This window comes from Sphingomonas molluscorum, assembly GCF_039522995.1.
Taxonomy (GTDB): Bacteria; Pseudomonadota; Alphaproteobacteria; order Sphingomonadales; family Sphingomonadaceae; genus Sphingomonas; species Sphingomonas molluscorum.
This window is the reverse complement of record NZ_BAAAEL010000001.1, coordinates 108209-218631: the sequence shown is the minus strand read 5'-3', so window position 1 is coordinate 218631 and position 110423 is coordinate 108209. Positions and strand designations below refer to the sequence as shown.

Annotated in this window: 107 protein-coding genes (2 of these 107 running past the window's edge); 65 read left to right on the top strand and 42 right to left on the bottom strand. The window is 69.7% G+C overall.

Annotation, left to right across the window (positions count from 1 at the left end):
- The 5 genes from ABDZ92_RS01140 to ABDZ92_RS01120 all read right to left on the bottom strand — a co-directional run.
- A protein-coding gene (locus ABDZ92_RS01140) for a hypothetical protein (RefSeq protein WP_125961959.1) crosses the window boundary here: on the bottom strand, positions 1 to 327 show its 5' portion. It extends 237 nt beyond the left edge of the window; 327 of the gene's 564 nt are visible here — the first part of the coding sequence; it begins with the start codon at positions 325 to 327; its stop codon lies off the left edge, out of view.
- Between the two features lie 8 nt (positions 328 to 335).
- Entirely contained in the window at positions 336 to 647 is a 312-nt protein-coding gene (locus ABDZ92_RS01135; protein WP_125961961.1) for an antitoxin Xre/MbcA/ParS toxin-binding domain-containing protein, read from the bottom strand.
- A gap of 3 nt (positions 648 to 650) precedes the next feature.
- Positions 651 to 824 (bottom strand): hypothetical protein, encoded by a 174-nt coding sequence (locus ABDZ92_RS01130; RefSeq protein WP_164521337.1) that lies wholly within the window; start codon positions 822 to 824, stop codon positions 651 to 653.
- A 120-nt stretch (positions 825 to 944) separates the two neighbouring features.
- Positions 945 to 1886, bottom strand: coding sequence for a copper resistance protein B (locus tag ABDZ92_RS01125; RefSeq protein ID WP_125961963.1), 942 nt, complete (start codon positions 1884 to 1886; stop codon positions 945 to 947).
- Positions 1883 to 3757 (bottom strand): copper resistance system multicopper oxidase, encoded by a 1875-nt coding sequence (locus ABDZ92_RS01120; RefSeq protein WP_125961964.1) that lies wholly within the window; start codon positions 3755 to 3757, stop codon positions 1883 to 1885. Before ABDZ92_RS01120 ends, ABDZ92_RS01125 begins: the two co-directional genes overlap by 4 nt.
- Before the next feature lie 242 nt (positions 3758 to 3999).
- Between ABDZ92_RS01120 and ABDZ92_RS01115 the strand changes: the two genes are divergently transcribed.
- Positions 4000 to 6255 (top strand): heavy metal translocating P-type ATPase, encoded by a 2256-nt coding sequence (locus ABDZ92_RS01115; RefSeq protein ID WP_241211973.1) that lies wholly within the window; start codon positions 4000 to 4002, stop codon positions 6253 to 6255.
- Positions 6252 to 6644 carry a Cu(I)-responsive transcriptional regulator gene (cueR, locus tag ABDZ92_RS01110; RefSeq protein ID WP_125961966.1) on the top strand — a complete coding sequence of 131 codons (393 nt, stop codon included), beginning with the start codon at positions 6252 to 6254 and terminating at the stop codon, positions 6642 to 6644. Before ABDZ92_RS01115 ends, cueR begins: the two co-directional genes overlap by 4 nt.
- Positions 6645 to 6698: 54 nt before the next feature.
- Here cueR and ABDZ92_RS01105 read toward each other — a convergent pair whose 3' ends face one another.
- Both ABDZ92_RS01105 and ABDZ92_RS01100 read right to left on the bottom strand, forming a co-directional pair.
- Positions 6699 to 7751 (bottom strand): ribonucleotide-diphosphate reductase subunit beta, encoded by a 1053-nt coding sequence (locus tag ABDZ92_RS01105; RefSeq protein WP_125961967.1) that lies wholly within the window; start codon positions 7749 to 7751, stop codon positions 6699 to 6701.
- A 44-nt stretch (positions 7752 to 7795) separates the two neighbouring features.
- A complete protein-coding gene (locus tag ABDZ92_RS01100) occupies positions 7796 to 7996 on the bottom strand; it encodes a hypothetical protein (RefSeq protein WP_125961968.1) in 201 nt (66 codons plus the stop codon).
- Between the two features lie 56 nt (positions 7997 to 8052).
- Between ABDZ92_RS01100 and ABDZ92_RS01095 the strand changes: the two genes are divergently transcribed.
- Positions 8053 to 8331, top strand: coding sequence for a DUF2171 domain-containing protein (locus tag ABDZ92_RS01095; RefSeq protein WP_125961969.1), 279 nt, complete (start codon positions 8053 to 8055; stop codon positions 8329 to 8331).
- Between the two features lie 172 nt (positions 8332 to 8503).
- On the opposite strand, the gene ABDZ92_RS01090 is transcribed toward ABDZ92_RS01095, so the two are convergent.
- Positions 8504 to 10405, bottom strand: coding sequence for a ribonucleoside-diphosphate reductase subunit alpha (locus tag ABDZ92_RS01090; RefSeq protein WP_125961970.1), 1902 nt, complete (start codon positions 10403 to 10405; stop codon positions 8504 to 8506).
- Between the two features lie 408 nt (positions 10406 to 10813).
- Between ABDZ92_RS01090 and ABDZ92_RS01085 the strand changes: the two genes are divergently transcribed.
- Entirely contained in the window at positions 10814 to 12403 is a 1590-nt protein-coding gene (locus ABDZ92_RS01085) for an amidase (RefSeq protein WP_125961971.1), read from the top strand.
- A gap of 128 nt (positions 12404 to 12531) precedes the next feature.
- Here the strand turns inward: ABDZ92_RS01085 and ABDZ92_RS01080 are convergent, their stop codons facing one another.
- The 3 genes from ABDZ92_RS01080 to ABDZ92_RS01070 form a co-directional block, all read right to left on the bottom strand.
- Positions 12532 to 12924 (bottom strand): DUF4345 domain-containing protein, encoded by a 393-nt coding sequence (locus ABDZ92_RS01080; protein WP_125961972.1) that lies wholly within the window; start codon positions 12922 to 12924, stop codon positions 12532 to 12534.
- The gene (locus tag ABDZ92_RS01075) at positions 12921 to 13382 is read right to left on the bottom strand and encodes a DUF2721 domain-containing protein (RefSeq protein WP_125961973.1); all 462 of its coding nucleotides are present in this window, start codon (positions 13380 to 13382) and stop codon (positions 12921 to 12923) included. Before ABDZ92_RS01075 ends, ABDZ92_RS01080 begins: the two co-directional genes overlap by 4 nt.
- Positions 13383 to 13464: 82 nt before the next feature.
- Positions 13465 to 14088, bottom strand: a complete 624-nt coding sequence (locus ABDZ92_RS01070) for a DNA-3-methyladenine glycosylase family protein (protein WP_125961974.1) — start codon at positions 14086 to 14088, stop codon at positions 13465 to 13467.
- Positions 14089 to 14166: 78 nt separating this feature from the next.
- Between ABDZ92_RS01070 and ABDZ92_RS01065 the strand changes: the two genes are divergently transcribed.
- Complete coding sequence (locus tag ABDZ92_RS01065; RefSeq protein ID WP_125961975.1) at positions 14167 to 14484, top strand: 2Fe-2S iron-sulfur cluster-binding protein; 318 nt, start codon at positions 14167 to 14169, stop codon at positions 14482 to 14484.
- Between the two features lie 156 nt (positions 14485 to 14640).
- On the opposite strand, the gene ABDZ92_RS01060 is transcribed toward ABDZ92_RS01065, so the two are convergent.
- Complete coding sequence (locus tag ABDZ92_RS01060) at positions 14641 to 15648, bottom strand: quinone-dependent dihydroorotate dehydrogenase (protein ID WP_125961976.1); 1008 nt, start codon at positions 15646 to 15648, stop codon at positions 14641 to 14643.
- Between the two features lie 181 nt (positions 15649 to 15829).
- Here ABDZ92_RS01060 and ABDZ92_RS01055 point away from each other — a divergent pair, with 181 nt between their 5' ends.
- From ABDZ92_RS01055 to ABDZ92_RS01025, 7 genes are all read left to right on the top strand, one after another.
- A complete protein-coding gene (locus ABDZ92_RS01055; RefSeq protein ID WP_125962022.1) occupies positions 15830 to 16312 on the top strand; it encodes an SUF system Fe-S cluster assembly regulator in 483 nt (160 codons plus the stop codon).
- Positions 16312 to 17775: a Fe-S cluster assembly protein SufB gene (sufB, locus tag ABDZ92_RS01050; protein WP_125961977.1), complete on the top strand. Its 1464-nt coding sequence runs from the start codon at positions 16312 to 16314 to the stop codon at positions 17773 to 17775. The genes ABDZ92_RS01055 and sufB overlap by 1 nt, the downstream gene beginning before the upstream one ends.
- 72 nt (positions 17776 to 17847) lie before the next feature.
- On the top strand, positions 17848 to 18591 hold the full coding sequence (gene sufC / locus ABDZ92_RS01045) for a Fe-S cluster assembly ATPase SufC (RefSeq protein WP_125961978.1): 744 nt from the start codon (positions 17848 to 17850) through the stop codon (positions 18589 to 18591).
- A complete protein-coding gene (locus ABDZ92_RS01040; RefSeq protein ID WP_125961979.1) occupies positions 18588 to 19667 on the top strand; it encodes a SufB/SufD family protein in 1080 nt (359 codons plus the stop codon). Before sufC ends, ABDZ92_RS01040 begins: the two co-directional genes overlap by 4 nt.
- The gene (locus tag ABDZ92_RS01035; RefSeq protein WP_125961980.1) at positions 19664 to 20878 is read left to right on the top strand and encodes a cysteine desulfurase; all 1215 of its coding nucleotides are present in this window, start codon (positions 19664 to 19666) and stop codon (positions 20876 to 20878) included. The genes ABDZ92_RS01040 and ABDZ92_RS01035 overlap by 4 nt, the downstream gene beginning before the upstream one ends.
- Positions 20878 to 21348 carry an SUF system Fe-S cluster assembly protein gene (locus ABDZ92_RS01030; RefSeq protein WP_125961981.1) on the top strand — a complete coding sequence of 157 codons (471 nt, stop codon included), beginning with the start codon at positions 20878 to 20880 and terminating at the stop codon, positions 21346 to 21348. The genes ABDZ92_RS01035 and ABDZ92_RS01030 overlap by 1 nt, the downstream gene beginning before the upstream one ends.
- A 14-nt stretch (positions 21349 to 21362) precedes the next feature.
- On the top strand, positions 21363 to 21716 hold the full coding sequence (locus ABDZ92_RS01025; RefSeq protein WP_125961982.1) for a HesB/IscA family protein: 354 nt from the start codon (positions 21363 to 21365) through the stop codon (positions 21714 to 21716).
- 168 nt (positions 21717 to 21884) lie between these two features.
- Here the strand turns inward: ABDZ92_RS01025 and ABDZ92_RS01020 are convergent, their stop codons facing one another.
- Positions 21885 to 22577 carry a hypothetical protein gene (locus tag ABDZ92_RS01020; protein WP_125961983.1) on the bottom strand — a complete coding sequence of 231 codons (693 nt, stop codon included), beginning with the start codon at positions 22575 to 22577 and terminating at the stop codon, positions 21885 to 21887.
- A 52-nt stretch (positions 22578 to 22629) separates the two neighbouring features.
- Positions 22630 to 23313: an arylesterase gene (locus ABDZ92_RS01015; RefSeq protein WP_241211975.1), complete on the bottom strand. Its 684-nt coding sequence runs from the start codon at positions 23311 to 23313 to the stop codon at positions 22630 to 22632.
- 65 nt (positions 23314 to 23378) lie between these two features.
- Here ABDZ92_RS01015 and ABDZ92_RS01010 point away from each other — a divergent pair, with 65 nt between their 5' ends.
- From ABDZ92_RS01010 to ABDZ92_RS00990, 5 genes are all read left to right on the top strand, one after another.
- On the top strand, positions 23379 to 24077 hold the full coding sequence (locus ABDZ92_RS01010; protein WP_272695207.1) for an ABC transporter ATP-binding protein: 699 nt from the start codon (positions 23379 to 23381) through the stop codon (positions 24075 to 24077).
- The gene (locus tag ABDZ92_RS01005; RefSeq protein ID WP_125961984.1) at positions 24074 to 26587 is read left to right on the top strand and encodes an ABC transporter permease; all 2514 of its coding nucleotides are present in this window, start codon (positions 24074 to 24076) and stop codon (positions 26585 to 26587) included. Before ABDZ92_RS01010 ends, ABDZ92_RS01005 begins: the two co-directional genes overlap by 4 nt.
- Positions 26588 to 26609: 22 nt before the next feature.
- A complete protein-coding gene (locus ABDZ92_RS01000) occupies positions 26610 to 27233 on the top strand; it encodes a TetR/AcrR family transcriptional regulator (protein ID WP_125961985.1) in 624 nt (207 codons plus the stop codon).
- 141 nt (positions 27234 to 27374) lie between these two features.
- The gene (locus ABDZ92_RS00995; RefSeq protein WP_125961986.1) at positions 27375 to 27785 is read left to right on the top strand and encodes a hypothetical protein; all 411 of its coding nucleotides are present in this window, start codon (positions 27375 to 27377) and stop codon (positions 27783 to 27785) included.
- Between the two features lie 237 nt (positions 27786 to 28022).
- Complete coding sequence (locus ABDZ92_RS00990) at positions 28023 to 28364, top strand: hypothetical protein (protein WP_125961987.1); 342 nt, start codon at positions 28023 to 28025, stop codon at positions 28362 to 28364.
- Positions 28365 to 28419: 55 nt separating this feature from the next.
- Here the strand turns inward: ABDZ92_RS00990 and ABDZ92_RS00985 are convergent, their stop codons facing one another.
- From ABDZ92_RS00985 to tgt, 4 genes are read right to left on the bottom strand one after another with little or no spacing between them, the layout of a single operon-like run.
- Positions 28420 to 29391, bottom strand: coding sequence for a cell wall hydrolase (locus ABDZ92_RS00985; protein WP_241211978.1), 972 nt, complete (start codon positions 29389 to 29391; stop codon positions 28420 to 28422).
- Between the two features lie 25 nt (positions 29392 to 29416).
- Positions 29417 to 32263: a M16 family metallopeptidase gene (locus tag ABDZ92_RS00980; RefSeq protein ID WP_125961988.1), complete on the bottom strand. Its 2847-nt coding sequence runs from the start codon at positions 32261 to 32263 to the stop codon at positions 29417 to 29419.
- Positions 32264 to 32286: 23 nt separating this feature from the next.
- The gene (locus tag ABDZ92_RS00975; RefSeq protein WP_125961989.1) at positions 32287 to 32487 is read right to left on the bottom strand and encodes a hypothetical protein; all 201 of its coding nucleotides are present in this window, start codon (positions 32485 to 32487) and stop codon (positions 32287 to 32289) included.
- A gap of 19 nt (positions 32488 to 32506) precedes the next feature.
- Positions 32507 to 33637 carry a tRNA guanosine(34) transglycosylase Tgt gene (gene tgt, locus ABDZ92_RS00970; protein ID WP_125961990.1) on the bottom strand — a complete coding sequence of 377 codons (1131 nt, stop codon included), beginning with the start codon at positions 33635 to 33637 and terminating at the stop codon, positions 32507 to 32509.
- Positions 33638 to 33748: 111 nt separating this feature from the next.
- On the opposite strand from tgt, the gene ABDZ92_RS00965 reads away from it, so the two are divergent.
- Complete coding sequence (locus ABDZ92_RS00965) at positions 33749 to 33913, top strand: hypothetical protein (protein WP_164521338.1); 165 nt, start codon at positions 33749 to 33751, stop codon at positions 33911 to 33913.
- A gap of 241 nt (positions 33914 to 34154) precedes the next feature.
- On the opposite strand, the gene pgeF is transcribed toward ABDZ92_RS00965, so the two are convergent.
- Genes pgeF through lgt form a run of 4 tightly spaced genes read right to left on the bottom strand, consistent with a single transcriptional unit; the run spans position 34155 to position 37343 of the window.
- Entirely contained in the window at positions 34155 to 34919 is a 765-nt protein-coding gene (gene pgeF / locus ABDZ92_RS00960; RefSeq protein WP_125961991.1) for a peptidoglycan editing factor PgeF, read from the bottom strand.
- Complete coding sequence (locus tag ABDZ92_RS00955; RefSeq protein WP_125961992.1) at positions 34916 to 35425, bottom strand: GNAT family N-acetyltransferase; 510 nt, start codon at positions 35423 to 35425, stop codon at positions 34916 to 34918. Before ABDZ92_RS00955 ends, pgeF begins: the two co-directional genes overlap by 4 nt.
- Positions 35422 to 36468 carry a class I SAM-dependent methyltransferase gene (locus ABDZ92_RS00950; RefSeq protein WP_272695206.1) on the bottom strand — a complete coding sequence of 349 codons (1047 nt, stop codon included), beginning with the start codon at positions 36466 to 36468 and terminating at the stop codon, positions 35422 to 35424. The genes ABDZ92_RS00955 and ABDZ92_RS00950 overlap by 4 nt, the downstream gene beginning before the upstream one ends.
- Complete coding sequence (gene lgt / locus ABDZ92_RS00945; protein WP_125961993.1) at positions 36465 to 37343, bottom strand: prolipoprotein diacylglyceryl transferase; 879 nt, start codon at positions 37341 to 37343, stop codon at positions 36465 to 36467. Before lgt ends, ABDZ92_RS00950 begins: the two co-directional genes overlap by 4 nt.
- Positions 37344 to 37456: 113 nt before the next feature.
- Here lgt and ABDZ92_RS00940 point away from each other — a divergent pair, with 113 nt between their 5' ends.
- From ABDZ92_RS00940 to phbB, 3 genes are read left to right on the top strand one after another with little or no spacing between them, the layout of a single operon-like run.
- On the top strand, positions 37457 to 39718 hold the full coding sequence (locus ABDZ92_RS00940; RefSeq protein WP_125961994.1) for a xanthine dehydrogenase family protein molybdopterin-binding subunit: 2262 nt from the start codon (positions 37457 to 37459) through the stop codon (positions 39716 to 39718).
- Positions 39715 to 40722 carry a ferrochelatase gene (gene hemH, locus ABDZ92_RS00935; RefSeq protein WP_125961995.1) on the top strand — a complete coding sequence of 336 codons (1008 nt, stop codon included), beginning with the start codon at positions 39715 to 39717 and terminating at the stop codon, positions 40720 to 40722. Before ABDZ92_RS00940 ends, hemH begins: the two co-directional genes overlap by 4 nt.
- Positions 40723 to 40782: 60 nt before the next feature.
- Positions 40783 to 41505 carry an acetoacetyl-CoA reductase gene (gene phbB, locus ABDZ92_RS00930; RefSeq protein WP_125961996.1) on the top strand — a complete coding sequence of 241 codons (723 nt, stop codon included), beginning with the start codon at positions 40783 to 40785 and terminating at the stop codon, positions 41503 to 41505.
- A 109-nt stretch (positions 41506 to 41614) separates the two neighbouring features.
- On the opposite strand, the gene ABDZ92_RS00925 is transcribed toward phbB, so the two are convergent.
- Positions 41615 to 42007, bottom strand: a complete 393-nt coding sequence (locus ABDZ92_RS00925; RefSeq protein ID WP_125961997.1) for a glycine zipper 2TM domain-containing protein — start codon at positions 42005 to 42007, stop codon at positions 41615 to 41617.
- A 164-nt stretch (positions 42008 to 42171) separates the two neighbouring features.
- Here ABDZ92_RS00925 and ABDZ92_RS00920 point away from each other — a divergent pair, with 164 nt between their 5' ends.
- Positions 42172 to 43170, top strand: a complete 999-nt coding sequence (locus tag ABDZ92_RS00920) for an esterase-like activity of phytase family protein (protein WP_125961998.1) — start codon at positions 42172 to 42174, stop codon at positions 43168 to 43170.
- A gap of 44 nt (positions 43171 to 43214) precedes the next feature.
- Here ABDZ92_RS00920 and rpmB read toward each other — a convergent pair whose 3' ends face one another.
- Positions 43215 to 43517: a 50S ribosomal protein L28 gene (gene rpmB, locus ABDZ92_RS00915; protein WP_125961999.1), complete on the bottom strand. Its 303-nt coding sequence runs from the start codon at positions 43515 to 43517 to the stop codon at positions 43215 to 43217.
- Between the two features lie 183 nt (positions 43518 to 43700).
- Between rpmB and ABDZ92_RS00910 the strand changes: the two genes are divergently transcribed.
- On the top strand, positions 43701 to 43919 hold the full coding sequence (locus tag ABDZ92_RS00910; protein ID WP_125962000.1) for a hypothetical protein: 219 nt from the start codon (positions 43701 to 43703) through the stop codon (positions 43917 to 43919).
- Positions 43920 to 44017: 98 nt separating this feature from the next.
- Positions 44018 to 44446 carry a nucleoside deaminase gene (locus tag ABDZ92_RS00905; protein WP_125962027.1) on the top strand — a complete coding sequence of 143 codons (429 nt, stop codon included), beginning with the start codon at positions 44018 to 44020 and terminating at the stop codon, positions 44444 to 44446.
- 202 nt (positions 44447 to 44648) lie between these two features.
- On the opposite strand, the gene ABDZ92_RS00900 is transcribed toward ABDZ92_RS00905, so the two are convergent.
- A complete protein-coding gene (locus ABDZ92_RS00900) occupies positions 44649 to 45326 on the bottom strand; it encodes a YiaD family glycine zipper/OmpA-like lipoprotein (RefSeq protein ID WP_125962028.1) in 678 nt (225 codons plus the stop codon).
- A 157-nt stretch (positions 45327 to 45483) separates the two neighbouring features.
- Between ABDZ92_RS00900 and ABDZ92_RS00895 the strand changes: the two genes are divergently transcribed.
- The gene (locus ABDZ92_RS00895) at positions 45484 to 46791 is read left to right on the top strand and encodes a hemolysin family protein (RefSeq protein ID WP_125962001.1); all 1308 of its coding nucleotides are present in this window, start codon (positions 45484 to 45486) and stop codon (positions 46789 to 46791) included.
- Between the two features lie 20 nt (positions 46792 to 46811).
- Here the strand turns inward: ABDZ92_RS00895 and ABDZ92_RS00890 are convergent, their stop codons facing one another.
- Complete coding sequence (locus ABDZ92_RS00890; protein ID WP_241211980.1) at positions 46812 to 47522, bottom strand: helix-hairpin-helix domain-containing protein; 711 nt, start codon at positions 47520 to 47522, stop codon at positions 46812 to 46814.
- 80 nt (positions 47523 to 47602) lie between these two features.
- Positions 47603 to 48865, bottom strand: coding sequence for a phosphoribosylamine--glycine ligase (gene purD, locus ABDZ92_RS00885; RefSeq protein WP_125962002.1), 1263 nt, complete (start codon positions 48863 to 48865; stop codon positions 47603 to 47605).
- On the opposite strand from purD, the gene xseA reads away from it, so the two are divergent.
- Genes xseA through mtnP form a run of 5 tightly spaced genes read left to right on the top strand, consistent with a single transcriptional unit; the run spans position 48864 to position 52853 of the window.
- Complete coding sequence (xseA, locus tag ABDZ92_RS00880; protein WP_125962003.1) at positions 48864 to 50243, top strand: exodeoxyribonuclease VII large subunit; 1380 nt, start codon at positions 48864 to 48866, stop codon at positions 50241 to 50243. The genes purD and xseA overlap by 2 nt on opposite strands.
- 19 nt (positions 50244 to 50262) lie before the next feature.
- Positions 50263 to 50463 carry a DUF2093 domain-containing protein gene (locus ABDZ92_RS00875; RefSeq protein ID WP_125962004.1) on the top strand — a complete coding sequence of 67 codons (201 nt, stop codon included), beginning with the start codon at positions 50263 to 50265 and terminating at the stop codon, positions 50461 to 50463.
- Positions 50464 to 50498: 35 nt separating this feature from the next.
- Positions 50499 to 51377: a M23 family metallopeptidase gene (locus ABDZ92_RS00870; protein ID WP_125962030.1), complete on the top strand. Its 879-nt coding sequence runs from the start codon at positions 50499 to 50501 to the stop codon at positions 51375 to 51377.
- Positions 51378 to 51433: 56 nt separating this feature from the next.
- A complete protein-coding gene (locus tag ABDZ92_RS00865; RefSeq protein WP_125962005.1) occupies positions 51434 to 51967 on the top strand; it encodes a superoxide dismutase family protein in 534 nt (177 codons plus the stop codon).
- Between the two features lie 16 nt (positions 51968 to 51983).
- Positions 51984 to 52853: an S-methyl-5'-thioadenosine phosphorylase gene (gene mtnP / locus ABDZ92_RS00860; protein ID WP_125962031.1), complete on the top strand. Its 870-nt coding sequence runs from the start codon at positions 51984 to 51986 to the stop codon at positions 52851 to 52853.
- Positions 52854 to 52899: 46 nt separating this feature from the next.
- Here the strand turns inward: mtnP and ABDZ92_RS00855 are convergent, their stop codons facing one another.
- Complete coding sequence (locus tag ABDZ92_RS00855) at positions 52900 to 53325, bottom strand: GNAT family N-acetyltransferase (RefSeq protein WP_125962006.1); 426 nt, start codon at positions 53323 to 53325, stop codon at positions 52900 to 52902.
- A gap of 500 nt (positions 53326 to 53825) precedes the next feature.
- Complete coding sequence (acnA, locus tag ABDZ92_RS00850; protein WP_125962007.1) at positions 53826 to 56498, bottom strand: aconitate hydratase AcnA; 2673 nt, start codon at positions 56496 to 56498, stop codon at positions 53826 to 53828.
- 236 nt (positions 56499 to 56734) lie between these two features.
- On the opposite strand from acnA, the gene ABDZ92_RS00845 reads away from it, so the two are divergent.
- The 3 genes from ABDZ92_RS00845 to ABDZ92_RS00835 are packed head-to-tail and all read left to right on the top strand — an operon-like array spanning position 56735 to position 59467.
- Entirely contained in the window at positions 56735 to 57514 is a 780-nt protein-coding gene (locus tag ABDZ92_RS00845) for a histidine phosphatase family protein (RefSeq protein WP_125962008.1), read from the top strand.
- Positions 57511 to 58395, top strand: coding sequence for an NAD(P)H-hydrate dehydratase (locus tag ABDZ92_RS00840; protein ID WP_125962009.1), 885 nt, complete (start codon positions 57511 to 57513; stop codon positions 58393 to 58395). The genes ABDZ92_RS00845 and ABDZ92_RS00840 overlap by 4 nt, the downstream gene beginning before the upstream one ends.
- Before the next feature lie 52 nt (positions 58396 to 58447).
- Entirely contained in the window at positions 58448 to 59467 is a 1020-nt protein-coding gene (locus ABDZ92_RS00835) for a glycosyltransferase family 2 protein (protein WP_125962010.1), read from the top strand.
- 6 nt (positions 59468 to 59473) lie between these two features.
- Here ABDZ92_RS00835 and ABDZ92_RS00830 read toward each other — a convergent pair whose 3' ends face one another.
- Both ABDZ92_RS00830 and ABDZ92_RS00825 read right to left on the bottom strand, forming a co-directional pair.
- Positions 59474 to 60205, bottom strand: coding sequence for a class I SAM-dependent methyltransferase (locus tag ABDZ92_RS00830; RefSeq protein WP_125962032.1), 732 nt, complete (start codon positions 60203 to 60205; stop codon positions 59474 to 59476).
- Position 60206: 1 nt separating this feature from the next.
- Entirely contained in the window at positions 60207 to 60590 is a 384-nt protein-coding gene (locus ABDZ92_RS00825) for a GtrA family protein (protein ID WP_125962033.1), read from the bottom strand.
- Positions 60591 to 60764: 174 nt separating this feature from the next.
- Between ABDZ92_RS00825 and ABDZ92_RS00820 the strand changes: the two genes are divergently transcribed.
- A complete protein-coding gene (locus ABDZ92_RS00820; RefSeq protein ID WP_125962034.1) occupies positions 60765 to 62555 on the top strand; it encodes an AcrB/AcrD/AcrF family protein in 1791 nt (596 codons plus the stop codon).
- Positions 62556 to 62561: 6 nt separating this feature from the next.
- Here ABDZ92_RS00820 and ABDZ92_RS00815 read toward each other — a convergent pair whose 3' ends face one another.
- The 3 genes from ABDZ92_RS00815 to ABDZ92_RS00805 all read right to left on the bottom strand — a co-directional run bounded on the left by ABDZ92_RS00815 (position 62562) and on the right by ABDZ92_RS00805 (position 66440).
- The gene (locus ABDZ92_RS00815; protein ID WP_204991328.1) at positions 62562 to 62945 is read right to left on the bottom strand and encodes an acyl-CoA thioesterase; all 384 of its coding nucleotides are present in this window, start codon (positions 62943 to 62945) and stop codon (positions 62562 to 62564) included.
- A 31-nt stretch (positions 62946 to 62976) separates the two neighbouring features.
- Positions 62977 to 65088: a RelA/SpoT family protein gene (locus ABDZ92_RS00810; RefSeq protein ID WP_125962012.1), complete on the bottom strand. Its 2112-nt coding sequence runs from the start codon at positions 65086 to 65088 to the stop codon at positions 62977 to 62979.
- Positions 65089 to 65231: 143 nt separating this feature from the next.
- The gene (locus ABDZ92_RS00805; RefSeq protein ID WP_125962013.1) at positions 65232 to 66440 is read right to left on the bottom strand and encodes an LL-diaminopimelate aminotransferase; all 1209 of its coding nucleotides are present in this window, start codon (positions 66438 to 66440) and stop codon (positions 65232 to 65234) included.
- A gap of 174 nt (positions 66441 to 66614) precedes the next feature.
- Here ABDZ92_RS00805 and ABDZ92_RS00800 point away from each other — a divergent pair, with 174 nt between their 5' ends.
- The 4 genes from ABDZ92_RS00800 to murA all read left to right on the top strand — a co-directional run bounded on the left by ABDZ92_RS00800 (position 66615) and on the right by murA (position 71261).
- Positions 66615 to 68399, top strand: a complete 1785-nt coding sequence (locus tag ABDZ92_RS00800; protein WP_125962014.1) for a PHA/PHB synthase family protein — start codon at positions 66615 to 66617, stop codon at positions 68397 to 68399.
- A gap of 120 nt (positions 68400 to 68519) precedes the next feature.
- Positions 68520 to 69293, top strand: a complete 774-nt coding sequence (locus ABDZ92_RS00795; protein ID WP_125962015.1) for a phasin family protein — start codon at positions 68520 to 68522, stop codon at positions 69291 to 69293.
- 166 nt (positions 69294 to 69459) lie between these two features.
- Complete coding sequence (gene clpS / locus ABDZ92_RS00790) at positions 69460 to 69840, top strand: ATP-dependent Clp protease adapter ClpS (RefSeq protein WP_425542267.1); 381 nt, start codon at positions 69460 to 69462, stop codon at positions 69838 to 69840.
- Positions 69841 to 69977: 137 nt separating this feature from the next.
- The gene (gene murA, locus ABDZ92_RS00785; RefSeq protein ID WP_125962016.1) at positions 69978 to 71261 is read left to right on the top strand and encodes a UDP-N-acetylglucosamine 1-carboxyvinyltransferase; all 1284 of its coding nucleotides are present in this window, start codon (positions 69978 to 69980) and stop codon (positions 71259 to 71261) included.
- Between the two features lie 55 nt (positions 71262 to 71316).
- On the opposite strand, the gene ABDZ92_RS00780 is transcribed toward murA, so the two are convergent.
- From ABDZ92_RS00780 to ABDZ92_RS00765, 4 genes are read right to left on the bottom strand one after another with little or no spacing between them, the layout of a single operon-like run.
- On the bottom strand, positions 71317 to 72267 hold the full coding sequence (locus tag ABDZ92_RS00780; RefSeq protein ID WP_125962017.1) for a cation diffusion facilitator family transporter: 951 nt from the start codon (positions 72265 to 72267) through the stop codon (positions 71317 to 71319).
- Between the two features lie 53 nt (positions 72268 to 72320).
- Positions 72321 to 72830: a pantetheine-phosphate adenylyltransferase gene (coaD, locus tag ABDZ92_RS00775; RefSeq protein WP_125962018.1), complete on the bottom strand. Its 510-nt coding sequence runs from the start codon at positions 72828 to 72830 to the stop codon at positions 72321 to 72323.
- Positions 72827 to 73732, bottom strand: a complete 906-nt coding sequence (locus ABDZ92_RS00770; protein ID WP_241211983.1) for a polyprenyl synthetase family protein — start codon at positions 73730 to 73732, stop codon at positions 72827 to 72829. Before ABDZ92_RS00770 ends, coaD begins: the two co-directional genes overlap by 4 nt.
- A gap of 1 nt (position 73733) precedes the next feature.
- On the bottom strand, positions 73734 to 73979 hold the full coding sequence (locus tag ABDZ92_RS00765; RefSeq protein WP_125962020.1) for an exodeoxyribonuclease VII small subunit: 246 nt from the start codon (positions 73977 to 73979) through the stop codon (positions 73734 to 73736).
- 100 nt (positions 73980 to 74079) lie between these two features.
- Between ABDZ92_RS00765 and ABDZ92_RS00760 the strand changes: the two genes are divergently transcribed.
- Positions 74080 to 75483, top strand: coding sequence for an NAD-dependent succinate-semialdehyde dehydrogenase (locus ABDZ92_RS00760; protein WP_125962021.1), 1404 nt, complete (start codon positions 74080 to 74082; stop codon positions 75481 to 75483).
- 170 nt (positions 75484 to 75653) lie between these two features.
- Here the strand turns inward: ABDZ92_RS00760 and ABDZ92_RS00755 are convergent, their stop codons facing one another.
- The 3 genes from ABDZ92_RS00755 to ABDZ92_RS00745 are packed head-to-tail and all read right to left on the bottom strand — an operon-like array spanning position 75654 to position 80034.
- Positions 75654 to 77030, bottom strand: coding sequence for an efflux transporter outer membrane subunit (locus tag ABDZ92_RS00755; protein WP_272695200.1), 1377 nt, complete (start codon positions 77028 to 77030; stop codon positions 75654 to 75656).
- A complete protein-coding gene (locus tag ABDZ92_RS00750; RefSeq protein ID WP_241211903.1) occupies positions 77027 to 78202 on the bottom strand; it encodes an HlyD family secretion protein in 1176 nt (391 codons plus the stop codon). Before ABDZ92_RS00750 ends, ABDZ92_RS00755 begins: the two co-directional genes overlap by 4 nt.
- On the bottom strand, positions 78199 to 80034 hold the full coding sequence (locus ABDZ92_RS00745) for an MFS transporter (RefSeq protein WP_206432226.1): 1836 nt from the start codon (positions 80032 to 80034) through the stop codon (positions 78199 to 78201). Before ABDZ92_RS00745 ends, ABDZ92_RS00750 begins: the two co-directional genes overlap by 4 nt.
- Here ABDZ92_RS00745 and ABDZ92_RS00740 point away from each other — a divergent pair.
- From ABDZ92_RS00740 to ABDZ92_RS00725, 4 genes are all read left to right on the top strand, one after another.
- A complete protein-coding gene (locus ABDZ92_RS00740; protein WP_241211902.1) occupies positions 80033 to 80470 on the top strand; it encodes a phasin family protein in 438 nt (145 codons plus the stop codon). The two genes, ABDZ92_RS00745 and ABDZ92_RS00740, sit on opposite strands and share 2 nt — an antisense overlap.
- 91 nt (positions 80471 to 80561) lie before the next feature.
- Entirely contained in the window at positions 80562 to 81341 is a 780-nt protein-coding gene (gene modA / locus ABDZ92_RS00735) for a molybdate ABC transporter substrate-binding protein (RefSeq protein ID WP_125961464.1), read from the top strand.
- Between the two features lie 9 nt (positions 81342 to 81350).
- Positions 81351 to 82037, top strand: coding sequence for a molybdate ABC transporter permease subunit (gene modB / locus ABDZ92_RS00730; RefSeq protein ID WP_125961474.1), 687 nt, complete (start codon positions 81351 to 81353; stop codon positions 82035 to 82037).
- A complete protein-coding gene (locus tag ABDZ92_RS00725; protein WP_125961463.1) occupies positions 82027 to 82647 on the top strand; it encodes an ATP-binding cassette domain-containing protein in 621 nt (206 codons plus the stop codon). Before modB ends, ABDZ92_RS00725 begins: the two co-directional genes overlap by 11 nt.
- Positions 82648 to 82672: 25 nt before the next feature.
- On the opposite strand, the gene ABDZ92_RS00720 is transcribed toward ABDZ92_RS00725, so the two are convergent.
- Positions 82673 to 84736, bottom strand: a complete 2064-nt coding sequence (locus ABDZ92_RS00720; protein ID WP_125961462.1) for a TonB-dependent receptor — start codon at positions 84734 to 84736, stop codon at positions 82673 to 82675.
- A 148-nt stretch (positions 84737 to 84884) separates the two neighbouring features.
- Here ABDZ92_RS00720 and ABDZ92_RS00715 point away from each other — a divergent pair, with 148 nt between their 5' ends.
- The 22 genes from ABDZ92_RS00715 to argS all read left to right on the top strand — a co-directional run.
- On the top strand, positions 84885 to 85877 hold the full coding sequence (locus tag ABDZ92_RS00715; protein ID WP_125961461.1) for a cysteine synthase A: 993 nt from the start codon (positions 84885 to 84887) through the stop codon (positions 85875 to 85877).
- Between the two features lie 47 nt (positions 85878 to 85924).
- Positions 85925 to 86242 carry a hypothetical protein gene (locus ABDZ92_RS00710; RefSeq protein ID WP_239434590.1) on the top strand — a complete coding sequence of 106 codons (318 nt, stop codon included), beginning with the start codon at positions 85925 to 85927 and terminating at the stop codon, positions 86240 to 86242.
- Positions 86243 to 86601: 359 nt separating this feature from the next.
- A complete protein-coding gene (locus ABDZ92_RS00705; protein ID WP_125961460.1) occupies positions 86602 to 87084 on the top strand; it encodes a division/cell wall cluster transcriptional repressor MraZ in 483 nt (160 codons plus the stop codon).
- Entirely contained in the window at positions 87081 to 88028 is a 948-nt protein-coding gene (gene rsmH / locus ABDZ92_RS00700; protein ID WP_125961459.1) for a 16S rRNA (cytosine(1402)-N(4))-methyltransferase RsmH, read from the top strand. Before ABDZ92_RS00705 ends, rsmH begins: the two co-directional genes overlap by 4 nt.
- The gene (locus ABDZ92_RS00695) at positions 88028 to 88765 is read left to right on the top strand and encodes a hypothetical protein (protein ID WP_206432225.1); all 738 of its coding nucleotides are present in this window, start codon (positions 88028 to 88030) and stop codon (positions 88763 to 88765) included. Before rsmH ends, ABDZ92_RS00695 begins: the two co-directional genes overlap by 1 nt.
- Before the next feature lie 20 nt (positions 88766 to 88785).
- Positions 88786 to 90471: a peptidoglycan D,D-transpeptidase FtsI family protein gene (locus ABDZ92_RS00690; protein ID WP_425542272.1), complete on the top strand. Its 1686-nt coding sequence runs from the start codon at positions 88786 to 88788 to the stop codon at positions 90469 to 90471.
- Positions 90468 to 91889: a UDP-N-acetylmuramoyl-L-alanyl-D-glutamate--2,6-diaminopimelate ligase gene (locus ABDZ92_RS00685; protein WP_125961456.1), complete on the top strand. Its 1422-nt coding sequence runs from the start codon at positions 90468 to 90470 to the stop codon at positions 91887 to 91889. Before ABDZ92_RS00690 ends, ABDZ92_RS00685 begins: the two co-directional genes overlap by 4 nt.
- Complete coding sequence (locus tag ABDZ92_RS00680; protein WP_125961455.1) at positions 91886 to 93256, top strand: UDP-N-acetylmuramoyl-tripeptide--D-alanyl-D-alanine ligase; 1371 nt, start codon at positions 91886 to 91888, stop codon at positions 93254 to 93256. The genes ABDZ92_RS00685 and ABDZ92_RS00680 overlap by 4 nt, the downstream gene beginning before the upstream one ends.
- Positions 93256 to 94326 carry a phospho-N-acetylmuramoyl-pentapeptide-transferase gene (mraY, locus tag ABDZ92_RS00675; RefSeq protein ID WP_125961454.1) on the top strand — a complete coding sequence of 357 codons (1071 nt, stop codon included), beginning with the start codon at positions 93256 to 93258 and terminating at the stop codon, positions 94324 to 94326. Before ABDZ92_RS00680 ends, mraY begins: the two co-directional genes overlap by 1 nt.
- Positions 94323 to 95612, top strand: a complete 1290-nt coding sequence (gene murD / locus ABDZ92_RS00670) for a UDP-N-acetylmuramoyl-L-alanine--D-glutamate ligase (RefSeq protein WP_125961453.1) — start codon at positions 94323 to 94325, stop codon at positions 95610 to 95612. Before mraY ends, murD begins: the two co-directional genes overlap by 4 nt.
- Complete coding sequence (locus ABDZ92_RS00665) at positions 95609 to 96838, top strand: FtsW/RodA/SpoVE family cell cycle protein (protein WP_125961452.1); 1230 nt, start codon at positions 95609 to 95611, stop codon at positions 96836 to 96838. The genes murD and ABDZ92_RS00665 overlap by 4 nt, the downstream gene beginning before the upstream one ends.
- On the top strand, positions 96838 to 97989 hold the full coding sequence (gene murG, locus ABDZ92_RS00660) for an undecaprenyldiphospho-muramoylpentapeptide beta-N-acetylglucosaminyltransferase (RefSeq protein ID WP_125961451.1): 1152 nt from the start codon (positions 96838 to 96840) through the stop codon (positions 97987 to 97989). The genes ABDZ92_RS00665 and murG overlap by 1 nt, the downstream gene beginning before the upstream one ends.
- The gene (gene murC / locus ABDZ92_RS00655) at positions 97986 to 99413 is read left to right on the top strand and encodes a UDP-N-acetylmuramate--L-alanine ligase (RefSeq protein WP_125961450.1); all 1428 of its coding nucleotides are present in this window, start codon (positions 97986 to 97988) and stop codon (positions 99411 to 99413) included. The genes murG and murC overlap by 4 nt, the downstream gene beginning before the upstream one ends.
- Positions 99410 to 99607 carry a hypothetical protein gene (locus ABDZ92_RS00650; RefSeq protein WP_125961449.1) on the top strand — a complete coding sequence of 66 codons (198 nt, stop codon included), beginning with the start codon at positions 99410 to 99412 and terminating at the stop codon, positions 99605 to 99607. The genes murC and ABDZ92_RS00650 overlap by 4 nt, the downstream gene beginning before the upstream one ends.
- The gene (murB, locus tag ABDZ92_RS00645; protein WP_241211900.1) at positions 99604 to 100518 is read left to right on the top strand and encodes a UDP-N-acetylmuramate dehydrogenase; all 915 of its coding nucleotides are present in this window, start codon (positions 99604 to 99606) and stop codon (positions 100516 to 100518) included. The genes ABDZ92_RS00650 and murB overlap by 4 nt, the downstream gene beginning before the upstream one ends.
- A gap of 43 nt (positions 100519 to 100561) precedes the next feature.
- Positions 100562 to 101503 carry a D-alanine--D-alanine ligase gene (locus ABDZ92_RS00640; RefSeq protein ID WP_125961448.1) on the top strand — a complete coding sequence of 314 codons (942 nt, stop codon included), beginning with the start codon at positions 100562 to 100564 and terminating at the stop codon, positions 101501 to 101503.
- Positions 101500 to 102480 (top strand): cell division protein FtsQ/DivIB, encoded by a 981-nt coding sequence (locus ABDZ92_RS00635; RefSeq protein WP_125961447.1) that lies wholly within the window; start codon positions 101500 to 101502, stop codon positions 102478 to 102480. The genes ABDZ92_RS00640 and ABDZ92_RS00635 overlap by 4 nt, the downstream gene beginning before the upstream one ends.
- Positions 102481 to 102490: 10 nt before the next feature.
- Positions 102491 to 103750, top strand: coding sequence for a cell division protein FtsA (ftsA, locus tag ABDZ92_RS00630; RefSeq protein ID WP_125961446.1), 1260 nt, complete (start codon positions 102491 to 102493; stop codon positions 103748 to 103750).
- 112 nt (positions 103751 to 103862) lie between these two features.
- On the top strand, positions 103863 to 105353 hold the full coding sequence (gene ftsZ, locus ABDZ92_RS00625; protein WP_125961445.1) for a cell division protein FtsZ: 1491 nt from the start codon (positions 103863 to 103865) through the stop codon (positions 105351 to 105353).
- A 138-nt stretch (positions 105354 to 105491) separates the two neighbouring features.
- Entirely contained in the window at positions 105492 to 107459 is a 1968-nt protein-coding gene (locus tag ABDZ92_RS00620; RefSeq protein WP_272695196.1) for a tetratricopeptide repeat protein, read from the top strand.
- Positions 107456 to 108625 (top strand): deoxyguanosinetriphosphate triphosphohydrolase, encoded by a 1170-nt coding sequence (locus ABDZ92_RS00615; RefSeq protein WP_125961443.1) that lies wholly within the window; start codon positions 107456 to 107458, stop codon positions 108623 to 108625. The genes ABDZ92_RS00620 and ABDZ92_RS00615 overlap by 4 nt, the downstream gene beginning before the upstream one ends.
- A 237-nt stretch (positions 108626 to 108862) precedes the next feature.
- On the top strand, positions 108863 to 110423 hold the 5' portion of the coding sequence (gene argS / locus ABDZ92_RS00610) for an arginine--tRNA ligase (protein WP_125961442.1). The gene runs 164 nt beyond the window's last position; the window shows 1561 of its 1725 coding nt (coding positions 1–1561); it begins with the start codon at positions 108863 to 108865; its stop codon lies beyond the right edge, outside the window.

Here is a 110423-nt window from a genome sequence, read left to right as displayed (position 1 = left end):
GGCCCGCCCCAGCGCGCGCAGCCGCGCATGCTCGCCGCCCGGCTGCGCCGCGCCGGTCAGGAGCGCGCGCAGCTTGTTCGCGGTGTTGCGCTCCGCAGGGGAGGTTCGCTGCCCGGCTGCGATTGCCACCTCATCCACCAGCACGTTCAGGAAACGGTCTAGCTCGCGAAGTCCGTTGCCGATCACCTTGGCGCGGTAGCGGCCGAGGATGGGGGCGTGCGCCTGCAGAGGCTCGGCATAGAGGCCCGCCGCAAGGAAGCGGGCGCCCCGTCTCAGCGTGGCTTCTGCCCGGGCAAGTGGTGCATGCGTCAGGGGAGTGCTCGACATTCGGCTGGTCAGCCGCCCGTAGCACGCCCGGCGATCGCCTGCTCGACCGCGGCGAGGCCCGTGTCGCTTCCGACCGCGAGATCGAGCGGGCGGCCGTCCAGCACCGGATCGTGAGTGTTGAGAAAGGCGATCGCCTCGTCACGGCCGCCGAGCATGCGGAACGCCATCATGGTCACCCGACCTTGGCGGTCGGCCTCTTCCGCCGACAACCGCGGCGCCTTGTAGCGGCTCACGAACTGGCGGCGTTTCGGCCGTTGGAGCGAGTCCGTCGGCGCCTCGGCCTTTGGCGTTGCGACATCCGTGCTGGAAATGTCCGTCATCGTTCACTGCGCCTCGATGATCGGCGAGGTCGCGCCGAGGTGAACCCGCAGCGCGTCGATGCGAACGGCATATTCGTTTGCCAGACGCCGATGGGCGAAGCGTGCCTCGCACCCTTCCGCCTCTTGCGCCCGCATCAGGGAAACTTGGTGGCGTGCCAACAGGTAATTGAGATCCATGGCAGTCTCCGGCTTGTAAGCGGGAGCGCATGCGTCTCTCAGTCGAGGGCGCCTACGAAGCGGATTGCCACCGATCGCTCCAATATGGGGCATCGCCCGCGAAATGGAAGGCGCGGGCGCCTAGAACCAGAAGCGCACCCCGGCCACGAAGGCGGTATCTTCCACGTCCTCGCCGCCCTGCCGCGCGAAGCGGGCGGTGTCGCCGAGCTTGCGGCTCCAGGATACGCCCACATAGGGCGCGAATTCGCGCCGAAGCTCGTAGCGCAGCCGCAGCCCGAGTTCCGCATCGCTGAGACCGGAGCCGGTGCGGGTCGCGGCCACGTCCTGTGCCGCGAAGTTGAGCTCCACGCGCGGTTGCAGGATCAGTCGTTGCGAGATCCGCTGATCGTACCAGCCCCCGAGTCGGCCCAGCAGGTCGCCCTTGGTCGACAGGAACAGCGCGGCTTCGGTGTGGAACTGGTAGGGGGCCAGTCCCTCAAGCCCCACCGTGGCATAGGTCCGATCAGGCCCGACGCCGAAGTCCTGCCGTACGCCCGCCTGCAGGTTGAAATAGGGGTCGATCGCACGCGAATAGAGCGCCTGCACTTCCGCATGCTCCATGTCGCGGCCGAAGCTGCCTTCGCCTTCGCTCTTGATCCACAGCCGATCGATGTCGCCGCCGAAGAAGGCTTCGCCGTCCCAGCGATAGCCATCCGTGCCGTTGCGCATCTGAACCTCGGCAAGGTTGAGGAGTACCTGGCCGTAACGCTGGCCACCGCCCTCCTGCATCATCGCATGGTGGCCGCGCGCCATGTCCTCGGGCGGAAAGAAGCGGTCGGCGTAGCGGTCGCTCGGGACGGGCGGAGGCGGCGCATCGCCGGCGGGCAGGTCGGTGCCGACCGGCCCCGCCGGATCGGCCGCGGGCACCGGCATCTGGTGGCCGGCGTGCGGGTCTGCGGCCGGCGTGTGGTGCTGGATGGGAGCCGGGGCGGCGGGCGCCATCTCGTGCCCGCCATGGTGCTGGGCAAGCGCCGGAGCGCTGGCGAGGGTCGCGAGCGCCGTCCACGAAAGCACACGGATCATGCCGCTTCTCCCGCCGGTCGCACGCTCACGACGCGCATCATGCCCGAGGCCATGTGGTATAGCATGTGGCAGTGGAACGCCCAGTCGCCGATCGCGTCTGCGGTGAAGTCGAAGGTGACGGTGCCGCCGGGCTGGACTAGCACCGTGTGCTTGCGCGGGGCATGGCCGCCATGGCCGGTCACGAGTTCGAAGAAGTGGCCGTGCAGGTGGATCGGGTGGCCCATCATCGTGTCGTTCACCAGCTTCACACGCACGCGTTCGCCCAGAGTGAAGGGCAGCGGCTCCATCGAGTCCAACATCCTCCGCCCGTCCATCGACCACATGTAGCGCTCCATGTTGCCGGTGAGGTGGACCTCGATCGAGCGGCCGGGCGCGCGCACGTCGGGGTTGGGCGCAAGCGCGACGAGGTCGCGGTAGACGAGCACGCGGTGGCCGGCGTCCGTCAGCCCCTGTCCGCGCTCGCCGGTGCGGTCGACCGGCATCGGCGCGATCGTCTGGACGCTCGGGTCGCGCGCGACCTGCGGCGCGTTGGCGAAGTCGCGCATCCTCATGGAGCCATGCTCCATCGTGTGCGGCGCCGGTGTGCCGTGGCCCATGACAGCATGATCCATGCCGGCGTGCCCCATGGCAGCGTGGTCCATCTGCGCCATGCCGCCGGGAGCCGTGCCCTGTGCCGGTGGTTCGGCGCCGGACGTGGCGAGCCGAGCGGAAGCATTCTGCTCGGCGGTCGGATCGACACCGCGCGCTGGGGTGTGCTGCATGTCGCCCATGCCCATGTCCTTCATGGTCGCGACGGGCCGGCTGCGAAGCGGCGGCACCGGCCCGACCATGCCGGCGTGTGGTGCCAGGGTCGCGCGCGCCAGGCCGGACCGGTCGACGCTCTCGCCCACCAGCGTGTAGGCGCGGTCCTCCGGCGGCGTGACGACCACGTCATAGGTCTCGGCGACGGCGATCTGGAGCTCGTCGACGGTGACCGGGCGCACATGCTGCCCGTCCGCCTGCACCACCGTCAGCGGCAGGCCCGGGATGCGGACGTTGAACGTCGTCATCGACGAGGCGTTGATGATGCGCAGCCGCACCCGCTCGCCCGGGCGGAACAGCGCCGTCCAGTTGTCCGCGGGGCCATGGCCGTTGACCAGATAGGTATAGGTGTCGCCGGTCACGTCGGCGATGTCGGTCGGGTCCATGCGCATCGCGCCCCACTGCAGCCGGTCCTTGAGCGGCTGGTCCTTGCCCGCGGCGAGGCCGGCGAGGGTCTGGCGCTGCCGGTTGTAATAGCCGGGCTCGACCTTCAGATGCCGGAAGATCGCGTCGGGCGACTCGCGGCTGTGGTCCGACAGGACGATCACATGCTCGCGATCGAAGGCGACCGGGTCCGCTCCTGCCGGGTCGATGACGATCGGGCCATAGAGCCCCATCTGCTCCTGGAAGCCCGAATGGCTGTGGTACCAATAGGTGCCCGACTGGACGACCGGGAACTCGTAGGTGAAGTGGGTGCGGGGCAGGATGCCGGGGAAGGAAACGCCCGGCACGCCGTCGAACTGCGCCGGCAACAGCAGCCCGTGCCAGTGGAGCGAGCTGTCCACGTCCAAGTCGTTGTGCACGTGCAGGCGAAGCTTCTGCCCTTCGCGCAGGCGCAGCAGCGGGGCCGGCACGGTGCCGTTGATGCCGATCGCCTGCGTCCGCCGCCCGTCGATCGTCATCGTCTGCCGCTGGATGCGCAGCGTGATGTCCTCGCCCGAAAGCTCCGGAAGCGCGGTCCCGGTCGACACCGAGTGTGCCCAGGCCGGCATCCAGGCCGACAGCGCCATGCCGCCGCCCGCCAGGGTGGCTCCGCGCAACAACCTGCGGCGATCGAGAACCAGACTCATGCGTTCACCCTCATGCGGCCACGACTCTGCGGCCCTGCGAGCCCTTGCTCGCGTGGGAGACCCTGGCGGCTGACACCATGTCAGGGTCAAGCGGAAAGCAGCCCTTGACCCTGACATGATGTCAGTCCCCATCTAGGGCGGTGATGGAGGATGCGATGCACAATCACCACTCGCCCATGACGGAACACGCGCAGGGAGGATGCTGTGGCGGAGGCGCCACGGCCAGGGACCCGGTGTGCGGAATGGCGGTGGATCCGGCCAAGACCGCCCATCATGCCGAACAGGACGGTGTCGCCTATCATTTCTGCTGCGCCGGTTGCCGCACCAAGTTCCTGGCCGATCCCGACCGCTATCTCGGGGATGCGCCCCGCGCGCAGGCGCCTGCCGCGCCCGATGCGATTTATACCTGTCCCATGCACCCGGAGATCCGGCAGCAGGGGCCCGGCACCTGCCCGATCTGCGGCATGGCGCTGGAGCCGGAGGCGCCGTCGCTCGACGATGGCCCCAACCCGGAACTGGTCGATTTCACCCGCCGCACCTGGGTGTCCGCGGCGCTCGCGGTGCCGCTGCTCGCGCTCTCGATGGGCGCGGAGATGCTGGGGCTGCGGCTGGTGCCGCCTGCATGGTCGTCCTGGGTGCAGCTCGTGCTGGCGGCGCCGATCGTCCTCTGGGCGGGGCTGCCCTTCTTCGAGCGCGGATGGGCGTCGCTGCGTTCGCGCCACTTCAACATGTTCACGCTGGTGTCGATCGGCGTGGGGGCGGCGTTTCTCTACAGCCTGGTGGCGACGGTCGCGCCGGGGCTGTTCCCGCCCACCTTCCGCGTCCACGGCATGGTGCCGGTCTATTATGAGGCGGCCGGCGTCGTCGTGACGCTGGTGCTGCTGGGCCAGGTGCTGGAACTGCGCGCCCGTGCCGCCACCGGCCGCGCCATCCGCGCGCTCCTGAATCTGGCCCCCAAGACCGCTCGCCGGATCGACACCGGCGGGCGCGAGTCCGAAGTGCCGCTGGACGCGATCCTTGCGGGCGACCGGCTGCGCGTGCGTCCGGGCGAGGCGGTGCCGGTGGATGGGATCGTGGTCGAGGGGCAGTCGTCCGTCGATGAATCGATGCTCACCGGCGAACCCGCGCCGGTCGCCAAGGAAGCGGGCGCGGCGCTCACCGGCGGTACCGTCAATGGCACCGGTGCTCTCGTGATGGAGGCACGTGCGGTCGGCGCCGACACGGTGCTCGCGCGCATCGTCGCGATGGTCGCCGCCGCGCAGCGCAGCCGTGCGCCGATCCAGGCGGTGGCGGATCGCGTCTCCGGCTGGTTCGTGCCACTGGTAGTGGCGATCGCGGCCGTGACGTTCCTGGTGTGGAATGTCGTAGGTCCGGAGCCGCGGTTCAGCCATGCGCTGCTGAACGCCATCGCGGTGCTGATCATCGCCTGCCCCTGCGCACTGGGGCTGGCCACGCCGATGTCGATCATGGTCGGCACCGGCCGCGGCGCCCAGGCGGGCGTGCTGGTCAAGGACGCGCAGGCGTTGCAGGCACTGGAGAAGGTCGACACGCTGGTTATCGACAAGACCGGCACCCTGACCGAGGGCAAGCCGCGGCTGACCGTCCTCGAGGCCGTCGGGATGGCCGAGGACGAACTGCTCGCCCTCGCGGCGGCGGTGGAGGCTCACTCCGAACACCCTCTGGCGCACGCCATTGTGACGGAAGCGGCACGGCGCGGACTGGCGGTGGCACCGGCCGAAGGGTTCCGATCGAAGACAGGCGCAGGCGTCATCGCCGACGTGGCGGGACGCTCCGTTGCGATCGGCAACGCAGCGATGATGCGCCAGGCAGGCGCGGACCCGCAGCCGCTCGCCGCCCGCGCGGAGGCATTGGCACGCGACGGCGCGGGCGTGATGCTGGTCGCTGTCGACGGTCGCATCGCCGGGCTGCTCGGTGTCGCCGATCCCATTCGGGAATCTGCCTCCGGGGCGATCGCTCAGCTGTGTGCCGAGGGGTTGCGGATCGTCATGCTCACCGGCGACGGTCGCGGCGCGGCGGAGGCCGTCGCGCGTACCATTGGCGGCATCGACGAAGTCCACGCCGGGCTCGCGCCCGAGGACAAGGCGCGCATCGTCGGCGAGCTCAAGGCGCGCGGCGCACGCGTGGCGATGGCGGGGGACGGCATCAACGATGCGCCCGCGATTGCCGCGGCCGATGTCGGCGTGGCGATGGGGACCGGCACCGATGTCGCGATCGAAAGCGCGGGGCTGACGCTGACCCGCGGGGACCTGGCCGCGATGGTGCGCGCACGGCGGCTGGCAAAGGCGACGATGCGCAACATCCGCCAGAATCTCGCCTTCTCCTTCCTGTTCAACGGCATCGGCGTGCCGGTCGCGGCCGGCGTGCTTTATCCCGTCGCCGGCATCCTGCTGTCGCCCATGCTCGCGGGTGCGGCGATGGCGCTGTCGTCGTTTGCAGTGGTAACCAACGCGCTGCGACTGAACGGAGTGCGGCTATGAACATCGGCCAGGCGGCGGACGCGAGCGGCATCTCGCAGCGGATGATCCGCCACTATGAAAAGATCGGCCTGATCCCGGCGCCGCTGCGGCGGGACAGCGGCTACCGCGACTATGATGCGGCGGATGTGGCGCGGTTGCGCTTCGTCGCCCATGCCCGCGACCTGGGCTTCCCGATCGAGGAGGTCCGCTCGCTCCTCGGGCTCTGGCAGGACCGCCACCGTTCCAGTGCGGACGTGAAGGCGTTGGCGATCGCACGCGCCGAGGAACTCGGCCGCAAGGCGCGTGCGCTGGAGGAGATGCGGGGCACGCTGCTCGACTTGGCGCAGCGCTGCCACGGCGACGACCGGCCGGACTGCCCGATCCTCGATCGGCTTGCCGATCCGGCCTGAAAACGAAAGGGGCGCCGCAGCGCGACGCCCCTTCGGTTCGGTGGCAGGTCGGCGTTACTCCGCGGCCATGCCGGCGTGCGAGAACATGTCGCTCTCGCTCGCTTCCTCGTTCGTGGCGCCCGGGCCCTTCGCCTTCTGGCGCTTGTCGAAGCTGTCCCAGACCTCGTTCCAGTTGCCGCGGGTCGCGCCCTTCGAATATTCGGTCGCGCGCTGTTCGAAGAAGTTGGCGTGCTCGACGCCGTTCAAGAGCGGCGTCAGCCACGGCAGCGGGTGCTCGTCGATCATGTAGATCGGCTTCATGCCCAGCTGCCCCATCCGCCAGTCGGCGATGTAGCGGATGTACTTCTTGATCTCCTTGGGCGTCATGCCGTTGACCGGGCCCATCTCGAACGCGAGGTCGATGAACGCGTCCTCCAGCCGGATCGTAGTCTGGCACTGGTCGGCGATGTCGTCCTTCACCGCCTTGGTCAGGCAGTCCCGCTCCTTGGTGAAGGCGTGGAACAGCTGGATGATGCCCTCGCAGTGCAGGCTCTCGTCGCGCACCGACCAGGACACGATCTGCCCCATGCCCTTCATCTTGTTGAAGCGCGGGAAGTTCATCAGCATCGCGAACGACGCGAACAGCTGAACGCCCTCGGTGAAGCCGCCGAACATCGCCAGGGTGCGGGCAATGTCCTCGTCGGTGTCGACGCCGAACTGCTGCAGATAGTCGTGCTTGTCCTTCATCTCGGCATAGTCGAGGAAGGCGCCATATTCGCTCTCGGGCATGCCGATCGTGTCGAGCAGGTGGCTGTAGGCCGCGATGTGGATGGTCTCCATGTTGCTGAACGCCGTCAGCATCATCTTGACCTCGGTCGGCTTGAACACGCGACCGTACTTCTCGTGGTAGCAGTCCTGCACCTCGACGTCGGCCTGGGTGAAGAAGCGGAAGATTTGCGTCAGCAGGTTGCGCTCGTGATCGGACAGCTTCTGCGCCCAGTCGCGGCAATCCTCGCCCAGCGGCACTTCCTCCGGCAGCCAGTGAACCTGCTGCTGGCGCTTCCAATATTCATAGGCCCAGGGATATTCGAAGGGCTTGTAGGTCTTGCGGGCGTCGAGAAGGGGCATGGGTCAGACTCCAGGAATTTGAATTGGGCGGGCGCGGCGACCGGTCATGGTGTCTGGTTCCAGGACCATTGCGCCGTCGCGAAGATGGCAAGGACGAGGGCGAGGGCCGCGAGCATGGTGCCGGCGATGCGATAGCCGTAGACCGCACCCTCGCTGGTGGCCCCGCGCAGCCGCAGGAGCAGCCAGGCGCCGGCCACACCTGCGACGAGTGCCACGCCGTACATGATGAACACCGCGACGGTCATGCGACCATCCGGGGAGACGTGCGTTGATCGGCCGTCACCAACCAAGGAGGACTCCCATGGCAGACCTGACGGCCATCAAGGAACATATGGAAGTGATCGGCGCGGACGGCGTCCATGTCGGCACCGTCGACAAGGTCGAGGGCGACCGTATCAAGCTGACCAAGAAGGACAGCGGTGCCGACATCGAGGGCGTCGAGGAAGGCCTCCATACCGACCATCACCACTTCATCTCCATCGGCCTGGTCGCCGAGGTCGAGGGCGACAAGGTCCGCCTGTCGGCGAACGCGGACGTCGCGGTCACCTTCGAAGAGGAAGAGGACGGCGAGCCGCTCTGATCCGGATGCCGCCGCAGCGGTCCGCGGTGCGCGGACCGGTGCGGCGATTCCGAACGTGGCGGAGGCTGCGTTCATTCCATCCTCATCGCCCCAGCCGGGGCGGATCGGCGTCCCGGAGCAACGGCTCCCGGGACGCCTTCCTATAGCATAGCCGACGGGCGGCTGCGCGGCCTTACTGGCAGGCCAGGCACTCGTCGTAGTCGGTGCTCTCGCCGATCTCGAACTTCGGCGCCTCGGGCGTGTTGTCCGCCTCGACGCCGCCGGTGCCGGCAAAGCCCGCGCGCTGGATCGACTTCGAGCGCAGATAGTAGAGCGACTTGATGCCCAGCTCCCACGCGCGGAAGTGGAGCATCAGCAGGTCCCACTTCTCGACATCGGCCGGGATGAACAGGTTCAGCGACTGCGCCTGGTCGATATAGGGCGTGCGGTCACCGGCCAGCTCGAGCAGCCAGCGCTGGTCGATCTCGAAGCTGGTCTTGAAGCACGCCTTTTCGTCCACCGACAGGAAGTCGAGGTGCTGGACCGAGCCGCCATGCTCCAGGATCGAGTTCCAGACCGCGTCCGAGTCCTTCGACTTCTCGCGCAGCAGCTTCTGGAGGTGCGGGTTCTTGACCGCGGTCGAGCCGGACAGCGTCTTGTGGGTGTACATGTTCGCCGGGATCGGCTCGATGCACGCCGAGGTGCCGCCGCAGATGATCGAGATCGACGCGGTGGGCGCGATCGCCATCTTGCAGCTGAACCGCTCCATCACGCCCATGTCGGCGGCGTCGGGGCAGGGGCCGCGCTCGACCGCCAGCTGCATCGACGCCTCGTTCACCTGGGCGTTGATGTGCTTGAAGATCTTGAGGTTCCACGACTTGGCCATGGCGCCCTCGAACGGCAGCCCGCGCGCCTGGAGGAAGCTGTGGAAGCCCATCACGCCCAGGCCCACCGAACGCTCGCGCTCGGCCGAATAGCGGGCACGCGCCATCTCGTCGGGAGCGTTCTTGATATAGTCGGTAAGCACGTTGTCGAGGAAGCGCATCACGTCCTCGATGAAGCGCTTGTCGCCGTTCCACTCGTCCCACTTCTCGAGGTTAAGCGAGGACAGGCAGCACACCGCAGTGCGATCGTTGCCGAGGTGGTCGGTGCCGGTCGGTAGCGTGATTTCCGAGCAGAGGTTCGAGGTCGAGACCTTGAGCCCCAGGTCACGATGATGCTTGGGCATCGTCGAGTTCACATGGTCGGAGAACACGATGTACGGCTCGCCGGTGGCGAGGCGGACCTCGACCAGCTTCTGGAACAGCGCGCGTGCGTCCACCTTGCCGCGAACCGAGCCGTCCTTGGGGCTCTTGAGCTCCCACTCCGCACCGGCCCGCACGGCTTCCATGAAGGCGTCGGGGATCAGCACGCCGTGGTGCAGGTTCAGCGCCTTGCGGTTGAAGTCGCCGGAGGTCTTGCGGATCTCCAGGAACTCCTCGATCTCCGGGTGGGAGATGTCGAGGTAGCAGGCGGCCGAGCCGCGGCGCAGCGAGCCTTGCGAGATCGCGAGGGTGAGCGAATCCATCACGCGCACGAACGGGATGATGCCGCTGGTCTTGCCGTTGAGGCCCACCGGCTCGCCGATGCCGCGGACGTTGCCCCAATAGGTGCCGATGCCGCCGCCGCGCGAGGCGAGCCAGACGTTCTCGTTCCAGGTCTCGACGATGCCTTCCAGGCTGTCGGGGACCGAGTTCAGGTAGCAGGAGATCGGCAGGCCGCGGCCGGTGCCGCCGTTGGACAGCACGGGTGTCGCCGGCATGAACCACAGGCGCGAGATATAGTCGTACACGCGCTGCGCATGCGCAGCATCGTCGGCGTAGGCCGAGGCCACACGCACGAACAGGTCCTGGAACGACTCACCGGGCAGCAGGTAGCGGTCGGTCAGCGTCTCCTTGCCGAACTCGGTCAGCAGCGCGTCGCGCGCATGGTCGACCTCGACCGGATAGGGGCGGGCAATCGAACGGCTGTTGCGCGCGGCCGCAGGGGCGGGTGCGTCCAGCGTGGTCGTGCTGTCGCCTGCGCGATTGTCCTGGCTGTCCCTGCTGAAATCCATGCTGCCCTCGTTCCAAATATCTTGTTCGCGGCCTTGGCAGGCCCGATGTAGCGTCGCCGAACACGGCCGCAACCAGCCCGCGTGAGCCACCTGCACCGTCAAAAAACGCGGCTTTTCCGCCGCATTCCGTTCAAACTGGAAGCCTTCGCTGGATACCAGCGATAGCGCCGCTTCCCAGGCGCCACCACAAGACTTGGTGTCGCGCAAACCTCGGCAGCTTGCAAGATCGCTCGTCGCAGTGAATCCGGCGTTCATCGTTCCCCGGCGCGCGCGACGCGTGGACATTCCTAGCGATCAAGCGAAAACCGCAGCCTGAAAAAATTTTCGCGTGCGCCCGGCAGCCCTGCCGCCCCGTTGCAAGCGGTCGCTGTCGGCCTCAAGCTGCGTCCACAAGCTAGGGAGTATCGGATGCGGCGGGTACAAGGGGGAATGCTGGGATTGGCGCTGCTGGCGCTTGCGACGACCGCGCGCGCGGAGCCGCCCCAGACGCCTCCCATCGAGGAACTCTCCCTCTCCGACGCCGCAGCCGCATTGGCCGCGGGCACCAGCAGCGAGGCGCTGACTCGCGCCTATCTCGCGCGCATCGAGGCGATCGACCGCAAGGGGCCGACGCTGCGCAGCGTCGTCGCCGTGAACCCCGAGGCGCTGGCGCAGGCGCGTGCCCTCGACGCCGAACGGCGCGCAGGACGAATCCGCGGTCCGCTTCACGGCGTGCCGGTGCTGATCAAGGACAATATCGAGACTCGGGAACTGCCGACCACCGCCGGCAGCCTGGCGCTCAAGGACAATCGCACCGGCCGCGATGCGCCGGTGGTGGCGCGGCTGCGCGCGGCAGGCGCCGTAATCCTGGGCAAGACCAACCTGTCCGAATGGGCGAACATCCGCTCTTCCGGGTCGATCAGCGGATGGAGCGCAATCGGCGGGCTGGTGCGCAACCCCTATGCGCTCGACCGTACCGCCTGCGGATCCTCCAGCGGCAGCGGCACGGCCGCCGCCGCCAGCCTCGCCGCGGCGGCGGTGGGGACGGAGACCGACGGCTCGGTCGTGTGCCCGGCGGCGATGAACGGGCTGGTGGGGCTCAAGCCGACGATCGGCCTGGTCAGCCGCACCCACATCGTGCCCATCAGCCACAGCCAGGACACCGCGGGACCGATGGCGCGCAGCGTGCGCGATGCGGCGCTGCTGTTCTCGGCAATGATCGGCAGCGATCCCGCCGACCCGACCACGCGCGACGCCGACCGGCACCGCACCGACTATGCCGCCGCGCTATCGGCCGATGCGCTGAAGGGTATGCGGGTGGGCGTGCTCCGGCCTGAAATGTCGGCGCCGCTCGCGAAGCAATATGATGCGGCCCTAGCCGTGCTGCGCGCGGCAGGCGCGACCCTGGTCGACGTGACGCCGCCCAAGCTCGACGGCCTGGGCGAAGCCGAGTTCCTGGTGCTGAAGGCGGAGCTGAAGGCCGACCTCAACGCCTATCTCGCGACCACGCCGCATGCCGTGAAGACCCGCACGCTCGCAGACGTCATCGCGTTCAATGCCGAGCACGCCGACACCGAAATGCGCTTCTTCGGCCAGGACACGTTCGAGGCGGCGCAGAAGATGCCCGGCCTCGAAGACCCGGCCTATCAGGAGGCGCGCGCCAAGTCGCTGCGGCTCGCGGGTGCCGAGGGCATCGACGCGATGCTCGGCCAGGCGAAGGTCCGGCTACTGGTGTCGCCGACCTATGGTCTGCCCTGGCTCTCCGATCCGGTGCATGGCGATCATTTCGTGCCGCCCTCGGCCAGCGAACTTCCCGCGGTGGCCGGCACGCCGCACCTGACGGTGCCGATGGGGCTGGTGCAAGGGCTGCCCGCCGGCCTCTCCTTCCTCGGACCCAAGTACAGCGAGGCGCTGCTGCTGGGCGCCGGCTATGCGTTCGAACAGCGCGGGCGGATGCGGGTGAAGCCCGGCTATGCGGCGAGCGTGCCGACGGTGGGCGGACTGGAAGCGGCGCGATAGACGGCCTGGCGGGCGCCTCTTTCGTGCTCCTGCGAAGGCAGGAGCCCAGGGTTCCGGGCGCGACCGTCGTTCTGCTGGGCCCTGGATCTCCGCCTGCGCGGGGATATGGAAGGAAGTGCGACGAAGACCTAACCGCGCCAGCGGCGTTGCAGGCTCGCCTGCCACAGCAGCACCAGCGGTACCGCTCCCAGCTCGACGCACAGCCCGACCAGATGCCCGGTGGACGGCGCACCCACCGACAGCAGCGACCACGCCCGTGCCAGCCCGCCGATCACCACCATCATCCCCAGCAGGCGAAAGCGTGCGCCCCGCTGCTCGATCGCGGGGATGCAGCTGGCAAAGCCCAGCGCCATCCCCAGGAACACGCCGGACAGGTAGCGGAAATGGCTGTCGAGGTCCGCGCGCACGGCGTCCTGCGCCAGCCACTCGGCCCCGCGCAGGATGCCGACGCTCGCCGTGGACAGTGGGATCAGGCACAACAGCGCCACGACCGCCTGCAGCAGCCGGCGCTCCCAAGTCACGGCAGCGGCAGTTCGAGCAGGTCGGAGCGGACGCGGATCGCGCGCACGGACATGTGGATCTCGATCAGGAAGCAGATCAGCCCGCCGGTCAGCAGCAGCATCGAGACGATGAAGGCGACCGCGATCACCTGCCCGATCTGAAAATTGCCCAGTTCGGCCACGAACAGCATCGCCACCACCAGACAGATCGCGATCGCGGCCATGACGACCAGATAGACCGCGTTGTTGATCATGCGGATGCGCCCGTCGATCAGCCGCAGCTCCGCCACATGCTGGACCCGCTCGGGATCGCCGCCGCGCAGCTGCAGCGCGGTCAGCTGCCGCGAGCGATCGACGATGCGGGCGAGCCGCCCGACCATCACGTTCAGGATCGCGCCGAGGCCGGCGAGCAGGAACACGGGCGCGATCGCGACCTGGATCGTTTCTGCGACGGTGGAGAGGACGGGAGAGAATGCCACGCGCCCGTTATTCGTGGGCCGCCAAGGTTGCGCAAGCGAAATGGTGGCGTCGGGGCGCTGCCGGTCGGGCCGCGCCGGGCGGTCAGATCACCTCCATCTTGCTGTTGTAATGGTGCCAGGCGAGGATCGCGGCGGCCCCGCGGTGTGGGCGCCAGCCTTCCGCCAACACCCGCACCAGCTTCTCGTTCGGGCGTTCGGCGTGGCCCAGGATGCGCCCGACCTCCACCTGCACCGCGAGGTCACCGGCCGGCCAGATGTCCGGCCGCCCCTCGGCGAACAACAGGTAGATTTCCGCCGACCAGCGCCCGATCCCCTTGATGCGGATAAGCGCCGTGATCGCTTCCTCGTCGTCCGCCGGCAGCGCGGCCAGGTCCAGTCGCCCGCTCGCCACTTCGTCGGCCAAGCTGCGGGCGTAGCCGATCTTCTGCCGGGAGAGCCCGGCGGCGCGCAGCGTCTCGTCGCTTGCGGCGGCAAGACGGGCAGGTTCCTCGACCTCCCCAAGCGCCTCCTCCAGCCGGCGCCACACGGCGGCGGCGGCATGGACGCTCACCTGCTGGCCGACGATCGTGCGCAGCAGCGTCGCATAGCCGGGCTCGCGAATGCGCGGTGGGGGATAGCCGACGCGCCCGACCGCGGCGGCGAACGCCGGCTCGATCGCGCCAAGCGCATCCAGTGCCTCGCGCAGCTGTTGTGCGCTCAAGCCCATGCCGGCATCCGAGCCCGTGCGCCTTGAATTTGGCGGCGGCGGTCGCCAATGGCCTGACAGCTGTTCTGGAGAAAATGCATGCCCACGCTTACCGTCACCACGCGCGAAGGAGAAGAACGCAGCGTGCCCGCAGAGGTCGGCCTGAGCGTGATGGAAGTGATCCGCGACGCCGGCTTCGACGAACTGCTGGCGCTGTGCGGCGGCTGCTGCAGCTGCGCGACCTGCCACGTCCATGTCGACGCGGAATTCCTGCCGCTGCTGCCGCAGATGAGCGAGGACGAAGACGAGCTGCTCGACAGCACGTCGGACCGTGACGAACGCTCGCGCCTGTCGTGCCAGATCCAGTTCACCCCGGCCCTCGACGGCCTGCGCGTGACGATCGCCGCCGAGGACTGAGGCTAGGGGCACGAACGTTGAACCCACCCGTTCGTCCTGAGTAGCCATTGAGCGTAGTCGAAATGGCGTATCGAAGGACCGCCACGGTGCTTCGATACGGGACTTCGACTTCGCTCAGCCCTTACTCAGCACGAACGGACATATTTTCCTGATGCTTCAGGCGCTGGGCTTCAATCCGGCGACGATGCGCCGGGCCAGCCCCGGCCCCTCGAACACCAGCGCCGAGTAGAGCTGCACCAGGCTGGCACCCGCATCCAGCCGACGCTGGGCTTCATCCGCCGAGCCGATGCCGCCGACCGACACCAGCGGCAGCTGCCCGCCGGTGATGTCGCGCGCCTCGGCAAGCTTGGCGCGGGCGAGCGCGGCGAGCGGCGCCCCCGAAAGCCCGCCCGTTTCGCCCGCATTCCCCGACCGCAGCCCCGCCGGCCGCGAGATCGTGGTGTTGGAGACGACCAGTGCGTCGATGCCGCCGTCGATCGCCGCGCGGGCGGCGACCTCCAGCCCGGCGCGATCGAGATCCGGCGCGACCTTCAGGAACAGCGGCACCCGCCGGATCGCCAGGTGACGCGCCGCGTCGCAGGCGGCGATCAGCTCGCCCAGCGCCGGCTGTGCCTGCAGGTTGCGCAGGCCCGGCGTGTTGGGCGAGCTGATGTTGATCGTCAGATAGTCGGCGAAGGGCGCGGCCTTGGTGATGCCGGCGACATAGTCGGCAATGGCGCTGTCGCCCGCCACCGACTCCTTGTTGGCGCCGACGTTGATGCCGAGCACGCCGCGGCGCTCGGGCATGCGGGCGATGCGGTCGAGCGCCGCGTCGAGCCCGCCGTTGTTGAAGCCCATGCGGTTGATGACCGCGCGGTCCTCCACCAGCCGGAACAGCCGCGGTTGCGGATTGCCGGGCTGCGGGCGCGGGGTGAGCGTGCCGACCTCGACCGATCCGAAGCCGAGCGCGAAGAAGCCGGCGACGGCCTCCGCATCCTTGTCGACGCCCGCCGCGAGCCCGACCGGGTTCGGGAAGCGCAGCCCTGCGATCGTGACCGGCATCTCGCGGGGCGTACCGGGCGCGAACGGCGAGCCGGCGGCACCCCAGGCAGCCAGCGTGCGGATCGTCAGGCGGTGCGCACGCTCGGCATCGAGCGAGAACAGCAGGGGATGATAGAAGCGCATCGTCCGGCTATGGCAGCGGCGGGAAGGGGGGTCAAAGCCTGCGAGTGTCCCGGCGCGGCCCTCCGATTACTGTGATCGGAACAATAACGCCAAAGAAGCCTTCGCGCCTGCAAAATCCGGTTGACCCTAAGGGTCGCTGCTCCCATTTGCAATTCAGACCGGAATGATCCGATTGGGAGCCATGCGACTTTCCAGCCTTGCCGACTATGCCGTCGTGATGATGAGCGCGACCGCGCGCCACTGCGGTGGCGTGGCGCGGCTCAACGCGACGCGGCTGGCCGAGGATACGGGCCTGCCGCTGCCGACCGTCCAGAAGCTGGTGAGCCGCCTGTCGGCCGCCGGGCTCGTCGAGACCGGGCGCGGGGCGGCCGGCGGCTTCCGGCTGGCACGGCCCGCGGCGGCGATTTCGCTTGCCGACATCGTCGAGGCGGTGGAAGGGCCTATCGCCCTCACCACCTGCGTGGATGCCGACCGCCACGACTGCGCGGTGGAGGGCAGCTGCCGGGTGCGTCCCCATTGGGGCGGCGTCAACGCGCTGGTCCGCGACGCGCTCGCCTCGGTCAGCCTGGCAACGATTTCTTCTTCTGCAGGCCCCGAGCCTGTTGAACCAACCCTTTCCCAACTGGACCCCGCGCTGCGGCCGGGTGCCGGAGTGCACGCATAATGGCTACCAAGAACGCAGAGGCGCTCGCCGCCGCGAACAAGAAGTACGAGTGGGGCTTCTCCTCGGACATCGAGCAGGACTTCGCGCCCAAGGGGCTGAGCGAGGATACGGTCCGCTACATCAGCGCCAAGAAGGGCGAGCCCGAATGGATGCTCGACTGGCGCCTGAAGGCGTTCCGCCTGTGGCAGACGATGGAGGCGCCGGACTGGTCGAAGCTCAACGTCCCGCCGATCGACTATCAGGACGCCTACTATTACGCCGAACCCAAGGCGAAGCCGAAGCTCGGCAGCCTGGACGAGGTCGATCCCGAGATCCTGCGCGTTTATGAAAAGCTCGGCATCCCCATCGAGGAGCAGAAGATGCTCGCCGGGGTCGAGGGCGCGCGCAAGGTCGCGGTCGACGCGGTGTTCGACAGCGTTTCGGTCGCCACCACTTTCCGCAAGGAGCTGGAAGCCGCCGGCGTCATCTTCCGCTCGATCTCGGAGGCGATCCGCGAATATCCCGATCTGGTCCGCAAGTGGCTCGGCAAGGTCGTGCCGCAGCGGGATAATTATTTCGCGACGCTGAACTCCGCGGTCTTTTCGGACGGGACTTTTGTCTACATCCCTGAGGGCGTACGCTGCCCGATGGAGCTGTCGACCTATTTCCGCATCAATGCGGAGAACACGGGCCAGTTCGAGCGGACGCTGATCGTCGCCGACAAGGGTGCATACGTCAGCTACCTCGAAGGCTGCACCGCGCCCATGCGCGACGAGAACCAGCTGCATGCGGCTGTCGTCGAGTTGGTGGCGCTGGACGATGCCGAGATCAAGTACAGCACGGTCCAGAACTGGTATCCGGGCGACGAGAACGGCGTCGGCGGCATCTATAACTTCGTCACCAAGCGCGCGCTGTGTCAGGGCAAGAATTCGAAGGTGTCGTGGACCCAGGTCGAGACCGGCTCCGCCATCACCTGGAAGTATCCCAGCTGCGTGCTGGCGGGCGAGAACAGCGTCGGCGAATTCTATTCTGTGGCCGTCACCAACAATCGCCAGCAGGCCGATACCGGCACCAAGATGATCCATCTGGGCAAGGGCAGCCGCTCGACGATCGTGTCGAAGGGCATCTCGGCCGGCCGCTCGGACAACACCTATCGCGGGCTCGTCCGCGTCGGCCCGACCGCCGAGAACGTCCGCAACTTCACCCAGTGCGACAGCCTGTTGCTCGGCGACCAGTGCGGCGCGCACACCGTGCCGTACATCGAGGTGCGGAACCCGTCGGCGCAGATCGAGCATGAGGCGACGACCTCGAAGATCAGCGAGGACCAGCTGTTCTACGCGATGCAGCGCGGGCTCGACCAGGAAGCGGCGGTGGCGCTGATCGTCAACGGCTTTGCCCGCGAGGTGCTGCAGCAGCTGCCCATGGAGTTCGCGGTCGAGGCGCAGAAGCTGCTGGGGATCTCGCTCGAAGGCTCGGTCGGCTGATCGACGCAAGGGCGCTTGGTACTACGGGGCGGCGCGCGCTGCCCGGACAATGGAAAGTTCTGGAAGTCATCCATGCTGAAGATTGAAAACCTGCACGCCGAGATCGACGGCAAGCCGATCCTGAAGGGCCTTTCGCTGACCGTGAATGCGGGCGAAGTGCACGCGATCATGGGGCCGAACGGCGCCGGCAAGTCGACGCTCGGCTACGTCCTCGGCGGCCGCCCGGGCTATGAGGTGACCGAGGGCTCGGTGACCTTTGGCGGCGAGGACCTGCTGGAGATGGAGGCGGACGCACGCGCGGCTGCCGGCCTGTTCCTGGGCTTCCAGTATCCGGTCGAGATCCCCGGCGTCTCCAACGTCCAGTTCCTGCGCGAGGCGCTGAACGCCCAGCGCAAGGCGCGCGACGAAAAGCCGCTGTCGGGCGGCGAGTTCCTGAAGCTCGCCCGCGCACAGGCCGATGCGCTCAGCATGGACGCGGAAATGCTCAAGCGCCCGGTCAATGTCGGCTTCTCCGGCGGCGAGAAGAAGCGCAATGAGATGGTGCAGATGGGCATCCTCAATCCCAAGCTCGCGATCCTGGACGAGACCGACTCCGGCCTCGACATCGACGCGCTGCGGATCGTCGGCGACGGCATCAACCGGATCATGCGCGCGCCCGACAAGGCGGTCATCCTGATCACCCACTATCAGCGGCTGCTCGATTACGTGAAGCCGGACGTCGTTCACGTGCTCGCCGACGGGCGGATCGTCCGCACCGGCGGTGCCGAACTCGCGCTCGAGCTGGAGCGCGAGGGCTACGCGCAGGTGGCGGCGTGAGCACCCTCGAACTTCCTTCGCCCAAGTCGGAGCGGTGGCGCTGGGCGGACCTGCCGGCACTGCAGCGCGCGGCCGAGAGCCCGCGTGGAGCCGCACCCGATCTCGACGCCGCGCTGTTGCCGATCGATGGCCCGCGGCTGGTGTTCGTCGATGGCGTCTATGACGCCGCGCGCAGCGCGCCCGGGCCGGTTGCTGTCGGTAGCCGTGCCTGGACGAGCGAGCACCCGCTCGCCCGCTTCGGGCAGCTTGAGGGCTGGGCGCTGGAACTCGGCCAGGAGGCGGTGAGCGATCCGATCCAGATCGTCCATCTGGGGTCGGGCGGCGACAATCATCTGCGTGGGTTCATCGCGCTCGCGCCCGATGCCGCGGCGTCGGTGGTCGAGACCTTCGTCGGCAGCGGCTGGGCCAATCGCCAGACCCGCATCGAACTCGCACGCGGTGCGCGGCTGATGCGCTCGGTCCGGCTGATCCAGTCGGACGGCTTCGTTTCGATCCGCGACGAGGTCGATGTCGGCCAGGCGGCAAGCTATGCCGCGACCTTCCTAGGTGCCGGCGGCATGGGCAGCCGCATCGACGGCGAACTCGTGGTGAGCGGCACCGATGCCTATGCCGAAATGGGTGGCGCGCTGCTGACCCGCGGCGAGCAGCGCCAGGAGTGTGCGGTGACCGTCCGCCATGCGGCCGAGCGCGGTACCAGCCACCAGACCTGGCGCGCGGTCGCGGCCGACCAGTCGGCCGCGAGCCTTGCTGCCCGCGTCGATGTGGCGCGCGGTGCGCAGAAGACCGACGGCGAACAGTCGCTCCGCGGCATCCTGCTCCAGCGCACGGCGACGGTGAACCTCAAGCCCGAGCTCGAGATCTTTGCCGACGACGTGAAGTGCGCGCATGGCGCGACCGTGGGCGAGCTCGACAATCGCGCGCTCTTCTACCTTCAGAGCCGCGGCGTGCCGCGCCCGCGCGCCAAGGCGCTGCTGACCCGCGCATTCGTGGCGGACTCGCTCGACCGCATCGGCCAGGAGACCGTGCGCGAGGCGTTCGTGGCCGACGCCGATCGCTGGCTGGAAGCGGCGCTGTGAGCGTGCTGGCCGACACCCGTCCGCTCGACGTGGTAGCCGATTTCCCGGCGATCCCGGCGGGCTATGCCTATCTCGACACCGCCGCGACCGCGCAGAAGCCGCGGCCGGTGCTCGACGCGATCGCGCGCGGCTATGGCGAGACCTATGCCACCGTCCACCGCGGGGTCTACCAGCGCTCGGCTGACATGACGCTGGCGTTCGAGGCGGCGCGGCGGCGGGTGGCAAGCTTCATCGGCGCGGGCTCGCCGGACGAGATCGTCTTCACCCGTGGTGCGACCGAGGGGATCAACCTGGTCGCGCAAAGCTGGGCCGGCACGCAGTTGAAGGCGGGCGACCGCATCCTGCTGTCGATGCTGGAGCACCACAGCAACATCGTGCCGTGGCAGATGGTCGCAGAGCGGGTGGGTGCTGCAATCGACGTCGTGCCGCTCACCGCCGACGGCCGCATCGACCTGGACGTGATGGCGCAGATGCTGCGGCCCGAGCACAAGCTCGTCGCGCTTGCCCATGTCTCCAACGTGCTGGGCTCGGTACTCGACGTGCAGCGCGCGGTGACGCTGGCGCATGGCGTCGGCGCCAAGATCCTGATCGACGGCTGCCAGGCGGTCGCGCGGCTGCCGGTGGACGTGACGAAGCTCGGCTGCGACTTCTACGTCTTCTCCGGCCACAAGCTCTACGGTCCGACCGGCATCGGCGTGCTGTGGGGCAGGGCGGAGCTGCTCGAAGCGATGCCGCCGTACCAGGGCGGCGGGTCGATGATCGACCGAGTGACCTTCGAGCGCACCACCTATGCGCCGCCGCCGGGACGGTTCGAGGCAGGGACGCCGCATATCGTCGGTGTGCTCGGGCTGCATGCCGCGATCGACTATGTCGCGGGCATCGGTCTGGACGCGATCCACGCGCACGAGACGGCGTTGGTCGCCGCCGCCCGCGAAGGGCTGGGGCGGATCAACTCGGTCACGCTGTTCGGGCCGGAAGATTCCGCCGGCATCGTCAGCTTTGCGTTTCAGGGGGTGCATCCGCACGACATCGGCACCATCTTGGACGAGGAACGCGTGGCGATCCGCGCCGGCCACCATTGCGCACAGCCGCTGATGGATCGGCTCGGGGTGCCGGCGACCGCGCGCGCAAGCTTCGGCGTCTATAATTCCCAGGCCGACGTGGACGCACTGGTGCGCGGACTGGAACGAGTGAGCAGGATCTTCGGCTAATGGACGAGACACGTAGGATCGCGGTGGAAGAAGTCGACACGGTGGACGCGCCGCGCAAGGCACGCGTGGACGAGGTGGTCGATGCGGCAGCGGAGCCGCGCCGTCGCGACTATCTGGAAGGTTTCCTGGCGCAGAAGCCGGAGCCGGTGTCGGCCGGCGAGCCGGGCGGCGAAATCTACGACGGCGTCATCGCGGCGCTGAAGGAGATCTATGACCCCGAGATCCCGGTCAATCTCTATGACCTGGGGCTGATCTATGGCGTCGACGTGACCGAGGGTGGCCATGTCGCCGTCACCATGACGCTGACGACGCCGCACTGCCCGGTCGCGGAATCGATGCCGGGCGAAGTCGAGTTGCGCGTCGGCGCGGTGCCGGGCGTCGCCACGGCCGAGGTGAACCTGGTGTGGGATCCGCCCTGGGACCCGCAGAAGATGTCCGACGAGGCCAAGCTCGAACTCGGCATGTTGTAAGGGAGGAACGAGACATGGCCACCACCCTTCGCCCCCGTCCCGCCGCGCTGACGCTGACCCCGTCGGCCGAGCAGCGCATCGCCGACCTGATGGCCAAGGCGCCCGAGGGCGCGATCGGCGTCAAGCTCTCGACCCCGCGCCGCGGCTGTTCGGGCCTCGCCTACTCCGTCGACTATGTCACCGAGGCCAAGCCGTTCGACGAGCGCATCGACACGCCAATCGGCACGCTGTTCGTGGACGGCGGCTCGATCCTCTACCTAGTCGGCTCGACCATGGACTGGGTGGAGGACGATTTCACCGCCGGCTTCGTGTTCAACAACCCCAACGCCAAGGGCGCCTGCGGCTGCGGGGAGAGCTTCACGGTTTGAGGCGGCGCTCCCTCGCCTGGAGAGGGGCGCTTAGCTTGCAGGACCGCCCGTGCTCCTGCGGAAGCAGGAGCCCAGGGTTTCAGGCGCGGTCGTTCGTAGCTCTGGGCTCCTGCCTGCGCAGGAGCACGGCTGCGCGTCGGAAACCAGTGGGGTGCGGTCGTGTGGATTTCATCCGCAAACGTCCGCCCCGGAACACGCCTTCAGGAAAAGCACGCGATCAACAATGATCTCATGCCCCGATAGGCCCATGTGGCCGTATTCTCCCGGATACATTGTTTTTCGGCCGACGAATTCGATGATCCATTTCCGCCCGCGTGGACGATGCTCGCCGTCCACATAAACACGGCTCATGTCGAGCCAGATCGTCGCCGCCCGGGCTCGTTCGAATTGCTGCCGCCATCCGGCGGATTTCGGATCGGCGCGTGGCCATTCGGGCGGGGTGGATCCTTCCGGTATGAAGGCTTGCCCCTCGAACGCATCGACCCAAACGCCTCGGTAGCGCCGGGGGGGCTCCATCTTGTAGCATTGGTCCGTCGGGATTGATCCGATCGTCCCCGCGTCGATGTGGTAGGCGCAGGGGTACTCCCGCAACGCATGGCCAGCGTAGCGATAGCATCCATGCCCCACATCCGCTTGCGTGCACGGCTTCGTGAGCAGGCGTGCGCGTTCCTGATCTTCCGCGCGGGCGAATACTCGAGGGTCCGGAGGGTCGAACTGCCCGGCGTCGGCCGCGCCGGAACTCAGCGTCACGCAGGCGAGGATCAGGATCAGCCGCCGTGTTCGCATGTGCCTCCCCTTGGTGATCGGAAACCGCGTTGCCGCTGCGTCGAGTGCTCCCGAGGTTTGAGGATGCTGCACCATTCGCCGAACGCCCGCAACGGGCGCGGCGCCCGACCCCGTTACATGTCCCGCCCTACTCCAGCCTTTGCAGCCGCTCCGTCACCACCGGCGCAATGCGCGTGACCATCTGCTGCACGCCCTTGGCGTTCGGATGCACCCGGTCGGCCTGCATCAGTGCGGGGTTGCCGATCACGCCGTTCAGCACGAACGGGTAGAGCACCGCGTCATACTCCTCGGCTAACTCCGGGAAGATGCGGTTGAATGCGCCTGCATAGTCCGCGCCCAGGTTCGGCGGCGCCATCATACCGGTGAGCACCACCGGGATCTTGCGGCGCTTCAGCTCGTCCAGCATCGCTTTCAGGTTATCGCGCGTGGTGGCCGGCGGGATCTGGCGCAGCACGTCGTTGCCGCCCAGGCCCAGCACCACCAGGTCCGGCGTGCGCTTCAGATTATCGAGCGAGAAGACGAGCCGCTGCCGCCCCGCCGCGGTCGTGTCGCCCGAGACGCCCGCGTTCACCACCGTCGCGTTGATGCCGGCGCCGCGTAGCGCCGTCTGCAAGCCGTCCGGGAAGCTCTGCCCGCGCGCCAGGCCGTAGCCCGCGTAGAGGCTGTCGCCGAACGCCAGCACCAGCCGCTCGGGACCCTGGGGCACGCTCGCCGCGGGTGCCGCGGCCGCCTGCGCCCCATTCACCGGCACGTTCGCCTGGTCGGCCGGGACCTCTCGCGCCCCTCGATCATCGCAGCCTGCGAGCAGCAAGGCTTGGAGAAGCAGCGTACCCGCTCCATAACGAAAGCTACCATCCTCCAATGCGATCCTCCGACATGCCCGAAACGAACCACGGCGATATGGTGATCGCCGCGCGTGATGTCACCTTGACCCTCGGCAACGGCGACGCCGCCACGCCGATCCTGCGCGGGATCACCCTTTCGGTGGCGCGTGGCACCAGTCTGGCGCTGCTGGGCGCATCGGGCTCGGGCAAGTCGTCGCTGATGGCGGTGCTTTCCGGATTGGAGCGGGCGACGGGCGGCAGCGTGCACGTGGCCGGCCTCGACTTCGGCGCGCTCGACGAGGATGCGCTGGCAAGGGCACGGCGCGGGCGCATCGGAATCGTGCTCCAGGCATTCCACCTGCTGCCCACCATGACCGCGCTGGAGAATGTCGCCGTGCCGATGGAACTGGCCGGCGACACGGATGCGTTCGCGCGCGCCGAGGCGGAACTGCAGGCGGTCGGGCTCGGCCATCGCCTCAGCCATTATCCCGCGCAGCTTTCGGGTGGCGAGCAGCAGCGTGTCGCCATCGCCCGCGCGCTCGCCGGCCGGCCGGAGATCGTGTTCGCCGACGAGCCGACCGGCAACCTCGATGCCGCTACCGGCGCTGCGATCATGGACCTGTTGTTCGAGCGACGCGCCGCCACCGGCGCCACACTGGTCGTCATCACCCATGATCCCGCGCTTGCCGAGCGCTGCGACCGCATCGTCTCCCTCGCCGACGGACGGATCGTGCGGGACGAGACTAAGTGAACGAGTGGCGGCTGGCCTGGCGGCTTGCACGGCGGGAACTGCACGGGCGGTTCCGCGGCTTGCGGCTGCTGCTGGTGTGCATGTTCCTGGGCGTTGGGGCACTGGCGGCGATCGGCAGCCTGTCGGCGGCGATCGACGGCGAGCTCAAGGCGCGCGGCGCGGCGATCCTGGGCGGCGACATCGAGTTCGCCACCTCGCAGCGTGCTGCGACCGACGCGGAGCGCGCAGCCTTTGCCCGGCTCGGCAGGGTTTCCGAGACCACCGGCATGCAGGCGATGGCCGTGCGAGATGGCGGTGCCGAGAGCCCCCAGACGGTTCCCGTGACGCTCAAGGCGGTGGATCGCAACTACCCGCTCTACGGCACCCTGCGCCTCGCCGATGGCAGCATCGCCCATCCCGCCGATCCGACGCGCGTCTGGATCGCCCCCGGCCTTGCGGAGCGGTTGCGCGTCGGCGTGGGGCAGCAGCTGCGCCTGGGAAGCGCCCGCTTCACCATCGCCGGCATCATCGCCGACGAGCCCGACCGGCTGGGGGAGGGGTTCACCCTCGGCCCCGTCGCGATCGTCTCGCTGGAGGGTGTCGCCCGCACCGGCCTGATCCAGCCGGGCAGCCTCTATGAGACCAAGTACCGGATCGCGCTGCCCGCCGATCGCGCGCCGGACGCGGCGGCGGAGGCGATCAAGGCAGCCTTTCCCGACGGCGGGTGGGAGGCCAAGACCCGCGACCGTGCGTCGCCGGGGGCCGCGCGCTTCCTGGACCGCATGGGCCAGTTCCTGGTGCTGGTGGGGCTTGCCGCGCTGGCCATCGCCGGGATCGGCGTCGGCAATGGCGTGGGCTCCTATCTGGCGACCCGCCGCGGCAGCATCGCCGCGTTGAAGGTGCTGGGCGCGGCCTCGGGAGGCATCGCGCGCGTGTACCTGCTTCAGGTCGCGGTGGTCGCGGGCGTCGGCATCCTGCTGGGGTTGGTGGCGGGCATCGCCGCCGTGCCGCTGATCCTGTGGGTCGCGGGCGACGTGCTGCCGGTGGCGCCGGAGCTCGCGATCCATCCGGCACCGCTGGCGCTCGCCGCCGGCTACGGCCTGCTGACCGCGCTCGCCTTCACCGCGCCGCCGCTGGTGCGGGCGGGCGCCGTTCCCGCCGCGGGCCTGCTGCGCGGCAGCCTCGATCTGCGGCGCGCGCCCTGGCGGCGCGTGCTGCCGTGGACGAGCGGGGCGGGGCTCCTGGTGGTCGCGATCGCGGTCGCCACTGCCGAGCAGCCGTGGTTCACCGCCAGCTTCCTCGCCACCATCGCCGGCACGCTGCTGCTGCTCGCGGGCTTCGGCTGGGGGGTGCGCTGGCTTGCCGCGCGCTTGCCGCGGCCCCGTGGCCCGCTGCTGCGGCTGGCGCTCACCGGGCTCCACCGGCCGGGCGCGCGTACGGTCACGCTGGTGGTGGCGCTGGGGCTCGGCCTCACGCTGTTCGTGCTGCTGGCCGCGATCCGCACCAGCATCGACGCGAACATCCGCGAGACGATCCCGCAAAAGGCGCCGGCGCTGTTCGCTCTCGACGTGCCCCGCGACCAGGTCGATCTCTTCCGCCGCACCGTCACCGGCGTTGCGCCCCGGGCAGAGCTGCGGATGGTCCCGCTGATGCGCGGCACGATCACCGCCTATGCCGAGACGCGCGTCGCCGACCTCGAGACCCTGCCGGAAGGTGCCTGGGCGCTGCGGGGCGAGCGCGGCCTAACCTATTCGGAGACGCTTCCGGAGGGCAACGAACTGTTGGAGGGCAAATGGTGGCCGGCCGGCTATGCCGGCCCGCCGCTGGTGTCGCTCGACGTCGATCTCGCGCGGGCCCTGGACCTCAAGATCGGCGACCCGATCCGCTATTCGGTGCTCGGCGTCGAGCGGGAGGCGCGCGTCGCCTCCTTCCGCCGCATCCACTGGGACAGCCTGGGCTTCAACTTCGTGATGGTGTTCAGCCCCAACGCCATCTCCGACGTGCCGCACAACCTGGCCGCCACGATCGACCTGGCGAAGGGGCAGGAGGGCGCGGTCACTCGCGCACTGCTGCCGCGCTTTCCCTCGGTCTCGGTGGTGGAGGTGCGCGGCGTCGTGGAGCAGGTGCGCACGATCGTCAGCCAGATGGCGACCGCCATCGCCGCGGCGGCCTCCGTCGCGATCCTTGCGGGCATTGCCGTGCTGATCGGCGCCATCGCAGCGGCGCGGGAGGCACGCACCTATGACGGCGTGATCCTGAAGACGCTGGGCGCCACGCGGGCGCAGGTGCTGGCGGTGCAGGCGCTCGAATATGCGTTGCTGAGTGCTGCCATCGCGGCCCTGGCGCTGGCGCTCGGGCTGGTGGGTGCCTGGTACGTGGTGGTGGAGGTGTTCGCGTTCGAATGGCTGCCGGACTATCCGACGGTGTTGGGAACGCTTGCGGTCGGGGCGGGGGTGACGCTGGTCATCGGCATCCTGGGCGCGCTTCCGATCCTGGGCATTCGCCCGGCACGCGCCTTGCGTCAGCTCTAGCGGTGGGCGCTAAGTTGCTTATATGACGGGAATTATGAAAGCCGCGCTTTGCTGTTCCGGACGGGGTCGTCCCCGCGAATTCGATGTCGAGGAAGCCTTGGCCGCCGCGCTGCGGGTGTTCTGGAGCAAGGGCTATGAGGGCGCTTCGCTGTCCGACCTGACGGAGGCGATGGGGATCACGCGCCCGAGCCTCTATGCCGCCTTCGGCAACAAGGAGTCGCTGTTCCGCAAGGCGCTCGACCTCTACGAGCGCGAAAAGCTCAGCTATATCAGCGTCGCGCTGGAAGCGCCGACCGCCCGCGAAGTCGCCGAGCGGCTGTTGCGCGGCGCGGTGGAAAGCCACGCGAGCACCTCCGGGCCGCGCGGCTGCCTGGGCGTGATCAGCTCGGTCGCCTGCGGGGCGGACGCGGAGTCGATCCGTGAGGAGGTCCTCAAGCGGCGCGCCTCTTCCCAGGCCGCGCTGGTCGCCCGTTTCGAGCGCGCCAAGGCAGAGGGGGACCTGCCCGCGCACGTCGATCCGCAGGGTCTTACCGCCTATCTGGTGGCCATCCTCCAGGGCATGACGGTGCAGGCGGGCGCGGGTGCCAGCAGCGAGGCGTTGAACGCGTTGGTCGATACCAGCCTGGCGATGTGGCCGAGCGCCTGAACGCTGGGTTTCGCTAAAAACTACCAACGGGTACAAATATCCCGTTGACGGCTCGAGTCGCCTTCTGTACCGGTCAGTAGGTATAGAGGGCATGACGACGGCACCGCCGTGGACCTGCCCATCCGAACCGAGGGAAGGCCGATGGCGTATCTGACATTCAGCGAGTTGGGCGGCGCTGCCGCTGCGAAGGCGGCGGCGGCTCCCATCGTGCCGCAGGCCGATCCGGTGCCCGTCCAGGCCGGGCTGTCGCCGCTCGAATGGTCGGTCGTGGCGATCGCCCGCAACGAACGCCTGGGAAGCCTTCGCCAGCCCGGTCCGATCCTGACGGCGCTGGGCTCGCTGTTCGGCGCCCGTCCGCGCCTCCCACTCGCCGATCCCAAGCTGGAGGCGCTGCGCCGCCTGTCGGTGCTTGCCTGGCATCGCGGCGACAACCTGCCCAAGTCCGAGATCGCCCGCTTCTTCTCCGCAGGGTTCAGCACGCATCAATTCGAGACGCTGCTGACCAGCATCGGCCGCGGCCGGCTGGCGAGCACGCGCACCCGCGCCGCCTGAGACGCGCACGACTTCCGTTCCCTCCCGACCAGTCCCCCTTGGGCGGTCCGTCTTCCGGCGGGCCGCCCGATTTTTATGCAGGCAGAACGCTCCAACCCGGGGTGGCCGAAGATGAACGATGCCGTCGCACTTGCGACAATCGGCGACACAAAAGCGCTATTGCTGACACGATCCAGCGACGGCGCGGCCCCAAATTGCTTCTCGACCGGACGAAGGTCGGATTTGAGGAGTGTAGCCATGAAGAAGATCGCACTGATGATCGCGGGCCTGGGGATCGCCGCGACCGCGCTGCCCACCGCCGCGAGCGCGGCGCCGTGGCAGAACATCAACCAGCGCCAGGCAACCGTCGAGCAGCGCATCGACCAGGGCGTGCGGAGCGGCCGCCTCGATCGCCGCGAGGCCACTCGCCTCCGCGCCGAGTACCGCCAGATCGCGCAGCTCGAGAATCGCTATCGCCGCAGCGGCGGCGGCCTCTCGGTGGGCGAGCGGCGTGACCTCGACCAGCGGCTCGACCGGCTGATGGCACGCACCAAGTATCAGAAGCACGATCGCCAGGGATATCACGGCCCCCGCCGCTGAGCCCGACGATCACGAACCAGGACGCCTCGCCGGCAACGGCGGGGCGTCGTTCGTTTCAGCGCAACGGCTTGCCCGAGTCCTTCCACCGGTCGAGCACCGTCGATTCCGGCAGCTTGTTTTCGGCCGCGGCCGGCGCCGGAGTGGGTGCGGGGCGCACTTCGGGCGCGTCGGTGCCCGGTTGCAGCGTCGGGGGCGGAGGTGCGCCCGCAGCGGTTTCCGGAAGCGGGAGCGGGTCGAGCGGCGAGGGCAGGTGCGGCCCGGGCGGGGGCTCGCGCCCCGCGTAACGGTCGCTGAACGCATCGGCGGTCCCCCACCAGCCCTTCCAGCGGTGGAAGAAATGCGCCCCGAACGCGCCCGTCATCACCAGCGAGCGGTTCCACGCCGGGGTGACCGCATAGGTGTGATAGTGGGTGGCGAGCCCCACCGGCGCGAACACCGCGCCGCTCAGCGCCTGTGCCGCGACGCGCCGCGCGCGTGCCCAGGCGGCGGGGACGCGCTGCCGGGCCATGGCACCGTCGCAGGCGAAGCTGAACTGGCAGCCGCGCCGCTCCGATCCCTGGTAGACCACGCCGCACACGGTTGCCGGGAAGGCGGGATGGCGCACGCGATTGAGCACCACCTGCGCCACCGCGCGCTGCCCGTCGTCGGGCTCGTTCGCCGCTTCGTAATAGACTGCGGCCGTGAGGCATTCGAGCGCGCGCGCCTGGTCGAGCACGCTGCCGCGCGCGCGAAAGGGCCGGGCGGGCACGATCGACCCGTCTCCCTCCAGAGCGGCGAGCGCGGGAATCGGCAGGTCCGGCAGCGGCGCGGTGCCGGTGGTGCCCGCCTGCGGTGCCGCGAGCGCGCCGGAGAAGGGCGGCGCCTCCGCCTGCGCCGTGCTGCGCGGGGGCAGGGCCATGCGGCGGGCGGCGGCGCGCTGCTGCTGGTCGAGCGCGATGCGCCCCGCATGCAGCGAGAAGGCCAGGGCAGCCGCGGCGACCGCCGTCACCGCGACCTGCCGCCTGCCAATCCGTCCCAGGCGCCGCACCGTCACTCCCTGGCCCTTGCCCCGATCAGCGCGTCAGCTTCGGCGTGTCGAGGTCGAGTGCGCTGGCCGGGATTACCTCCGCCTGCGGGTAGCGCTGGCGAAGCGTGTCCGCGAACTGCTTGGCATCACCGACCACGACGATGCTCGCGCCGGCCGGATCGAGCACCTGCGCCGCCACCTGCTGCACCGCCTGCGCATCGACGCCCTCGATCTCGGCGAGCGCGTTGTCGATCGCGTTCACCGGCTGGCCCGCCAGCACATAGGCGCCGAGCTTGCCCGCCAGCCCGCCACGCGTCTCGACGTCGCGGCTGAAGCCGCCCGAGAGCACCGCCTTGCGAGTCGCGAGCTCGGCGGCAGGCACCGGATCGCGGCCGATGCGGCGCAGCTCCGCGACGATCAGGTCCACCACCTCGGGCGCGGATTCGTTCTTGGTCTGCACGGTCGCGCTGAACGGACCCACGCCACGGTCGCCGGCAAGGGCGCTGCGTGCCCCGTAGGAAAGCCCGCGCTTGATGCGGATTTCCTGGTTGAGCCGCGACGAGAAGCCGCCGCCAAGAACCGTGCTCGCCAGCCGCGCTGCCGGGAAGCGCGGATCGCCGCGCGACAGCGCCGGCCGCGACACCACCACCGCCGCCTGCCCGCTGCCGGGCAGGTCGACGACGACGACGCGCGTCGTCGCTGGAAGCGCCGGCTCCGCCGGTGCCGCCGCGCTTGCGCCGCTTGCCTGCCAGTCGCCGAACAGCTGCTCGGCCATGGCCTGCGCCTTAGCGGGCGTGATGTCGCCGACCAGGATCAGCGTCGCGCGATCCGGCCGCCAGGCTTCGCCATGGGAGGCGACGATCTGCTCGCGGGTGACGCCACGATAGCTGGTTTCCGTTCCGACCTTGCCATAGCGGCTGTCGCCGAACACCGCGCGCGCCGCGACCTTGCCGGCGAGCGAACCGGGATCCGACTGCTCGATCTGGAGCGCATCGATCCACTGGGTGCGGACCCGCTCGATCTCCTTGGGATCATAGGCGGGATTACGGATCACATCGGCCAGGATGCCCATCGCCGGCGCCAGGCCGTTGGTGCCCACCAGCAGCGAGACGCTCGCGCCGTCGTCCTCCGCGTCGGTGTCGAGCGATGCGCCCAGCGCCTCCACCTCCGCCGCGATCTGCGTGGCGGAGCGGGTGCGGGTGCCTTCGGTCAGCAGCTCGGTCGCGAACCAGCTGGGCTCCGGCCGGCGCGTCGGCGCGGAGAGCTCGCGCGTGTCGACCACCATCGTTGCGGCGACCAGCGGCAGGCCGGGCTTGGGTACGGTCACGAGCCGCAGCCCGTTTGCGAGCCGCGTCTCCGTGCGTGCGGGAAGCGCGGCGGTGGCGGCAGGGCCGGGCTGGGGCAGCGGCTTGCGCTCCGCGTCGGAGGCGACCTGATGCACCGCCACGCCCGCGGGGATGGTCAGCGCACGCGTCTCGACGGTCGGGGCGATGCGGATCGAGTCGTCCGCGGGCGCGCCTTCGGCCTGCGGTAGATATTGCAGCACCGCCCCCTGGTTCTCCCCCAGATAACGGCGGGCGACGCGCTGGACCGCGGCGGCATCGACCTTGGCGATCGCGGCGAGCTGGCGGTCGGCGGCGCGGGGATCGCCGTTGACGATCACGCTGTTGGCGAGCGTGAAGGCACGCCCCTCAGCGGTTTCGCGCCGGGCGAGTGCGGCCGCCAGGATCTCGTTCTTGGCCTCCGCGAGTTCGGCGGCAGAGACCGGCGCATCGCGCAGCCGTGCCACTTCCCGCTTCAGCCCGGCTTCGACCGCGCCGATGTCCTTGCCCCCGGCGGCGATCGCATAGGCCGCGAGCACGCCGGTGTCCTTCTTGCTGTCGAGATAGGTCTCGGCCGACTGGGCGAGCTGGTCGCGATAGACCAGCGCCTGGTAGAGCCGCGAGTTGCGCCCGGTCGAAAGCACTGCGTTCAGCACCGCGAGTGCCGCCTGGTCGGGATCGTTGTCGGGCGGCACCTGGTAGCTCAGCACCACCGCCGGAAGGGGCGTGTTCTCGGCATGGACGACGTGCCGCGTGGCCGCGGTGCGCGGCGGCTCCTTCACCGCCACGCGCGGGATCGGCCGGTTCGGCTTGGCGACGGGCGCAAAATACTGGTCGACCCAGCGGTCGAGCTCGGCGGGGTCGAAGTTGCCCGCCACCACCAGCACCGCATTGTCCGGCCGGTAATAGGTCGCGTGGAAGGCGCGGATGTCGTCGATCGTGGCCGCGTCCAGATCCTCGATGCTGCCGATCCCCGGTCGCGCATAGGGGTGGCGGGTGTAGGAGATCATCGGCAGGTAGAAGCCGAACAGCTTGCCATAGGGCTGCGCGAACACGCGGCTGCGCAGCTCCTCCTTCACCACGCCCCGCTCGGAGGCGAAGCTGGTCGGCTCCACGACCAGCGTCGCCATGCGATCGGCCTCGGCGAACAGCAGCCGCTCAAGATGATTGGCCGGCACCACTTCGAAATAGTTGGTGTAGTCGTCGGCCGTCGAGGCGTTGTTGTAGCCGCCCACGTCCTCGGTCAGCCGGTCGAACGCCTCGGACGGCAGGTTGCGCGTCTGCTTGAACATCAGATGCTCGAACATGTGCGCAAAGCCCGATCGCCCGCGCGGATCGTCCTTCGAGCCGACGTCATACCAGACCTGCACCGCGACGTTGGCGGTGGAGGTGTCGCGGATCGCATAGACCCTGAGGCCGTTCGCCAGCGTCCGCTCGGTATAGGCGAGCGGTGCGACCGGGGCCGGTGCTGGTGGCTTCGCGGTCGATGCGGCGGGGGCGTGCTGCCGTGCGGCGGCGGTTGCGGGAACAAGTGCAGTGGCGAGCAGCAGCGCCGCGCGGAAAGGGTGCATCGATCAGCCTTGTGGTGCGCGGGTCAGCGCTTGGTACGGGAGCGGTTTGCGTAGAGCAGCGCGGCGGTGAGCGCCGCCGAGCCGATGCCGACGCCGATGCTGATCGGAACGGCGGGCCAGCGCTTGGGCCGCTCGATATCGGCGGTTTCGGCCGCGGCTTCGCGCACGCGCTTGGCGTCCTTGCAGGCGGCCTCGACTTCGTTGATCGGGTGCGTGTCGGTCATTGCTCTTCTCCGAGTACGATCATCCGCGACTGGAATAGCGCGTCCGGAAGTCGTTGGCGAACATGGATAAGCTGCCCGCCGCAATTGCCGCGCGCAGGTCCGCCATCAGCCGCTGGTAGAACCACAGATTATGCTCGGTCATCAGCATCGCCCCCAGGATCTCGCCCGCGCGGACCAGATGATGGATATAGGCGCGGCTCCACCCGGTGCAGCTGGGGCAGGGGCATTCGGGATCGAGCGGCCCCGTGTCCTCGGCAAAGCGCGCGTTGCGGATGTTGATTGGGCCGGTGCGGGTGAACGCCTGGCCGGTGCGGCCCGAGCGGGTCGGCAGCACGCAGTCGAACATGTCGACGCCGCGCTCGACCGCACCGACGATGTCGTCGGGCTTGCCAACGCCCATCAGGTAGCGGGGCCTGGCCGCGTCGAGCTGGCCGGGCGCATAGTCGAGTACGCCGAACATCGCCTCCTGGCCCTCGCCGACCGCGAGGCCGCCGATCGCATAACCGTCGAAGCCGATGTCTTTCAGCGCATCCGCCGACTCTCGGCGCAACTCCTGATCGAGCGCGCCCTGCTGGATGCCGAACAGCGCCGCACCCTCGGCATGGGCGCCGCCCGAATCGAAGCCGTCGCGGCTGCGCTTCGCCCAGCGCATCGAGCGCTCCATCGCGCGCGCCTGCACGTCGCGGGTGGCGGTGGTCGGCACCAGCTCGTCGAACGCCATGACGATGTCGGACCCGAGCAGCCGCTGGATCTCCATCGAGCGTTCGGGGCTCAGCAGATGGCGCGAGCCGTCGAGGTGGCTCTTGAACTCGACGCCGTCCTCGGAGCGCTTGGTGAGCTCGGACAGGCTCATCACCTGATAGCCGCCGCTGTCGGTCAGGATCGGCCGGTCCCAGCCCATGAAGCCGTGTAGCCCGCCCAGCCGGTGCACGCGCTCGGCGCCGGGGCGCAGCATCAGATGATAGGTGTTGCCGAGCAGGATGTCGGCGCCCGAGGCACGCACGTCCGCGGGTTTCACGGCCTTCACGGTGGCGGCGGTGCCGACCGGCATGAAGGCAGGGGTGCGGATGGTGCCGCGGCGCATCGCGATCTCGCCGGTGCGGGCGCGGCCGTCGGTCGCGTGGATGGTGAAGTCGAAACGAGGGGACATGCCCGCCTGATGCCGCCGCGCGCCGCCGCTGTCGAGCCGCGATCACGCTTCCCGTGCCGGGAGCGTCGGCCGCTCCGGTGCGTTTCGACGCGTGAGGAAGAGGAGCATGCCATGGCCGAACAACCCCTGTCGCCCGGCGACGACGCCGCACCCGGTACGCCCGGCACCGGCGAGAACCTCTGCCCACGCTGCAGCGGCAGCGGGCAGATCAACGGCGCCGAATGTCCGGAATGCGAGGGCTCCGGTAAGGTGATCGAGGGGATCGGCGGCGGGTGACTACCTTTCGGCAGTGCGAAAGGATGCCAGCCTTAGCTGGCATGACGAAGAAGGGGCGGGGCGGCTGCGTTCATCACCAACGCCGCTCCCCACCCGTTCGCTTCGAGTAGCCGTCGAGCTTGTCGAGACGGCGTATCGAGAGGTCGGCCGTTGTGGCTCTCTCGATACGGGCTCTCGACAGGCTCGATCCCTGCTCGAGACAAACGGGTAGCTGTATGTCGATCCGGTCTGGAGGGTAGCCTCACTCCAGCCCGATGATCGCGATCTGCCGGCCGTAATCGGGCTCGCCGCGGTGGGTCGCGCGGCGGTAGCTGAAGAACCGTTCCGGATCGGCATAGGTGTCGAGCCCCAGCGCCTCGATCCGGCGCACGCCGGCGCTTGCGAGCCGGTGGACGACATAGGCCTCCAGATCGAACTGGGCGTGGCCTTCTCGCGTGTCGGTGAAGAAGCGTTCGTTCTCCGGATCGGCTTCGGCGAAGCGGCGAACGAAATCGGCATCCACCTCATAGCTGACGCGCGCGATGCAGGGCCCGACCGCCGCGGCGATCCGCTCCCGCCTGGCGCCCAGCTGCTCCATTGCCGCCAGCGTGGAGTCGGTGACGCCGCCGATCGCACCCTTCCAACCCGCATGCGCAGCCCCGACGACACCCGCCTCCCGATCGGCGAGCAGCACCGGCGCGCAATCCGCAGTGAGAATGCCGAGGGCGAGGCCCGGCCGGTCCGTGACCAGCGCGTCGGCGTGCGGGCGCAGGGCCTGCTCGAACGACTGCGTCACCACGACCGCGTCGGCGGAATGGACCTGGAACAGCGTCACCAGCTGCGCACCCGGCAGCACGGCCTCGGTCGCGCGGCGACGGTTCTCCGCCACCACTTCGGTGGCGTCCTCGGAGCCGAGCCCCACGTTCAGCCCGGCATGGATGCCGCTCGACACCCCACCGCGGCGGCCGAGGAAGCCGTGCGGCACGCCTGCCAGCGTGGCGGCGCGGATCACTTCGGGATGGTTCACAGATCCAGGCTCCAGATTCGGTCGTCGTCGACCTTCTCGCCGACGACGAATTCATAGCGACCGACCTCGACGAAGCCGTAGCGCGCGTAGAAGCGCTGGGCGCGATGGTTGTCGACGTAGACGCTCAGCACCAGCCGGTCGGCGCCCTGGGCGCGGGCGGTGGCGAGCGCCCAGTCCATCAGCGCTGGCGCCACGCCTTCACCCTGCCAAGGGCCGAGCACGTACAGCTGGTGCAGCTCGACGGTCCGCGCACCCCAGTCGCCCGGGAAAACGACGGGGCCCAGCTTGGCGAAGCCGGCGATCGCGCCGCCTTCCGCCTCGGCCAGCCGCATCTTGTAGGCCGGATCCGACAGATGCGAAGGCAGGCCGTTCTCGCCGAAGGTGGCGTCGAGGAACGCAGCCAGATCAGAGGCGCGGTAGAGCGTGCCGAAGGTGTCGCAGTAGCAGCGCTTCGCCATCTCCGACAGCGCCGGCCCGTCCGCCGGCAGCGCGTCGCGCAGGATCATGCGAACCCCGCCGGCGCCGGCCAGTCGGGCGCGGTGACGGCGATCGCCTTGAACAGCTCGCCCATCTTGTCGGGCGCGACCAGCCGCTGGCGATCGTCGGCGATCTGCTGCGCGCGCTCCGGGCTGGCGAGCGCGAGCGTCGCCACCCGCGCGTCGATGCCGAGCGCGGTCAGCCAGAACCCCTGTTCGAGCGGGCCATATCCCTTGGCGTCCTCGACCCGTGCGGCCTCCAGCAATGTCCCGAAGTCGACATGGGCGGTGAGGTCCACCTCGCCAGGCGTGTCGAACGGATTGGCGAATTGATGCTCGCGCACCGCCTGCAGCGAGTCGCCGATCGCGGGCCCGGTGTAGCCATAGTCGATCACCAGCGCGGTGCCGCCCTGCGCCACCAGCCGCTTCGCCAGCTGGCGCATCACCGCGACGGCGGCGGGCGCCGTCTCCAGGATCGAGCCCGGGGGTGCTTCGCGCAGCGCCTCCGGCACGATCGGGTCGAAGCCGGTGGTGCCGGCGATCGGCAGGAACAGCGTGTCCTGGCAGGCGACCAGCCGCTCGCGCCAGCCCTCCGCGGTCTTGATGAGTTGCCGGATGGGAAGGGCGTCGAAGAACTCGTTCGCCACCACCAGCAGCGCGCCGTCGTCGGGAACCCCTACCAGGTCGACGTGCCATTCGGCGTCGGGCACGCGCTCCTTCTGCGCGGCGCGCAGCGTGGCGCTCGTCTCGATGAAGTGCACCTGCGGCTTGAGCCCTGCGCTCGCCATCGCCCGCAGCGCGTCGGCCGCGAGCGTTCCCCGGCCCGGCCCGAGCTCGACGTAGCGGGCAGGGGGGCGCCCGGCGCGGTGCCAGGCGTCGGCAAGCGCCAGCCCCACCAGTTCGCCGAACATCTGGCTGACTTCGGGCGCGGTCGTGAAGTCGCCGCGCGCGCCGAGCGGATCGCGGCTGTTGTAATAATGGGCGTTCGCCGCGCCCATGAACTGCGACAGCGGGATCGGCCCGCCCAGCGTGATCGCGCGGGCGAGCCGATCGGGAAGCGACCCCTCGCTCAAGCGACGCTCTCCGACCCCGCGATCGGCTCGATGCGCTGGCGACGCCCATTGGCGGTGGCGATCAGGTAGATGCCGCCCGCGATCATCGGCAGCGTCAGCCACTGGCCCATGTGCAGCCCGGTCTGCCGCGCGAACTCCATCAGCTGCTCGTCGGCCTCGCGGAAGAACTCGACGAAGAAGCGGCTGAGGCCGTAGCCCAGCAGGAACCAGCCGACGAGCTTGCCCGGCTGATAACGGGCGTTGGTGCGCCAGAACAGGAACCAGAGGAGGGCACCGAGGAGGATGCCCTCGAGCCCCGCCTCATAGAGCTGGCTCGGGTGGCGCGCCGGATCGAGGCCGCCGGCCACGGTGTTCGGAAACACGATGCCCCAGGGCACGTCGGTCGCCTTGCCCCACAATTCGCCGTTCACGAAATTGGCAAGCCGGCCGAAGAACAGTCCGAACGGTGCGCAGCACGCGACATAGTCATGGATGCGCAGCCAGTTCAGCTTGTGCTTGCGCGCCATCAGCAGGATGCCGATCGACGTGCCGACCACGCCGCCGTGGAACGACATGCCGCCGTCCCACAGCCGCAGGATCCGCCACGGATCGGACCACATGTCCTCGCCGTAGAACAGCACATAGCCGATGCGCCCGCCCAGGATGATGCCGAGCGTCGCATAGAAGACCATGTCGTCGGCATGGCGGCGCGCCATCGGGGCGCCCGGCTGCGCAAGCAGCTTCAGCAGGTACCACCAGCCGACCAGGATGCCGGCCAGATAGGCGAGCGAATACCATTTCAACGTGAAGAAGCCGAGGTCGAGCGCCACGGGATCGAGCCCCAGCTGGTCGAACCGGATGTGGCCGCCGGCGGCGGCAAGCGTCGAAAGGATCAAGTCGAAGGCTCCGGAAGTCTTTGCGCTGCTGGTACGCCGCTCGCCCCGAAAACCCAAGCGCGGAAGCGCAGGCCGGCTGGCGCCGGCTTTCGCCGGGCGATAGAGCGGCGGCCATGGCTTTGGATGCAGTGTCGCGCGCGGCCCCTTCGGCAACGGGATTGACCCGGCGCAGGCTGCTGGTCGGCGGCGCGGCGGGGGTGGGGCTGGTGGTCGGCTGGGCGCTTTGGCCACGCGACCACGCCGTCAACCTGACGGCGGCCGAGGGCGAGACGATCTTCGGCCCCTGGATCAAGATCGGCGCGGACGGGCAGGTGACCGTCGCGGTGCCGCAGGCCGAGTTGGGACAAGGCGTGTTCACCGCGCTGCCGCAGATCGTCGCCGACGAGCTGGGCGCGGACTGGCGCACCGTCGCGGTCGAGCCGGCACCGATCAACCCGCTCTATGCCAACCGGCTCGCGGCATCGGTGCTGTTCGAGGATGCGCTGGGCGACCTGCCCGAACGGGTGCGCAGCCGTCACGCCGAGGCGCAGACGCTGATGCTCACCGCCGCCTCCACCTCGGTCCGCGCGTTCGAGGGCGAATTGCGCAAGGCCGGGGCTGCGGCCCGGATCCTGCTGTGCAAGGCGGCGGCGCGCCGCTGGGACGTGGACTGGCACAGCTGCGCCACCCTAGACGGCTTCGTGATCGCGGGCGGGCAGCGTGAGCGGTTCGGCGCGCTTGCGGCGGATGCGGCCGACGAGCGGCTGCCGAGCGGCGACCTGCCGCTGCGCGCCGGCGAGGAGAAGCGGCTGACCGGGGAGTCGCTGCCCCGCCTCGACGCGCCCGCCAAGGTCGACGGCAGCGCCAATTTCGCGGGCGACATCCGCCTGCCCGGCATGGTGTTCGCGGCCATCCGCCAGGGGCCGATCGGCGACAGCCGGCTGGTAGGCGTGGACCGTGCGGCCGCCGATCGCGTGCGCGGCGTCTCCGCGGTGGTGGAGAACCCGAACTGGGTCGCCGCCGTCGGAGAGACCTGGTGGGCCGCCAATGCTGCGCTCGATGCGCTGGCCCCCCGCTTCGAGACGCGCAGCCCGCTGGTGGACAGCGAATCGATCGACGCAGCACTCGACGCCGCCCTCGATGGGGAGGGCACCCGCATGGCGCGCGCCGGCGATCTGGCCGCGACCTTCAAGGACGCACAGGTCGTCACCGCCGACTATCGCGTGGGGGCGGCGCTGCACGCCGCGATCGAGCCTACCACCGCTACCGCCGCCTGGCGGGACGGGCGGCTGACCCTGTGGATGCCGACCCAGGCGCCGGCGCTCGCACGCGCCGCGGCGGCGCGGACCCTGGGCATCGGCGAGGAGCGCGTCGTGCTGCACCCGACGATTGCCGGCGGCAGCTTCGGCGCGAACCTGGAGCATCAGGTCGCCGAGCAGGCAGCGCTGCTGGCTCGGCGCCTGGAAAAGCCGGTGCAGCTGACCTGGTCGCGCAGCGAGACCTGCCTGCATGATCGGTACCGCCCGCCGGCCGCCGCCCGCATGACGGCGCGGCTGGCAAAGGGTGGCGGGGTGGCGGGCTGGCTGTGCAAGATCGCGGCCCCCGCGGTCGGTCACGCGCTTTCCCAACGCCTGCTTGCCGACGACACCACCGCCCGCGCGGCCATGCTGCTGCCGCAGGGCGGCGACACGCTGGCGGTGGAGGGGGCGGTGCCCGCCTATGCGATCCCTGCGTTCGCGGTGGACCACCACCCGGCCGAGATCGGCGTGCCGGTCGGCTACTGGCGCTCGGGCGCGCACAGCTACACCGCCTTCTTCAACGAATGCTTCATCGACGAGCTTGCCCATGTCGCGGGCATCGAGGCGCATTCCTTCCGCATCGCCATGCTCGGCGGCAACCCGCGACTGGCGCGGTGCCTCTCCACCGTCGCGACGCTCGGCGGATGGCAGGGCGGGATCCCCGGCAGCGGCCAGGGGCTCGCCTGCCACCAGATGCGCGGCTCCTTCATCGCGGTGATGGCGGAGGCGCGGATGGGTGCGGACCAGCGGGTGAAGGTCGATCGCCTGGTCGCGGCGGTGGATTGCGGGCGGCAGATCAACCCGGACCTCGTGCTCCAGCAGATCGAGGGCGGGCTGATGTTCGGAATGGCCGCGGCGCTCGGCGCCACCACCGGCTTCACCGACAATCTGGCCGATGTGCGCGGCTTCGGTGCGATGGACCTGCCGCGGCTCGCCGACACGCCCGAGGTGTCGGTGGAACTGATCCGCAGCGATGCGGATCCGGGCGGGGTGAGCGAACTCGCGGTGCCGCCGGTCGCACCCGCCATCGCCAACGCGGTGATGGCCGCAACCGGCGTTCGCCTCCGCCGCCTTCCGCTGCTACCGGAGGAAGAATGACGCCGCCTGCGGATCATCCCGCCATTCCCCAGCCCCGGATCGGCGTCCTGCTGATCAATCTCGGCACGCCCGACGCGCCCGAGCCGCGGGCGGTGAAGCGCTACCTGGGCGAGTTCCTGTCCGACCGACGCGTGGTGGAACTGCCGGCGATCGCGTGGCAGCCGATCCTGCGCGGCATCATCCTCAACACCCGCCCAAAGAAGTCGGCGCACGCCTATAGCCAGGTGTGGACGGAGCAAGGCTCGCCGCTCGCCGCCGTCACCCGCGCGCAGGCGGAGGGACTGAAGGACGCCTTCGGCCCCGAGGTGCTGGTCGACTGGGGCATGCGCTACGGCAATCCGGCGATCGGCGAACGGCTGCGCGCGATGAAGGCCGCGGGATGCGAACGCATCCTGCTGGCACCCCTCTATCCGCAATATTGCGCAGCAACGACCGCGACCGCCAACGACAAGGCGTTTGCCGCGCTCGCGCAAATGCGCTGGCAGCCGGCGATCCGGACGCTGCCGCCCTATCACGATCATCCCGCCTATATCGACGCGCTGGCGCAGACGGTGCGGGAGGATCTGGCGAAGCTTTCCTTCACCCCCGACGCGATCGTCGCCAGCTTCCACGGCATGCCGCAGCGGACGCTGGAACTGGGCGATCCCTATCACTGCCACTGCCAGAAGACCGGCCGGCTCCTCTCGGAAGCGCTGGGGATCGAACTGGTGGTCGCGTTCCAGTCGCGCTTCGGCCGGGCCAAGTGGCTGGGGCCGGCGACCGACGACACGCTGGCGGCGCTCGCCCGGGCCGGCAAGCGGCGGGTGGCGATCGTTGCCCCGGGCTTTTCAGCCGATTGCGTGGAAACGTTGGAGGAACTGGCGATCCGCGGACGCGAGACGTTCGAAGAGGCGGGCGGCATCGATTTCGCCTATCTCCCGTGCCTCAACGCCGAGCCCGCGGGCTTGCGGATGCTGCGCAGCATCCTTGCAGCGGAGCTTGCAGGCTGGCTGCCCGCCGCCTAGCCTGACGGGGAAGCGGGCGGCCTCTTTTTGGCGCCCGCAACTCGGATGGAGAGCAAGGTCATGGCACGGGTAGCGATTGTAACCGGTGGCACGCGCGGCATCGGCGAGGCGATCAGCCTGGCGCTCAAGGAAGCGGGCATGACCGTCGCCGCCAACTATGCCGGCAACGAGGAAAAGGCGAAGGCGTTCACCGAGCGTACCGGCATCGCCGCGTTCCGCTGGGACGTGAGCGACTATGATGCCTGCCAGCAGGGCGTCGCCGAGGTCGAGGCGGCGCTGGGGCCGGTCGACGTCGTCATCAACAACGCCGGCATCACCCGCGACGGCACCATCCTGAAGATGACGGCCCAGATGTGGGACGAGGTGATCCGCACCAACCTGGGGGGCTGCTTCAACATGGCAAAGGCCGTGTTCCCCGGCATGCGCGAGCGCAAATGGGGCCGCATCGTCAACATCGGCTCGATCAACGGCCAGGCCGGCCAATATGGCCAGGTCAATTATGCGGCGGCGAAGTCGGGCATCCACGGCTTCACCAAGGCGCTGGCGCAGGAAGGCGCGCGCTTCGGCGTGACCGTGAACGCGATCGCACCCGGCTATATCGATACCGAGATGGTGGCAGCGGTGCCGGCGGACGTGCTGGAAAAGATCGTCGCCAAGATCCCGGTCGGGCGCCTCGGCCAGGCGCATGAGATCGCGCGCGCGGTCGCCTTCCTCTGCGCCGAGGACGGCGGCTTCATCACGGGCTCGACGCTGTCGATCAACGGCGGCCAGCACATGTACTGATCCGGGAGGGCGGGCTTCCTCCCCCCCCCCCTTACGGCCGAACGAAAAAGGGCCGGTCCATCGCTGGACCGGCCCCGGCTCCCGATACACTACAGGGGAGCGAAATCCGTTAGCGGCAGCGACGCGGGCTGTCCGAACGGTCGATCGCACGACCGGCAACCGCGCCGACTGCACCACCCAGCACCGTGCCGAGCAGGCGATCTCCGCGACCCGCAACCTGGTTGCCGAGCAGGCCGCCTGCGACCGCGCCGATCACCGTGCCGCCGTCGCCATTGTCGCAGCGACGATAGTTGCGGTTGTTGTAGTAGCGGCGGTCATTGCCGCGATAGCTGCGGCGGTCGTACCCGCGGTCATAGCGGCGGTCGTAGCCACGGTCGTAGCCGCGATCATAGTGGCGATCACCGTAATAGTGGCGGCTCTGCGCGACCGCCGGAGCGGTGGGAACCAGCGCGGTGAAGCCCATGGCGAGGGCGGCGCCTGCGAGAGAAAGCTTCTTGAACATCGGTCGTCTCCCAACTCGAACTTTTCCGTCAGCGGCGGGATTGCCCGTCGTCGATGAAGCCCTTTTGGCCGAGTCGCCTTGAGCCGAGCCTGAATGCGCTCGTTATCGGAGGTTCATGCGCGAAACGGCTGTCGCGATGCCGAATCGCCGCTTAAGGCCGGCGTATGCGTATCGCTTCCGTGGTGCTCCTGACGCTGGCGTTGGTGCCGAGTTGGACGGGTACCATCCCCCGCCAGATCCTGGGCAAGCACCCGAACGTGACTGCGCGGCAAGTGCCGCTGCGTGCGGGCGACCCGCAGGATAGGCGGGTGGGGGCGCTCACCTATCTGGGCGGCGTCCAACTCACCAGCCGCGACCGCGCCTTTGGCGGCTTCTCCGCCCTGCGCGTCGAGGGAGATCGGTTCACGCTCCTCAGCGATTTCGGGTCGGTCGTTCGCTTTCGAATGGGCGCCGACTGGCAGGTCACGGAGCCGGAGTTCCTGTCGCTCCCCGGCGGCCCCGGCACCGGCTGGGAAAAGCGCGACCGCGACAGCGAATCGCTTGCGGTGGATCCGGCGACGGGGCGCCTGTGGGTAGGCTTCGAGCGCGCGAACGCGATCTGGCGCTACTCGGCCGATTTCCGCGCCGCGGAGCGATACGTCCGCCCAAGGGCGATGGCCAAGTGGCCCAACGCCAGCGGACCGGAAGCGATGGTGCGCCTGCGATCCGGGGCGTTTCTGGTGTTCAGCGAAGGTGCGCGCAACCGGAAGCGGCGGGAGATCGGCTTCGACGCGATCCGATTCGCAGGCGACCCGACGGTGCACTCGGACCGCGGCTTTCACTTCCGTTACCTGCCGCCCAAGGACTATGCGCCCACGGACGTGGTGGAGCTCGCCGACGGACGGCTGCTTATGCTGCATCGTGCGGCATCGCTGCGGAAGGGGTTCACCGCCATCCTCTCCGTTATCGAACCGGAAGCGATTCGGCCGGGGGCAATGGTGCAGGGGCGGGAGATCGCCCGGCTGGCGGACGACGTGATCCACGACAATTACGAGGCGCTGGCAGTCACGCATGAAAAAAACGCGACCATCCTGTGGCTCGCGTCCGACGACAACCAGATGTGGATCGAGCAGTCGCTGCTCTTGAAGTTCCGGCTGGACCTTCCGCCCGCAGGCGGAAGGTAGCAGGATCAGGCCGCCCGTCCGCCCGAAGGGGACAGGCAGCTAGATCAGGCCGCCGCCTCGGTGGTGGTGGCGATCTTCTTGGCGATCTCGCGCTTCAGGCGACGAACGCGCAGCGACAGGTCGGTGTCGCGGGTCTTGAGCAGCCAGTTGTCCAGGCCGCCGACATGCTCGACCGAGCGCAGGCCGTGCGTCGACACGCGCAGCTTCACGCCGCGCTCCAGCGCGTCCGAAAGAAGCGTCACGTTCTGCAGGTTCGGCAGAAAGGTACGCTTGGTCTTGTTGTTGGCGTGGGAAACGTTGTTACCCACCTGCCGGCCCTTGCCGGTCAGCTCGCAAATGCGCGACATGCGTTGGTTCCTGGTTACGGCAATGGTCGGGGCAACTGCCCCGGGAAAGTCGGCGCTAGTAACGGCAGAGGCGCGCCGCGTCAACAGCGCCCCCGCGGACTGACGTTGCGCAGCGTGCAACCGCCCGCCGCCTGCGCGCGTTATTCCGGCAGCGAATCCTTTTGGCAACCGGGGAATCCTTTCATGCGCGCGATCCTCTTCATCCTCGGCCTCGTCGTCCTGCTGCTGATCGGCGCGATGATGCTTGGCCTGGTCAGCATCGACATGGTCCGTCCCGCCGCCGTCCAGGCGCCCAAGTTCGAAGCGGACGTGGGCCGTGTGGACGTCGGAACCGAGAACCGCACCGTGCAGGTGCCGACCCTCGACATCCAGCGCGCCGACAACACGCAGGCGGCGCAGTAACCGCCACCCAACGGCCGGGGTGTCTCGCACCTTGGCCGCTGGCGTAAGGCCTTCGGGCGGGCCATGACGCGGCCATGGCCTTTCCGCTTCCCGAACCCATGCGCCTGGCGCTCGACGCGGCGCGCGCTGCTGCCGAGACGGGCGAGGTGCCGGTGGGCGCCGCGCTGCTCCGGAACGGTCGCGTGCTGGCGGTTGCCGGCAACGCGCCCCGCACGCTCTGCGACCCGACCGCGCACGCCGAGATGCGGGTGATTCGCGCCGCCGCCGCGGCCCTCGGGCGGGATCGGCTGGAGGATTGCGATCTGTGGGTGACGCTGGAGCCCTGCGCGATGTGCGCCGGCGCGATCGCCCACGCCCGGATCGCGCGGGTCTATTACGCCGCATCCGATCCGAAGGGCGGCGCCGTAGAGCACGGTCCGCGCTTCTTCGCGCAACCGACCTGCCACCACCGGCCGGAAATCTACCCAGGCATCGGCGAGCGCGAAGGCGCGGCGCTGCTGCGCAATTTCTTTGCGGGTCGGCGGTAACCGCGAGACCAGCCAGGATCTGCACGCCCACCGCGACGTCGGGAGGGGCCGGCACAGCAAAACGCCCGCCGAAGCTCGACGGGCGTTTCGCAATCACCGTGCTTCTGCGAAAGCAGGAGCCCAGGGTTTCGGGCGCTTTCCTGTATTGCCCTGGGCTCCTGCCTCCGCAGGAGCAGTGGCTGGGGATAGAACCCGGGCCGCCTTAGCGGACCTCGTCCTGATTGATCGGCACGATCTTGATCTCGACGCGCCGATTCGCGGCGCGGCCGGCGTCGGTGTCGTTGCTGGCGATCGGCTGGGTCTCGCCAAAACCGCGGGTGCCGATTCGCGCGCTCTGCACGCCGTGGGTCGTGAGATAGCCGGCGACGGCCGAGGCGCGGCGCTCCGACAGCGTCTGGTTGTACGCGTCCGACCCGTTCGAATCGGTGTGGCCGTACACGTCGATGTAGGTCTGGTTGTACTGCGACAGCACGTCGGCGACCTGATCCAGCGTCGGCTGGAACTGCGGCTGCACGGTGGCGCTGTCATAGGCAAAGGTGATGCCGGACGGCATGTTCAGCAGCAGATCGTCGCCCTGGCGGACCACCTGCACGTCGGTGCCGGCGGTGCGCTGGCGCAGCTCGCGCTCCTGCCGGTCCATGTAGTTGCCGATCGCAGCCCCTGCGATGCCGCCCAGGCCCGCGCCGACGATCTTTTCGGTGCGGTCGTTATGTCCGCCGACCAGGTCGCCCAGCAGATAGCCGCCGAGCACACCGCCGACGCCGCCGATCGCTGCCTTCGAAATCGTGCGCTGGCCGGTTTCCGGGTCCGTCACGCACGCGCTGGTCAGCGTCATCGTGCCCAGCGCGCCTGCCAACATCAGCTTCGACACACTCCGCATCATGCTCCTCCGTCTGCAATTTCGTGATTTGATCTTGTTTCGGTGAACACCGACCTGGACAGGATTGTTCCGCACGCGATTTGAACGCGGGCTGACCGAAAGCCTGAGGATGCGGTTGTCGGGGCCGCACCATTGCGGCTAAGCGTTGGGCAGAACAATGACCCAGTTCACCCCATTTCCGTGGATCGACGTCGCGATCATTCTCGCGCTGGTCCTCCTGAACGGCGTCTTCGCCATGTCCGAACTCGCGATCGTGTCCGCACGGCCCGCCCGGCTGGAGGCGCTGGCCCGCGCCGGCGGCAGGGGAGCGGCCACCGCGATGCGGCTGGCGAGCGATCCGGGCAAGTTCCTGTCCACCGTGCAGATCGGCATCACCCTGATCGGCATCGTCGCGGGTGCCTATTCGGGCGCGAGCCTGGGTGGTCCGGTGGGCGAGCGGCTGAGCGCTTGGCTCGGCCTCGCGCCGGAGACCGGCGAGACGGCGGGCTTCGCGATCGTGATCGGGCTCACCACCTATGCCTCGCTGGTGATCGGCGAACTGGTGCCCAAGCAGTTCGCGCTTCGCTCGCCCGAGCCGATCGCCGCCATCGTTGCGTTGCCGATGCATTACCTGTCGAAGCTGACCGCGCCGCTGGTCTGGCTGCTCGACACGACGACCGGCCTCGTCTTTCGGCTGCTGCGCCTCGATCGCGAGACGGAGAACCGCGTCACCGCCGAGGAACTGCAACTGCTGGTGGCCGAGGCGACCAAGTCCGGCGTGATCGAGGAGCATGAGCGCTCGATCATCTCCGGCGTGGTGCGGCTGGCGGACCGGCCGGTGCGGGAGATCATGACGCCGCGAACCGACGTCGATTGGCTCGACCTGGACCTGGAGCCGGAGAAGCTGCGCGCGGCGCTGGCGGAGACGCCGCACACCCGCTTGCCCGTCGCCGAAGGCTCGATCGACAAGGTCGTGGGCGTGGTGCAGGCGCGCGATATCGTTGCGGCGACCATGCGCGGCGAGGCGCTGGACCTGCGCCGCCTGATGCATGTTGCGCCGGTGCTGCCCGATCAGGTCGATGCGATGGACGCGCTCACCGCGTTGCGCGGTGCCGATGTGCCGATGGGCCTGGTCCACGACGAATACGGCCATTTCGAAGGGCTGGTGACGCCTGCCGACCTGCTCAAGGCGATCGCCGGCGAGTTCGCATCCGACGCCGAGCCGGGCGACACGCCCAACGTCATCGCGCGGGAGGATGGCACCCTGCTGGTTTCCGGCCAGCTCTCGGCCGACGCGCTGGCCGAGCGGCTGGGGATCGAGCTGCCCGAGGATCGCGACTATGCGACGGTCGCGGGTCTCGCCCTTGCGATCCTCAAGCACCTGCCCGAGGAGGGCGAGCACTTCCTCGAGCAGGGCTGGCGCTTCGAAATCGTCGACATGGACGGGCGCAAGATCGACAAGCTGCTGGTGTCCGCCGCGGCCTGACCCGCGGCGGCTTCAAGAGTTCAGCCGAGCTTCCCGAACTTCGCTTCATAGCCGGCACGGTCGCCCGCCGCGAGCAGGTGCGCCTGCTCGACCCAGCGATCCCGCGCCATCCGGCCCTGGAAGGTGCCGAGCGACGCATCGATCCGGTCGGCCTCGGCCGGGCTGAGCGCTGCCAGGTCGGCGATGCTCGTGATCCCCATCTCGGCGAGCTGCGCGGCCACCTTAGGGCCCAGGCCCTTTAGCGTCGTGAGGTCGCTTGCCGCCGTCGCAGGGACGGGCGCGGCAGCCGGGACCGCGCTGACAGGCTGAGCGCTCGGCGTGGCTGCCAGCTCCGCAGGTGCGGGCGAACTCGGGGAAGCGATCGGCTCCGCGGGTGCCGGCGGAGTCGCGCGAGCGGCGGGCGCGGGGTGCTGCGGTTCCTGCACAGGCTGCGGCGCGGGGGCGGGGAGGTCGGTCGGCTCGACCGGCGCGCGCCGCTCGGCTGCGATGGCTGCGCCCGGTGCGTCCGGATCGGCGACCGCGGCGCCCGGCGCCTCACGCCGGCTTTGGCCGATCGCATCCAGCTCGCGCTCGGCGGCGCGGCGCTTGGCACGAAGCCGCATTCCCCACAGGATCGCGATGACGATGATCGCCGCAAAGACCGCGATCACCACCAGATGGGTGACGGTGATGGGCATCATCTGGTCCGCCGCCCCTACGACGGTCTGGCGGGATTGTTCGGCTTCTTCCATGCGTACGCCTCCGGCCGGCCAAACCGCGGCCGGAGGCAGAACATAGCGGCGCAGCCGCCATCCTCAAGGCGTTGAGGTGCTTAGCCTTCTTCGCGCGCGATTTCGCGCCAGCCGATGTCGCGCCGGCAGAAGCCGTCGGCAAAGGCGATGCGGTCGACGGCCCGATAGGCCGCGGCCTGTGCCTCGCGGACGCTGGGGCCGGTCGCGGTGACCGTCAGCACGCGGCCGCCCGAGGCGACCAGCGCCTCCCCCTCGCGGCGGGTGCCGGCCTGGAACACGCGCGCGCCATGCGCCTCGGCGGTGTCGATGCCGGTGATGGTGCCGCCGGCCGCCGGCGTGCCCGGATAGCCGCGCGCCGCCACGACGACGGTCAGCGCGGGGTCGTCGGAGAAGCGCACCTTGTGCCCTGCCAGCCGACCCTCGGCCGTCGCCAGCATGATCTCCAGCAGGTCGCTTTCCAGCCGCATCATCAGCACCTGGCATTCGGGATCGCCGAAGCGCGCGTTATACTCGATCAGCTTGGGGCCGAGCGGCGTCAGCATCAGCCCGGCATAGAGGACGCCGCTGTAGGGCATGCCTTCCTCGGCCAGCTTCTCGATCGTGGGGCGCACGATCGTGTCGATCGCCAGCTGCTCCAGCTCCGGCGTCAGCACCCGTGCGGGGCTATAGGCGCCCATGCCGCCGGTGTTCGGGCCCACGTCGCCGTCACCGACGCGCTTGTGGTCCTGCGCCGATCCGAAGGGCAGGTAGCTGGTGCCGTCGGTCAGGACGAACAGGCTCGCTTCCTCCCCGGTCAGGAACTCCTCGATCACCGCCTCGGCACCCGGCCCGTCGAACAGCGCGACCAGCGCCGCGTCTGCCTCCTCCGGCGAGCTGGCGATGGTCACGCCCTTGCCAGCAGCCAGGCCATCCGCCTTGATGACGACCGGCAGCCCGAAGGTGCCTAGCGCGTTGCGCGCCGCCTCCAGTGATGTCACCCGGACATAGCCCGCGGTCGGGATGTTCGCGCGCTGGCACAGGTCCTTGGTGAAACCCTTGGAGCCTTCCAGCTGTGCCGCCGCCGCAGATGGCCCGAACACGGCGATGCCGGCCTCGCGCAGCCGGTCCGAAAGGCCTTCGACCAGCGGCTGCTCGGGGCCGACCACCACGAAGCGCACCTCGTGTTCGCGGCAGAAGGCGAGCAGCGCCGGTTGGTCGGTCGCGGCGATCGCGACGCATTCGGCATGCTCGGCAATGCCGGGGTTGCCTGGCGCGGCATAGAGCCTATCGAGGAGCGGAGATTGTGCGAGCCGCCATGCGAGCGCATGTTCGCGCCCCCCCGAGCCCACCAGCAGGACGTTCATGCCCGATCCTTTTTCCGGCTTTTCATCGGGGCGGCTCGTAGCCGAGCCCATCCCCGGCGACAACGCCGCACCCGTCAGCGTCAGCGAACTTGCCGGCCGGCTGAAGCGCATGGTCGAGGGCGAGTTCGGCCATGTCCGCCTGCGCGGCGAGATTTCGGGCTACAAGCGTGCCGCCTCCGGCCACGTCTATCTGTGCCTGAAGGACGAGAGCGCGGTCATTGACGGCGTGATCTGGCGCGGGGCCGCCGCCGCGCTGCCGTTCCAGGCGCAGGACGGCATCGAGGTCGTCGCGACCGGCAAGCTCACCACCTATCCGGGCCGCTCCAAATACCAGATCGTGATCGATCGTATGGAGCTGGCGGGCGAGGGCGCGCTGATGGCGCTGCTCGAGAAGCTGAAGGCCAAGCTCGGCGCCGAGGGTTTGTTCGATGCCGCCCGCAAGAAGCCGCTGCCCTTCCTGCCGCGCGTGATCGGCGTCGTCACCTCGCCCACGGGTGCGGTGATCCGCGACATCCTCCACCGGCTGGAGGACCGCTGCCCCAGCCATGTCATCGTCTGGCCCGTCCAGGTGCAGGGGGAGGGTGCCGCCCAGCAGGTCGCAGCGGCGGTACGCGGTTTCGACGCGATCGAGCCCGGCGGCCCGGTGCCGCGTCCCGACCTGCTGATCGTCGCGCGCGGCGGCGGCTCGATCGAGGATTTGTGGGCGTTCAACGAGGAAGCCGTGGTCCGCGCCGTCGCCGACTGCTCGATCCCGGTGATCTCGGCGGTGGGGCATGAGACCGACACGAGTCTCTGCGACCACGCCGCCGACCTGCGCGCGCCGACCCCGACCGCGGCGGCCGAGCTTGCGGTGCCGGTGCTCGCCGACCTGCGCCACACCGTCCAGAGCCACGCGATGCGCACCGAGCGCTGCGTGCGCCGCTATCACCAGCGCGGGGAGGAGCGGCTGGCAGCACTCGTCCGCGTGCTGCCGCGGCGCGATGCGCTGCTGGGGCCGCAGCGCCAGCGGGTGGACGATCTCGCCCAGCGGCTGGGGCTGGGGCTGGAGCGGCGGCTGGGCCAGGCGCGGCGGACGCTGGATCGCCAGTCGGCGGTGCTGCGGCCCGCGATGCTGGACCGCCAGCTCGATCGCAGCCGCCAGCATCTCGCCTCGGTCGGCCGACTGCTGGAAAGCGTGAACCCCGACAACCTCCTCAAGCGCGGATATGTCCGCGTCGAGGCGCGCGGCACCGGCAAGACGATCGATTCCGCCGCCGCGGCGCGGGCGGCCGGGGGCCTGAAGCTCCACTTCCGCGACGGCGTGGTGGACGCACGGGTTGAGCGTCCGGTGGGCAAGCCCTATCCTTCGGACAAGCCCGAGCAGCCGAGCCTGCTCTGATGCCTCTATGGATTACCGGATGTTGATGTCGAACAGCTCGCGCCAGGCGCGCCTCCACTATCTCTCGGGCGGGTTCCGCGTCCTGTCGCCGGGCGACCATGTCGTCTGCGCCCGCACCGGCGAGAAGATCCCGCTCGAGGAGCTCCATTACTGGAGCGCCGAACGGCAAGAAGCCTATGCCACTGCGGAGGCCGCAACCGCGGCGATGCGCCCGGCGTGAGGCTGCGCGCAGGCGCGACACTCGCAGCGGGGCTGATGGCGGCGCTGCCCGGCTGCGCCGTGGTGCCGGAAAGCGCCGGCCGAGCCCAGCCGGTACAGGCGCCGCCGGCGGCCGTGGCGGTCGCGCCTGCGCCTGCGCCGCGGCCGGCGGCCCCTGCGTCGTTCCGCTACGAAGGCCAGCGCATCCAGGGCGGCATGCTGGTCGGCACCGCGCCGGCAGGGGTGACGTCGCTGACCTTCGAGGGCGAGCCGATCGCGCTCGCACCGGACCGCCGCTTCCTGATCGCCTTCGATCGCGACGCGGGCCCCACCGCCCGGTTGGTCGCGCGCTTCGCGGATGGCCGCGAGCAGGTGGAGACGCTCAGCGTCGCCCCGCGCGCCTGGCAGATCGAGCGGCTGCCGACGCTTCCCAAGGTCAGCCAGCCGAGTGCCGAGTTCCAGCGCCGCCGCCCGCCCGAGCTCGCCCAGATCGCCGCCGCCCGCAAGCAGGAGACCGGGGCGCAGGGCTGGTCGCAACGCTTCCAATGGCCGGCGACCGGCCGCATCTCCGGCCGGTTCGGGTCGCAGCGCATCTATGCGGGCGAGCCCGGCAGCTATCATTCGGGGGTCGACGTGGCCAAGCCCACCGGCGCCCCGGTGACGGCGCCGGCAGACGGCGTGGTGATCCTGGCGGCCGATTCGCCCTTTACCCTGGAGGGCAATCTGCTGATGCTCGACCATGGCATGGGGCTCAGCAGCGCATTTCTTCACCTCTCGCGGATCGACGTCCGGCTCGGGCAGCGCGTCCGCCAGGGCGAGGTGATCGGCGCGGTCGGCAGCACGGGCCGCGCGACCGGCCCGCATCTTCATTGGGGCATGGTCTGGAAGGGGCGTAGGCTCGACCCGATGCTGATCGCGGGGCCGATGCCCGGCTGACGCGGAACTGCCACCGCGATCGGCCATTGAACTGGCAACAAACAAGGGGAACGACGATGAAGACGCACCTGGCCCTGCTCGCCGCGACCGGCCTGATGGCTGCCTGCACGCAGACCGCTCCCGTCGACAGCAGCGCAGCGCCCGCTGCCCCGCGCGTCGCGACCGCGATGCTGCGCACCGCCGCCAATGCGCCGGCGGGTACCGCCACCGCGACGGAAGTTCCCGGCGGCGTCCGCATTGCCCTCAGCGTCACTGGGCTTCCCCAGGGGCCGCACGGCGCTCATGTGCATACCACCGGCCGTTGCGATGCGCCGGACTTCACGACGGCGGGCGGCCACTGGAACCCGACCGCCCGGCAGCACGGCACCAAGAACCCGGCCGGCCCGCACGCGGGCGACATGCCCAACCTGCTGGTCGGCACCGACGGCACCGGCACGATCGAATTCACTCTGCCGGGCGGCACCTTCGACGGCCTGCTCGATGCCGATGGCTCGGCGTTCATGGTGCATGCGAGTGCGGACGACCTGATGACCGATCCTTCGGGCAACAGCGGCGGCCGGATCGCCTGCGGTGTCTTCAACCCCGCCTGACGACGGGCTTGGCGGCGTGAGCGGCTGGACGCTCGGTATCATCGGTGGCTCCGGTCTCTACGCGGTCGCAGGGGTGGAAGAGGGACGGTGGGAGACGGTGGAAACGCCGTGGGGCTCGCCGTCCGACGCGTGCTACGTTGGGCGGATGGGGCATGTCCGCGTGGTGTTCCTGCCGCGCCACGGCCGCGGGCACCGCATCCCACCCTCCGACCTCAACGCCCGCGCCAACATCGATGCGCTCAAGCGCCTGGGCGTGACGGACGTGCTGGCGATCTCCTCGGTGGGGTCGCTGGTGGAGGATCGGCCGCCCGGCAGCTTCACCGTCGTCGACCAGTTCATCGACCGCACCCGCGGGCGGCCGTCGAGTTTCTTCAGCCCAGGGCTGGTGGCGCATGTCTCGATGGCGGACCCGGTGTGCCCGCGCCTGTCGGCGCTCGCCGCCGACGCTGCCCGCGCCGCAGGGGCTGCCGTGTCGCCGACCGGCACCTATCTGGCGATGGAAGGACCGCAGTTCTCGACCCGTGCGGAGAGCCGGCTCTATCGCAGCTGGGGCTGCGACGTGATCGGCATGACGGCGATGCCCGAGGCCAAGCTCGCGCGCGAGGCGGAGCTGCCCTACGCGCTGGTCGGGATGGTCACGGACTATGACTGCTGGCGCGAAGGGGAGGCGGTGGACACTGCCGAGATCCTCGCGCAGCTCGACGCCAATGCACGGAAGGCGCGGGCGCTCGTCCAGCATCTGGTCGCGGCCCTGCCGGAGGAGCGACCGGCGTCCCCGATCGACACCTGCCTCGACTTCGCCCTCATGACCGCACCTTCGATGCGGGATCCTGCGCTGGCGGCGCGGCTGGACGCGGTGGCAGGCAGGGCGCTGCGCCGCACCTGAATTCCCTCCGTACCCCGGTGCGAAGGGATCGGGGGCTCCTGGAAGCTTAACCGTCCAGCCGCTTGCTGAGGAAGAACCGCCGGCTGCCGCGCGGGTGGTCTTCCAGCGTCCCGAACACGCGGAACCCCAGCTTCTCGTAGAAGCCGCGGGCCTGGAAGGCGAAGGTGTCCAGCCACAGGCCGCAACAGCCGCGCGCCCGCGCGATCCGTTCCGCTTCGGCGATCAGTGCGCTCCCGGTCCCTTGGCCGCGCCACGCCTCCGGGATCGCCAGATACTCGACAAACAGCCAGTCATAGCCGCTGCGACCCCACAGGCCGCCCACGCTGTTGCCCTCTTCATCGTGCAAGAGGATCGCCAACGGTTCGGCCTTCGCCGGCCCTGCCACCCGCTCATTGTAGGCGCGCAGCGGCGCAAGCACCGCCTCACGATCTTCGGGGGTGGGCTGTTCGGGGATGTGGAGGCGGAACGTCATGGTGCGCTTGTAGCGCGTCCGGGCAGCAGTGTCCCCGGTTGGCGGCAGGCTGTCCGGCCGGCCATCGAACCAAAAAAGAGGATGCTCGTGGGGGAGAGCAGGCGCTGGTGGCAGCTCGATCCCCCACGCTGCACCCGCCGTCATGCCGGTTTACCGGCGGCTCCGCTCCCAGTGATTATTATCGTTCGGCGGCTGCAGTGCCATGCGCATAGCAGAACGGCGGACAAAAAAAAGGGCCGACCCGAGGGCCGGCCTTGAAAGGTTTAGGAGAGGATGCCTGAAAGGCACGTCCTTTGTGCGCCGCAGCACGGCTTTACGCAATTGCGAAGGTTTATTGGTGCAGTTGCAGTTCTTGCAACATCCGCGTGCGCGTAAATTCCGCACCTCTGCAGGGGAATTAGGCAGCCGCCCAGGGAGCTGCTCATTCTACGGGCAAATGGCAAAAAGAAGGGGCGCGGGAAGCTTCCTTCCCACGCCCCTCTTGCTCGTCTGGCAGCTGCTTAGGCGGCGAGCTTGCGCAGCACGTAGTGCAGGATGCCGCCGTTCAGGAAATACTCCAGCTCGTTGACGGTATCGATCCGGCAGCGGGCTTGGAACGTCTCGGTGGTGCCGTCGGCACGGACCAGCGTGACCTCCACGTCCTGGCGCGGTCGCAGGCCCGCGACGTTCTGGATGGTGAAGGTCTCGTCGCCCTTCAGCCCCAGCGACTGGCGGCTGACGCCTTCGGCGAACTGCAGCGGCAGCACGCCCATGCCGACCAGGTTCGAACGGTGGATGCGCTCGAAGCTCTCGGCGATCACCGCGCGCACGCCCAGGAGGTTGGTGCCCTTGGCCGCCCAGTCGCGCGAAGAGCCGGTGCCATATTCCTTGCCGGCCACGACCACCAGCGGGGTGCCATCCGCCTTGTGACGCATGGCTGCGTCGTAGATCGGCATCACCTCGCCCTCATACTGGGTCATGCCGCCTTCGACGCCCGGCACCATCTCGTTCTTGATGCGGATGTTGGCGAAGGTGCCGCGGACCATGACTTCGTCGTTGCCGCGGCGCGCGCCGTAGCTGTTGAAGTCCTTGCGCGCGACCTGGTGCTCCTGGAGGAAGCTGCCCGCCGGGCTGTCCGCCTTGATCGAGCCGGCCGGCGAGATGTGGTCGGTCGTGATCGAGTCGCCCAGGATCGCCAGCGGCTTCGCCTCGATGATGTCGGCGACCGGCGCCGGCGTCATCGACATGCCTTCGAAATAGGGCGGGTTGTGGATGTAGGTCGAGCTGGTCGGCCAGCTGTAGGTGTCCGAACCCTCGACCGAGATCGCGCTCCAATGCTCGTCGCCGGCATAGACGTTGCCGTAGCGCGAGCGGAACATCTCGTCGTCGATGTTGGCCGCCATCAGGTCGGCGACTTCCTGGTTGGTCGGCCAGATGTCCTTGAGGAACACGTCCTGGCCATCCGAGCCCTGGCCGATCGGGGTTTCGATCAGATCCTGGGTGACGGTGCCCTTCAGCGCATAGGCGACGACGAGCGGCGGCGAGGCGAGGAAGTTGGCGCGGACGTCGGCCGACACGCGGCCTTCGAAGTTGCGGTTGCCCGACAGGACCGAGGCGGCGACGATGTCGTTGCCGTTGATCGCCTGGCTGATCGGCGCCGCGAGCGGACCCGAGTTGCCGATGCAGGTGGTGCAACCATAGCCGACGAGGTTGAAGCCGATGGCGTCCAGGTCCTCGGTCAGGCCGGCCTTGTTGAGGTAGTCGGTAACCACCTGCGAACCCGGCGCCAGCGAGGTCTTGACCCAGGGCTTCGGCTTGAGGCCCAGCGCGCGCGCCTTGCGGGCGACCAGGCCGGCGGCGACCAGCACCGACGGGTTGGACGTGTTGGTGCAGCTGGTGATGGCCGCGATCACGACGTCACCGTCGCCGATGTCGTGGTCCTTGCCCTCGACCGCGACGCGCTCCGGCTGCTCCTTCTTGTAGAGCTTGGTAAGGTCGCCGTTGAACACCTCGTCCACCTTGTTCAGGCTGACGCGGTCCTGCGGACGCTTCGGGCCGGCGAGGCTGGGGACGACGCTGCCCATGTCGAGCTCAAGCGTGTCGGTGAAGATCGGGTCTTCGCGACCGGCTTCGTGCCAGAAGCCGTTGGCCTTGGCATAGGCCTCGGTCAGCGCGATCACTTCCTCCGGGCGCGCGGTCAGGCGCATATAGTCGATCGTCTTCTCGTCGATCGGGAAGAAGCCGCAGGTCGCACCATATTCCGGCGCCATGTTGGCGATGGTCGCGCGGTCGGCGAGCGTCATCGACGACAGGCCCGGGCCGTAGAACTCGACGAAGCGGCCGACGACGCCCTTGGCGCGCAGCATCTGGGTGACGGTCAGCACCAGATCGGTCGCGGTGATGCCTTCCTTGAGCGCGCCGGTCAGCTTGAAGCCGACGACTTCCGGGATCAGCATCGACACCGGCTGGCCGAGCATGGCGGCTTCCGCCTCGATGCCGCCCACGCCCCAGCCGAGCACGCCGAGACCATTCACCATCGTGGTGTGGCTGTCGGTGCCCACCAGCGTGTCGGGATAGGCGATGGCGCTGCCGTCGGTTGCCTGCGACGACCAGACCGACTGCGCGATATATTCCAGGTTCACCTGGTGGCAGATGCCGGTGCCCGGGGGAACGACCTGGAAGTTGTTGAGCGCCTTGGAGCCCCACTTCAGGAACTCATAGCGCTCCATGTTGCGCTGGTACTCGAGCTCGACGTTCTGCTCGAACGCCTTGGGCGTGCCGAACTCGTCGACCATGACCGAGTGGTCGATGACGAGGTGAACGGGAACCTGCGGGTTGATCTTGGCCGGGTCGCCGCCGAGCTTGGTGATCGCATCGCGCATCGCGGCGAGATCGACCACGCAGGGCACGCCGGTGAAGTCCTGCATCAGCACGCGCGCCGGGCGGTACTGGATCTCGCGGTCGGAGCGCGCATCCTTCTGCCAGTCGACGATCGCCTGCGCATCGGCCGGGGTGACGGTGGTGCCGTCCTCGAAGCGGAGCATGTTCTCCAGCAGCACCTTCATCGAGAAGGGCAGGCGGCTGATGTCGCCGAGCTTCGCCGAGGCCTTGGCGAGGCTGTAGTAGCTGTAGCTCTTGCTGCCGACCGTGAGCGTGTCACGGGTGCCGAGCGTGTCCTGGCCGATGGCGGTCATAGGTGGACTTGTCCTTCCAGTCTGCGCGGCGCGGACGGAGGGGCGGGAGGGGGTCCCGCTCGGGCGCGCCGCCATCAAAAGCGAATGCGAGATTCGGGGCGGGCTGTAGCAAGGGGGTGCGGCTGTGGGAAGTGCGGGTTCTTACCTGCGAAAGGGTCGCAAAAAGAGGGAGTTCTGGAACTCCCTCCGGGGTTCGCCGCTTCCTTCCTGCGAAGATGCCGCAGGAGCCACCGTCCATGCCGACCGCCCATTCCCCCGCCTGGCCCGAACGCCTCTGGATCGTGCGGCACGGGGAAAGCGCGGGCAATGTGGCGCGCGACGCGGCCCACGCGGCGGGCGCCCCGCGGATCGCCGTGGGCACCCGCGACGTGGACGTGCCGCTCTCGGCCCGCGGCGAGGAGCAGGCGCGCGCGCTCGGCCGCTGGTTTGCGCGGGGCGAGGCGCACGGCCGGCCGGAGGTGCTGCTCGCCTCCCCCTATGCCCGGGCGATGGAGACGGCGCGGCTGTTCCGCGAGCAGGGCGGCACCGCCATTCCCGAAGAGCCGATCTGCCCGGACGAGCGACTCCGCGAAAAGGAGTTCGGCATCCTCGACGGCCTGACCACCAGCGGCATCGTCACGCTCCAGCCCGAACAGGCGGAGTTCCGCCGGCTGCTCGGGAAATTCTACCATCGGCCGCCGGGTGGCGAGAGCTGGTGCGACGTCATCTTCCGTCTGCGCTCGCTGATGGACACGGTGGGGCTGCACTATGGCGGCCGCCGGGTGATGATCGTCGCGCATCAGGTCGTGGTGCTATGCCTGCGCTACGTCATCGAGCGGATGAGCGAGGCGGAGATCCTGGGCATCGACCGGGAGGGAGACGTGGCCAACTGCTCGGTCACCGAATATCGCTATGATCCGGAGAAGGGCCGCTACGGCGGCCTGGCGCTCGTCCGCTACAACGAGACGGCGCCGGTCGAGGAAAGCGCGGTCGCGGTCACCGCCGAGCCGGACCGCAGCGCCGGAGTGCGCGGATGAGCGAACCGACGGCAATCGACAGCGCCTGGCTCGCCGCGAACCCGCTGCCCGTCCATGGCGAGGGTACCGACAAGAACAGCCGGGGACGCGTGCTGGCGGTCGGCGGTTCGCGGCGCGTGCCGGGCGGGCTGCTCCTGACCGGTGAGGCGGCGCTCCGAGTCGGCGCCGGCAAGCTGATGCTCGCGACCATCGCTTCGGCAGCGCCGCTGCTGGGCGTTGTCATGCCCGAAGCCGGAGTGACCGCGCTCCAGGAGGACGCGGACGGCGAAATCGCGGGCGAGGCGGGCGCGCTGGCGCAAGAGTCGCGGCGCTGCGACACCATCGTGGTGGGGCCGGCCATCTCGGATCGCGCGGCGGCGATCCGGCTGGTCGAACAACTCGCGGACGATCCTCCGGAGGATGCCGCACTGGTGCTCGACGCGGCCGCCGTCGCCTGTGCCGGGCCGCTCGCCAAGCGGCTGGCCTCGGCCTTCGGGGGCAGGCTGGTTCTCACGCCGCACCTCGGCGAGATGGCGGCGCTGTGCGACTGCGAGCCCGAAGAGATCGCCAAGGATCGCGAGGGCGTGACCCTGCGAACGGCAGAGCGCTTCCAAGCCGTGGTCCTGCTCAAGGACAGCAGCACGCTGGTCGCGGCACCCGACGGGCGGACACTGTTGCGCTATGCGGGCGGCGGCGTCGGGCTGGCCACGGGCGGCTCGGGTGATGTGCTCGCGGGCGCCATCGGGGGGCTGATCGCGCGCGGCGCCGATCCGCTGGTTGCCGCCGGCTGGGGCGTGTGGCTGCATGGCGAGGCGGGAGCGGCGCTGGCGATGGCGAATGGGCCGGTCGGCTTCCTCGGCCGCGAACTCCTGCCCCAGCTCCCGCGGCTGCTGCCGCGCTGACCGTCGCACAGGCAATTCCGTTCGGCGCAGAGTTGGAGTATCGCGCCGGCCCATGAACCGGCCTGCGCTCTCGATCGTGATCCCCTGCTACAATGAAGAAGCGTGCCTCGACGCGCTCCACGCGCGCGTCTCCGCCGCTGCGCATGCCGCGGTGGGGGGCAGTCACGAGATCGTGCTGGTCAACGACGGCTCGCGCGACGGCAGCTGGCCGGTCATGCAGCGCATCGCCGCTGCGGACCCGTGCGTCGTCGCCATCAATCTCTCGCGCAACCACGGCCATCAGCTGGCGCTCACCGCCGGGCTGGACCTGTGCGCGGGCGAGCAGATCCTGATCCTCGACGCCGATCTTCAGGACCCGCCCGAACTGCTTTCCGACATGCGCGAGACGATGGTGCGCGAGGGCGCGGACGTGGTCTACGCCGTGCGCCGCAAGCGCGAGGGCGAGTCGCTGTTCAAGAAGCTGACCGCCGCGATCTTCTACCGCGTGCTCGATCGCGTGACGGACACGCCCATCCCGCTCGACACCGGCGACTTCCGCCTGATGAGCCGGCGTGCCCTCGACGCTTTCCTGTCGCTTCCCGAACAGGCCCGCTTCATCCGCGGCATGGTCGCCTGGGTGGGCTTCCGCCAGGTGCCGTTCCTCTACGACCGCGCGGAGCGGCACGCGGGCGAGACGAAGTATCCGCTCGCCAAGATGATGCGCTTCGCCTTCGATGCGATGACCGGCTTTTCCACCGCCCCGCTGCGCCTCGCCAGCCACATGGGGCTGGTGCTCACCGGCGCCTCGGTGCTGCTGATGCTCTACATCGCGATCGGCTGGGCGATGGGGAACGCGGTCCAGGGCTGGACCTCCACCATGTTGGTGGTGGTGTTCCTGGGCGCGGTGCAGATGTTCGTGCTCGGCATGATCGGCGAGTATCTCGGCCGGCTCTATGTCGAATCGAAGCGCCGACCGCTGTACCTCGTCGCCGATGTCGCCGGCCCGGTGCAGGGCCGCGCCTCGCTCGGCTATCGCGCCGGGGAGCCGGGCGAAGTCATCTACGCGCCCCGCGGGCCGAGCGCCGCGGAGTAGGCGCGCTTACGCGGGTCGCGACAGCAGCGTGATTAGCGACAGCCCGGGCGGCAGCGGCAGGCGACCCACCAGGTGCCGCTCGAGTGCGAAGATCTTCTCGAACGCCAGGTTGAGCGGCTTTGCCGGCGGCGAGTCGTCGCTGTCGTCCTTGCCGGTCAGCTTGCCGACGGCACGCGCCGCGAGCGCGGCCGGGAACAGCAGCGAGTTGAAATAGCGCAGGCCGTTGTGGGCAAGGCCCGCATCGGTGATCGCCTTCGTCAGCGTCGCCTTGGAATAGCGGCGGTGGTGATGGTTCACCACGTCGTGCGCGCTCCACATCCACTGGTGCGCCGGCACGGTTACCAGGATCTTGCCGCCGGGCTTCAGCCGGCGCGCCATGCCCGCGAGTGCCGCGACATCGTCCTCGATATGCTCGACGACATCGAGCACCGCGATCAGGTCGTAGCTCCCCTCCGGAACCCCGGTGAGTTCGGGAAGCGGCGCCTCGCCGACCGGCTTGCCCAGCCGCGCGCTGGCGATGTCGCGCGCCGCCGCGTCGATCTCGATCGCATCCACGTCGCCGAAGGCGGCGAGCATCGGCAGGTTGTGGCCGGTGCCGCAGCCGATCTCCAGGATGCGCGCATCCTTCGGCAGCCCCGCATAGCGCGCGATATAGTCGGCAAGGATGTCGCGACGGGCACGGTACCACCAGTGGGTGGAGTCATGCGCTGCCATGCGATCGTAGATGACGCGGTCCATATCAGCCAAACACCAGCCAGCGGTTGAGGATGAAGGTGAAGATCGTGGCGAGCGCCACGGCCGGAAGCAGCGGCGCCCAGGCCGGCAGCCCGAACAGCGCCGTGCCGACCCAGGTGATCGCCGCGTTCAGCGCCATGCCGGATCCCTGGACCGCCACGAACTGCAGCTGCTGGCGGACGCCCGGGTGGCGCGTGCCATGGCCCTTGAAGCTCCAGCGGCTGTGCAGGAAGAAGCCCGCGGTCACTGCCACGGCAAAGGCGAAGGGCACCGCATAGACCGCGTGCTCCCGCGGGAAGACCCAGGTGGTGAGCGGCAGGTACACCGCGGCATAGATCAGCGTCGAGATGCCACCCGCGATGCCGAATCGGATCAGCTGGCCGAGCATGCCGCTCGTCCGCATCGTCTCGACCCGTCTCAAGATGGTGTCCACGCCCGTCCCGCCCTTGCCCTTTGCGCGCCCGCCACTAGAGCCGGCGCCGAGCGCGCGGGCAGTATCGTGCCGGCCGGGGTGAGGAAAGCGGTTTTGAACGACGCGTCGGGCAACGTCAGTCTCGCACAGATGCTGGAGCGCCATTGGGTGCGCCGGGCGCTGCTGGTTTGGGCGGTGATCGCCACCGTCTATTTGATCCAGCGCTGGCCGCAGATCCACTGGCTGGTGCTCAACGACACCGACGACAACATGCGGCTGATGCAGGTCCGCGGGCTGCTCGGCGGCCAGGGCTGGTACGACCTGCGCCAGTACCGCCTCGATCCTCCCGCGGGAATCGACATCCACTGGTCGCGGCTCGTCGACCTTCCGATCGCCGGGCTGTTCCTGCTGTTCAAGCCGTTCACCGGCGCGGCGCTTGCGGAGCGGCTGGCGTGCGGCATCGCGCCGCTGCTGCCGCTGGGCGTCGTGCTGGTCGCGATCGCCGCCACCGTCCGCCGGCTGGTCGCGCCCCAGGCATGGGCACTCGCCATCCTGTTCCTGTTCGGCTGTTCCGCGACGCTGCCGATGTTCATGCCCATGCGCATCGACCACCACGGCTGGCAGCTGGCCTGCCTCAGCCTCACGGTCGCGGGCCTCGCCGATCCGCGCAGGGGCAGGGGCGGGGCGCTGGTCGGCATCTCGAGCGCGGTGTCGCTCACCATTGGCCTCGAGCTGCTGCCCTATTGCGCGATGGCAGGCGGCCTGGTCGCGCTGCGCTGGGTGTGGGACCGGGCGGAGGCGCGGCGGCTCGCCGTCTATGGCGCGACGCTTGCCGGCGGCAGCGCGCTCGGCTTCGTCGCCTTTGCCTCCAACGCCAACTACGCGATGCGCTGCGACGCGCTGACGCCGGTGTGGCTGTCGGTGACGGTCGCAGGCGGCGCGGCGCTGTTCGCGCTCTCGCGCCTGCCGCTCGAAAGCCGCATCGCGCGGCTTGCGGCCGGCGCCGCCGTGGGTGCGGTGATCGCGGGCGGCTTCGCGCTGCTGTTCCCCAAGTGCCTGTCGCGGCCGGAGGGGGTGTCGGACGAACTCGCCAACCTCTGGCTCAACAACGTCCGGGAAGCCAAGCCGATCTACAAGCACCCGCTGCGCATTGCCGTGCCGATCGCGGTCGTGCCGGCGCTGGGCCTGTTGGGCGCATGCCTCGCCTGTTGGCGCGCCCGCCGCAACCCGGAGCAGCTGGCGGGCTGGGCCGCGATCGCGCTGTTCACCGCCTTTGCCGGGGCGATGCTGCTGTGGCAGATCCGCGCCGGGCCGGCCGCACAGCTGCTGGCGATCGCAGGCGAAGTGGCGCTCGCCTGGATGATCCTCACCTGGTTCGTCAGCCGCCGTTCGACCGCCATCAAGGTCGCAGGCGCGGTGCTTGCGGTCGTGTTGCTGCTCGCCGGGCTGTTCTCCGCGACGCTGATCCAGCGCCTGCGACTCGACCCGCCGGATCGGCGGACGCTGATGGTGAACCGCGCCAGCGCGCGCTGCATGAGCATCTCGGCACTGGCAGAGCTGGACCGCATTCCCGCGGCCACCATGTTCACCCACGTCGACCTGGGCCCGCGGCTAATCGTGGGCACGCATCACAACGGCATCACCGGACCCTATCATCGCAACGAGCAGCCGATCCTGGACGTGCACCACGCCTTCCAGGGCAGTGCCGATGCGTTCCGCGAAATCGCCCGGCGCCACGGCGCGACCTATCTGCTGGTCTGCCCGAACCTTGCGGAAACCACGCTCTACCGCGCGCGCGCGCCGGAGGGCTTCTACGCCCAGCTTGCCAAGGGCCAGGTGCCGGCATGGCTGGAGCCGGTGCCGCTGTCGAAGCGGGCACCGTTCAAGCTGTGGCGGATCCGCTATGCGGACGCAGTCACGCCCGCAGCGCCGGCCCGCTGATCGGGATCAGTCCGGAAGGAAGCGGCTGACGACGTCGCGCGCCAGCCGCGAGGGGCGGCGCGTGTCCGAATCGAGCGAGCACCAGGTGCTCTGCACCTCGGCCAGCACTTCCTCGCCGCGCTTGATCAGCGTGGAGAAGAAGGCACGCGCACCCTGGACGCGCTCGGCAACCACGGTCGCGATGATCGCGTCGTCCAGAAAGGCAGGGCGCCGATAGGTGATCTCGTGCTTGAGCGCGACCCACAGGTGCTGGCCGACCGCCTCGGCAGGAGCGACCTTCTCCCAATAGGCGACGACGGCTTCCTGGACCCAGGACAGGTACACCGCATTGTTCACATGACCCATGTGATCGATGTCGGCAGGTGCCACGGCGAGCGGGTGGAGGTGCATGGGAAACGCCTGCGCGCCACTGACAATCCTGTCAATTGCTTTGGGTGGAACCGTCGATGCGCTGCGCTGCATTCACCACATCGGCCGCCCGGAGTGCTGCCAGCAGGCGCATCAGGTGGGTCGCGTCCCGCACCTCCAGGTCGATGGTGTTGGTGTGGAAGGTGGTGTCGCGGTTGTCGAGCCGCAGCCCCAGGATGTTCGCCTTGTGCGCGCCGATGATGGTCGCGATCGCGCCCAGCGCGCCCGGCTCGTTCTTCAGCGTCACCGCGATGCGCGCAGTGCCGCCCTCCGCGCCGTCGCCCCAGGCGACGTCGATCCAATCGGCGTCGTAGCGGTCGGCGAGCGAGGGGCAGCTGATCGCATGCACCTCGATGCCGCCACCGGGCTTCCGCAGCGCAACGATGCGATCGCCGGGGACCGGGCGGCAATCCTCGGCCAGGTCGAAGGCGACCCCCGGCGTCAGCCCCTCGATCAGGATAGGGGCGCGCTGCCCGAGCAGCTGCTTGGCGCGCGCGCCCGCGGCGGTGCCGGGCATCAGCGCCTCGATCACGGCCTCGTCGTCCAGCTTGCCGTTGGCGATCGCGTCGCGCAGCGCGTTCTCGTCCGACAAGCCCAGCCGCTTGAGCGCGTCCTCCACCGCTGCCGCGCTCAGCGTGACCGGCAGCCGCGCGACGATGTCGTCATAGAGCTTGGCGCCGAGCGCCAGCGTCTCCTCGCGCTCCTTGTGCCGCAGGTGGCGGCGGATCGCCGCCTGCGCCTTGCCGGTCACGGCGAAATTCAGCCAGTTGCTCTGCGGCTCTTGCGCCTTGGACCGCAGGATCTGCACCTGGTCGCCGTTGCGCAGTTCGGTGCGCAGCGGCACCACGCGGCCGTTGACCTTCGCGCCCACCGCCTGGCTGCCGAGATCGGTGTGTACCGCATAGGCAAAGTCGATCGGGGTCGCGCCCTTGGGCAACTGGTGCAGCTCGCCCTTGGGCGTGAAGGCGAAAATGCGATCCTGGTACATCGCCATGCGGGTGTGCTCGAGCAGCTCTTCCGGGCTCTCGGCCGTGTCCAGGATTTCCACCAGATCGCGAATCCAGCTGACCTGGGTATCGGGTCGCACCGCGTCCTGCTTGTAGGCCCAGTGCGCCGCCATGCCGAACTCCGCCTGGGCATGCATGGCGCGCGTGCGGATCTGGATCTCCACGCGCATGTTCTCGGAGTGGATGACGCTGGTGTGCAGCGAGCGATAGCCGTTGCGCTTGGGCGTCGAGATATAGTCCTTGAACCGGCCCGGGACCATCGGCCAGCGTCGGTGGATGATGCCCAGCGCCCGGTAGCATTCCTCCTCGGTCTCCACGATCGCGCGGAACGCCATGATGTCGGTCAGCTGCTCCATGCTGACGTGGCGCTCCGACATCTTGCGCCAGATGGAATAGGGGTGCTTCTCGCGACCGGAGACCTCGGCCTCGATGCCGCTGCGCTCCAGCAGCTGCTTCAGGCCGCCCGCAATGCTCTCGATGCGCTCGCGGCCGCCGGTCTGCAGCTGCTCCAGCCGGCGCGTGATTGACTCATACGCCTCCGGCTCGATCTGCTGGAAGGCGAGCGTCTGCATCTCGTTCATGAATTCGTACATGCCGATCCGCTCGGCGAGCGGGGCGTAGATCTCCATGGTCTCGCGCGCGATCCGCCGCCGCTTCTCGGGCTTGGCGATGTGATGCAGCGTGCGCATGTTGTGCAGCCGGTCGGCCAGCTTCACCAGCAGCACGCGGATGTCGTCGGACATCGCCAGCAGGAACTTGCGCAGGTTTTCCGCCGCGCGCTGGTTCTCGGTCTGCGCCTCGATCTTCGACAGCTTGGTCACGCCGTCGACCATGCGCGCCACCGACGGCCCGAACTTCGCCTCGATTTCCTCCGGCGTCGCGACCGTGTCCTCGATCGTGTCGTGGAGGATCGCGGTGGCGATCGTCTCGTCGTCCAGGTGCAGGTCGGTCAGGATGCCCGCCACCTCGATCGGGTGGCTGAAATAGGGATCGCCCGACGCCCGTTTCTGGCTGCCATGGGCATGCATCGAAAAGACATAGGCGCGGTTCAGCAACGCCTCGTCGGCCTCCGGGTCATAGCCTTTGACCCGCTCCACCAGTTCATATTGTCGCAGCACGGGAACTAGATGGGGTGGCTCGCTGCTGCTTTGCAACGAAATTCTCCCGCTTCCGGGGGAGATTTGCTTCGTCGGCTCTCGGCGATGCGGCGCAGCATCCGGGTTGGTGGCGGAGCGAAGACCGGCCTCGCTCCGCCTCAGGATCAGCCGGCTGCCTGGCCGGGCGTGTTGACGCCCATCGACTGGAGGTAGCGCTTCACGTTGCGCGCCGCCTGGCGCAGCCGTTGCTCGTTCTCGACCATGGCGATGCGGACATAGCCCTCGCCGTTCTCGCCATAGCCGACGCCGGGTGCCACCGCGACCTTGGCATGGGTGAGCAGCTGCTTGGAGAACTCCAGCGAGCCGAGATGCGCGAGCGCCGGAGGCAGCGGCGCCCATGCGAACATCGATGCGGGCGGGGAGGGGATGTCCCAGCCGGCGCGCGCGAAGCTCTCCACCATCACGTCTCGGCGCTTGTGATAGAGCTGTCGATTGCGTTCGACGATGTCCTGCGGGCCGTTGAGCGCCGCACAGGCCGCCGCCTGGATGGGGGTGAACGCGCCATAGTCGAGGTAGGACTTCACCCGCGTCATCGCTGCGATCAGCTGCTTGTTGCCGACCGCGAAGCCGATCCGCCAGCCCGCCATCGAATAGGTCTTCGACAGCGAGGTGAACTCGATCGCGACGTCCTTCGCGCCCTTCACCTGCAGGATGGACGGCGTCGGCTTGCCGTCGAAGTACAACTCCGAATAGGCGAGGTCGGACAGGATCCAGACCTTGTTCTCCTTCGCCCAGGCGACCAGCCGCTCGTAGAAGGCGAGATCCACCGCCTCCGCGGTGGGGTTCGACGGATAGTTGACCACCAGGATGCTCGGCCGCGGAACCGTGAAGTTCATCGCCCGCTCGAGGCTCTCGAAATAGGCATCGTCCGGTGTCGTCGGCACGGCGCGGATGGTCGCGCCCGCAATGATGAAGCCGAAGGTGTGGATCGGGTAGCTGGGGTTGGGCGCCAGCACGACGTCGCCGGGCGCCGTGATCGCGGTGGCGAGGCTCGCGAGCCCCTCCTTCGACCCCATGGTCACGACGACCTCGGTCTCGGGGTCGATGTCGACGCCGAAGCGGCGGCCGTAATAGTTGGCCTGTGCACGCCGCAGCCCGGGGATGCCCTTGGACGCCGAATAGCCATGGGCGTCGGGCTTGCGGGCGACTTCGCACAGCTTGTCGATCACGTGCGGCGGCGGCGGCAGGTCCGGGTTGCCCATGCCGAGGTCGATGATGTCCTCCCCGCCCGCGCGTGCCGCCGCTCGCATCGCGTTCACTTCGGCGATGACATAGGGCGGCAGGCGCTTGATGCGGTAGAATTCCTCGGACATCGGTCCCTCGTTGCTTGATGGAGCGTTCTTCTACGCCATTCACGGGCCTGCGGGAAACAAAGTTGGCGTCCCGCACGCATCGGTCGCAACGAAAACACGCCCGCCCGATCGGGCCTGACGCAACCGCTGGCTTGCGCTACACCAGCCGGACGGCACCAGATCGAGAGGAATGTCATGGCAGACGATGCCGCACCCCCGCCGCCGGAGCAGCCGGCGATCCCCTCGCTCGCCGACATCCAGCATTGGACGGCGGTGTTCGGCCGCGCGCAGCAGATGTTGCTGGAACACGGCTTCGCCTTCCCGGTGGACAAGGACGCCAAGCCGGCCCCGGCCGGTGGCGCTGCTCCCGCTGCACTGCCCGCCTGGGCCGATCCGTTCGCGCTGGCACAGGCGGGTGCCGACTATTGGGCGGACACGCTCAAGCTGTGGCAGCGCTTCGTCGATCCCGCCCATGCCGAGCCCTATGTCGAGCCCGAGGCGCAGGCCCGCGATCGCCGGTTCAAGGCGCCGCAATGGCACGAGCAGCCGGTGTTCGACTTCATCCGGCAGAGTTATTTCCTCGCCTCCGAGCATCTGATGAAGGGCGTCGATGCGCTCGAGGGCGTGGAGCCGCGCCAGAAGGAGCGGCTCCGCTTCCTCGCCCGCGGCTTCGTCGACGCGATGAGCCCGACGAACTTCCCCGTCACCAACCCGCTGGTGCTGGAGCGGATCGTCGAGACGCGGGGCGAGAACCTGCTGAAGGGCCTGCAGAACCTCTTGTCCGACATGGCGCGCGGCCAGCTCACCCAGAGCGACGCCAGCGCGTTCGAGGTCGGGCGCAACATCGCCACCACGCCCGGCAAGGTCATCAAGCGCACCGAGCTCTACGAGCTGATCCACTATGCGCCGACCACCGAGAAGGTGCTGGCGACGCCGCTGCTGATCTTCCCACCGTGGATCAACCGCTTCTACATCCTCGACCTGACGGCCGAGAAAAGCTTCATCCGCTGGGCGGTGGAGCAGGGGCTGTCGGTGTTCGTCGTCTCCTGGCGCTCGGCCGACGCCAGCATGAAGGACGTGCGCTGGGACGATTACGTGCTGCGCGGCCAGATCGACGCGATCGACACCGTGCGCGCGCTGCTGGACGTACCGGCGGTGCACACGGTCGGCTATTGCGTGGCCGGGACCACGCTGGCCGCGACGCTGGCGCTGCTGGCCGCGCGTGGCGAGGCGGACAAGGTCGCCAGCGCCACCTTCTTCACCGCGCAGGTCGATTTCTCCCAGGCGGGCGAGCTGTCGCTGTTCGTGGACGACGACCAGCTGGAGCTGATCCGCACCCTCTCGGCCGAGGGGTTCCTGGACGGCCGGGTCATGGCCGCCACCTTCAACCTGCTGCGCGGGCGCGAGCTGATCTGGAACTATGTCACCGCCAACTATCTGCTCGGCGAGGACGCGCCGCCGTTCGACCTCCTCCACTGGAATGCGGACGTTACCAACCTGCCGGCAACCTGGCACCTGAGCTACCTGACCGATCTCTACCGCGACAACCGGCTGGTGCAGCCGGGGTCGATCGCGATCGACGGCACGCCGCTGGACCTCACCACCGTCCGCACTCCCAGCTACATCCAGGCGGGCCGCGAGGATCATATCGCGCCGGCGGAAAGCGTGTGGCGGATCACCCACCACTTCGAGGGGCCGCTCCGCTTCGTCTTGGCGGGCTCCGGCCACATCGCCGGCGTCGTGAATCCGCCTTCTGCGGGCAAGTACCAGTATTGGCTCAACGACTCGCCCGGAGTGGCGACGCTCGCCGACTTCCTGGCCGGCGCGCGCGAGGTGAAGGGCAGCTGGTGGCCCGACTGGATCCAGTGGCTGCGCGGGATCGATGCTGCGGAGGTAGAGGCGTCGGGCTCGCGCGTTCCGGGTGAGGGTGCGCTCGCCGCGCTGGGACCTGCCCCTGGAGAATACGTTTTGAAAAGATAAGCCGTCCCACAGCGTTAGCGGTTTTGTGGGCGGTGATGCTGCGCCGCACAATCTCGATTGCAATGGGACGGAACAAAGCGTATTTGTTGCAGCGCAGCAGCTACGCAGGAGGCCGTTCGCATGGCAGGCAAGGAACCCAAGGCAAAGGCGCCCGCGCCATTGGCTCGCAAGGCTCCGCCGCTTCGTGCCAAGCCGGCCGTGTCCCCGCCGCCTGTTGCCGCCGCCGCCGAAAAGAAGCCTGTCGAAGTCCCGTTCGTGGCACCCGCCGCGCCGGAGCCGATCGAACAGCTCGTGGCTCCGGTGACCGCGCAGTTGGAAACCATCGCCGACAAGCCCGCCGACACCGCTGCCGCCGCGATGGCCGCAGCCGATGTGCAGGCGCATGCCGGGGAAACCAGCCCGGACGCCGCCGAGCCGGCCGCGCCCGCGCCAGAGGAACGCACCATGATCCACACCAACGAAGCTGCCGAAGCCACCACCGACAAGGCGCAGGCCCTGTTCTCCGACTTCAACGCCCGCACCAAGGCGGCGATGGAAAAGAGCGCCAAGAGCGTCGAGGAAATGACCGACTTCGCCAAGGGCAACGTCGAAGCGCTGGTCGAAGCCAGCCGCATCGCTGCCAAGGGTTTTGAGTCGATCGGCCACGACGCCGCCGACTTCGGTCGCCGCAACTTCGAGAACGCGACCGCGACCATGAAGACGCTGGCGTCCGTCAAGTCGCCCACCGAGTTCTTCAAGCTCCAGTCCGACTTCTTCCGCGGCGCGTTTGACTCGTTCGTGGCCGAGACGTCGAAGAACACCGAGGCGATGCTGAAGCTGGCCGGTGACGCCGCGCAGCCGCTTTCGAACCGCGTCGCGCTCGCGACCGACAAGTTCAAGGTCGTCGGCGCCTGAAGCCATCCACGCGTCGCATCCGACGCGGGAAGAAAAGGGGCGTTCGCGCAAGCGGGCGCCCTTTTTTCATGTGCGCTTCGCTGGCGTGACGGCGGTCCGGCTGCGCGGGCCGACTGCGGTAAATCCACCGGTCGCCGCGCGCGCGGCCTTGCCCTTGCGACTTGCGATGCCATATTTGCCGTTCGTGATGATCGATGCCTCCACCCTGCGTCCCCGCCTTGCAGAAGGCGGCGAGAAGGACGACGATTCGGGCTCCGTCTCGGGTGTCGCCACGCGCACCCGCACGCGGACCAAGAAGCCAACGCCCTATCGCGTGCTGATGCTCAACGACGACTACACGCCGATGGAGTTCGTCGTCCTCGTCCTCCAGCGCTTCTTCCGGATGAACATGGAAGAGGCGACTCGCGTGATGCTCCACGTCCACCAGAAGGGCGTCGGCGTTTGCGGCGTGTTCAGCTACGAGGTGGCGGAAACGAAGGTCGGGCAAGTGATGGACTTCGCGCGCCAGAACCAGCATCCGCTGCAATGCACGCTCGAAAAGGCCTGATCGCCGGGCGCTGATCCCCCTTCGCTCCTTGTGCTCCTGCGCAGGCAGGAGCCCAGGGCCGCACGCACCACCGACCATTGTTCTGCCTGGCCCTGGCTGCCGCTTGCGCGCCGCCCGCAACTGAGTAAAGCCGCGCCATGGACCGTATCCTCATCCGCGGCGGCAACCGTCTGAAGGGCCGCATCGCCATCTCGGGCGCGAAGAACGCTGCCCTCACGCTGCTGCCCTGCGCGCTCCTGACCGAAGAGCCGCTGACGCTGCGCAACCTGCCGCGTCTCGCCGACGTCGACAGCTTCGGCCACCTGCTCAACCAGTTCGGCGTCTCGACCATGATCGAGGGCGCCCATCCCAGCGACTTCGGCCGCGTGATGACGATGCGCGGGCAGCGCCTGACCTCCACGGTCGCGCCCTATGACATCGTCCGCAAGATGCGCGCCTCCATCCTGGTGCTCGGCCCGCTGGTCGCGCGTGCGGGTGAGGCGACCGTGTCGCTGCCGGGCGGCTGCGCGATCGGCAACCGCCCGATCGACCTTCACCTGAAGGCGCTCGAGGCACTGGGCGCGGAGATCGAGCTCGCCGCCGGCTATGTGAAGGCGACGGCGCCGAACGGCCGCCTGCCGGGTGGCCGGGTGACCTTCCCGATCGTCTCGGTGGGCGCCACCGAGAACGCACTGATGGCGGCCGTGCTCGCCTCCGGTTCCTCGGTGATCGACAACGCCGCGCGCGAGCCCGAGATCGTGGACCTCTGCCGTTGCCTCGTCGCGATGGGCGCGCGCATCGACGGCATCGGCACCGAGCGGCTGGAGATCGAGGGCGTCGATCGCCTTCACGGCGCCACCTATGCCGTCATGCCCGATCGCATCGAGGCGGGCAGCTATGCCTGCGCGGCCGCGATCACCGGCGGTGCGGTCGAACTGGCGGGGATCGCCGCCGAGGACATGCGCGCGACCATCAACGCGCTGGTCGAGGCGGGCGTCACCGTAGAGGAGCGCCGCAACGCGCTGTTCGTCGAGGCGACCGGGCCCATCGGCCCGCTCACCCTGTCGACCGCGCCGTTCCCGGGCTTCGCCACCGACATGCAGGCGCAGTTCATGGCGATGCTGACCAAGGCGAATGGCGCCAGCGTGCTCACGGAGACGATCTTCGAGAACCGCTATATGCACGTGCCGGAACTGGCCCGCATGGGCGCCGACATCCAGGTGCGCGGCCGGGTTGCCGTGGTGCGTGGCGTCGACAAGCTGGTCGGTGCGCCCGTCATGGCGACGGACCTGCGCGCCTCGATGAGCCTCATCATCGCCGGCCTCGCCGCAGAAGGCGAGACCTCGGTCAGCCGCATCTATCACCTCGACCGCGGCTATGAGCGGCTGGAGGAAAAGCTGCAGGCCGTCGGCGCCGACATCCAGCGCGTCGGCGGGGAATAAGGGGAGGGGCGCGCGGCCCCTCCTTCGCCCTGCTAGCGGAGGTGAGCGGCCGCGATCAGACCGTCCGCTCGCCCATGCCGCAATCCGCGGCTTCGGACAGCTCGATCTGCAGCGTGGCATGGCCGATGCCGAAGTCGTGCGACAGCCGGTGCTGCGTGCTCGCCAGGAACGCGTCGCCCGGGTGCCCGCCCGGCATCACCAGATGCGCGGTCAGCGCCGTCTCGGTGGTGCTCATCGGCCAGATGTGCAGGTCGTGCAGCCGCGCGACGCCGGGCAGCCCCTCCAGCATCGCCGCCACCCTGTCGGGGTCAATCCCCGGCGGCACCGCCTGCAGCGCGAGCACGGTGGATTCCTTGAGCAGCCCCCAAGTGCTCCACAGGATCACCGCCACGACGAGCAGGCTGACGGCCGGATCGATCCACGCCGCCCCGCTCCACAAGTAAAGCGCGCCGGCGATCACGACGCCTGCCGAAACCGCCGCGTCCGCCGCCATGTGCAGGAATGCGCCGCGGATGTTCACGTCGCCCTTGCGCCCGCTCGCGAACAGCATGGCCGTGCCCAGGTTCACCACGATGCCGATGGCGGCGACGATCATCACCAGTCCGGCCTCGATCGGCTGCGGGTCGGACAGGCGGCGGAACGCCTCCAGCGCGATGGCACCCACCGCCACCATCAGCACCAGCGCGTTCGCGAGCGCTGCCAGGATCGAGGAGCCGCGCAGGCCATAGGTGAAGCGCTTGGATGTCGGCCGCTTGGCAAGCTCCGCGCCGCCCCAGGCGATCAGCAGCCCCAGCACGTCCGACAGATTGTGCCCGGCGTCCGCCAGTAGCGCGACCGAGTTGGTCAGGAACCCCGCACCCCCTTCAATGCCCACGAACACCAGGTTGAGCGCGGTGCCGATCGCAAAGGCGCGGCCGAAGTCGGCGGGCGCATGGCTATGCCCATGGCCGCCGTGCGCATGGCCGTGTCCGTGGCCGTGTGCGTGATTCGCGTGGTCGTGTCCCATCCCCGCCTGGGTAGCGGGCCGGGGGGAGGTGATGCTAGCCCATCGGCCGCGCGTCAGGCGCTGCCCTTGCGTCCCATCTGCTCGACCCGCGCCGCGACATCCTCGCGCACGGCCGGGTTCACGAACTTGCTGATGTCCCCGCCGTAGAGGGCAATCTCCTTGACCAGCCGGCTGGCGATCGGCTGGAGCGAGACGTCGGCCATCAGGAACACCGTCTCGACCCGCGGATTGATCTGCTGGTTCATGCCGGCCATCTGATATTCATATTCGAAGTCCGCGACGGCGCGCAGCCCCCGCACGATTACGCTCGCATGCTCGCGCTCGGCGAAGTCCATCAGCAGTGAGTCGAAGCTTACGACCCGGATGTCGCCGCCGATGTCGGCGACCTCGCGCTCCACCATCGCCAGCCGCTCGGCCAGCGAGAACATCGGCGACTTGGACGGGTTGGTGGTCACGCCAATCACCAGCCGGTCGACCAGCTTGGCGCCGCGCCGGATGATGTCCATGTGGCCGCGCGTGATCGGGTCGAAGGTGCCCGGATAGACGCCGATGCGATGGGTCACCGGTCGCGCTCCAGCACATAGCGGGCGATGTCGCGCAAGAGGTTCGCCTCCGGTCCGAAGGCGTGGAGGTGCGCCACCGCCTGGTCGATCAGCATGCGCGCCTGTTCGCGCGCACGCTCCTGCCCCAGCAGCGAGACGAACGTCTCCTTGCCGGCGTCCCCATCCTTGCGGAGCGCCTTGCCGACCGCCGCCTCGTCGCCTTCCACGTCGAGCAGGTCGTCGGCGATCTGGAAGGCGAGGCCCAGGTCATGCGCATAGCCGCGCAGGCCGGTGCGACCCTCTGCCGGCAACCGGCCCAGGATCGCGCCGGCTTCGACCGAACAGGCGATCAGCGCGCCGGTCTTGAGTGCCTGCAGCCGGGTCACGGTGGCAAGATCGAAGCGCGTGCCCTCCGCCTCCAGGTCCATCGCCTGACCACCCGCCATGCCAGCCGGCCCGGCCGAGCGCGCGAGATCCGCGATCAGTTCGACGCGCACCCGCGGATCGGCATGGGTCTCCTCGTCCGCCAGCAGCTCGAACGCCAGCGCGTGGAGCGAATCGCCGGCCAGGATCGCCGTCGCCTCGTCGAACGCCTTGTGCACCGTCGGCTTGCCGCGGCGCAGGTCGTCGTCGTCCATCGCCGGCAAATCGTCGTGGATCAGGCTGTAGACGTGGATGCACTCGATCGCAGTCGCGACGCGCGCCAGACAGGTGCGGTCCACTGCGAACAGCTGGCCGGTGGCGAACACCAGCAGGGGCCGCAGCCGCTTGCCGCCGCCGATCGCGGCATGGCGCATCGCCTCGTATAGCGGCGCGCGTGCATCCTCGGGCACCGGCAGTAGCAGGTCGAACTGCCGGTCGATCTCCGCCCCGACCTCGCGCAGCGCGGTGTCCAGCGACGACAGGGTTTCGGCGGTCGCCACGTCAGCCTGCGGCAAAGGGCGTGGTGCCGGTCGGGCGGCCGTCGGCGCCCAGGCGGATCGCCTCGATCCGCTCCTGCGCGGCATCCAGGCGGGCGGCGCAATGCTGGCGCAGCTTGTCGCCCCGCTCATAGAGCTGGATCGCCTTGTCGAGCTCCTCGTCGCCCGTTTCCAGCCGGCCGACGATCTGCTCCAATTCCTTGAGCGCCTGCTCGAAGCTGAGCCCCGCGACGTCCTGTTCTTCTGTCATGCGCGAGCTATGCGGCAGGTCCGCTAAAGGCGCAACCGCCGGACCGATCGGCGTGCTGCCGCGTTACTGCGGCAACCCCGAAACCGTCGAGAAAGTCCCCATGTTCACCAGCATCAACCCCGCCACGGGCGAGACCGTCGCAACCTACCCCGAGCTGACGGACGCCGAAGTGGAGAAGAAGGTCGCCGCCGCCCACGCCGCCTTCGCGCAGTGGCGCACGACCGATCTCGCCACCCGCACGGCGCTGCTCTCGGCGATCGCCGACCAGTTTGAGGCAAACAAGCAACGCCTTGGCGAGATCGCGACGCGCGAGATGGGCAAGACGCTCAAGTCCGCGATTGCCGAGGTCGAGAAATGCGTCAGCGGCTTTCGCTATTATGCCGAGCACGGCCCGAAGCTGCTGGAGCCGGTCGAGGTGCCGCTGGCCAAGGGCACGGGCACCGCGCGCTGGCTGCCGATCGGCGTGGTGCTCGCGATCATGCCGTGGAACTTCCCCTATTGGCAGGTGGTGCGCTTCCTTGCCCCCTGCATCCTGGCGGGCAACGTCGGCCTTCTAAAGCACGCCTCGCTCACCCAGGGCTGTGCGCAGGCGATCGAGGAGATGGTGACGGCGGCCGGTGCGCCGGAGGGGCTGTTCGCGAACCTCGGCATTCCGTCGCGTCGGGTGGCACCGCTGATCGAGGACGATCGCATCGTCGCCGTCACGCTGACGGGAAGCGAGGGCGCAGGCATCAAGGTCGCCGAGGCCGCAGGCCGCGCGCTCAAGAAGGTGGTGCTCGAACTCGGCGGTTCGGACCCATTCATCGTCATGCCCTCTGCCGATCTCGACGCGGCGGCCCAGGCGGCGGTCACCGGCCGCATCCAGAACGCAGGCCAGTCGTGCGTCTGCGCCAAGCGGATGATCGTCCACGCCGACATCTACGACGCCTTCCTCGACAAGTTCGCGCAAGGCATGCGCGACGCCAAGATCGATGACCCGATGGCCGAGGACACGACCATGGGGCCGCTCTCCAGCGTGGAGCAGCGCGACACCGTCCTCGAACAGGTCGCGACCGCGCAGGAGAAGGGCGCGCGGCTGCTGATGGGGGCCGAAAAGATCGATCGCCCCGGTGCCTGGATGACGCCCGGCGTGCTTGTCGACGTGCCGCTCGACGATCCGGTTGCGCAGGAGGAATTGTTCGGCCCGGTCGCGATGGTGTTTCGCGCCGCCGACATCGACGAGGCGATCCGCATCGCCAACGACGTGCCCTTCGGCCTCGGCTCCAGCGTCTGGACCAAGGACCCCTCCGAGCAAGAGCGCTTCGTGCGCGACATCGAAGCGGGCATGACCGCGATCAACCAGATACTCGCCTCGGTCCCGGAGGCGCCGTTCGGCGGTATCAAGCGCTCCGGCCACGGCCGCGAGCTCGGCCCCTGGGGCCTGCACGAGTTCATGAACCTGAAGGCCGTGCTCCGCGCGCCGGAGACGGCGCCGAAGGACGCCGGCAGCGCCGCCAGCGAATAGCGCGATAGCGGTTCGGGCGTACCCCGCCGGAGGCCGGGGCCCAGTTGGGGTGACCGTGCGAGGCTCGCTGCCCTTTCGGCCGACGTCATAACTGGACCCCGGCCTTCGCCGGGGTACCGGAACGAACGGCCGACGGACCGTGCGCCGCGCGCGAACCCGCCCCGGCGGAACTACGGCGTCGGCGGGCCCGCCCAGCCGCCGCCCATCGACTGGTAGACGGCCACCAAGGCGGTCAGCTGGTCGGCGCGCGCCTGGGCAAGCGCCAGCTGCGCGTTGAACAGGCTGCGCTGCGCATCGAGCTGCTCCAGATAGGGGCTGTAGCCGGCGCGATAGCGGTTGGTCGCGTGCCGTAGCGTCTCTGCAAGTGCCACGCGCTGCGCCTCCAGCCGGCGCTGCTGTTCGCCCAGCCGGTCGACGGCGGCGAGCGCATCCTCCACCTCGCGGAACGCGGTCAGCACCGTCCGCTGATAGCCGAACGCCGCCTGGTCCCGCCGGGCGGCCGAAGCCTCGACGCCGCCGCGCAGCCGCCCGCCCTGGAAGATCGGCGCGAGCACGCTTGCCCCCAGCGACCAGATGCCGACCGGGCTGCCCAGCGAGCTGGAGAACAGCTCACCGGTCGATGCCGCCAGGTTGAGCGAGGGAAGAAACGCCGCCCGCGAGGCGGCGAGCGTCGCGTCCGACGCCGCCAGGGTCAGCTCGGCCTGCGCGATGTCCGGACGCCGGCGCAGCAGTTCGGAGGGCAGGGTGGCCGGGATTGCCGGCGCCTGCAGCGTCGCGAGCGTGGCTCCGCGTTCGATGGCGCGGGGCGACTCGCCGATCAGCACCGCCAGGGCATCCTCCTGCCGCCGCGCGGCGAGCTCGAGCGTCGGCAGCGTCTGCGCGACGTTCTGATACTCGGCCTCGGCTTGGCGGAGCTCCAGTTCGGAGGTGTAGCCGACTTCGGCGCGGTTGCGGGCGATGCGCAGCGCCTCGCCGCGGGAGGCGATCGTATCGCGCGCGATGGCGATGCGAGCATCCAGCCCGCGCAGGGTGATGTAGCCGGATGCGGTCGCCGCAGCGACGCTCAGCCGCGCGGCGTCCGCCGCAGCGGCCGCGGATTCGGCGGACAGCCGCGCCGCCTCGACCTGGTTCGCGATCCGCCCGAACAGGTCGATCTCATAGGCCGCCTGGAACACCGGCTGGGCTGAGGTGCCGACCCCGGGCTGGCCGAGCGCATTGACGCTGCGCGATTCGGTAAGGCTGGTGCCGGCGCTGAGGGTCGGCAGCCGGGCGGCGCGGGCGATCGTCTCCTGGGCGCGCGCCTCCCGCACCCGCGCGACCGCGATCCCGATGTCGCTGTTGCGGGCAAGCGCCGCCTCCACCAGCCGGGTCAGCACCGGATCGCCGAAGCGCTGCCACCACTGCGCGTCGACCGTCGCGCCGGCCGGCAACTGCGTGCGCCATGCCGCCGGAGGCGTGACAGAGGCACCCGCGGGCGGGGGCGTCTCGGGTGGGGTGCAGCCGGCAGCCAAGGCGACCGCCGCAAGCGCGCAGAGGCTGCGCCTCATCGGGCGGTCGGGGCGGGGGTGCCCCGGGTATCGACGCGTGCATCCACCGACATGCCCGGCCGCAGCCGGTCGAACAGCGGGTCGTTGCGGTCGATCGCGATCCGCACCGGGATACGCTGCGCCACCTTCACGAAGTTGCCGGTGGCATTGTCGGGCCGGATCACGGTGAACTCGTTGGCGGCGGCCGGCGCGATGCGCTCGACCCGGCCGTGCAGTTCGGCGCGGGCGAGCGCATCGACGCGGATGGTGGCTGGCTGGCCAGGCGCCATGCGCGCGGTCTGCGCTTCCATAAAATTGGCCATGACCCACACGGTTGGCGGAACCAGGAACACCAGCTGCGTGCCCGCGGTGACATATTGCCCCAGCCGCACGCCCACTTCACCCAGGCGCCCGTCCTGCGGTGCCCGGATCACCGTGTTGGCAAGGTCGATCTCGGCGAGGCGCAGCGCCGCGCGCGCACCTTCCACCGCCGCCTCCAGCCCGCCGCGGCCGACTGTCACCGATCGCACCTGTTCCTGGGCGACGCTGCGTTGCGCCTCCGCTTGATGTACCGCCGCTTCCGCCTGGCGCAACGCCGCGAGCGTCTGGTCGCGCTCGCGCAGCGACACCGATCCCTCGTCCACCAGTTCGGCGACGCGCCGCATGTCCGCCTGGGCACGGGCGAGCTGGGCGCGTGCATTCTCGACCGCCGCGGCCTGGCCGCCCAGCGTCGCCTGGCTCGACCGCTGGCTCTGGGCGGAGTTGCTGAGCGTCGCGATCTGGGTGGCGAGCTGCGCGCGCGCCTGCTCTACCCGCTGACGATAGATGCGGTCGTCGATCCGGGCGAGGACCTGCCCCTTCTTCACCACCTCGAAATCGCGCACGGCCACCTCGGTGATATAGCCGTTGACCTGGGGCGCGATCACCGTCGTCTGCCCGCGGACATAGGCGTTGTCCGTCTCCTGGAACGCCGTGGTGAAGGGCGGCAGGCCCCAGGCATAGAGTGCCAGCAGCACGCCTGCGACCAGCATCGCGATGAAGCCGATCGTGGCGCGCAGGCTACCGCGTGGCGGTGCCCAGCCGCGCGAAGGCGCCGGCGCGGGAGCGGCAGCCGCGTCGGCCTGCGGCGGGACCTCGATCGGATCCTTGAGCCGCTCGTGCGGCTCCGGGGCGGGGGGGCGAATATCGCTCACGTCGTCTGTCGCATCCGTTGCACTGCTGCCAGTTCCTCGGCCAACGGGTTGACCCCGCGCACCTTGTGATAGAGCCAATAGCCGCCGAGCCACACGGTCAGCACGACCGAGAGCATCGCGACCATCAGGAAAACGTCGTTGTAGGCCAGGATGTTCGCCTCGCGCGTGACCAGCTGGGCTAGGAGGCTCGTGCCCTGCGCCTGCTGCCGGACGGGATCGCCGATCGCCGACGCATAGGCGCCTCCGAGTTGCCGGATGCGCGACACGACCTGCGGGTCCGTCGTCGTCAGCGCCTGCGTGATCTGGAACGCGTGGAACTTCTCCCGCACGATCTGCAGGCTGCCCAGCAGCGAAGACCCGACCAGCCCGCCCATCGTTTGGGAGATGCCGAACACGGCGGAAAAGCTGATGATGTGACTCGGCCCGCGGGCGAGCGCGCGGAAGATGCCGATCATGATCATCGGCCCCAGGAAGAACAGCGCGGCAAAGGCGATCAGCGCTTGGCTCAGGTAGAGGTTGGCGGGTCGGGTGAGGTTGGTCGCGTGCGAGTCCATCCACGCCGCGATACCGATCAGCACCACCGACGCGATCACCGGCAGCCCCAGCTCGTTCGGGGTGAGGGTCGCCAGGCTCACGCAGATGCCCGCGATCGACGCGAACACCACCACCACGTTCAGCGTGACCAGCTGCTCGTTGCCCATACCCAGCGCGGTCAGCAGGCCGATGGAGCCGAAATTCTGTTCGGACAGCAGGATGCGCATCGATGCCGCGACGGTCGCGAACCGCAGGATGTTGCCGTTGCGCATCCAGCGCGTGTTGAGCAGCGGGTTGGCCCGGTTGTGCTCGATCAGCAGTGCGGTCCCGATCAGCGGGATCGCCGCGGCGATCGCATAGCCCAGCCATTCGGTGGTCCACCACTGGATGCGGCCTTGCACCAGCACTGCGCACAGCAGCGCCATGCCCGGTGCGAACAGGGCAAAGGTCAGGAAGTCGATCCGCTCGAAGGCCTGGAACCGCTCGCTCGGCGGCAGGCGGAGCAGGCCGACCGAGGCGAGCGCGGCGAGGGTCAGGCCCAGCTCGAACAGGAACAGGTTCTGGATGTGCCCGTCCAGCAGCAGCAGCGGTGAGATCACCCGCGCCAGCGGCAGCGCCACCGTGGAGGAGCCGAAGCCGATAATCATGCCGGACAAGCGCATCGACGCCGGCAGCGACTGCATGATGTACATGAAGCACAGCGTCGTGAGCGCGCTTCCCACCAGCCCGGCCGCCCCGCGGACGATCAGCTGGGTCACATAGCCGTGGACAAACAGCTGGAAGACGTTGAGGCACAGGAACGCGATCAGGAACACGCGGGTGAAGCGCTGCAGGCCGAACTGCTGGCGGAACTTGATCAGCAGCATGCCCATGCACACGCTGGTCATCGCGTTGATCGCGGTTAGCCAACCACCTTGCACGGGCGTCAGGCCGAGCGACCCCTGGATCTGGGGCAGGTTGGCGGTGAGCAGCCCGTTGTTCAGGCCGCCGGTGAGCCCCAGCAGGGTTCCGACCGCGAAATAGGCGTAGCGGCGGCCGAGCGGATGCTCGGGCGTTGCCGGCGAGCCCGGAAGCAGCGGCCGCTCGTGCGGCTTGAATTCATAGGCGGTGGCGACGGCTCGACTCCGCTCAAGGACGACGGCTGGGAGACGATCAACTTTTCGCGCGGGAAGTCGTTCCGTTGCGGAGATGAAACGGCCGGCCGGCGCGGAACCTTGCCGATCCTCGCGCGTCGCACCGACAGGCGCGGGCAGACCCCCTTTTCGAGGCCGGGCGCCGCGCCGGCAGGAGACAGACATGGCGGAACAGAATCCCGGTAACAGCACCTCCGAACCCGCAGGCGACGGTGCCGCAACCACGGGAGCAGGCATCGGCGGCGCGGACAATGCCTTCGGCGGCGACGGCATGCCGGGCGGATCGGGCGACGCGGCCGGCGGCATGGCCGAGGGGCTGCGCGCCGCGGGCGAGCGCATGCGCGCGGCCGGCGGGCAGATCGCCGGCCAGGGCAGCGAGCTCGGCCTCAGGATGCTCGACCAGGCCGAGACCAACACCCGCGAAGCCTTTCGGATGATGCGTGCCGCCGCCCAGGCCCACGACATGACCGAGGTGATGCGCCTGCAAAGCGAATATATGCGCGAACAGAGCACGCGCTCGGTCGCCCAGGCCCGGGAAATCGGCGAACTCATCGCAAGCTTCGGCCGCGCCACCATCGGCCAGATGACCGGCAAGTCCTGACCCGTTCGGCCGGCCGCAGGCGGCCGGCCAAGCGACAGGTGCAACCGCCTCCGTCTCCCGCTAGGAACGGCGGAATGAGACGGAGACGGGGATGTTGAGACGAGGCGTGCTCGCTGCGCTCGCGCTGCTGGGGCTGGCGGGTGCTTCCGCTTTCACGCCCGTTGCTGCACAGCCGCGGCCGCCGCTGGTGCTCGCCGCGGCGAGCCTGCAGGAGTCGATGAACGCGGCGGCCGACGCCTGGGCGCGCCGGGGCCATCCGCGGCCGCGCCTGTCGTTCGCCGCCAGTTCGGCGCTCGCCCGACAAGCCGCCTCCGGCGCGCCCGCCGACCTGTTCGTGTCCGCCGATCGCGACTGGATGGACGATCTCGATCGGCGTGGGCTCGTCGTGCCCGGCACGCGCACCGATCTTCTCGGCAACCGGCTGGTGCTGATCGCGCCGAAAGGCAGCAGCGTTCGCGTCGCGTTGCGCCCCGGCGTCGATCTCCGCCCCGCACTCGGGCCTCGCGGGCGGCTCGCCATGGCCAATCCCGACGCGGTGCCGGCCGGCAAATACGGCAAGGCGGCGCTTGAAAAGCTCGGCGGCTGGCAGCAGGTCGCGCCGCTGGTGGTGCGGGGCGAAAGCGTGCGCGCCGCCCTTGCGCTGGTGGAGCGCGGCGTGGCGCCGCTCGGCATCGTCTATGCGACGGACGCGCGCGCCTCTGCAAAGGTGCGGATCGCAGGGGTGTTTCCCGCCGGCAGCTATCCCCCGATCGTCTACCCCGCGGCCCGCCTCAAGAACGGGACCAGCCCGGATGCGGAGCCTTTCCGCCGATTCCTGAACAGCCGCGAGGGCAAGGCGATCTTCGCCCGCTTCGGCTTCTCGACGCGCTGAACAGTGGAACTGTCGCCTGAGGAGTGGACCGTCGTCTGGCTGTCGCTGCGCGTCGGCGGGGTGGCCGTGGTAGCGGCGCTGCCGGTCGCCTTCGCGCTCGCCTGGCTGCTCGCTCGCGGGCGCTTTCCCGGCCGGGTGCTGCTCGACGGCATCGTCCACTTGCCGCTGGTGCTGCCGCCGGTGGTGACCGGCTGGCTGCTGCTGCTCGCCTTCGCGCCCGCAGGCCCGATCGGCGCGCTTCTCGAACGCTGGACCGGCGAGACCGTGCTGTTCCGCTGGACGGGGGCGGCGATCGCGGCGGCGGTGATGGCGCTGCCGCTGATGGTGCGGGCGATGCGCCTGTCGATCGAGGCGGTCGACCAGCGCCTCGAATCGGCCGCACGCACGCTCGGGGCAGGGCGGATGCGCGTCTTTGCGACGATCACATTGCCGCTGAGCCTTCCCGGTGTGCTGGCCGGCGCCGTGCTCGGCTTCGCGCGGGCACTCGGCGAGTTCGGCGCGACCATCACCTTCGTCTCCAACGTCCCGGGCGAAACCCAGACGCTGCCGCTCGCCATCTATGACGCGCTCCAGGTGCCCGGGCGCGAGCCGGCGGTGCTGCGGCTGGCACTCCTCTCGGTGGCGCTCGCCCTGGCCGCGCTCGTCATCTCCGAGGTGCTGACCCGCCGTTCCGGGCGGAGGCTGCATGTCCTTTGACGTCGATGTCGTGCTCCGCCGCGGCGACCGAAGCTTCGCGTGCCGGATCGCGCCGGAACCCGGGCTGACGTTGCTGTTCGGTCCTTCGGGTGCCGGCAAGACCACGGTGCTGAACATGGTCGCCGGCCTGGTCCGCCCCGATCGCGGCCATGTCCGCGTGCGCGATCGCACGCTGTTCGACTCCGCCACCGGCATCGACGTGCCCGTGGCGCGGCGCCAGGCAGGCTATGTCTTCCAGGAGGCGCGGCTGTTCCCGCACCTGCGGGTGCACAGCAACCTGCGCTACGGCGCCCGCCGCGCGGCGCGGGAGGGGGCGCTGATCGGCTTCGACGAGACGGTGGCGCTGCTGGAGCTCGAACCCCTGCTCGATCGCTGGCCCCGAACGCTCTCTGGCGGGGAGGCGCGCCGCGTCGCGATCGGCCGAGCGCTGCTGTCGGGTGCGCGCTTCCTGTTGCTGGACGAGCCCATGTCCTCGCTCGACCGCAACCGGCGCGAGGAGGTGATGCGCACCATCGAGCGGCTCCGCGACGAACTCGCGCTTCCGATGCTGATGGTCACCCACGATCCCGGGGAGGTCGAACGCCTCGCCGGGACGGTCGTGGAGATGTAAGTCTTCTCCTGCCCCGGCGTGCCGCTTACCCCCGGTAGCGCAGCCCCACCCACAGCGTCCGCGGCGACGCCCGCTCGACCACGTCGGCGCCGCTGATGCCGGTTTCCACCCGCTCGTTGAGCAGGTTCTCGCCCCGCAACTCCAGGGAGAAGCCGGCGCGGATCGGTGCCGCGAAGAAGGCGTCGACTGTGGTCGCGGGGGCGAGCGCCTCCTCATTGGCATCGTCCTCGAACTGGCGGGCGGCGTGGCGCAGCGTCAGTGCGGCGCCCCAGCCGCCCTGCCGCCAGTCGACGGTCGCCGACACCAGGTCGCGCGGCGTCTGCGCCGGCCGCAGCCCGTCGAGCGCCGCGGCGCTGCCCGACGCCTCCACCCGCGGATCGGTGTGCGACCAGGACACGCGCGCGCCGAACGGCCCCGGCCGGTAGCTCGCATCCAGCTCGAACCCCTTCGACTCGATCGCGTCGAGGTTGCGCCGCACCCGATAGACGCCCGCCGCCGACACGAAGCCCACACCCGGGAAAGTGCCCGGCCCGCGGCCCTCCGTCACATTGGCGATCGCATCCTCCAGCCGGTTCCAGAAGAAGGTGCCCGACAGCTGCATGCCCGGCAGCGGGGTGAGGGTAACGCCGCCCTCGGCCCCGGTCAGCTGCTCGGGCGCCAGGTCCGGGTTGGCGGCGGTGGCGTCCGGCCCCACCCGGAACGGACGGTAGAGCTCGTTGAGCGTCGGCAGCCGCCACCCGCGATAGGCCGCGGCCCGCAAGGCGATCGCATCGCTCGCCTGCCACGCGATCCCCGCACGGCCGGTCGCCTCGCTGCCGTCGCGATCGGCAAAGCGCGTGTCGGTCAGGGCCGCGCCCCCGGTGAGCGCGCGCTCGTCGAGATGCCCGTCCTCGATCCGCCACCAATCGACACGCCCGCCCAGCGACAGGGTCAGGTCGCCCAACTGCGCCGATCCGTCCGCAAACAGGCCCAGCGTTTGCGTCCGCCCGCCGGTCTCCCGGCGGCGCGTCGGGCTGCCCGCGACAAAGGTGTAGCGTTCCTGCGTGCGCCCCTCGAGCGCCCGCACGTCGCCGCCCAGCCGCAGCGAGATGCCCTTGCCGACTGGCGGCGCGACTTCGAAGCGCGCGCCGATGCCGGTGGCCGGCACGTTATACTGGTCCAGCGACTGGGTGGCGGTGGTCCGCGTCGCATCGACGCTCGCAAAGCTGCTCGCGAACGCCCGCGTCTGGACATAGCCCAGCGCCGACCAGCCCCAGCGGCCGCGCCCGACTAGCCGCACGCTCGCGTCCGCGCCCTCGCTGCTGTTGTCGGTAAAGGCGGTGCCGCGCTCGCGCCGGTCGGTAAAGGCGCTGACGTTGACCTGCACCTCGGTCTCCGGGGCGATCGCGATCCCCGCCCGGATCGCGCCTGACGCCTGCTCATAGGGTGCGGCGCGATCGGCGGGGCCGCGGTCTTCCGCCACGGTCGGCACGAAGCCGTCGCCGCGGGCATAGGCGCCCGACACCGTCGCAAAGCCGCTGCCGCGCACCAGCGTTGCCGAGCCGTTGGCCTCCACCGAGTCGCGGCTGCCATAGGCGATGCTGCCGGTGAGCGGCGACAGCTGGTCCGGCGTCGCGCTCTCCAGCTCGACCGTGCCGGCGAGCGCGCCCGACCCCCAGAAGCCGCTGCCGCCCCCGCGGGTCACGCGGATGCGGCCCAGCCGCTCGGTCGCATAGGCGGGGAAGGCGACCCAGCCGCCGAACGGGTCCGCCTGAGGCACGCCGTCCAGGATCAGCAGCGCGCGGCTCGACGCATTGCCGCCAATGCCGCGCAGCGACAGCCCCTGCGCGGTCGGATGCGCCGATCGCGAGTCGGCGCGCCGGAACTGCTGCAGGCCGGCCGCGTCGGCGAGCAGGGTCTCGAGCCGGTGGCTCGCTTCCGACAAGATACGCTCGCGATCGATCTCGACCACTGCCACCGTCGCTTCGGCGGGTGTCTCCAGCCCGCGGCCGGTGACCACCACTTCGTTCGCGGGCGGCGTTGCCTCCTGCGCCACGGCGGCGGCAGGAGCGCACACCGCGAGCGCGGCGATGGAGTGCGACAGCTTCATGGTGGAAATCCCCTTGTGTCCGGCCCGCGCCCTATTGCCTTCGGGCGCCAAGCTGAACCGAAAAGCGCGGGCATCCAGCGAATGCGGGTTGGCCCGCCCGTAGCATCGCTTGCTTGTGCCCGCGGCGGCTTGCACCCATGTAGCCGTCATGCACACCGCTCCCAACTCGCTCGCCCTGATCGGCAACACTCCGCTCGTCCTGTTGAAAGGTCCAAGCGAGGCTGCGGGCGCGGAAATCTACGGCAAGTGCGAGTTCGCCAACCCTGGCGCCTCGGTGAAGGACCGCGCGGCGCTTTCGATCATCGAGGATGCGGAGGCGCGCGGCCTGATCGCGCCCGGCGGCACCATCGTCGAGGGGACGGCCGGCAACACCGGCATCGGCCTGGCGCTGGTTGCCAATGCCAAGGGCTATCGCACCATCATCGTGATGCCGGAGACGCAGAGCCGGGAGAAGATGGACACGCTGCGCGCGCTCGGCGCCGAACTCGTGCTGGTGCCGGCGGCGCCCTATTCCAACCCCGGCCATTTCGTGCACACCTCGCGCCGCATCGCTGAGGAGACGCCGAACGCGATTTGGGCGAACCAGTTCGACAACATCGCCAACCGCCGCGCGCACATCACCGGCACCGCGCCCGAGATCTGGGACCAGATGGACGGCCGCATCGACGGCTTCACCTGTGCGGCGGGGACGGGCGGCACGCTCGCGGGTGTCGGCCTGGCGCTGAAGGAGCGGGACCCGAACGTCACCATCGCGCTCAGCGATCCGCATGGCGCCGCGCTCTACGAATATTATGCCTGCGGCGAGCTGAAGTCCGAAGGGTCCTCGGTCGCGGAAGGGATCGGCCAGGGGCGCATCACCGCCAACCTGGAGGGGGCGCCGATCGACACCCAGTTCCGCATCTCCGATGCCGAGGGCTATGAATGGGTCCGCCGCCTCCTGGACGAGGAGGGGATCTGCCTCGGCCTGTCGTCGGGCATCAACGTCGCCGGGGCCGTGCGCCTGGCGCGGGAGCTTGGGGCCGGCAGCCGGGTCGCGACGATCCTGTGCGACACGGGCTTTCGCTATCTCTCCACCCTCTACAACCCCGAATGGCTGGCGGCGAAGGGCCTCGCACCGCGACGCGAAGCGGCGGCAGCCTGACGCCACGGTCGACAGTGGCGGACGATTCGACTAGTTCTCCTTCACGCATGCCGAATGCCAATGAACAGCTGAGCGCGATGCAGCGTGTGCGGGTCGGGATGACCGGCCTCGCCGTCGTGCTCATCCTCATCCTGCTGGCGAGTGCGCTGGTCAGTTCCGCGCGCAACGATGCGCCGGTGGTGGCGGTCGGCGCGCCCAACGTGGAGACGGTCGCCAACATGACCGGCACCGACAAGGGCGTGAGCACCGCCGACGCGGGTCGCGAGCCGCTCGCCGAGCTCGGCATCGCGCCCGCCGCCACCAACAGCATCGCGCCGCCTGCCAAGCTCGCGCCGATGGAGCCGCCGGCTTCGATTCCCCAATAGGGGCGGTTTCCACCCGCTGACGGAGGGTTCCGCGCAACGCCAGCCGGCGTGCGCGCTCGCGCGCCTGTATCCGCGATCGGGCGGCGTTTCCCATTCTCTCCCACTGCCATTCGCCCGGTCCCGTCTCCTCGACGGGAGCCGGGTTCTTACGCGTGGCGGTGAATCCCGGACCAAGCGGGAAAAAGTGGCGGTAAATCCCACTCTCACCCAGGTTAGCCCATTGTGGGCCAAAGATGGATTTGATACGAATGTGTCAACGAGGGGGCAGCACCTCCGCCGCGAAGCCGAAGCGCGACTGGCCGGCGCCAGCATCGTGAGGACAGCGGGGAAGGCGACGCTGCGCGACCGATTGGGGCAGCGTGTCAGACCGAGAACTCTATCTGAGCTACGGGCTGCAAGCAGTTGACGCCAAAGGGCGAGTCGCTGTTCCCGCAAAGCTGCGCGCCGCACTGGAGCGCAACGCGGACGCCCGCGACCTGCTGATCGCGCGCGATTCCCAGCACGGCTGCCTGGTCGGGTTCGACGTCAACTGGCCCCGCATCCTGCACGCGCGCATCGATCCGCGCGAACTGGCGGTCGAGGACAGCGGGGAGGCGGTGGACTACAACGTGGCGGGCAATGCGTTCGGCAACCTGGAATCGGCGCCGTTCGATAGCGCCGGCCGCTTCGTGCTGCCGACCTTCTTCCGCCGCCGTGCCAAGATCGAGAAGTGGGCCTTCTTCCACGGCCGCGGCAACACCTTCAACATCTGGAACCCGGAAGCGCTGCTCGCCGACGACAGCATCGCCGAGGAGACGCGCGAGCTCGTCGAGTTCTGCATGGAAGAGAAGGGGCTGCGATGAGCGACGCGCCCCACATCCCCGTGCTGCTCGACGAGGTGCTCGACGGCCTCGCGATCGAGCCCGGCGAAGTGCATGTCGACGCCACCTTCGGCGCCGGCGGCTATACGCGTGCCATGCTCGGCCGGGGCGCGCGGGTGATCGCGTTCGATCGCGATCCCGATGCGGTGGCCAATGCCGCGCCGACCCTTGCCGAGGCGGGCGAGCGGCTGACGCTGGTCGAGGCGCCGTTCTCCTCGATGGCCTCGGCGCTGGCGGATCTGGGCGTCGTGCCCGTCGATGGCGTGACGATGGACATCGGTGTGTCCTCCATGCAGCTTGACCAGGCGGAGCGCGGCTTCTCCTTCCAGGCCGATGGGCCGCTCGACATGCGGATGAGCCAGTCGGGCCCCACTGCTGCCGATTTCGTCAACACCGCCGACGAGGCGGAGATCGCGGACGTGCTCTACCATTATGGCGAGGAGCCCCGCTCGCGCCGGGTGGCGCGCGCGATCGTCGAGGCGCGCCCGATCACCCGCACGGCCGAGCTCGCCTCGATCGTCCGCCGCGCGCTCGGCCACAAGCCGCACGAGAAGAAGGACCCGGCGACCCGCACCTTCCAGGCGCTGCGCATCCACCTGAACGCCGAGCTCGACGAGCTAGAGCGCGGGCTGGAAGCGGCCGAGCGCGTGCTGAAGCCCGGCGGCCGCCTGGCGGTGGTGACCTTCCACAGCCTGGAGGATCGCATCGTCAAGCGCTTCCTCCGCGAGCGCAGCGGCAGCACGCCCTCCGGATCGCGGCACATGCCCGCCCAGGCGGCAGGCCGCGCGCCCAGCTTCGAATCCCCCGCCAAGCCGGTCCGCGCCGGCGAGGCGGAGCTCGCGCGCAACCCGCGCGCACGATCGGCAACATTGCGAACCGCCCGGCGTACGGCCGCCGCGGCATGGACAGAGGCAGGAGTGAAGTAATGGCAGCGTTCGGGTTCAAGACACTCGGCTGGTGCCTGTGCGTCGCGGTGGTCGCGCCCGCCTTCTACCTCGTCACCTCGCAGGTGGCCGCCGAGCGCAGCCGCGTCGAATCGGTCGAGCGTGCGATCGTAAAGGCGCGCAACGACATCCGCGTGCTGGAGACCGAGTTCGACACCCGCGCCAACCTCGCGCAGCTGGAGCGCTGGAACGGCGACGTCCTCTCGCTGGCCGCTCCGCGTGCCGAGCAGTTCGTCGGTGGCGAGGCGATGCTGGCGCAGCTGCCCGGCCGCACGCCCGGCGACGATGTCCAGTTCGCCTCCTATGTGGTGCCGAGCGCCGGGGTGGTGCTGACCGCCGCGACCATGGCGCAGGCGGAGGCGGACGCCGCCGCAGCCAAGGTCGCAGCCGAAGCGGTGACCACCCGCGCACCGGTCGCCACCGCAAGCGTGTCCTCGGCCAAGCCGGTCGCCGCCGCAGCGCCCGTCGCGGTCGCGCGGACGCAGCCGGCGCCGCGCAAGGCTGCCGCCGCACCGGTCGCCGTCGCAAGCGCCGCGCCCGCAGCGCGCAAGCCCGCCGCCGCCCCGGTCCGCACCGCCGGCCTGGTGACCGCTGCGCCGAGCCGCCCGGCCGAGCGCAAGGCACAGGCCGTGGCGATGCTCGATCAGACGCTGCTCAGCGACCGCACCTTGCGCGATCTCGCCCGCGGTGCCCGGCAGGAGGCGGTGAAGAACCGGTGATCGTCGTCGTCGCGCCCCCGATGACTCAGCGCCAGGGTGATGGCGGCCGGCATTCGCTGGTCGCCATTGCGCATGTGCGGCTGATGATCGTGCTGCTGCTGTTCGCGGCGGGCGTGGCAATGGTGCTGCTCCGGCTGGCGACGCTCGCCATCTCGACCTCGCCCGCCTCCTCGCGCGATGCGGCGGCGGCGCTGGTGCCGTTGCGCGCCGACCTCGTCGACCGCAATGGGGCGCCGCTTGCCCGTACCATCGATGCCTGGTCGATCGCGGTGCGGCCGAACAAGGTGATCGGCGACAAGGCGCTGCTCGCCGAGCAGCTGGCGGCGGTCCTTCCCGAGCATGACGCCGGCTATTACCGCCGCATCCTGCAGGGCGACACGACCTTCCGCTACCTTCGCCGCCGCGCGCTCCCCGAGCTGGTGGGGCAGGTGAACGCGCTGGGCGAGCCCGGCATCGTCTTCGCGCGCGAGCCGGAGCGGCTGTATCCGCAATCGACGCTCGCCGCCCATGCGCTCGGCTATCTCGACATGGACGGCCGCGGGATGCGCGGCATGGAACGCTACCTCGATACCCGGCTGACCGACCCGGCAGAGCGCGGCCAGCCGGTCGCGCTGTCGCTCGACGTGCGCGTCCAGGCGGCGCTGGAGAGCGAGCTCAGCCAGGCGATGGCGCGCTTCCAGGCGGTCGGTGCCGCCGGCGTCATCCTCGACGTGGACTCGGGGGAGGTGATGGCGATGACCTCGCTTCCCACCTTCAACCCCAACAAGGTGACGAGCGGCGGGTCCGAGCTCAACATCCCGACCCAGGGCGTCTACGAGCTCGGCTCGACCTTCAAGCCGCTCACGGTCGCCGCCGCGATCGAGACCGGCGTCGCCAGTTCGATGAGCAAGCGCTACGACGCGACCCAGCCGCTGCCGATCGGTCGCTTCCGCATCCACGACGACCACGCCGAGCGCCGCTGGCTCAACATTCCCGAGACGCTGGTCCACTCGTCCAACATCGCCACGGCGCGCATCGCCGACGAGATGGGCGAGGCGCGGATGCGGACGCTCTTCCGCAGCCTCGGCTTCGACACGCCGCCCAGCATCGAGATCGAGAAGGCGCGCCCGATCTGGCCGACCTTCTGGGCGCGCACCACGACCATGACCTCCGCCTATGGCCATGGCATCGCGGTGACGCCGCTCCACCTCGCGACGGCTTACGCGACCATGGTCAACGGCGGCATCTGGCGCCCGGCGACCTTGTTGAAGCGCGCGCCTGGCGCGGTGCCCAAGGGCCGGCGCGTGTTCAGCCAGGCGACCAGCGACCGCATGCGCCAGCTGCTGCGCCTGGTGGTACAGGAAGGCACCGGCCGCCGCGGCGAGGCTCCGGGCTTCCGCGTCGGCGCCAAGACCGGGACGGCCGAGCGCGTGTCGGGGGGCGGCTATTCCAAGAAGGTGAACGTCTCGACCTTTGCGGCGGCTTTCCCGATGGACCACCCGCGCTATGTGGTGATCGCGATGCTCGACTCGCCCAAGGGAACCAAGGAAACCTACGGCTTCACCAGTGCCGCCTGGACGGCCGCGCCGGTGGCGTCGCGGGTGATCAGCCGCACGGGGCCGCTGCTGGGCGTGATCCCGGATGCGCGGGCCGACGTCGACACGAGCGAATTGCGCGGGCTGCTGTGGCATCCCGCTGGCCAGGAAAAGAGCGCGGGACCGGAATGAAGTTGGGAACTCTCCTCGGCACCGAAGGCGGCCCGACCGTCACCGGTTTCGCCATCGACCATCGCAAGGTGGCCCCGGGCACGATCTTCGGCGCGTTCGAGGGCGCGACGGTCAATGGCGAGGATTTCATCCCCGCAGCCGTCGCCGCCGGTGCGATCGCCGTGGTCGCTCGGCCGGAGGCGGTGGTCGAGGGCGCAGTCCACATCGCCGACCGCAACCCGCGCGAACGCTTCGCCCGCCTCGCGGCAGCGTTCTTTGCGCCGTTCCCCGAGACCGCGGTCGCGGTGACCGGCACCAATGGCAAGACCTCGACGGTCGAGCTCACCCGGCAGCTGTGGCGCATGCAGGGCCATCATGCCGCTTCGATCGGTACGCTGGGCGTCACCACCGCCGACGATCGCGTCTCGACCGGCCTCACCACGCCCGACGTGGTGACGTTCCTTTCCAACGTCGCCGGCCTGGCCCGCGAGGGCGTGACCCATGTCGCGTTCGAAGCATCGAGCCACGGCCTGTCGCAGTACCGGACCGAGGGCCTGCCGGTCCGCGCCGCCGCCTTCACCAACCTCAGCCGCGATCATCTCGATTATCACGGCGACATGGCGACCTATTTCACCGCCAAGCTGCGCCTTTTCTCCGAAGTGCTCGACCCGGACGGCGCGGCCGTGGTGTGGGTGGACGATCCCCACGCCGATCGCGTGATCGACCTCGCCCGCATGCGCGGCAACCGGCTGCTCACGGTCGGCGAGCATGGCGAGACGCTGCGCCTCGTCGGGCGCGACCCCACCTTGCTGGGTCAGACGCTCATGATCGAGGCGGAAGGGGAGACCCACAAGGTCAACCTGCCGCTGATCGGCGCCTATCAGGCTGCCAACGCGCTCACCGCCGCCGGGCTGGTGCTGGCGACCGGCGGCGATCTCAAGGCGACGCTCGCCGGCCTTTCCCGGCTCCAGCCGGTGCGTGGCCGGCTGGAGCGCGCGGTCATCACCCGCAGCGGCGCGCCGGTGTACGTCGACTATGCGCACACGCCGGATGCGCTCGAGGCCGCCATCGCTGCGCTGAAGCCCCATGCCGCCGGCCGCCTGATCGTCGTGTTCGGCGCCGGCGGCGACCGCGACACCGGCAAGCGCAAGCCGATGGGTGCGGCAGCCGCCGCTGGGGCCGACCTGGTCATCGTCACCGACGACAATCCCCGCAGCGAGGACCCGGCCGCCATCCGTGCGCAGGTGCTCGAAGGTGCGCCGGATGCACGCGAGATCGGCGGTCGTCGCGATGCTATCGCCGCCGCCATTGCGGAAGCGGGACCCGAAGACATCGTGCTGCTCGCCGGCAAAGGGCACGAACAGGGGCAGATCGTCGGAGATTTGGTGCTGCCGTTCGACGATGTCGCGGTGGCCCGGGAGTGTGCGGGGACGGCATGACATCCTTGTGGACCTCGGCCGAGATCGCGGCTGCCACCGGCGGCACCGCCTCGGCCGAATTCGCGGTCGACAGCGTTACCTTCGATTCGCGGGAGGTGGCGCCCGGAGACCTGTTCGTCGCGCTGAGCGGTGAGGCGACCGACGGCCACCGCTTCCTCGACGGCGCCTTCGTTCGCGGCGCCGCCGGCGCGCTGGTGTCGGCCGATACGCCGCATCCGAGCGTGCGCGTGGAGGACACCATGGCCGGGCTCGAAGCGCTCGCCCGTGCCGCCCGCGCCCGCATGGACGCGACGGTGATCGGCGTCACCGGCTCCGTCGGCAAGACCGGCACCAAGGAGGCGCTGTTCGCGGCCCTCGACCGCGGCGCGCCGGGCAGCGCGCACCGCTCGGTCAAGAGCTACAACAACCACACCGGCGTGCCGCTGAGCCTCGCGCGCATGCCGGCCGCCACCCGTTTCGGCGTGTTCGAGATGGGCATGAACCACGCGGGCGAACTGGCGGCGCTCACCCGCATCGTGCGCCCGCACATCGCGGTCGTCACCACCATCGCCCCCGCGCACACCGCCTTCTTCCCCTCCGAAGCCGCCATCGCCGACGCCAAGGGGGAGATCTTCCAGGGCCTGGAGCCCGGCGGCACCGCCATCATTCCCTTCGACAGCCCCCACCGGGACCGCCTGATCGCCGCGGCCCGCCCGCATGCCGGCCGGATCGTCACCTTCGGCCTGGGCGAGGGCGCGGACGTGCGCGCGGTCGAGCATGTCGCGATCGGCACCGGCGGCACCTTCGTCATCGCGAAGCTCGGCGACCGCGAACTGAGCTTCACCCTGGCGCCTCCGGGCGTGCACTGGGTCGCCAACGCGATGGCCGTGCTCGCCGCCGTCGAGGCGGCCGGCGGGGACCTCGCCCAGGCCGGGCTCGCGCTTGCCGACCTGCCGGGGCTTCCCGGCCGCGGCGCGCGCACGCAGATCGCGATCGGCGAGGGTAGCGCGCTGCTGATCGACGAGAGCTACAACGCCAATCCCGCCTCGATGCGCGCGACGCTCAAGGTGCTGGCCGAGGAGCCGGGCCGCAAGCTCGCGGTGCTCGGCGAGATGCGCGAACTGGGGGAGGCGAGCGACCGCTTCCACGCCGAGTTGGCGGGCCCGCTCGGCGAAGCGGGGGTTTCGCACGCCATATTGGTGGGCGCGGGCATGAAGGCTCTTGCCGAAGCCCTTGAGGGCACGGTCGATTTCGTCCATGTGCCCGACGCCGCTGCCGCGCAGGACCGCCTTTCGGCGCTGCTTGCGCCGGGCGACGCGGTTCTCGTCAAGGGCTCGAATGGGGTGGGGCTGGCAGCCGTGGTCGCGGCGCTGGCGGAAAGAGGCTGATGCTGTATCTGATCGCCGAGACGCTGGGCTTTCCGGGCGTCCTCAACCTCGTCCGCTATCTGAGCTTCCGCAGCGGCGGTGCCGTCGCGACGGCGCTGTTCCTTGGCCTCATCATCGGCCCCTGGTTCATCGGCTGGCTGCGCGTCCGCCAGGGCAAGGGGCAGCCGATCCGCACCGACGGACCGCAGACCCATCTCGCCAAGGTCGGCACGCCCACCATGGGCGGCCTGATGATCCTGACCTCGATGACGCTGTCCATCCTGCTGTGGATGGACCTGCGCAACCCGTTCGTCTGGGCCTGCCTGTTCGTGACGCTCGGCTTTGCGGCGATCGGGTTCCTCGACGACTATGACAAGGTGCGCAAGGCGAGCACCGCCGGCGTGCCCGGGCGCGTCCGCCTGCTGCTGGAATTCGTGATCGCCGGCATCGCCAGCTGGCTGATCATCCGCGAGACCGGCACCCAGCTCTACGTGCCCTTCTTCTCCAACGTCGCGATCGATCTCGGGCCGTTCTACGTCGTGTTCGCCGCCTTCACGATCGTGGCGTTCGGCAACGCCGTGAACCTGACCGACGGCCTGGATGGCCTCGCGACCATGCCGGTCATCATCGCCTCGGTCGCATTCATGGTGATCGCCTATCTGGCGGGCAACGCGAAGTTCGCGGGCTACCTCGGCATTCCCTATGTGGCGGGGGCGGGCGACCTCGCGATCCTGTGCGGCGCCATTGCGGGGGCGGGGCTCGCCTTCCTGTGGTTCAACGCGCCGCCGGCCGCCGTCTTCATGGGCGACACCGGCAGCCTGGCGCTCGGCGGCGCGCTCGGCGCGATTGCGGTCACCGCGCACCACGAGATCGTGCTCGGCATCATCGGCGGCCTGTTCGTGGTGGAGGCGCTCAGCGTCATCATCCAGGTGTTCTTCTACAAGCGCACCGGAAAGCGGGTGTTCAAGATGGCGCCTATCCACCATCATTTCGAACAGCTCGGCTGGGCGGAGGCGACGGTGGTGATCCGCTTCTGGATCGTGGCGCTGGTGCTGGCATTGGCCGGCCTGTCGACGTTGAAGCTGCGATGATCGTCGCGGGCGGCTGGTCCGGCAGGCGCTATGCGGTGCTGGGGCTTGCACGCTCCGGCATCGCCACGGTCAACGCGCTGCTTGCAGGCGGCGCGACCGTCACCGCCTGGGACAGCGATCCCGCGCGCCGTGACGCCGTGAGTGGCTCCACGCTCGCCGACCCGCTGGAAATCGACCTCGCCGGGTTCGACGGCGTGATCGTGTCGCCGGGCGTGCCGCTCAACAGCCACCCCATCGCCGCCAAGGCTGCCGCCGCGGGCGTGCCGATCCTCGGCGACATCGAGCTGTTCGCGCAGGCCCGTGCCGACCTGCCGCCGCACCGCGTCGTCGGCATCACCGGTACCAACGGCAAGTCGACCACGACCGCCCTGATCCACCACATCCTCCAGACGGCGGGCGTGCCGACCCTGATGGGCGGCAACATCGGCCTGCCGATCCTGGAGCAGCAGCCGCTGCCGGCGGGCGGCGTCTATGTGCTCGAACTGTCGAGCTACCAGATCGACCTCACCACCACGCTCGACTGTGAGGTGGCGGTGCTGCTCAACATTACCCCCGACCATCTCGACCGCTACGACGGCTTCGACGCCTATGCCGCGTCCAAGGCGCGGCTGTTCGCGATGCAGTCCGCTGGCCATGCCGCGATCATCGGCATCGGCGACACGCCCTCGGCTCTCATCGCCCGCCAGGTCGCGCAAGTGGGCCGCAGCGCCGACCTGACCAAGATCGCCCCCGGCGTCTGCATGGATCAGTCGCGCTGGCCATCGCTCCAGGGTCCGCACAACGCCCAGAACGCGCTCGCCGCCATCGCCGCCTGCGAGGCGCTGGGCGTCGACAATGCGGCGATCGACGCCGGCCTCGCGAGCTTTTCCGGCCTGCCCCACCGCATGCAGCGCGTGGGGGAGGTGAACGGCGTCGCCTTCATCGACGACAGCAAGGCGACCAACCCCGAGTCCGTCGCGCCCGCGCTCGCCGCCTTCCCGCGCATTCACTGGATCCTGGGTGGCAAGCCCAAGGGCGACGACCTCGACGCCTGCCGCCCCGGCTTCGGCCATGTCGTGCGCGCCTACACCATCGGCGAGGCCGGGCCCCGCTTCGCCGAGGTGCTGGCGCCCGAGCTGCCGGTGGAGGAGTCTGGCACGCTGGACGCAGCCGTCCGCGCCGCCGCCGCCCGTGCGGAGCCGGGCGAGGTGGTGCTCTTGTCGCCGGCCTGCGCCTCGTTCGATCAGTTCAGCGACTATGCCGAGCGTGGCCGCGCCTTTGCGCGCGCGGTGGAGGACCTGCGATGACCGATGTTGCGCGCGCCGCTTCTCTCCGTGCCGATCCCCTGCGCGAGCGCGTCCAGCGCCACGTCGGCCGCGGCGCCCGCTCGCCGATCGGCCTGTGGTTCCGCGACATCGACCGGGTGCTGCTGCTGATCGCGATGCTGCTGGTCGCGCTCGGGCTGGTCGCCGTCGCCGCCGCCAGCCCCGCCACGGCGGTGCGTTATTCCAGCGGTGCGGTGAAGATCCCGGCGATGGCCTATTTCTGGCGCCAGGCGCTGTGGGTGGTGCTGTCCTTCCCGGTGATGATCGGGGTCTCGATGCTGCCCGCGACGGCGGCACGGCGCTTTGCGCTGGGCGGGGCCGCCGTGTTCCTGGTGCTGCTGATGGCGACGCCGCTGATCGGGGTCGAGATCAACGGTGCCCGCCGCTGGATCGGGGTCGGGATCAGCCAGTTCCAGCCCTCCGAGTTCCTCAAACCGCTGTTCATCGTCGCCACCGCCTGGATCCTGTCGTTCCGCGCCAAGGATCCGCACCTGCCGGTCGTGCCGATCACCGGCGCGCTCACTGCGCTGGTAGGGTGCGTGCTGATGCTGCAGCCGGACTTCGGCCAGACGATCATCTTCGGCTCCGTCTGGCTGACGCTGCTGATGATCGCGGGCATCTCCACCCGGATCATGGCGCTGCTGGGTGCAATGGGCGCAGGCGGCGTGGTCGCGGCCTATGTCTTCTACGACACGGCCCGCATCCGCATCGACAGCTTCCTCTTCCCCGATCCCAACGCCGTCCACACCGACAGCTACCAGACCGACATGGCGCATGCGGTGCTGACGGCCGGCGGCATCACCGGCACGGGTCCCGGCGGCGGCCGCATCAAGTTCAAGCTGCCGGAAGCGCACACCGACTATATCTATGCGGTTGTGGGCGAGGAGTTCGGCCTGATCGCCTGTGCCGCGATCGCGCTTCTGTTCCTGGCGCTGGTGGTGCGCGTGTTCGTGCGGCTGCTGGACGAGGAAGACGCCTTCCGCCTGCTCGCCGCCGCCGGCCTTGCCGTGCAGTTCGGATTGCAGGCGCTGATCAACATGGCGGTGAACACCGGCATCGCGCCGTCCAAGGGCATGACGCTGCCGTTCATCAGCTATGGCGGCTCCTCGATGATCGCGCTGTCGCTCGGCATGGGACTGCTGCTCGCTTTCACGCGCCGGAACCCGTATCTGACGCGATCTCCCTACGGTACCCGGTGGAACGGTTGATGCGCGGATCGAAACATTATGTCCTGGCAGCTGGCGGCACGGGGGGGCACATGGTCCCTGCGGCGGCCCTTGCGACGGAGCTGACCGCGCGCGGCCACCGCGTCGCGCTGGTCAGCGACGAACGCGGCGTGCGTTTCCCAGGCCTGTTCGACGGCGTTCAGACGCATGTGCTTCCTGCCGGCCGCCTTCAGGGCGGGCCGCTGGGCTGGCTGCGCGCCGGGCGCGAGATGCTCGCCGGCCGCGCGATGGCGATGGCGCTCTACGACACCTTCCAGCCGTCCGCCGTCGTCGGCTTCGGCGGCTATCCCGCGCTACCGGCGCTGCTCGCGGCCTTTGCGCGCAAGGTGCCGACCGTGATCCACGAGCAGAACGCCGTCCTCGGTCGCGTCAACCGCTTCGTCGCCGGCCGCGTGAACGCGATCGCGACCTCCTACGAAGACGTGCAGCGGCTGAAGCCCGCCTATGCCGGCAAGGTCCACCTGGTCGGCAACCCGGTGCGCGAGTCCGTGCTTGCGCTGCGCGACCGCCCGTTCCCGACGCCGGAGGAAGACGGCCTGTTCCGCGTGCTGGTGACCGGCGGTAGCCAGGGTGCGAGCATCCTCAGCCAGGTCGTGCCCGACGGCCTCGCGCTGCTTCCGCTCCACTTCCGCCGCCGCCTGCAGGTGACGCACCAGGCCCGGCTGGAGGACATTGATCGCGTGCGCGCGCAATATGCCGAGCACGGTATCCCGGCGGAGATCGCCACCTATCTGCCCGACCTACCCGAGCGCCTCGCCTGGAGCCATGTCGTGATCGCCCGCGCCGGTGCCTCGACCATCGCCGAGCTCACCGCCGCCGGCCGCCCCGCGATCCTGGTGCCGCTCCCAAGCGCCACCGACGATCACCAGACCGTCAACGCGCGCGAGATCACCCAGGCGGGCGGCGCACGCACCATTCCGCAGACGGCCTTCACGCCCACTGAACTCGCCAAGCAGATCCAGAAGCTCGGTCTGGAGCCGCAGGCGCTGGAGAATGCCGCGCTTCGCGCGCGCAGCTGCGGCCGCCCCTATGCGGTCCGCGACCTCGCCGACCTTGTCGAGAGCATCGACTCTCCTCCGGCCCGGATCCCGAGCGGATCGGCCAAGCCCGCCGTGCGGGAGGCGCTGGCATGAAGGGCGTCGCAACCGACATCGGCACGATCCACTTCGTCGGCATCGGCGGCATCGGCATGTCCGGCATCGCCGAGGTGATGAAGAACCTGGGCTACCGCGTGCAGGGCTCCGACGTGGCCGAGGGCTATGTCGTCCAGGGGCTGCGCGACCGCGGCATCCCGGTGGCGATCGGCCATGCCGCCGCCAACCTGGGCGACGCGGCCGTGGTGGTGACCTCGACCGCCATCCAGCGCGGCAACCCGGAGGTCGAGGCTGCCCTTGCGCGCCGTGTGCCGGTCGTCCGCCGCGCGGAAATGCTCGCGGAGCTGATGCGCCTCAAGTCCACCGTCGCGGTCGCCGGCACCCATGGCAAGACCACCACGACGTCGCTGATCGCGGCGTTGCTGGACGCGGGCGGGGTCGATCCCACCGTCATCAACGGCGGCATCATCAACGCCTATGGCTCCAACGCGCGACTGGGTGCCAGCGACTGGATGGTGGTGGAGGCCGACGAGAGCGACGGCAGCTTCCTGCGCCTCGATGGCACGATCGCGGTCGTCACCAACATCGATCCCGAGCATCTCGACCATTATGGCTCGTTCGATCGCGCCAAGGATGCGTACGTCGAGTTCGTCGAGAACGTGCCCTTCTATGGCGCGGCGATCCTCTGCCTCGATCATCCGGAAGTGCAGGCGATCATCCCGCGCGTGCGAGATCGGCGGATCGTGACCTATGGCTTCGCCGCCCAGGCCGACGTTCGCGGCACCAACATCGTCTCGAAGGACGGCTGCAACCGCTTCGACGCGGTGGTGCGGGAACGCGACGGCAGCCAGCGCACCATCGCCGGCATCGTCCTGCCGATGGCCGGTCGCCACAACGTGCAGAACGCGCTCGCCGCCATTGCCGTCGCGATCGAGATGGGCATCGACGATGCCACCATCGCCAGCGGCTTCGGTGCCTTCGGCGGAGTGAAGCGCCGCTTTACCAAGGTCGGCACGGTTGCCGAGCCTGCGATGACCGTGATCGACGACTATGCGCACCACCCGGTCGAAATCCGCGCCGTGCTCTCCGCCGCGCGCGAAGCCTCTGCCGGGCGCGTGATCGCGGTCGTCCAGCCGCACCGCTACTCGCGGCTCGGCGCGCTGATGGATGAGTTCGCGCAGGCGTTCAACGACGCCGATGCGGTCTATGCGCTCCCCGTCTATGCGGCGGGCGAGGCACCGGTCGAGGGCGTGAGCGGGGAGGCGTTGGCCGAGCGCATCTGCCGGCGCGGTCACCGCTCCGCGCGCTCGGTCGCGGATGCCGCGGCGCTCGCACAGCTGCTCGCCGCCGACGCGCGCGAGGGCGACCTGATCGTCTGCCTGGGGGCAGGGGACATCACCAAGACCGCCGCCGGCCTCGCGGATGCGATCGCCCGGGCGGCGCGCGTGGAGCAGGCGGCATGAGCGACTGGTTCAAGACCGCGAGCGAGGCGCAGCGCGAACTGTTCCGCGCGCATGAGGCGCAGGTCGATGCCGTCCGCCGCATGCTCCAGGCCGGTGGCCAAGCCGCCGATTTCCAGGACGCCGGCCGTCGCGCGGCAGAGGCGCAGTGGAAGGCATGGCTCGCCTGGGCGAAGCTGTGGGGCTGGAGCAAGTGAGCACCGCCCTCCGCCTCGACACGGGCGCGTTGCCCCCGGTCGCCGGCAAGGTCGAGCCGCAGGGCTCGCTCGCCGACTTCATCTGGTTCCGCACCGGCGGTCCGGCAGAGTGGCTGGTGCGCCCTGACACGGTCGAGGCGCTGGCGGATCTCCTCGCCACGCTGGACCCGCAAGTGCCGGTGCTTCCGGTGGGCGTCGGCTCCAACCTCATCGTGCGCGACGGTGGCGTGCCCGGAGTTGTCGTGCGCCTGCCCAAGGCGATGGCGCGCGTCTCCGTCGAGCCCGGCAACCGCGTGCGGGCAGGGGCGGGGGCAATGGGGATCACCGTGGCCTCCGGCGCACGGGACGCCGGCATTGCCGGCCTGGAGTTCCTGCGCGGCATTCCCGGCACGGTCGGTGGCGCGGTGCGGATGAACGCCGGCGCCTATGGCCGCGACACCAGCGATATTCTGGTCGAGGCGACCGTCGTCACGCGCGAAGGCGCGATCGAGACCTGGTCCGCCGAGCGGCTGGGCTACACCTATCGTCATTCCGAGCTGCCGGCCGGCGCGGTCGTGGTCGAGGCGGTGTTCGAAGGCACGCCCGGCGACCCGGCCGCGATCGGCGCGGAGATGGACCGGATCGCCGCGGAGCGTGAGGCGTCGCAGCCGCTGCGCAGCCGCACCGGCGGCTCGACCTTCAAGAACCCGGACGGGCACAAGGCCTGGGCGCTGATCGACGCCGCCGGCTGCCGCGGCCTGCGCCGCGGCGACGCGCAGGTGAGCGAAAAGCACTGCAACTTCCTCCTCAACCTGGGGTCGGCCAGCAGCGCCGAGATCGAGGCGCTGGGCGAGGAAGTGCGCGCACGGGTGAAGGCCCATTCCGGCGTCGAGCTGGAATGGGAGATTCAGCGCGTGGGACTTGCCCAGTGATGCCGCGCACCATCGTTCTGGCCGCGAGCCAAGGAGTTTCCCTGTGACCGAGCGCACCCTTCACATCGCCGTGCTGATGGGCGGCTGGTCGGCCGAGCGTCCGGTCTCGCTCATGTCGGGCACGGGCGTCGCGGACGCGCTGGAGTCGCTCGGTCACCGCGTGACCCGCATCGACATGGATCGCGACGTGGCACTCCGCCTCGCCGAAGCGAAGCCCGACGTGGTGTTCAACGCGCTCCACGGCTCGCCCGGTGAGGACGGCACGGTGCAGGGCATGCTCGACCTGATGGGCCTGCCCTATACCCACTCCGGGCTCGCCACCTCGGTGATCGCGATCGACAAGCAACTCACCAAGCAGGCGCTGGTCCCGCACGGCATCCCCATGCCCGGCGGCCGCATCGTCGCGACCGAGGAGCTGTTCGAGCGCGATCCGCTGCCGCGACCCTATGTGCTGAAGCCCGTCAACGAAGGCTCGTCGGTCGGCGTCGCCATCGTCACGGACGAGGGCAACTACGGCAACCCGATTGCCCGCGACGCGACCGGCCCCTGGCAGGAGTTCGACGAGCTGCTGGCCGAGCCGTTCATCCGCGGTCGCGAGCTCACCACGGCAGTGCTGGGGGACCGCGCGCTTGCCGTGACGGAGCTGCGCCCCAAGTCCGGCTTCTACGACTTCGACGCCAAGTACACCGAGGGGCTGACCGAGCACGTCTGCCCGGCGGAGATCCCCGAGGACATCGCCGAGGCGTGCAAGGCGATCGCGGTTGCCGCGCACCAGCGGCTCGGCTGCCGGGGCGCGTCGAGGTCTGACTTCCGCTGGGACGACAGCCAGGGCGTCGAGGGTCTGTTCCTGCTGGAGGTCAACACCCAGCCGGGCATGACACCGCTCAGCCTGGTGCCCGAACAGGCGCGCGCGGTCGGCATGTCCTATCCGCAGCTGGTGCAGTGGATCGTCGACGAGGCACTCACCCACGGAGCGACCGAATGAGCCGTGCAAGTTCCCGGCGCCCGGCACCCGCGCGGACGGTGAAGCCCAAGCGCCGCCCGCAGCCCAAGCGCCAGCGCCGCGCCTCGATCCTCGACCACGCCGTGGCCCGCGTGCCTGGCGGCGAGGCGACGGTGCGCAAGGCGGCGGCCTGGGGCATCACCGCGCTCGTCGGCGGTGCGGCGATCGCCGCGGCCGGGTGGCTGGGCGTGTTCGGCCTGGTCGGCACTGCCATGGCCGAGGGGATCGGCAGCCTCGGTTTTCGCGTCGCCCAAATCGAGGTCACCGGCCTCAAGCGCATGGACGCGAACTCGGTCTATGCCGTGGCGCTCGACCAGCGTTCGCGCGCGATGCCGCTGGTGGACCTGAACGGCACCCGCGACCGCCTGCTCGAATACGGCTGGATCGCCGATGCGCGCGTGTCGCGGCGGCTGCCCGACACGCTGGTGATCGACGTGGTGGAGCGCGATCCCGCTGCCGTCTGGCAGAACAACGGCCAGCTGATGCTGATCGACCACAAGGGCGTGCTGCTCGACGAGGTGCCCGCGCACGCGATCCCGCGCCTGCCGCTGGTGATCGGGGAGGGGGCGAATGCGCAGGAGCCGGCCTATCAGCGCCTGATTGCCGCCGCGCCGGCGCTCCGCCCGATGGTGAAGGCCGCAACATGGGTCGGCAACCGCCGCTGGGACCTGCTGTTCCAGTCCGGCGAGACGCTGGTGCTGCCGGAAGGCGAAAAGGCCGCAGCGAACGCGCTGGTGAAGTTCGCGCAGATGGACGGTACCATGGGGCTGCTCGGCAAGGGCTATGCCCGCTTCGACCTGCGCGACCCCAGCAAGCTGGTGGTGCGCATGGCGCCGGGTGCCGCAGCCGCGCCCGCGGCCGACGATGCCGCGCCCGGCAATGCGGCGGAAGGGGCTGCGCCTGCCGGCCAGGGCAACGAGACAGGCAGCGTAGAGACAGGCAGCACGGGCGTCGTTTAAGGGGCAGGCGATGGCGAAGGTAGCACCGGAAGGATTGATCACCGCACTCGACATCGGATCGTCGAAGGTGTCGGCGCTGATTGCGCAAAAGGGGGACGGCGGCGAACTGGTGGTGCTCGGCACCGGCCAGCGCGAGAGCCGCGGCGTCAAGCGCGGCTATATCGCCGACATGAAGGCGACCGAAACCGCGGTGCGCGAGGCGGTGGAGCAGGCGGAACGCATCGCCGGCCTCAACATCGAGGACGTGTGGGTCAGCTTCTCGGCCGGCGGGCTCCTGTCCGACATCGTCAAGCTCGAGGTCGATCTGGGTGGCCACCGCGTCGAGCAGTCGGACGTGGACGCGCTGCTGAAGGCCGGCCGCAACGCGATCGATCCCGGTGCGCTGATGGTGATGCATGCCCAGCCGATGCGCTATTCGTTGGATGGCCTGGGCGGCGTGCGCGACCCCATGGGCCTCCATGCCGATCGACTGGGCGTGGAGATCCACGTCGTCGCGACCGAGGGCTCGCCCGTCCGCAACCTCGACCTCTGCGTCCGCTCGGCGCACCTGGAGGTGAAGTCGATCATCGCTGCCCCGGTCGCGACGGGCCTTGCCTGCCTGTCCGAGGAGGAGCGCGAACTCGGTGTCGCACTGGTCGAGATCGGCGCGGGCGTCACCAACGTGTCGGTGTTCGCCAATGGCGTCCTCACCGGCCTCGCCTCCATCTCGATGGGGGCCGCCGACATCACCGACGACGTCGCCTCCGCCTTCGGCACCGGCCGCAACCAGGCGGAGCGGCTGAAGTGCTTCTACGGTTCGGCCAACATGAGCCCGCGCGACAACCACGACATGATCGACGTGGCGCCGGTCCGCCCCGACGAGGACGCCGAGGGTACGCGTATCACCCGGGCGCAGCTGATCGCGGTCATCCGCCAGCGGCTCGACCGGCTGATGGCAGAGATCCAGAAGGAACTGCGCAAGCTGAACTTCGACGATCCCGTCGGGCGTCAGGTGGTGCTGACCGGCGGCGGCGCGGAGTTGAAGGGCATCGCCGACTATGCGCAGCAGGCGCTCGGCCGCACCGTCCGGGTCGGCCGTGCGCGCGGGTTGACCGCGTTGCCGGAGGCGCACTCGGGCCCGGGCTTCGCCACGCTCGCGGGTCTGGCGATGTTCGCGGCGTCCGATCCGGTCGATCTCCGGGCGATCCAGCCGACCCATCAGGTGGTCACCCGGCCCAGCCCGATGGCGATGTTGCAGCGCCTGATGGCCGCCTTTCGGACCAACTACTGAAGATTCGCTACGGATGGTGGCAAACGGGGCTAGAGTCCCCCAAGCCGTTGGTGCAGAAGAAACTAGTTAGGCGGTTGCTGGCCAGCGGCCGGCCCGCTTCGGGAGATCAGGAATGAGCATCGAATTTCTTCCGCCGGACCTCGACGATCTGACGCCGCGCATTTCGGTGATCGGCGTCGGCGGGGCGGGCGGCAACGCCATCGCGAACATGATCCGCGCCGAAGTGCAGGGCGTGGAATTCCTGGTCGCCAATACCGACGCGCAGGCGCTCAAGCAGTCGGACGCGCCGCAGCGCATCCAGCTGGGCGTGAAGATCACGCAGGGCCTGGGCGCCGGCAGCCGGCCGGAGATCGGCCGCGCCGCGGCTGAGGAAACCATCGAGCAGGTCCAGGAAGCGCTGCAGGGCGCGCACATGTGCTTCATCGCGGCCGGCATGGGCGGCGGCACCGGCACCGGTGCGGCCCCGGTCATCGCCAAGGCGGCGCGCGAGATGGGCATCCTGACCGTCGGCGTTGTGACCAAGCCCTTCTCGTTCGAAGGCAAGAAGCGCGCCCGCTCGGCCGACGCCGGGATCGAGGAGCTTCAGAAGTACGTCGATACCCTGATCGTCATCCCGAACCAGAACCTGTTCCTGATCGCCAACGCCAATACGACCTTCAAGCAGGCGTTCGAAATGGCGGACGAGGTGCTGCAGCAGGGCGTGCGCGGCATCACCGACCTGATGGTCATGCCCGGCCTCATCAACCTCGACTTCGCCGACGTCCGCTCGGTGATGCAGGAGATGGGGAAGGCGATGATGGGCACCGGCGAAGCCGAGGGCGACAGCCGCGCGATCGAAGCTGCGCAGAAGGCGATCGCGAACCCGCTGCTCGACGGCGTCTCGCTGAACGGCGCCAAGGGCGTGATCGTCTCGATCACCGGCGGCGACGACATGCGCCTGCTCGAGGTGGACGAGGCCGCGAACCACATTCGCGAGCTGGTCGACGACGACGCCAACATCATCTGGGGTTCGGCGTTCAACCCGGAGCTCGAAGGCAAGATCCGCGTCTCGGTGGTCGCCACCGGCATAGAGGCAAGCTCGCCCGCGCAGCAGGCGGCGATCGCTGCCGAACCGGCGCGCACCTCCTTCTCCTTCGGCGGCAGCCGTCGTCCCGCTCCGGCGGGCGAGCCGCAGGCGGTCGAGGCTCCGGTCCAGCCGGCAGCTCAGCCCGCACCGGCCCCGCAGGCGGCAGCGCCCCAGGTCCAGCCGGTCGCTGCCCCGCAGCCGGCACCCCAGCCCGCGCCGCAGCCGCCCGTGGAGGATGCCGACGAGCTGGTGCTCGGCGCGGACACCATGGTCCCGCAGCAGGCCGCTCCGGCTCCGGCTCCGGCGCCCACGCCGTCTGCCGACGAGCCGCGCCCCGGCTTCGAGGCACGTCGTCGCTGGCTGACCCCGGGCACCGAGGCGGCAGCCGGCGAGGAGCAGGGCAGCGGCCGCAGCCGTCCGGGCGGTACCCTGTTCGAGCGCATGGCGAACGCCGGCCGCGCTCCGGCACGCGGGGATGAGACGGCCAAGGAGCCGCTCGACATTCCGCGCTTCCTGCACCGCCAGAACAACCAGTAAGGCCGGTGGCCGGGCGCCTCCCTGGGGTGCCCGGCCATCTCCCCGCACGCAGTTCGTCCCCTGGGGACATCGTCTGGTCGCCTGGTCAGCAGCGTACAACTTCCGTATTCCGCTCGCGCCTCTAAGGTGGCTGCACCCATGAACCGTTTCCCGACCACCGGTCGCGGGGCGTTGCTGCCAACGCTGCTCGCCGCCTCCTGCCTCGCCCTGGCGCAGGCGAGTCTGCAGCCCGCATGGGCGCAGGCGATCGTCCAGCAGCCGACCCCGAACGCGGACCGCCTGTCCGAACAGATGCGGATCCTGGCGACCAGTCCTAACGACCTCAACGCCCTGATCGAGGCCGGCCGCCTGAGCACACGCCTCGGCGACCCGCAGGCGTCGGTGCAGTTCTTCGCCCGGGCGGAGAAGGTGGCGCCCGGCGATCCGCGCGTCCTCGCAGGACGTGCCTCCGCGCTGTTGTCGATGGAGCGGCCGGGGGAGGCGATGCGCCTGTTCGCCGCTGCCGAACGCGCGGGTCTGGCGCCTCGTTATTTCGCGGCCGACCGCGGGCTCGCGTTCGACCTGCTCGGCTATCCCACCAACGCGCAGCGCGATTACCGGCTCGCGCTTTCGGTCGATCGGGATGACGAGATCGTCCGCCGCCTGGCGCTGTCGCTCGGCATCACCGGCGACGTCCGCGCCGCCAACCAGCTGCTCGACCCGCTGCTGCGCCAGAGCGACCGTGCGGCGTGGCGCGTCCACGCCTGCGTCCTCGCGATGCAGGGCGATGCGGCCGGGGCCGACCGGATCGCCGCCACCATGCTGCCGGGCTTCGGCACCCAGCTCGCCCCCTTCTTCCGCCGCCTGCCGTCGCTCTCGCCCGCCGATCGCGCCTTTGCCGTGCACTTCGGCCGCCTGGGGACCACGCCCGCGCGCATCGCCGACGCCCGGCTTGCGCCCCCGATCGTGCCCGCACCGCGCGCCGAGGCGCCCGTTGCCGTGGCCGCAGCGACCACCGCCGTGCAGCCGGCCCAGGCAGCCACGCGCACCCGCAAGCTGTCTCGCCGGGAGCGTCGCGAGGCCGCGGCCGCTGCCCGTCGCGAGACCGAGGCCCGCCAGCGTGAGGCCGAACTCGCCGCCGCGCGCAAGGCGGAGGCCGATCGCGTCGCCGAGGCGGCCCGCGTCGCCGAAGCCGCCCGTGCCGCCGAAGCCGCACGCCTCGCCCAGATCGCGCGCGCGGCCGAAGCGGCCCGCACAGCCGCCGCTGCCGAGACGGCCCGCCGGGTCGAGGCCGAGCGCGTCGCCCAGGCACAGCGTGCCGCAGAGGCTGCCCGGCTCGCCGAGGCGCAGCGCCTGGCGGAGGCCGCCCGGCTCGCCGATGCGCAACGGGCGGCTGCTGCCGCCGCCGCGCAGGAGGCGCGCGACGTTGCTGCCGCCGAACCCAGGCAGGTCGCCTCGGCGCCCCAGCCGCCGGCGCCCGCGCGCAGCGATGCCGCCGCCGCGGCGACCGACACCACGCTTGCGACCATCATCCGCAACCTGACGATCCCGGCGACCGAGCTGGGCGTCGCCCCGCTGCCCTCCGCCGCGCCCGCGCCCGCACCGGTGACGCCTGCCGCCACGGCCCCCGCTGCGCCCCCGGCGCGTGTCGAGCCCGCCCGGCCCGAGCCCAAGCCGACGCCTGCTAAGGCTGCCGCGGCACGCGAGACGGAAAAGCCCGCCGCCAAGGAGTCGGCAACCAAGGCCAAGGATGCCGCCGCAAAGCCCGGCAGCGCCAAGGCGGCAAAGGACGACCCCAAGGCCGCGACCGCAAAGGGGAAGACGAAGGCGCCGGCCAAGCCCGATCCCGTCAAGCGCGATCCTGCGCGCACCTGGGTGCAGGTCGCGGGCGGCGCCAACAAGGCAGACCTGCCCAAGGCCTATCGCGCGCTCGGTGCCAAGGCCGCAGCGCTCAAGGGCCGCTCGGCCTGGACCACGCCGCTGCGTGCCACCAACCGGCTGCTGGTCGGCCCCTTCAAGACCGACGACGAAGCGCAGGCCCTCGTCAACACGCTTGCCAAGCAGGGGCTCTCCGCCTTTGTCTGGGCCAGCGAACCCGGACAAAAGATCGAGCAGCTTCCCAAGTGACCAGACAACAGGCGCCCTGGGCGGCGGACCCTCGGGCGCACGGCGGACGCCTGCATGACGAGGGCAACGAGACGGCGCGCGGCCCCCGCGACGCGTTTCAGCGCGATCGCGACCGCATCATCCACTCGATCAGCTTTCGGCGCCTGCGTCACAAGACGCAGGTGTTCATGGCACCCGACGGCGACCATTTCCGCGTCCGCCTGACCCACAGCCTCGAGGTCGCGCAGATCGGCCGCGCGATCGCGCGCGCGCTTGGGCTCAACGAGGACCTGACCGAGGCGCTGTGCCTCGCGCACGATATCGGCCACCCGCCGTTCGGCCATGCCGGTGAGGATGCGCTCAAGGACGCGCTGATGGGGGCAGGCGGCTTCGACCACAACGGTCACACGCTGCGCACGCTGACGCGGCTCGACAGCCCGTATCCCCGCTGGCGAGGGCTCAACCTCACCTGGGATACGCTGGAGGGGCTCGCCAAGCACAACGGCCCGATCCGCCGCCCCGGCTGGGCACTGGCCGACGTGGACGCGGCCTTTCCGCTGCGGCTGGGCGAATGGTCCTCGCTGGAGGCGCAGGTCGCAGCCCTCGCCGACGACATCGCCTATGACAACCACGACATCGACGATGGCCTGCGCGCCGGGCTGCTGACGTTCGACCAGATGCTGGGCGTGCCGATCGTCGCGGAGCGCTGGGACGAGGTGCGCGTGCAATTCCCGGACGACGCGCCCGATCGGCTGGTGGGCGAGCTGATCCGCGCGCAGATCGGCGCGATGGTGAACGACCTGATCGCCGAGACCCGCCGCCGCATCGCCGACGCGGGCGTGCAGAGCGTCGCGGACGTGCGCGCCTGCGGCCGCTGCCTCGTCGGCTTCTCCGACAAGGTCCGCGAGCAGGAGCGTACGCTCAAGCGCTTCATGTACGCCAACCTATACCACCACCCATCGCAACTCGCCGCCGCGGATGCCGCGCGCACGGTGGTGACGGGGCTGTTCGCCGCATATCGAGCCGACCCGGCGCTGCTGCCCGATGGCTGGCGCAGCGATCTCCCCGCCGACGAGCCCGGCCGCAGCCGCCACATCGCCGACTTCATCGCCGGCATGACGGACCGCTTCGCCATCGCCCGCTACCGCGAGCTGGTGGGCGAGGTGAGCCTGCCCGAGGGGTTCTGACGCGCGGCTCCAGTCCGCCCCGACCCGTTTGTCTCGAGCAGGGATCGAGCTTGTCGAGAGCCCGTGTCGAGAGAGCCGCAGTCGATTTCTCGATACGCCGTCTCGACAGGCTCGACGGCTACTCGAAACAAGCGGGAGGGGCGTAGCGGCCCCTGATCCCACTTTCGTCAGGATGATGGTTCAAGCGAACGGAAAACTCCTCTACAGCCGCGCCTGATTTTCACCACCGGAACGCCCATGACGCTGTACGCACGCTTTGCCGCCCATCTCGATGCCGCCCTCGACGCGCTGGTCGCGGCGGGCGACCTGCCCGAGGGGCTGGAACGACGCGCCGTCACGGTGGAGCCGCCGCGCGACCCGAGCCACGGTGATCTCTCGACCAATGCCGCGATGGTGCTGGCCAAGCCCGCGCGCACCAATCCGCGCGCGCTCGCCGAAAAGCTCGCCGCCGAACTCGGCAAGCTCGACGCCGTGGCCGAAGTGTCGGTGGCGGGCCCCGGCTTCATCAACCTGACGCTGACCGACGACACCTGGCGCGACGAGCTGCGCGGCATCATTCAGGCGGGCGGAGACTATGGCCGCTCGACGATGGGGGCGGGGACCACCGTCAACATCGAATATGTCTCGGCCAACCCGACGGGCCCCATGCACATGGGCCATTGCCGCGGCGCGGTGGTCGGCGACGCGCTCGCCAGCCTGCTCGAGTTCGTCGGCCACAAGGTGATCCGCGAATATTACGTCAACGACGCTGGCGGCCAGGTCGACGTGCTCGCCCGCTCGGCACACCTGCGCTACCGCGAGGCGCTGGGCGAGACGATCGAGATCCCGGAGGGCCTCTACCCCGGCGATTACCTCAAGCCGATCGGCGAGAAGCTCGCGGCCGAGCATGGCGCCCGCTTCGTCGACGCGCCCGAGAGCGAGTGGCTGGCCATGTTCCGCAAGGAAGCGGTGGCCGCCATGCTCGTCATGATCAAGGACGATCTGGCGCTGCTCGGCATCCACCACGACCTATTCTCGTCCGAGGCCGAGCTTCAGGCGGCCGGCAAGCCCGAGGCGGCCGAGGCGTGGCTGCGCGAGCGCGGCCTCGTCTACGACGGCGTGCTGGAAGCGCCCAAGGGCGAGACGCCCGAAGACTGGGAGCCGGTCGAGCTGCCGCTGTTCCGCTCGACCCAGTTCGGCGACGACCAGGATCGCCCGATCAAGAAGTCCAACGGCCAGTGGACCTATTTCGGCGCCGACCTCGCCTATCACTTCCAGAAGGCGCAGACCGCCGACCAGCTGATCGACATCTGGGGCGCCGACCATGCCGGCACCGTCAAGCGCATCGTCGCCGCCGTCCAGGCGCTGACCGAGGGCAAGGTCCGCTTCGACGTGAAGCTCGTGCAGATGGTCCGCCTGTTGCGCGCCGGCGAGCCGGTGAAGATGTCGAAGCGCGCCGGCAACTTCGTGACGCTGGCGGACGTGGTGAAGGAGGTCGGCAAGGACGTCGTCCGCTTCACCATGCTCACCCGCAAGGCGGATGCGCAAATGGACTTCGACTTCGCCAAGGTGGTGGAAGCGTCGAAGGATAATCCGGTCTTCTACGTCCAGTACGCCCATGCGCGAGTCGCCTCGCTGCACCGCCGTGCGCGGGAGGCGGGGATCGAGTGCGACACGGTCGACCTGTCCCGGCTTGATACGGCGGAGCTGCGCCTGGTGCAGCGCGCCGCCCAGTTCCCGCGCGTCGCGGAAGCCGCGGCTACGGCGCGCGAGCCGCATCGCATCGCCTTCTATCTCTATGATCTGGCGGCGGAATTCC

Excerpts from the sequence above, each read along its gene's own strand:
- ABDZ92_RS00765 (WP_125962020.1), bottom strand. The coding sequence starts at position 73,979 with ATGACAGAAGAACAGGACGTCGCGGGGCTCAGCTTCGAGCAGGCGCTC.
- ABDZ92_RS00990 (WP_125961987.1), top strand. The coding sequence starts at position 28,023 with ATGAAGAAGATCGCACTGATGATCGCGGGCCTGGGGATCGCCGCGACC.
- ABDZ92_RS00720 (WP_125961462.1), bottom strand. The coding sequence starts at position 84,736 with ATGAAGCTGTCGCACTCCATCGCCGCGCTCGCGGTGTGCGCTCCTGCC.
- ABDZ92_RS00890 (WP_241211980.1), bottom strand. The coding sequence starts at position 47,522 with ATGGAAGAAGCCGAACAATCCCGCCAGACCGTCGTAGGGGCGGCGGAC.
- ABDZ92_RS00650 (WP_125961449.1), top strand. The coding sequence starts at position 99,410 with ATGAGCGACTGGTTCAAGACCGCGAGCGAGGCGCAGCGCGAACTGTTC.
- ABDZ92_RS01070 (WP_125961974.1), bottom strand. The coding sequence starts at position 14,088 with ATGGGCTTGAGCGCACAACAGCTGCGCGAGGCACTGGATGCGCTTGGC.
- ABDZ92_RS00815 (WP_204991328.1), bottom strand. The coding sequence starts at position 62,945 with ATGCACCTCCACCCGCTCGCCGTGGCACCTGCCGACATCGATCACATG.
- ABDZ92_RS00910 (WP_125962000.1), top strand. The coding sequence starts at position 43,701 with ATGCGCGCGATCCTCTTCATCCTCGGCCTCGTCGTCCTGCTGCTGATC.
- ABDZ92_RS00665 (WP_125961452.1), top strand. The coding sequence starts at position 95,609 with ATGACCGATGTTGCGCGCGCCGCTTCTCTCCGTGCCGATCCCCTGCGC.
- ABDZ92_RS00715 (WP_125961461.1), top strand. The coding sequence starts at position 84,885 with ATGCACACCGCTCCCAACTCGCTCGCCCTGATCGGCAACACTCCGCTC.
- clpS (WP_425542267.1), top strand. The coding sequence starts at position 69,460 with ATGCCATATTTGCCGTTCGTGATGATCGATGCCTCCACCCTGCGTCCC.
- modA (WP_125961464.1), top strand. The coding sequence starts at position 80,562 with ATGTTGAGACGAGGCGTGCTCGCTGCGCTCGCGCTGCTGGGGCTGGCG.
- murD (WP_125961453.1), top strand. The coding sequence starts at position 94,323 with ATGATCGTCGCGGGCGGCTGGTCCGGCAGGCGCTATGCGGTGCTGGGG.
- ABDZ92_RS01095 (WP_125961969.1), top strand. The coding sequence starts at position 8,053 with ATGGCAGACCTGACGGCCATCAAGGAACATATGGAAGTGATCGGCGCG.
- phbB (WP_125961996.1), top strand. The coding sequence starts at position 40,783 with ATGGCACGGGTAGCGATTGTAACCGGTGGCACGCGCGGCATCGGCGAG.
- ABDZ92_RS00875 (WP_125962004.1), top strand. The coding sequence starts at position 50,263 with ATGTTGATGTCGAACAGCTCGCGCCAGGCGCGCCTCCACTATCTCTCG.
- rsmH (WP_125961459.1), top strand. The coding sequence starts at position 87,081 with ATGAGCGACGCGCCCCACATCCCCGTGCTGCTCGACGAGGTGCTCGAC.
- ABDZ92_RS01090 (WP_125961970.1), bottom strand. The coding sequence starts at position 10,405 with ATGGATTTCAGCAGGGACAGCCAGGACAATCGCGCAGGCGACAGCACG.
- ABDZ92_RS00825 (WP_125962033.1), bottom strand. The coding sequence starts at position 60,590 with ATGCTCGGCCAGCTGATCCGATTCGGCATCGCGGGTGGCATCTCGACG.
- ABDZ92_RS00925 (WP_125961997.1), bottom strand. The coding sequence starts at position 42,007 with ATGTTCAAGAAGCTTTCTCTCGCAGGCGCCGCCCTCGCCATGGGCTTC.
- ABDZ92_RS01030 (WP_125961981.1), top strand. The coding sequence starts at position 20,878 with ATGGACGAGACACGTAGGATCGCGGTGGAAGAAGTCGACACGGTGGAC.
- ABDZ92_RS01120 (WP_125961964.1), bottom strand. The coding sequence starts at position 3,757 with ATGAGTCTGGTTCTCGATCGCCGCAGGTTGTTGCGCGGAGCCACCCTG.
- ABDZ92_RS00795 (WP_125962015.1), top strand. The coding sequence starts at position 68,520 with ATGGCAGGCAAGGAACCCAAGGCAAAGGCGCCCGCGCCATTGGCTCGC.
- ABDZ92_RS00840 (WP_125962009.1), top strand. The coding sequence starts at position 57,511 with ATGAGCGAACCGACGGCAATCGACAGCGCCTGGCTCGCCGCGAACCCG.
- ABDZ92_RS00695 (WP_206432225.1), top strand. The coding sequence starts at position 88,028 with ATGGCAGCGTTCGGGTTCAAGACACTCGGCTGGTGCCTGTGCGTCGCG.
- ABDZ92_RS01055 (WP_125962022.1), top strand. The coding sequence starts at position 15,830 with ATGCGACTTTCCAGCCTTGCCGACTATGCCGTCGTGATGATGAGCGCG.
- ABDZ92_RS00725 (WP_125961463.1), top strand. The coding sequence starts at position 82,027 with ATGTCCTTTGACGTCGATGTCGTGCTCCGCCGCGGCGACCGAAGCTTC.
- ABDZ92_RS00745 (WP_206432226.1), bottom strand. The coding sequence starts at position 80,034 with ATGTCTGTCTCCTGCCGGCGCGGCGCCCGGCCTCGAAAAGGGGGTCTG.
- ABDZ92_RS00690 (WP_425542272.1), top strand. The coding sequence starts at position 88,786 with ATGACTCAGCGCCAGGGTGATGGCGGCCGGCATTCGCTGGTCGCCATT.
- ABDZ92_RS01130 (WP_164521337.1), bottom strand. The coding sequence starts at position 824 with ATGGATCTCAATTACCTGTTGGCACGCCACCAAGTTTCCCTGATGCGG.
- ABDZ92_RS00710 (WP_239434590.1), top strand. The coding sequence starts at position 85,925 with ATGCCGAATGCCAATGAACAGCTGAGCGCGATGCAGCGTGTGCGGGTC.
- ABDZ92_RS00920 (WP_125961998.1), top strand. The coding sequence starts at position 42,172 with ATGCGTATCGCTTCCGTGGTGCTCCTGACGCTGGCGTTGGTGCCGAGT.
- cueR (WP_125961966.1), top strand. The coding sequence starts at position 6,252 with ATGAACATCGGCCAGGCGGCGGACGCGAGCGGCATCTCGCAGCGGATG.
- ABDZ92_RS00760 (WP_125962021.1), top strand. The coding sequence starts at position 74,080 with ATGTTCACCAGCATCAACCCCGCCACGGGCGAGACCGTCGCAACCTAC.
- ABDZ92_RS01105 (WP_125961967.1), bottom strand. The coding sequence starts at position 7,751 with ATGCCCCTTCTCGACGCCCGCAAGACCTACAAGCCCTTCGAATATCCC.
- ABDZ92_RS00895 (WP_125962001.1), top strand. The coding sequence starts at position 45,484 with ATGACCCAGTTCACCCCATTTCCGTGGATCGACGTCGCGATCATTCTC.
- ABDZ92_RS01085 (WP_125961971.1), top strand. The coding sequence starts at position 10,814 with ATGCGGCGGGTACAAGGGGGAATGCTGGGATTGGCGCTGCTGGCGCTT.
- ftsA (WP_125961446.1), top strand. The coding sequence starts at position 102,491 with ATGGCGAAGGTAGCACCGGAAGGATTGATCACCGCACTCGACATCGGA.
- murC (WP_125961450.1), top strand. The coding sequence starts at position 97,986 with ATGAAGGGCGTCGCAACCGACATCGGCACGATCCACTTCGTCGGCATC.
- ABDZ92_RS00905 (WP_125962027.1), top strand. The coding sequence starts at position 44,018 with ATGCGCCTGGCGCTCGACGCGGCGCGCGCTGCTGCCGAGACGGGCGAG.
- xseA (WP_125962003.1), top strand. The coding sequence starts at position 48,864 with ATGCCCGATCCTTTTTCCGGCTTTTCATCGGGGCGGCTCGTAGCCGAG.
- rpmB (WP_125961999.1), bottom strand. The coding sequence starts at position 43,517 with ATGTCGCGCATTTGCGAGCTGACCGGCAAGGGCCGGCAGGTGGGTAAC.
- ABDZ92_RS00845 (WP_125962008.1), top strand. The coding sequence starts at position 56,735 with ATGCCGACCGCCCATTCCCCCGCCTGGCCCGAACGCCTCTGGATCGTG.
- ABDZ92_RS00635 (WP_125961447.1), top strand. The coding sequence starts at position 101,500 with ATGAGCCGTGCAAGTTCCCGGCGCCCGGCACCCGCGCGGACGGTGAAG.
- ABDZ92_RS01125 (WP_125961963.1), bottom strand. The coding sequence starts at position 1,886 with ATGATCCGTGTGCTTTCGTGGACGGCGCTCGCGACCCTCGCCAGCGCT.
- purD (WP_125962002.1), bottom strand. The coding sequence starts at position 48,865 with ATGAACGTCCTGCTGGTGGGCTCGGGGGGGCGCGAACATGCGCTCGCA.
- ABDZ92_RS00975 (WP_125961989.1), bottom strand. The coding sequence starts at position 32,487 with ATGACCGACACGCACCCGATCAACGAAGTCGAGGCCGCCTGCAAGGAC.
- ABDZ92_RS00805 (WP_125962013.1), bottom strand. The coding sequence starts at position 66,440 with ATGTCCGAGGAATTCTACCGCATCAAGCGCCTGCCGCCCTATGTCATC.
- ABDZ92_RS00680 (WP_125961455.1), top strand. The coding sequence starts at position 91,886 with ATGACATCCTTGTGGACCTCGGCCGAGATCGCGGCTGCCACCGGCGGC.
- ABDZ92_RS00965 (WP_164521338.1), top strand. The coding sequence starts at position 33,749 with ATGGCCGAACAACCCCTGTCGCCCGGCGACGACGCCGCACCCGGTACG.
- ABDZ92_RS01060 (WP_125961976.1), bottom strand. The coding sequence starts at position 15,648 with ATGCGCTTCTATCATCCCCTGCTGTTCTCGCTCGATGCCGAGCGTGCG.
- ABDZ92_RS00820 (WP_125962034.1), top strand. The coding sequence starts at position 60,765 with ATGCTGGAGCGCCATTGGGTGCGCCGGGCGCTGCTGGTTTGGGCGGTG.
- ABDZ92_RS00900 (WP_125962028.1), bottom strand. The coding sequence starts at position 45,326 with ATGCGGAGTGTGTCGAAGCTGATGTTGGCAGGCGCGCTGGGCACGATG.
- mraY (WP_125961454.1), top strand. The coding sequence starts at position 93,256 with ATGCTGTATCTGATCGCCGAGACGCTGGGCTTTCCGGGCGTCCTCAAC.
- murG (WP_125961451.1), top strand. The coding sequence starts at position 96,838 with ATGCGCGGATCGAAACATTATGTCCTGGCAGCTGGCGGCACGGGGGGG.
- tgt (WP_125961990.1), bottom strand. The coding sequence starts at position 33,637 with ATGTCCCCTCGTTTCGACTTCACCATCCACGCGACCGACGGCCGCGCC.
- ABDZ92_RS00835 (WP_125962010.1), top strand. The coding sequence starts at position 58,448 with ATGAACCGGCCTGCGCTCTCGATCGTGATCCCCTGCTACAATGAAGAA.
- murA (WP_125962016.1), top strand. The coding sequence starts at position 69,978 with ATGGACCGTATCCTCATCCGCGGCGGCAACCGTCTGAAGGGCCGCATC.
- ABDZ92_RS00620 (WP_272695196.1), top strand. The coding sequence starts at position 105,492 with ATGAACCGTTTCCCGACCACCGGTCGCGGGGCGTTGCTGCCAACGCTG.
- ABDZ92_RS00685 (WP_125961456.1), top strand. The coding sequence starts at position 90,468 with ATGAAGTTGGGAACTCTCCTCGGCACCGAAGGCGGCCCGACCGTCACC.
- ABDZ92_RS00980 (WP_125961988.1), bottom strand. The coding sequence starts at position 32,263 with ATGCACCCTTTCCGCGCGGCGCTGCTGCTCGCCACTGCACTTGTTCCC.
- hemH (WP_125961995.1), top strand. The coding sequence starts at position 39,715 with ATGACGCCGCCTGCGGATCATCCCGCCATTCCCCAGCCCCGGATCGGC.
- ABDZ92_RS00800 (WP_125962014.1), top strand. The coding sequence starts at position 66,615 with ATGGCAGACGATGCCGCACCCCCGCCGCCGGAGCAGCCGGCGATCCCC.
- sufC (WP_125961978.1), top strand. The coding sequence starts at position 17,848 with ATGCTGAAGATTGAAAACCTGCACGCCGAGATCGACGGCAAGCCGATC.
- ABDZ92_RS00865 (WP_125962005.1), top strand. The coding sequence starts at position 51,434 with ATGAAGACGCACCTGGCCCTGCTCGCCGCGACCGGCCTGATGGCTGCC.
- ABDZ92_RS00995 (WP_125961986.1), top strand. The coding sequence starts at position 27,375 with ATGGCGTATCTGACATTCAGCGAGTTGGGCGGCGCTGCCGCTGCGAAG.
- ftsZ (WP_125961445.1), top strand. The coding sequence starts at position 103,863 with ATGAGCATCGAATTTCTTCCGCCGGACCTCGACGATCTGACGCCGCGC.
- ABDZ92_RS01000 (WP_125961985.1), top strand. The coding sequence starts at position 26,610 with ATGACGGGAATTATGAAAGCCGCGCTTTGCTGTTCCGGACGGGGTCGT.
- acnA (WP_125962007.1), bottom strand. The coding sequence starts at position 56,498 with ATGACCGCCATCGGCCAGGACACGCTCGGCACCCGTGACACGCTCACG.
- ABDZ92_RS00940 (WP_125961994.1), top strand. The coding sequence starts at position 37,457 with ATGGCTTTGGATGCAGTGTCGCGCGCGGCCCCTTCGGCAACGGGATTG.
- ABDZ92_RS01065 (WP_125961975.1), top strand. The coding sequence starts at position 14,167 with ATGCCCACGCTTACCGTCACCACGCGCGAAGGAGAAGAACGCAGCGTG.
- ABDZ92_RS01020 (WP_125961983.1), bottom strand. The coding sequence starts at position 22,577 with ATGGTGCAGCATCCTCAAACCTCGGGAGCACTCGACGCAGCGGCAACG.
- ABDZ92_RS00740 (WP_241211902.1), top strand. The coding sequence starts at position 80,033 with ATGGCGGAACAGAATCCCGGTAACAGCACCTCCGAACCCGCAGGCGAC.
- ABDZ92_RS01135 (WP_125961961.1), bottom strand. The coding sequence starts at position 647 with ATGACGGACATTTCCAGCACGGATGTCGCAACGCCAAAGGCCGAGGCG.
- ABDZ92_RS01025 (WP_125961982.1), top strand. The coding sequence starts at position 21,363 with ATGGCCACCACCCTTCGCCCCCGTCCCGCCGCGCTGACGCTGACCCCG.
- ABDZ92_RS00830 (WP_125962032.1), bottom strand. The coding sequence starts at position 60,205 with ATGGACCGCGTCATCTACGATCGCATGGCAGCGCATGACTCCACCCAC.
- sufB (WP_125961977.1), top strand. The coding sequence starts at position 16,312 with ATGGCTACCAAGAACGCAGAGGCGCTCGCCGCCGCGAACAAGAAGTAC.
- ABDZ92_RS01010 (WP_272695207.1), top strand. The coding sequence starts at position 23,379 with ATGCCCGAAACGAACCACGGCGATATGGTGATCGCCGCGCGTGATGTC.
- ABDZ92_RS00755 (WP_272695200.1), bottom strand. The coding sequence starts at position 77,030 with ATGAGGCGCAGCCTCTGCGCGCTTGCGGCGGTCGCCTTGGCTGCCGGC.
- ABDZ92_RS00955 (WP_125961992.1), bottom strand. The coding sequence starts at position 35,425 with ATGATCCTGCGCGACGCGCTGCCGGCGGACGGGCCGGCGCTGTCGGAG.
- ABDZ92_RS00780 (WP_125962017.1), bottom strand. The coding sequence starts at position 72,267 with ATGGGACACGACCACGCGAATCACGCACACGGCCACGGACACGGCCAT.
- ABDZ92_RS01100 (WP_125961968.1), bottom strand. The coding sequence starts at position 7,996 with ATGACCGTCGCGGTGTTCATCATGTACGGCGTGGCACTCGTCGCAGGT.
- ABDZ92_RS00855 (WP_125962006.1), bottom strand. The coding sequence starts at position 53,325 with ATGACGTTCCGCCTCCACATCCCCGAACAGCCCACCCCCGAAGATCGT.
- ABDZ92_RS01115 (WP_241211973.1), top strand. The coding sequence starts at position 4,000 with ATGGCGGTGGATCCGGCCAAGACCGCCCATCATGCCGAACAGGACGGT.
- ABDZ92_RS00870 (WP_125962030.1), top strand. The coding sequence starts at position 50,499 with ATGGCGGCGCTGCCCGGCTGCGCCGTGGTGCCGGAAAGCGCCGGCCGA.